100 protein-coding genes, 1 tRNA gene and 1 pseudogene are annotated in these 93,988 nt (G+C 63.3%); 51 read left to right on the forward strand and 51 right to left on the reverse strand.

Annotation, left to right across the window (positions count from 1 at the left end; all coding sequences use genetic code 11):
* Nucleotides 1-11: 11 nt before the first annotated feature.
* The 7 genes from phoB to NKJ88_RS20965 form a co-directional block, all read right to left on the reverse strand.
* Nucleotides 12-701 (reverse strand): phosphate regulon transcriptional regulator PhoB, encoded by a 690-nt coding sequence (gene phoB, locus NKJ88_RS20935; RefSeq protein WP_031193203.1) that lies wholly within the window; start codon nt 699-701, stop codon nt 12-14.
* Between the two features lie 16 nt (nt 702-717).
* Nucleotides 718-1,422, reverse strand: a complete 705-nt coding sequence (gene phoU, locus NKJ88_RS20940) for a phosphate signaling complex protein PhoU (RefSeq protein WP_023670109.1) — start codon at nt 1,420-1,422, stop codon at nt 718-720.
* 41 nt (nt 1,423-1,463) lie between these two features.
* On the reverse strand, nt 1,464-2,288 hold the full coding sequence (gene pstB / locus NKJ88_RS20945) for a phosphate ABC transporter ATP-binding protein PstB (protein WP_023670110.1): 825 nt from the start codon (nt 2,286-2,288) through the stop codon (nt 1,464-1,466).
* 17 nt (nt 2,289-2,305) lie between these two features.
* Nucleotides 2,306-3,622, reverse strand: a complete 1,317-nt coding sequence (gene pstA / locus NKJ88_RS20950) for a phosphate ABC transporter permease PstA (protein WP_023734647.1) — start codon at nt 3,620-3,622, stop codon at nt 2,306-2,308.
* Nucleotides 3,619-5,079 carry a phosphate ABC transporter permease subunit PstC gene (gene pstC / locus NKJ88_RS20955; protein WP_352445261.1) on the reverse strand — a complete coding sequence of 487 codons (1,461 nt, stop codon included), beginning with the start codon at nt 5,077-5,079 and terminating at the stop codon, nt 3,619-3,621. Before pstC ends, pstA begins: the two co-directional genes overlap by 4 nt.
* A gap of 96 nt (nt 5,080-5,175) precedes the next feature.
* Nucleotides 5,176-6,204 (reverse strand): substrate-binding domain-containing protein, encoded by a 1,029-nt coding sequence (locus NKJ88_RS20960; protein WP_352445262.1) that lies wholly within the window; start codon nt 6,202-6,204, stop codon nt 5,176-5,178.
* 497 nt (nt 6,205-6,701) lie between these two features.
* Nucleotides 6,702-11,264: a PAS domain-containing hybrid sensor histidine kinase/response regulator gene (locus NKJ88_RS20965; protein WP_502904760.1), complete on the reverse strand. Its 4,563-nt coding sequence runs from the start codon at nt 11,262-11,264 to the stop codon at nt 6,702-6,704.
* Nucleotides 11,265-11,452: 188 nt separating this feature from the next.
* Here NKJ88_RS20965 and NKJ88_RS20970 point away from each other — a divergent pair, with 188 nt between their 5' ends.
* Entirely contained in the window at nt 11,453-11,809 is a 357-nt protein-coding gene (locus tag NKJ88_RS20970; protein ID WP_023670115.1) for a hypothetical protein, read from the forward strand.
* Between the two features lie 118 nt (nt 11,810-11,927).
* Here the strand turns inward: NKJ88_RS20970 and NKJ88_RS20975 are convergent, their stop codons facing one another.
* A complete protein-coding gene (locus NKJ88_RS20975) occupies nt 11,928-12,833 on the reverse strand; it encodes a DUF2865 domain-containing protein (RefSeq protein WP_023737394.1) in 906 nt (301 codons plus the stop codon).
* A 292-nt stretch (nt 12,834-13,125) separates the two neighbouring features.
* Between NKJ88_RS20975 and NKJ88_RS20980 the strand changes: the two genes are divergently transcribed.
* Nucleotides 13,126-13,341 (forward strand): hypothetical protein, encoded by a 216-nt coding sequence (locus tag NKJ88_RS20980; RefSeq protein ID WP_023690098.1) that lies wholly within the window; start codon nt 13,126-13,128, stop codon nt 13,339-13,341.
* Nucleotides 13,342-13,476: 135 nt separating this feature from the next.
* Here NKJ88_RS20980 and tolA read toward each other — a convergent pair whose 3' ends face one another.
* From tolA to NKJ88_RS21010, 6 genes are all read right to left on the reverse strand, one after another.
* Nucleotides 13,477-13,845, reverse strand: coding sequence for a cell envelope integrity protein TolA (gene tolA, locus NKJ88_RS20985; protein WP_023690097.1), 369 nt, complete (start codon nt 13,843-13,845; stop codon nt 13,477-13,479).
* Between the two features lie 220 nt (nt 13,846-14,065).
* Nucleotides 14,066-14,947, reverse strand: a complete 882-nt coding sequence (locus NKJ88_RS20990; protein WP_352445266.1) for a glutathione S-transferase family protein — start codon at nt 14,945-14,947, stop codon at nt 14,066-14,068.
* 25 nt (nt 14,948-14,972) lie between these two features.
* Nucleotides 14,973-15,554 carry a VOC family protein gene (locus NKJ88_RS20995; protein WP_352445267.1) on the reverse strand — a complete coding sequence of 194 codons (582 nt, stop codon included), beginning with the start codon at nt 15,552-15,554 and terminating at the stop codon, nt 14,973-14,975.
* Between the two features lie 592 nt (nt 15,555-16,146).
* Nucleotides 16,147-16,221, reverse strand: a tRNA-Glu gene (locus tag NKJ88_RS21000).
* A 92-nt stretch (nt 16,222-16,313) separates the two neighbouring features.
* Nucleotides 16,314-16,721: a VOC family protein gene (locus NKJ88_RS21005; protein ID WP_352445268.1), complete on the reverse strand. Its 408-nt coding sequence runs from the start codon at nt 16,719-16,721 to the stop codon at nt 16,314-16,316.
* 13 nt (nt 16,722-16,734) lie between these two features.
* Nucleotides 16,735-17,115, reverse strand: a complete 381-nt coding sequence (locus NKJ88_RS21010) for a hypothetical protein (RefSeq protein WP_023748342.1) — start codon at nt 17,113-17,115, stop codon at nt 16,735-16,737.
* 26 nt (nt 17,116-17,141) lie between these two features.
* Here NKJ88_RS21010 and NKJ88_RS21015 point away from each other — a divergent pair, with 26 nt between their 5' ends.
* Together NKJ88_RS21015 and rpoH are read left to right on the forward strand one after the other, a co-directional pair.
* Entirely contained in the window at nt 17,142-18,200 is a 1,059-nt protein-coding gene (locus tag NKJ88_RS21015; RefSeq protein WP_023748341.1) for an RluA family pseudouridine synthase, read from the forward strand.
* A gap of 244 nt (nt 18,201-18,444) precedes the next feature.
* Entirely contained in the window at nt 18,445-19,356 is a 912-nt protein-coding gene (rpoH, locus tag NKJ88_RS21020) for an RNA polymerase sigma factor RpoH (protein ID WP_023670124.1), read from the forward strand.
* Between the two features lie 301 nt (nt 19,357-19,657).
* Here the strand turns inward: rpoH and NKJ88_RS21025 are convergent, their stop codons facing one another.
* The 4 genes from NKJ88_RS21025 to NKJ88_RS21040 all read right to left on the reverse strand — a co-directional run bounded on the left by NKJ88_RS21025 (nt 19,658) and on the right by NKJ88_RS21040 (nt 22,176).
* Nucleotides 19,658-20,530 (reverse strand): MBL fold metallo-hydrolase, encoded by an 873-nt coding sequence (locus NKJ88_RS21025; RefSeq protein ID WP_352445271.1) that lies wholly within the window; start codon nt 20,528-20,530, stop codon nt 19,658-19,660.
* Nucleotides 20,531-20,676: 146 nt separating this feature from the next.
* A complete protein-coding gene (locus NKJ88_RS21030) occupies nt 20,677-21,336 on the reverse strand; it encodes a peroxiredoxin (RefSeq protein WP_023683982.1) in 660 nt (219 codons plus the stop codon).
* Between the two features lie 189 nt (nt 21,337-21,525).
* Nucleotides 21,526-21,891, reverse strand: coding sequence for a cell division protein ZapA (locus NKJ88_RS21035; protein ID WP_023670127.1), 366 nt, complete (start codon nt 21,889-21,891; stop codon nt 21,526-21,528).
* A gap of 12 nt (nt 21,892-21,903) precedes the next feature.
* Complete coding sequence (locus NKJ88_RS21040) at nt 21,904-22,176, reverse strand: DUF4164 domain-containing protein (protein WP_023670128.1); 273 nt, start codon at nt 22,174-22,176, stop codon at nt 21,904-21,906.
* 273 nt (nt 22,177-22,449) lie between these two features.
* Here NKJ88_RS21040 and tkt point away from each other — a divergent pair, with 273 nt between their 5' ends.
* The 8 genes from tkt to NKJ88_RS21080 all read left to right on the forward strand — a co-directional run bounded on the left by tkt (nt 22,450) and on the right by NKJ88_RS21080 (nt 32,230).
* Nucleotides 22,450-24,441: a transketolase gene (gene tkt, locus NKJ88_RS21045; RefSeq protein WP_023683983.1), complete on the forward strand. Its 1,992-nt coding sequence runs from the start codon at nt 22,450-22,452 to the stop codon at nt 24,439-24,441.
* Nucleotides 24,442-24,596: 155 nt separating this feature from the next.
* Nucleotides 24,597-25,607 (forward strand): type I glyceraldehyde-3-phosphate dehydrogenase, encoded by a 1,011-nt coding sequence (gene gap / locus NKJ88_RS21050; protein ID WP_023683984.1) that lies wholly within the window; start codon nt 24,597-24,599, stop codon nt 25,605-25,607.
* Nucleotides 25,608-25,813: 206 nt separating this feature from the next.
* Nucleotides 25,814-27,700, forward strand: a complete 1,887-nt coding sequence (locus NKJ88_RS21055; RefSeq protein ID WP_023745779.1) for a potassium/proton antiporter — start codon at nt 25,814-25,816, stop codon at nt 27,698-27,700.
* Between the two features lie 145 nt (nt 27,701-27,845).
* On the forward strand, nt 27,846-29,048 hold the full coding sequence (locus tag NKJ88_RS21060) for a phosphoglycerate kinase (protein WP_352445274.1): 1,203 nt from the start codon (nt 27,846-27,848) through the stop codon (nt 29,046-29,048).
* A gap of 121 nt (nt 29,049-29,169) precedes the next feature.
* The gene (locus NKJ88_RS21065) at nt 29,170-30,195 is read left to right on the forward strand and encodes a class I fructose-bisphosphate aldolase (RefSeq protein WP_352445276.1); all 1,026 of its coding nucleotides are present in this window, start codon (nt 29,170-29,172) and stop codon (nt 30,193-30,195) included.
* 172 nt (nt 30,196-30,367) lie between these two features.
* Nucleotides 30,368-31,108, forward strand: coding sequence for a DUF899 domain-containing protein (locus NKJ88_RS21070; RefSeq protein WP_352445278.1), 741 nt, complete (start codon nt 30,368-30,370; stop codon nt 31,106-31,108).
* A gap of 62 nt (nt 31,109-31,170) precedes the next feature.
* Entirely contained in the window at nt 31,171-31,884 is a 714-nt protein-coding gene (locus NKJ88_RS21075; protein WP_023683989.1) for an SGNH/GDSL hydrolase family protein, read from the forward strand.
* A 25-nt stretch (nt 31,885-31,909) separates the two neighbouring features.
* Complete coding sequence (locus NKJ88_RS21080; protein ID WP_155924185.1) at nt 31,910-32,230, forward strand: hypothetical protein; 321 nt, start codon at nt 31,910-31,912, stop codon at nt 32,228-32,230.
* A gap of 9 nt (nt 32,231-32,239) precedes the next feature.
* Here NKJ88_RS21080 and NKJ88_RS21085 read toward each other — a convergent pair whose 3' ends face one another.
* Nucleotides 32,240-32,401: a hypothetical protein gene (locus NKJ88_RS21085; protein WP_023683991.1), complete on the reverse strand. Its 162-nt coding sequence runs from the start codon at nt 32,399-32,401 to the stop codon at nt 32,240-32,242.
* A gap of 204 nt (nt 32,402-32,605) precedes the next feature.
* Between NKJ88_RS21085 and NKJ88_RS21090 the strand changes: the two genes are divergently transcribed.
* The 3 genes from NKJ88_RS21090 to NKJ88_RS21100 all read left to right on the forward strand — a co-directional run bounded on the left by NKJ88_RS21090 (nt 32,606) and on the right by NKJ88_RS21100 (nt 34,215).
* On the forward strand, nt 32,606-32,776 hold the full coding sequence (locus NKJ88_RS21090; RefSeq protein ID WP_023670139.1) for a hypothetical protein: 171 nt from the start codon (nt 32,606-32,608) through the stop codon (nt 32,774-32,776).
* Nucleotides 32,777-32,958: 182 nt separating this feature from the next.
* Nucleotides 32,959-33,369, forward strand: a complete 411-nt coding sequence (locus NKJ88_RS21095; protein WP_031199867.1) for a hypothetical protein — start codon at nt 32,959-32,961, stop codon at nt 33,367-33,369.
* 126 nt (nt 33,370-33,495) lie between these two features.
* A complete protein-coding gene (locus NKJ88_RS21100) occupies nt 33,496-34,215 on the forward strand; it encodes a helix-turn-helix transcriptional regulator (protein ID WP_023683994.1) in 720 nt (239 codons plus the stop codon).
* Between the two features lie 63 nt (nt 34,216-34,278).
* Here the strand turns inward: NKJ88_RS21100 and NKJ88_RS21105 are convergent, their stop codons facing one another.
* The 3 genes from NKJ88_RS21105 to NKJ88_RS21115 form a co-directional block, all read right to left on the reverse strand.
* Entirely contained in the window at nt 34,279-34,971 is a 693-nt protein-coding gene (locus NKJ88_RS21105) for a DUF1013 domain-containing protein (RefSeq protein ID WP_023670142.1), read from the reverse strand.
* Between the two features lie 326 nt (nt 34,972-35,297).
* Nucleotides 35,298-35,438 (reverse strand): DUF1127 domain-containing protein, encoded by a 141-nt coding sequence (locus NKJ88_RS21110; protein WP_023670143.1) that lies wholly within the window; start codon nt 35,436-35,438, stop codon nt 35,298-35,300.
* Between the two features lie 325 nt (nt 35,439-35,763).
* Nucleotides 35,764-36,774: an NAD(P)H-quinone oxidoreductase gene (locus NKJ88_RS21115; protein WP_032893124.1), complete on the reverse strand. Its 1,011-nt coding sequence runs from the start codon at nt 36,772-36,774 to the stop codon at nt 35,764-35,766.
* A 136-nt stretch (nt 36,775-36,910) separates the two neighbouring features.
* Between NKJ88_RS21115 and NKJ88_RS21120 the strand changes: the two genes are divergently transcribed.
* From NKJ88_RS21120 to NKJ88_RS21130, 3 genes are all read left to right on the forward strand, one after another.
* Nucleotides 36,911-37,105 carry a DUF1192 domain-containing protein gene (locus tag NKJ88_RS21120; protein WP_023670145.1) on the forward strand — a complete coding sequence of 65 codons (195 nt, stop codon included), beginning with the start codon at nt 36,911-36,913 and terminating at the stop codon, nt 37,103-37,105.
* A gap of 96 nt (nt 37,106-37,201) precedes the next feature.
* Entirely contained in the window at nt 37,202-38,440 is a 1,239-nt protein-coding gene (locus NKJ88_RS21125; protein WP_023683997.1) for an MFS transporter, read from the forward strand.
* A 32-nt stretch (nt 38,441-38,472) separates the two neighbouring features.
* On the forward strand, nt 38,473-38,736 hold the full coding sequence (locus NKJ88_RS21130) for an ArsR/SmtB family transcription factor (RefSeq protein ID WP_023822283.1): 264 nt from the start codon (nt 38,473-38,475) through the stop codon (nt 38,734-38,736).
* 29 nt (nt 38,737-38,765) lie between these two features.
* Here NKJ88_RS21130 and NKJ88_RS21135 read toward each other — a convergent pair whose 3' ends face one another.
* From NKJ88_RS21135 to NKJ88_RS21155, 5 genes are all read right to left on the reverse strand, one after another.
* On the reverse strand, nt 38,766-39,230 hold the full coding sequence (locus NKJ88_RS21135) for an SRPBCC family protein (RefSeq protein ID WP_023670148.1): 465 nt from the start codon (nt 39,228-39,230) through the stop codon (nt 38,766-38,768).
* Between the two features lie 16 nt (nt 39,231-39,246).
* Nucleotides 39,247-39,621, reverse strand: coding sequence for a nuclear transport factor 2 family protein (locus tag NKJ88_RS21140; protein ID WP_032893136.1), 375 nt, complete (start codon nt 39,619-39,621; stop codon nt 39,247-39,249).
* Nucleotides 39,622-39,644: 23 nt separating this feature from the next.
* Nucleotides 39,645-39,971 carry an ArsR/SmtB family transcription factor gene (locus NKJ88_RS21145; protein ID WP_023699361.1) on the reverse strand — a complete coding sequence of 109 codons (327 nt, stop codon included), beginning with the start codon at nt 39,969-39,971 and terminating at the stop codon, nt 39,645-39,647.
* 5 nt (nt 39,972-39,976) lie between these two features.
* Entirely contained in the window at nt 39,977-40,633 is a 657-nt protein-coding gene (locus tag NKJ88_RS21150; protein ID WP_023683999.1) for a glutathione S-transferase family protein, read from the reverse strand.
* Between the two features lie 116 nt (nt 40,634-40,749).
* A complete protein-coding gene (locus NKJ88_RS21155; RefSeq protein ID WP_352445285.1) occupies nt 40,750-41,583 on the reverse strand; it encodes an alpha/beta fold hydrolase in 834 nt (277 codons plus the stop codon).
* A 115-nt stretch (nt 41,584-41,698) separates the two neighbouring features.
* Here NKJ88_RS21155 and NKJ88_RS21160 point away from each other — a divergent pair, with 115 nt between their 5' ends.
* The 3 genes from NKJ88_RS21160 (at nt 41,699) to NKJ88_RS21170 (ending at nt 43,147) form a co-directional block, all read left to right on the forward strand.
* A complete protein-coding gene (locus tag NKJ88_RS21160) occupies nt 41,699-42,226 on the forward strand; it encodes a winged helix-turn-helix transcriptional regulator (protein WP_023684001.1) in 528 nt (175 codons plus the stop codon).
* Between the two features lie 79 nt (nt 42,227-42,305).
* A complete protein-coding gene (locus NKJ88_RS21165; protein WP_023684002.1) occupies nt 42,306-42,539 on the forward strand; it encodes a hypothetical protein in 234 nt (77 codons plus the stop codon).
* A gap of 176 nt (nt 42,540-42,715) precedes the next feature.
* A complete protein-coding gene (locus NKJ88_RS21170; RefSeq protein WP_023684003.1) occupies nt 42,716-43,147 on the forward strand; it encodes a GlcG/HbpS family heme-binding protein in 432 nt (143 codons plus the stop codon).
* A gap of 245 nt (nt 43,148-43,392) precedes the next feature.
* On the opposite strand, the gene NKJ88_RS21175 is transcribed toward NKJ88_RS21170, so the two are convergent.
* The 4 genes from NKJ88_RS21175 to NKJ88_RS21190 all read right to left on the reverse strand — a co-directional run bounded on the left by NKJ88_RS21175 (nt 43,393) and on the right by NKJ88_RS21190 (nt 46,175).
* Nucleotides 43,393-43,794 (reverse strand): hypothetical protein, encoded by a 402-nt coding sequence (locus NKJ88_RS21175; protein ID WP_023670154.1) that lies wholly within the window; start codon nt 43,792-43,794, stop codon nt 43,393-43,395.
* A 193-nt stretch (nt 43,795-43,987) separates the two neighbouring features.
* Nucleotides 43,988-44,935 carry an agmatinase gene (locus NKJ88_RS21180; protein ID WP_023733045.1) on the reverse strand — a complete coding sequence of 316 codons (948 nt, stop codon included), beginning with the start codon at nt 44,933-44,935 and terminating at the stop codon, nt 43,988-43,990.
* A 196-nt stretch (nt 44,936-45,131) separates the two neighbouring features.
* Nucleotides 45,132-45,314: a 50S ribosomal protein L32 gene (gene rpmF, locus NKJ88_RS21185; protein ID WP_008834724.1), complete on the reverse strand. Its 183-nt coding sequence runs from the start codon at nt 45,312-45,314 to the stop codon at nt 45,132-45,134.
* Between the two features lie 153 nt (nt 45,315-45,467).
* A complete protein-coding gene (locus NKJ88_RS21190; protein ID WP_050587122.1) occupies nt 45,468-46,175 on the reverse strand; it encodes a biosynthetic peptidoglycan transglycosylase in 708 nt (235 codons plus the stop codon).
* Between the two features lie 132 nt (nt 46,176-46,307).
* Between NKJ88_RS21190 and NKJ88_RS21195 the strand changes: the two genes are divergently transcribed.
* The gene (locus NKJ88_RS21195; protein WP_352445288.1) at nt 46,308-47,225 is read left to right on the forward strand and encodes a polyprenyl synthetase family protein; all 918 of its coding nucleotides are present in this window, start codon (nt 46,308-46,310) and stop codon (nt 47,223-47,225) included.
* A gap of 96 nt (nt 47,226-47,321) precedes the next feature.
* Here NKJ88_RS21195 and NKJ88_RS21200 read toward each other — a convergent pair whose 3' ends face one another.
* Both NKJ88_RS21200 and NKJ88_RS21205 read right to left on the reverse strand, forming a co-directional pair.
* A complete protein-coding gene (locus tag NKJ88_RS21200; RefSeq protein ID WP_352445290.1) occupies nt 47,322-48,323 on the reverse strand; it encodes an NADP-dependent oxidoreductase in 1,002 nt (333 codons plus the stop codon).
* Nucleotides 48,324-48,391: 68 nt separating this feature from the next.
* Nucleotides 48,392-49,207 carry an oxidoreductase gene (locus NKJ88_RS21205; RefSeq protein ID WP_352445292.1) on the reverse strand — a complete coding sequence of 272 codons (816 nt, stop codon included), beginning with the start codon at nt 49,205-49,207 and terminating at the stop codon, nt 48,392-48,394.
* Between the two features lie 102 nt (nt 49,208-49,309).
* Between NKJ88_RS21205 and NKJ88_RS21210 the strand changes: the two genes are divergently transcribed.
* A complete protein-coding gene (locus NKJ88_RS21210) occupies nt 49,310-49,894 on the forward strand; it encodes a TetR/AcrR family transcriptional regulator (RefSeq protein WP_023825010.1) in 585 nt (194 codons plus the stop codon).
* A 313-nt stretch (nt 49,895-50,207) separates the two neighbouring features.
* Here NKJ88_RS21210 and NKJ88_RS21215 read toward each other — a convergent pair whose 3' ends face one another.
* Nucleotides 50,208-51,101: a LysR family transcriptional regulator gene (locus NKJ88_RS21215; protein ID WP_023825011.1), complete on the reverse strand. Its 894-nt coding sequence runs from the start codon at nt 51,099-51,101 to the stop codon at nt 50,208-50,210.
* Between the two features lie 154 nt (nt 51,102-51,255).
* Here NKJ88_RS21215 and NKJ88_RS21220 point away from each other — a divergent pair, with 154 nt between their 5' ends.
* From NKJ88_RS21220 to NKJ88_RS21235, 4 genes are all read left to right on the forward strand, one after another.
* Nucleotides 51,256-52,089: an SDR family oxidoreductase gene (locus tag NKJ88_RS21220; RefSeq protein ID WP_352445294.1), complete on the forward strand. Its 834-nt coding sequence runs from the start codon at nt 51,256-51,258 to the stop codon at nt 52,087-52,089.
* 239 nt (nt 52,090-52,328) lie between these two features.
* Nucleotides 52,329-52,820, forward strand: a complete 492-nt coding sequence (locus tag NKJ88_RS21225; protein ID WP_023730815.1) for a (2Fe-2S)-binding protein — start codon at nt 52,329-52,331, stop codon at nt 52,818-52,820.
* Entirely contained in the window at nt 52,817-53,809 is a 993-nt protein-coding gene (locus tag NKJ88_RS21230; RefSeq protein WP_023825013.1) for an FAD binding domain-containing protein, read from the forward strand. The genes NKJ88_RS21225 and NKJ88_RS21230 overlap by 4 nt, the downstream gene beginning before the upstream one ends.
* Nucleotides 53,806-56,187 carry a xanthine dehydrogenase family protein molybdopterin-binding subunit gene (locus NKJ88_RS21235; RefSeq protein ID WP_352445296.1) on the forward strand — a complete coding sequence of 794 codons (2,382 nt, stop codon included), beginning with the start codon at nt 53,806-53,808 and terminating at the stop codon, nt 56,185-56,187. Before NKJ88_RS21230 ends, NKJ88_RS21235 begins: the two co-directional genes overlap by 4 nt.
* A 164-nt stretch (nt 56,188-56,351) precedes the next feature.
* Here the strand turns inward: NKJ88_RS21235 and NKJ88_RS21240 are convergent, their stop codons facing one another.
* The 4 genes and pseudogenes from NKJ88_RS21240 to NKJ88_RS21255 form a co-directional block, all read right to left on the reverse strand.
* Nucleotides 56,352-57,452 (reverse strand): ABC transporter ATP-binding protein, encoded by a 1,101-nt coding sequence (locus NKJ88_RS21240; protein ID WP_245260133.1) that lies wholly within the window; start codon nt 57,450-57,452, stop codon nt 56,352-56,354.
* Nucleotides 57,453-57,466: 14 nt separating this feature from the next.
* Nucleotides 57,467-59,652: pseudogene (locus NKJ88_RS21245) on the reverse strand (ABC transporter permease).
* 109 nt (nt 59,653-59,761) lie between these two features.
* On the reverse strand, nt 59,762-60,787 hold the full coding sequence (locus NKJ88_RS21250) for an ABC transporter substrate-binding protein (RefSeq protein ID WP_023711637.1): 1,026 nt from the start codon (nt 60,785-60,787) through the stop codon (nt 59,762-59,764).
* Between the two features lie 61 nt (nt 60,788-60,848).
* Nucleotides 60,849-61,682 carry an inositol monophosphatase family protein gene (locus NKJ88_RS21255; protein WP_031198040.1) on the reverse strand — a complete coding sequence of 278 codons (834 nt, stop codon included), beginning with the start codon at nt 61,680-61,682 and terminating at the stop codon, nt 60,849-60,851.
* 218 nt (nt 61,683-61,900) lie between these two features.
* Here NKJ88_RS21255 and NKJ88_RS21260 point away from each other — a divergent pair, with 218 nt between their 5' ends.
* From NKJ88_RS21260 to NKJ88_RS21270, 3 genes are all read left to right on the forward strand, one after another.
* On the forward strand, nt 61,901-62,920 hold the full coding sequence (locus tag NKJ88_RS21260; RefSeq protein WP_352445299.1) for a LacI family DNA-binding transcriptional regulator: 1,020 nt from the start codon (nt 61,901-61,903) through the stop codon (nt 62,918-62,920).
* 37 nt (nt 62,921-62,957) lie between these two features.
* A complete protein-coding gene (locus NKJ88_RS21265; protein ID WP_023684018.1) occupies nt 62,958-63,143 on the forward strand; it encodes a hypothetical protein in 186 nt (61 codons plus the stop codon).
* 85 nt (nt 63,144-63,228) lie between these two features.
* The gene (locus tag NKJ88_RS21270; RefSeq protein ID WP_352445301.1) at nt 63,229-65,571 is read left to right on the forward strand and encodes a response regulator; all 2,343 of its coding nucleotides are present in this window, start codon (nt 63,229-63,231) and stop codon (nt 65,569-65,571) included.
* Here the strand turns inward: NKJ88_RS21270 and NKJ88_RS21275 are convergent, their stop codons facing one another.
* From NKJ88_RS21275 to NKJ88_RS21300, 6 genes are all read right to left on the reverse strand, one after another.
* Entirely contained in the window at nt 65,572-66,324 is a 753-nt protein-coding gene (locus tag NKJ88_RS21275) for a Stf0 family sulfotransferase (RefSeq protein ID WP_023742774.1), read from the reverse strand.
* Nucleotides 66,325-66,404: 80 nt separating this feature from the next.
* Nucleotides 66,405-67,541: a sterol desaturase family protein gene (locus NKJ88_RS21280; protein WP_352445304.1), complete on the reverse strand. Its 1,137-nt coding sequence runs from the start codon at nt 67,539-67,541 to the stop codon at nt 66,405-66,407.
* Nucleotides 67,542-67,708: 167 nt separating this feature from the next.
* Nucleotides 67,709-68,260, reverse strand: a complete 552-nt coding sequence (locus NKJ88_RS21285) for a chloramphenicol phosphotransferase CPT family protein (protein WP_352445306.1) — start codon at nt 68,258-68,260, stop codon at nt 67,709-67,711.
* A gap of 43 nt (nt 68,261-68,303) precedes the next feature.
* The gene (locus NKJ88_RS21290) at nt 68,304-69,164 is read right to left on the reverse strand and encodes a lytic transglycosylase domain-containing protein (RefSeq protein ID WP_352445308.1); all 861 of its coding nucleotides are present in this window, start codon (nt 69,162-69,164) and stop codon (nt 68,304-68,306) included.
* A gap of 3 nt (nt 69,165-69,167) precedes the next feature.
* Nucleotides 69,168-70,421: a flavodoxin-dependent (E)-4-hydroxy-3-methylbut-2-enyl-diphosphate synthase gene (gene ispG, locus NKJ88_RS21295; protein ID WP_023825021.1), complete on the reverse strand. Its 1,254-nt coding sequence runs from the start codon at nt 70,419-70,421 to the stop codon at nt 69,168-69,170.
* Nucleotides 70,422-70,707: 286 nt separating this feature from the next.
* Nucleotides 70,708-70,887, reverse strand: a complete 180-nt coding sequence (locus tag NKJ88_RS21300) for a YdcH family protein (RefSeq protein ID WP_023684024.1) — start codon at nt 70,885-70,887, stop codon at nt 70,708-70,710.
* 239 nt (nt 70,888-71,126) lie between these two features.
* Between NKJ88_RS21300 and NKJ88_RS21305 the strand changes: the two genes are divergently transcribed.
* A complete protein-coding gene (locus tag NKJ88_RS21305) occupies nt 71,127-71,330 on the forward strand; it encodes a YdcH family protein (RefSeq protein ID WP_023673103.1) in 204 nt (67 codons plus the stop codon).
* A gap of 24 nt (nt 71,331-71,354) precedes the next feature.
* Here the strand turns inward: NKJ88_RS21305 and NKJ88_RS21310 are convergent, their stop codons facing one another.
* Nucleotides 71,355-72,170, reverse strand: coding sequence for an IclR family transcriptional regulator (locus NKJ88_RS21310; protein WP_023673104.1), 816 nt, complete (start codon nt 72,168-72,170; stop codon nt 71,355-71,357).
* 156 nt (nt 72,171-72,326) lie between these two features.
* Between NKJ88_RS21310 and NKJ88_RS21315 the strand changes: the two genes are divergently transcribed.
* The 8 genes from NKJ88_RS21315 to NKJ88_RS21350 all read left to right on the forward strand — a co-directional run bounded on the left by NKJ88_RS21315 (nt 72,327) and on the right by NKJ88_RS21350 (nt 78,792).
* Nucleotides 72,327-73,157, forward strand: coding sequence for a transporter substrate-binding protein (locus tag NKJ88_RS21315; RefSeq protein ID WP_023673105.1), 831 nt, complete (start codon nt 72,327-72,329; stop codon nt 73,155-73,157).
* Between the two features lie 69 nt (nt 73,158-73,226).
* Complete coding sequence (locus NKJ88_RS21320; protein ID WP_023673106.1) at nt 73,227-73,892, forward strand: amino acid ABC transporter permease; 666 nt, start codon at nt 73,227-73,229, stop codon at nt 73,890-73,892.
* 1 nt (nt 73,893) lies between these two features.
* Nucleotides 73,894-74,544, forward strand: coding sequence for an amino acid ABC transporter permease (locus NKJ88_RS21325; protein WP_023684027.1), 651 nt, complete (start codon nt 73,894-73,896; stop codon nt 74,542-74,544).
* Between the two features lie 4 nt (nt 74,545-74,548).
* On the forward strand, nt 74,549-75,343 hold the full coding sequence (locus NKJ88_RS21330; protein ID WP_023673108.1) for an amino acid ABC transporter ATP-binding protein: 795 nt from the start codon (nt 74,549-74,551) through the stop codon (nt 75,341-75,343).
* A 116-nt stretch (nt 75,344-75,459) separates the two neighbouring features.
* On the forward strand, nt 75,460-75,921 hold the full coding sequence (locus tag NKJ88_RS21335) for a RidA family protein (RefSeq protein ID WP_023673109.1): 462 nt from the start codon (nt 75,460-75,462) through the stop codon (nt 75,919-75,921).
* 20 nt (nt 75,922-75,941) lie between these two features.
* The gene (locus NKJ88_RS21340) at nt 75,942-77,147 is read left to right on the forward strand and encodes an aminotransferase class V-fold PLP-dependent enzyme (RefSeq protein ID WP_031197096.1); all 1,206 of its coding nucleotides are present in this window, start codon (nt 75,942-75,944) and stop codon (nt 77,145-77,147) included.
* 74 nt (nt 77,148-77,221) lie between these two features.
* Complete coding sequence (purE, locus tag NKJ88_RS21345) at nt 77,222-77,719, forward strand: 5-(carboxyamino)imidazole ribonucleotide mutase (RefSeq protein ID WP_023752880.1); 498 nt, start codon at nt 77,222-77,224, stop codon at nt 77,717-77,719.
* Complete coding sequence (locus NKJ88_RS21350) at nt 77,716-78,792, forward strand: 5-(carboxyamino)imidazole ribonucleotide synthase (protein ID WP_023825023.1); 1,077 nt, start codon at nt 77,716-77,718, stop codon at nt 78,790-78,792. Before purE ends, NKJ88_RS21350 begins: the two co-directional genes overlap by 4 nt.
* Nucleotides 78,793-78,830: 38 nt before the next feature.
* On the opposite strand, the gene NKJ88_RS21355 is transcribed toward NKJ88_RS21350, so the two are convergent.
* Entirely contained in the window at nt 78,831-79,454 is a 624-nt protein-coding gene (locus tag NKJ88_RS21355; RefSeq protein WP_245260135.1) for a lysozyme inhibitor LprI family protein, read from the reverse strand.
* Nucleotides 79,455-79,501: 47 nt separating this feature from the next.
* Between NKJ88_RS21355 and ykgO the strand changes: the two genes are divergently transcribed.
* The 4 genes from ykgO to NKJ88_RS21375 all read left to right on the forward strand — a co-directional run bounded on the left by ykgO (nt 79,502) and on the right by NKJ88_RS21375 (nt 82,001).
* Nucleotides 79,502-79,627, forward strand: coding sequence for a type B 50S ribosomal protein L36 (ykgO, locus tag NKJ88_RS21360; protein WP_006327841.1), 126 nt, complete (start codon nt 79,502-79,504; stop codon nt 79,625-79,627).
* Between the two features lie 113 nt (nt 79,628-79,740).
* Nucleotides 79,741-80,322 carry a tetratricopeptide repeat protein gene (locus NKJ88_RS21365; RefSeq protein WP_023711628.1) on the forward strand — a complete coding sequence of 194 codons (582 nt, stop codon included), beginning with the start codon at nt 79,741-79,743 and terminating at the stop codon, nt 80,320-80,322.
* A 144-nt stretch (nt 80,323-80,466) separates the two neighbouring features.
* Nucleotides 80,467-81,531 (forward strand): alpha/beta fold hydrolase, encoded by a 1,065-nt coding sequence (locus tag NKJ88_RS21370; RefSeq protein WP_023825025.1) that lies wholly within the window; start codon nt 80,467-80,469, stop codon nt 81,529-81,531.
* 5 nt (nt 81,532-81,536) lie between these two features.
* A complete protein-coding gene (locus NKJ88_RS21375) occupies nt 81,537-82,001 on the forward strand; it encodes a hypothetical protein (protein WP_023684034.1) in 465 nt (154 codons plus the stop codon).
* An 8-nt stretch (nt 82,002-82,009) separates the two neighbouring features.
* On the opposite strand, the gene pyk is transcribed toward NKJ88_RS21375, so the two are convergent.
* Nucleotides 82,010-83,455, reverse strand: a complete 1,446-nt coding sequence (pyk, locus tag NKJ88_RS21380) for a pyruvate kinase (protein WP_023673117.1) — start codon at nt 83,453-83,455, stop codon at nt 82,010-82,012.
* Entirely contained in the window at nt 83,452-83,940 is a 489-nt protein-coding gene (locus tag NKJ88_RS21385) for a DUF1036 domain-containing protein (RefSeq protein ID WP_023673118.1), read from the reverse strand. Before NKJ88_RS21385 ends, pyk begins: the two co-directional genes overlap by 4 nt.
* Nucleotides 83,941-84,186: 246 nt before the next feature.
* Here NKJ88_RS21385 and NKJ88_RS21390 point away from each other — a divergent pair, with 246 nt between their 5' ends.
* The 3 genes from NKJ88_RS21390 (at nt 84,187) to NKJ88_RS21400 (ending at nt 86,636) form a co-directional block, all read left to right on the forward strand.
* A complete protein-coding gene (locus NKJ88_RS21390) occupies nt 84,187-84,984 on the forward strand; it encodes an N-formylglutamate amidohydrolase (RefSeq protein ID WP_352445314.1) in 798 nt (265 codons plus the stop codon).
* 12 nt (nt 84,985-84,996) lie between these two features.
* On the forward strand, nt 84,997-85,305 hold the full coding sequence (locus NKJ88_RS21395; protein ID WP_023673120.1) for a DUF1244 domain-containing protein: 309 nt from the start codon (nt 84,997-84,999) through the stop codon (nt 85,303-85,305).
* A gap of 155 nt (nt 85,306-85,460) precedes the next feature.
* Complete coding sequence (locus NKJ88_RS21400) at nt 85,461-86,636, forward strand: MFS transporter (protein ID WP_023825026.1); 1,176 nt, start codon at nt 85,461-85,463, stop codon at nt 86,634-86,636.
* Here NKJ88_RS21400 and NKJ88_RS21405 read toward each other — a convergent pair.
* Nucleotides 86,600-87,508, reverse strand: a complete 909-nt coding sequence (locus NKJ88_RS21405) for a LysR family transcriptional regulator (RefSeq protein WP_352445317.1) — start codon at nt 87,506-87,508, stop codon at nt 86,600-86,602. The two genes, NKJ88_RS21400 and NKJ88_RS21405, sit on opposite strands and share 37 nt — an antisense overlap.
* A 94-nt stretch (nt 87,509-87,602) precedes the next feature.
* Here NKJ88_RS21405 and NKJ88_RS21410 point away from each other — a divergent pair, with 94 nt between their 5' ends.
* The 5 genes from NKJ88_RS21410 (at nt 87,603) to NKJ88_RS21430 (ending at nt 92,610) form a co-directional block, all read left to right on the forward strand.
* Entirely contained in the window at nt 87,603-88,559 is a 957-nt protein-coding gene (locus tag NKJ88_RS21410) for an SDR family oxidoreductase (protein WP_352445319.1), read from the forward strand.
* A gap of 178 nt (nt 88,560-88,737) precedes the next feature.
* Nucleotides 88,738-89,598, forward strand: coding sequence for an FAD binding domain-containing protein (locus NKJ88_RS21415; RefSeq protein WP_023684039.1), 861 nt, complete (start codon nt 88,738-88,740; stop codon nt 89,596-89,598).
* Nucleotides 89,598-90,080, forward strand: coding sequence for a (2Fe-2S)-binding protein (locus NKJ88_RS21420; RefSeq protein WP_023684040.1), 483 nt, complete (start codon nt 89,598-89,600; stop codon nt 90,078-90,080). The genes NKJ88_RS21415 and NKJ88_RS21420 overlap by 1 nt, the downstream gene beginning before the upstream one ends.
* Entirely contained in the window at nt 90,077-92,341 is a 2,265-nt protein-coding gene (locus tag NKJ88_RS21425; protein ID WP_352445321.1) for a xanthine dehydrogenase family protein molybdopterin-binding subunit, read from the forward strand. Before NKJ88_RS21420 ends, NKJ88_RS21425 begins: the two co-directional genes overlap by 4 nt.
* A 23-nt stretch (nt 92,342-92,364) precedes the next feature.
* A complete protein-coding gene (locus NKJ88_RS21430; protein ID WP_023684042.1) occupies nt 92,365-92,610 on the forward strand; it encodes a MoaD/ThiS family protein in 246 nt (81 codons plus the stop codon).
* 275 nt (nt 92,611-92,885) lie between these two features.
* Here the strand turns inward: NKJ88_RS21430 and NKJ88_RS21435 are convergent, their stop codons facing one another.
* The gene (locus tag NKJ88_RS21435) at nt 92,886-93,728 is read right to left on the reverse strand and encodes a hypothetical protein (protein WP_352445323.1); all 843 of its coding nucleotides are present in this window, start codon (nt 93,726-93,728) and stop codon (nt 92,886-92,888) included.
* On the reverse strand, nt 93,725-93,988 hold a 264-nt coding region (locus tag NKJ88_RS21440; protein WP_352445325.1), incomplete at its 5' end, for a phage holin family protein. The genes NKJ88_RS21435 and NKJ88_RS21440, both read right to left, overlap by 4 nt.

Below are 93,988 nucleotides of genomic sequence, written 5' to 3' on the forward strand. Positions count from 1 at the left end.
CGCGCAGCATCCTAGTCTTCCCTGATCGCGTAGCCGGCGCCGCGAATGGTACGGATGACATCCGGCATGCGGCCGTTGTTGACCGCTTTGCGTAAGCGCCCGACATGGACGTCGACGGTTCGCTCGTCGATGTAGATCGTCTCGCCCCAGACATTGTCGAGCAGCTGGCTGCGCGAGAACACGCGGCCGGGATGGCGCATCATGAATTCGAGCAGCCGGAACTCGGTCGGTCCGAGCCTGATCTCGCTCTTCTTGCGGTAGACACGGTGCGACTCGCGGTCGAGCACGATGTCGCCGACCTTGAGCACGCTGGACAGCACTTCCGGCTTGGCCCGGCGCAGCAGCGCCTTCACGCGCGCCATGAACTCCGGCGTCGAGAATGGCTTGACCAGATAGTCGTCGGCACCGGTGGACAGGCCGCGCACGCGATCGCTTTCCTCACCGCGCGCGGTCAGCATGATGATCGGCAGCCGCTCGGTTTCGGGCCGCACTCTAAGCCGCCGGCAGAGCTCGATGCCGGAAACAGCGGGCACCATCCAGTCGAGCACCAGGAGATCGGGCACGTTTTCCTGCAGGCGGATCTCGGCCTCGTCGCCGCGTGTCACCACCTCGACGTGATAGCCTTCGGATTCGAGGTTGTAGCGGAGGAGCACGCCTAGCGGCTCCTCGTCCTCCACGACCATGATGCGTGGCGCGATCATAGGCAGTTCACCCTCATCAGGCCGGCGTGGCCATCGCCGTCTCGTCCTGCTTCGGACGATTGGCGGGCAATTGCTGGCCGGTCAGCACATAATACGCATTTTCGGCGATGTTGGTGACATGATCGCCGATGCGCTCAAGATTCTTGGCGCAGAACAAGAGATGCGTGCAGGCGGTGATGTTGCGAGGGTCTTCCATCATGTAGGTCAAGAGCTCACGAAACACGGACGTGTATTTGACGTCGATGCGCTCGTCGTCATTCCTGAGTTTTGCAAGAGCTGCCGCATCGGTGGCGGCATATTCCTCGACGACGCCTTGCACCTGGATCAGCACCAGCTGCGCCATGGCATCGATGGAGTGCGAGAGGTCGCGCGGCGTGACGCTCAAGCCCACGGTGCCGACGCGTTTGGCGATGTTCTTGGCGAGATCGCCGATGCGCTCGAGGTCGCCGGCCATGCGGATCGAGCCGACCACGGCGCGCAGATCGTTGGCCATCGGCTGGCGCTTGGCGATCAGCGTGATGGCGCGGTCGTCCAGTTCGCGCTGGCGCGCATCCATGATGGCGTCGTCGGAAACGACACGCTGTGCCAGCGCATTGTCCGAATTGAGCAGCGCCCTGGTCGAGCCGCTGACCATCGAGCCTGCCAGATCGCCCATGTCGCGGATCAGCTTGCTGATCTGCCCGAGCTCTTCATCGAAGGAGGCGACGGTATGTTCACCCATGATCTTGGTCCTCGTGCCTGAAAATTCACCCGCCGGACGGCTCAGCCGAAGCGGCCGGTAATGTAGTCCTGGGTGCGCTTGTCGTCGGGGTTGGTGAACATCTTGTCGGTGGCGCCCTCCTCGACGAGATAGCCGAGATGGAACATCGCCGTGCGCTGCGACACGCGCGCCGCCTGCTGCATCGAGTGGGTGACGATGACGATCGTGTAGTTCTGGCGCAGTTCGTCGATCAGCTCCTCGACACGGGCGGTGGCGATCGGATCGAGCGCCGAGCAGGGCTCGTCCATCAGGATCACCTCCGGCGACACGGCGATGGCGCGCGCGATGCACAGGCGCTGCTGCTGGCCGCCGGACAGGCCGGTGCCGGGCTCCTGCAGGCGGTCCTTGACCTCGTTCCAGATCGCCGCCTTCTTCAGGCTCTGCTCGACGATCTGGTCCATGTCGGACTTGCGCTTGGCCAGCCCATGGATGCGCGGGCCGTAGGCGACGTTCTCGTAGATCGACTTCGGGAACGGGTTGGGTTTCTGGAACACCATGCCGACGCGGGCGCGCAGTTCGACGACATCGATGTTCTTGTCGTAGATGTCGTCTTCATCGAGCGTGATCTTGCCGGTCACCCGCGCCGAATCGATGGTGTCGTTCATGCGGTTGAGGCAGCGCAGGAAGGTCGACTTGCCGCAGCCGGACGGGCCGATCAGCGCCGTCACCTGGTTCTGGCGGACGTCGAGATTGACGTCGAACAACGCCTGCTTCTCGCCATAGAACACGCCGACCTTGTCGCCGCGCATCTTGATGACTTCGTTCGACTTGGCGTTCATTTTGTCGCCCACTGCATTCTCAAGGGACTGTTCGGTCATGATGTTCATACCAAATTGCCTTTTTTCTACCAGCGCCGCTCGAACCGGCGCCGGAGCACGATCGCGGTGATGTTCATGGCCATGAGGAAGACGAGCAGGATGATGATGGCGCCGGACATGCGCTCGACAAAAGCGCGCTCAGCCTCGTTTGCCCACATATAGATCTGAACCGGCAGCGCGGTCGCCGGATCGAAAGGCGTCGTCGGATAATCGGCGACGAAAGCGACCATGCCGATCAAGAGCAGCGGTGCTGTCTCGCCGAGCGCACGCGCCAGGCCGATGATGGTGCCGGTAAGGATGCCTGGGGCGGCAAGCGGCAGGATGTGATGGAACACCATCTGCATCTTGGAGGCGCCGAGACCTAGGGCCGCCGAGCGGATCGACGGCGGCACCGCGGCAAGGGCGGCGCGCGTGGCGATGATTATGGTCGGCAATGTCATCAAGGTCAGCACCAGGCCGCCGACGAAGGAAGCCGAGCGCGGCATGCCGAGGAAGTTGATGAACACGGCAAGGCCAAGCAGACCGAAGACGATCGACGGCACCGCCGCGAGATTGTTGATGTTGACTTCGATCAGGTCCGTAAAGCGGTTCTTCTTGGCGAACTCCTCCAGATAGATGGAGGCGGCGACGCCGATCGGCAGCGCCAGCAACAGCACGATCACCATCATGTAGAACGAACCGATGATGGCCACGCCCATGCCCGACGTCTCGGGCCGGCTGGAGGCGCCATAGCTGAACAGGCCGGTGTTGAAATGCTCGGCCATCACGCCGTCGGCTTTAAGCTTGTTCATCCAGTCGATCTGCTGGTTGGACACCTTGCGGCGCGCTTCATCGACGCCGAGGTCGATCTGACCCTTGAAGGCCGAGTCGAGGTTCGCGGCAGCCAGGATGTCGACGTCACGCGTCCTGCCGATCACCGACGGATCGGCGGAGACGATGTCGCGCAGCTGGACGCGGGCGCCTTCCGACAGGAAGCCCTTGAGCTTCAGCATCATCGGCCTGTTGGCCGGATCGATGCCGAGCTTGGCCACCAGCGCGTTTTCGGCGAGCTTGGGATAGTTCGCCTTGATCAGCACGGTAGGGTCGGTGGCGCGCTTGCCGGAGGGATCGATCACCTTCTCGTCGAAGGTGACCGGCAGCGTCACCGTCGTCTGCCAGAAGGCGGTGTAGCCTTTCGAGACGATGGTGATCAGCATGATGGCCAGGAACGCCAGGCCCACCGAGATCGCAATCACGCCATAGATGCGGAACCGGCGTTCGGCGGCATAGCGCGCCTTCAGCCCGATGTCGCGGCGCGGACGCGCGACGGCACCCGCCATCGTGTCCAGGGGGATGTCGGTCATTCGTACTGCTCCCGGTACTTGCGCACGATGTAGAGGGCGACGATGTTCATCACCAGCGTCAGCGCGAACAGCGTCAGGCCTAGCGCGAAGGCGACCAGCGTCTGCGGCGAGTTGAACTCGAGATCGCCGGTCAGCTGGTTGACAATCTTGACGGTGATGGTCGTCATCGCCTCGAACGGATTGGCCGTCAGATTGGCGGCGACGCCCGCCGCCAGCACGACGATCATCGTCTCGCCGATGGCGCGCGACGCCGTCAACAGGATGGCGCCGACGATGCCGGGCAGTGCCGCCGGCAGGATCACCCGCTTGATCGTCTCGGAGCGCGTGGCACCGAGGCCGAGCGAGCCGTCACGCATTGCGCGCGGCACCGCGGTGATGATGTCGTCGGACAAAGAGGACACGACCGGGATCAGCATGACGCCCATCACCAGACCGGCGGTGAAGATACTCTGGCCCTGGATGAAGGGCGAGCCGCCGGTGAGTGCCGCCGACAGGTCGCGCAAGAACGGTCCGAGCGTGACAACGGCGAAGATGCCGTAGACGATGGTCGGAATGCCGGCCAGCAGTTCCAACGCCGGCTTGACCACCGAGCGCACACCGCGCGAGGCATATTCGGACATGTAGACCGCCGACATCAGCCCGACCGGCACTGCCACCAGAAGGGCGACGGCGGCGATGTAGAGCGTGCCGGCAAGAAGCGGGATCAGGCCGAACTGACCCTGGCTGCCGCCGGAACCGGCGGCGGCGAAACGCGGATCCCACACCGTGCCGAAGAAGAAGCTCATCGGCGACACGCTCTCGAAGAAGGTGATGGTCTGGAACAGCATCGACAGCACGATGCCGACCGTGGTCAGGATGGCGATGGTCGAGGCCGCAAGCAGCCCCCACAGCATCAGCTTCTCGACGTTGTTGCGCGCCCTGGCGCGCGGCGCGATCTGCCTCAGCGCATAGAAGGCGCCGGCGATCGACAGAGCGAAGGTCAGCACGGCGCCGAACAGGCCGAGCCGGTCCTGGACCTGGTTCGCCTCGACCGCGATCGGGATCATATAGTCCTGGGTGTCGCTGGCCAGTGCCACGCCCTTGGCGGCGAGCAGCGGCTGCAATTCGGCGAAAGTAGCGGGAAGTGCGGTATCGCCATCGAGCCGACGCAGGCCCTTGGCCAGGCTCTTCACCAGGCTGGCGTCGAGCGCTTCGCTGGCGACCTTTGTGTCGGCGGTGCGCTCGGGCAAAGCGGCATGGATATGCCGGTCGAGATAGAAGGAAGAGCCGATATCCCAGACGGCGAGCAAAAGGACGGCAGGCAGGACCGCGAGCAGAAAGGCCCACCAGCCATGATAATGCGCGCGCGAATGCGGCTTGACCTTGCCGGTATCCAGCGCCGCGGCGCGCTGGCGGCCGACCACAAAAGCGACCACGCCTATGGCAATGACTATGGCGAGTACGAGCAAGGACGACATAACCCACCCCAGGGAAAATTCAGATCGCCGCCGCCGTTGCGGCAAGCGGCGAAATCAGGGCGCGGAGTTCATCCGCGCCCCTGATCCGTCCGTTGATTACATTGTCTTTCCGGCGGCGAAGGCGTCGCGCTGGCCCTGACGTTCGGCGTCGGGAGCGGAAACCAGGCCGTACTGGGCGAGCGGGCTTTCCGGGCCGATCATCTGGTCATCAAGGAAGAACTCGACATATTCCTTGAGGCCGGGAACGACGCCCAGATGCGCCTTCTTGACGTAGAAGAACAACGGCCGCGACACGGGGTACGTGCCATCGGCGATGGTCTGCGTCGAAGGCACGATGCCTTCCACGGTAGCGACCTTCAGCTTGTCGGCATTGTTCTCGTAGAAGGCGAGGCCGAACACGCCAACGCCGCTCTTGTTGGAGTCGATGCGGGCCAGCGTCTCGGTGTAGTCGCCGTCAATGTCGACAGCCTTGCCGTCCTTGCGGATGGCGATGCAGGTCTTGCCGATTTCCTTGTCGTCGGCGATGCCGGCAGCCTTCAAAGCGGCCTTGTCGCAGCCGGCGTCGAGCAGCTTGGTCTCGAACACTTCACGGGTGCCGTGCTTCTCACCCGGGATATAGGCGGCGATATCCCAGTCGGGCAGCTTCGGATTGACCTGGTTCCACTTGGTGTTCGGGTTGTCGACCAGCTTGCCGTCGACCACCAGCTTGGCGGCGAGCGCCTTGTAAATGTCGGCGGGAACCAGCGCCCAGTCCGGACCCTTGATGTCGGTGGCAAAGACGATGCCGTCATAGCCGATGCGGACTTCCTGGACGTCCTTGACGCCGGCGTCGGCGCAGGACTTCAGCTCGTCCTTCTTGATCGGGCGCGAGGAGTTGGCGATGTCGATCGTGTCTTCGCCGACGCCCTTGCAGAACTCCTTGATGCCGGCGCCGCTGCCGCCGGACTCGACCACCGGGGTCTTGAAGTTGGTGAAGGTTTCGCCGAACTGCTCGGCGACGATCTTGGCGTAAGGCAGCACGGTCGACGAACCGGCGACCTGGATCTGGTCACGCGCAGCGGCGACACCGGACGATACGGCGAACGCTACCGCCACGGCCGATGCCGTAACGAGGAATTTCTTCATGTGGCCTGCTCCTGTTCGGAAGATGGTCTCTTGGCGCCCTCTTCAAACCGGCGCCCGCTGAGGCCAATAGCCTTCGATTATTACAGTCGCATGACAGTTTCGTGTCAGCCCGGTAACGTCGCACAGACGCCTCGTGAGCCGCAGCCTTTAAGCCGGTTTGTGGGGATGGAAGTTGCCGCTGGAATCAGACGCTTGCGCGATTCGTGCTGGCACCAAGTCCCGGCACATCGCAGGCCGCGATGCCGAGAAAGAAAAACCGGACGGGAGCGCGTTGCCCGTGGCCAGAGCGAATCTTGGCCAAGCCATCGCCAAAAACAGGTCCGTTGGGGTAGATTCGACGCTGTTTCTTGTCGGCGGTCGCTTGCTCCCGCCCGTAACTGAATGAGCGGTTTCGTCGCGACCATTGTCCTGACTGGGCGCCAGCTTTGATATGGTGCGATCGCACCATAGCCTTGGCTGTTGCGGCGCGGCCGAATCCCGGCCGGCGCCGCAGGTTGCTATCCAGCGTCTCGTTGGGCTTCGCCTGATATGCCGACCCAGCGCTCGACCTTTTCGAGCAGCGCCCTGGGGCTGATCGGCTTGGGCAGATAGTCGTCCATGCCGGCTTCCAGGCAGCGCTCGCGGTCGCCCTTCAAGGCATGCGCGGTGACGCCGACGATCGGGATATGCATACCCGTATGTTCTTCAAGCCGGCGAATTGCGGCGGTGGCCTCGAGCCCGTTCATCTCCGGCATCGAGACGTCCATCAGGATCATGCGCGGATTAAGCCGGCCGAAGGCATCAAGCGCCTTGCGGCCGTTGCCGACGATTTCGAAACTGTAGCCGGTTTCGCCGATTATCTGGGTGAACACCATCTGGTTCACTTCATTGTCCTCCGCAACGAGGATGTCGAGCCGGCGTTCATCCCCGGCGGCCCGGGCGCGGGCACGAACCGGCGGCGGTTGCAGCAGGGCGCGTTCCGAGGCAGCGAGCGGCGGCTTTGCCGGCGACGGTTCGTTCCTGCCGCCGCCGGAACCGCTGCTTGCCGCCGGCAGCACACGGGCGTCCGTGATATTGTGATGGTGCCGCTGGATGGTGGCGACCAGCGTTTCCAGAAGCACCGAGGAACGCGCCGGCTTGATCAGCTGGGCGTCGATGCCGAGATCGCGATAGCTGGTGTTGGCGAGCGACTGGTCGACCGAGGTCAGCATGATGATCGGCGTGTCGGCCAGCCCTGCGGTGTTGCGCACGACGCGCGCCATTTCGGCGCCGCTCATCCCCGGCATCTGATAATCGAGCACGACGCAGTCGACCGGCACGCCGTAGGCAGCCGCGGCGACCAGCACCTTGAGCCCTTCGGGTCCGCTTTCGGCGGCGCAGGAATCGAAGGTCCATGACGCCATCTGCTCGCTCAGGATCGATCGGTTGACGGCATTGTCGTCGACGATCAGCACCCGTGAGCCGGTCACGTCGACCGGCATGATCCGCCGTCCGGTCTGTTCCTCGGCCCTGGGCAATGTCACGGTGAACCAGAAGGTCGAGCCCTTGCCTTCGGCGCTCTCGACACCGATCTCGCCGCCCATCAACTCGACCAGCCGCGAGGTGATGGCGAGCCCGAGCCCTGTGCCTTCGTGGCGTCTGGTCGACGAGGTGTCGGCCTGACTGAATTTTTCGAAGACGAGCTTCAGTTTCTGCTGCGGAATGCCGATGCCGGTGTCGGTGACCGAAACGGTAAGCTTTGTCCCCGTCGGCCCCCTTTGTCCGGTCACGTCGACCAGCACGTGGCCTTCGTCGGTAAACTTCACCGCGTTGCCGACCAGATTGGTGACGATCTGCCTGACGCGACCGACATCGCCGACGAACAGGCTTTCCAGGCCCGGCTCGACGCGCACGATGAGCTCGAGGTCCTTCTCCTTGGCGCGGGTCGATATCAGCGTCGCCACGTCCTCGATCGCTTCGGGCAGGTTGAAGGGCGCAGGGTCGAGCACCAGCTGTCCGGCATCGATCTTGGAGAAGTCCAGTATGTCGTTGATGATGGTCAAGAGCGCGTTACCCGATTTGACGATGATGTCGGTGAACGTCTTCTGCTTGGGATCGAGGTCGGATTTGGCCAGCAACTCGGCCATGCCGAGTACGCCGTTCATCGGCGTGCGGATCTCGTGGCTCATATTGGCCAGGAATTCCGACTTGGCGCGGTCGGCCAGCACGGCGCGCTGGCGCGCCTCGCGCAGTTCGGCCTCGCGCAGCTTCAGTTCGGTGATGTCGGTGGTCGACCCAATCAGATAGAGCGAACCGTCGGACGCGATCATCGCGCCCTTGCGGGCGAACTGGTGGCGCACGCTGCCGTCGGCAAGCGTCACCGTTTCCTCGATCTCCTGTGTATCGCCTGTGCGCAGCACGGCGAGATCGCTGTTGACGAAGGCTTCGCCGTCCTCGCCGAAAATCTCGATGTCCGTTTTGCCGATCGCGTCTTCCCTGCGGAGGCCGGTGAGGTCGCACCAGCCCTTGTTGACGTAGAGCTGCCTGAGGTCGGAGCGCTTGGCGTAGATCGACACCGGCACGTTGTCGATGAGATTGCGGAACACCTCGTTCTCGCGCATGCTCTCTTCCAGCGCCTGCTCGCGCGCCTTGACGTCGGTGATGTCGGTGCTGGAGCCGACCAGGTGCACCGACCCGTCGAGCGCCACCAGCCGGCTCTTGCGCGTCATCAATTGCCGCACCGTGCCGTCGCGATGGGTAACGGGCTCCTCGATCTCGCGGCCGCGGCCGGTGACGACGACCTCGGTGTCGTCATGGGTGTAGGTTTCGGCGTCGTCGATGCCGAAAAGCTGGAGATCGGTCCGGCCGATGACCTCCTCCTTGGGGATGCCGGTCAACGCACACCAGGCCTTGTTGACGAATTCCATGCTCAGATCCTGCGCCTTGATGAAGGCGGCGACCGGCAGTTCGTCCATGACGTGGCGGAACAGGTCGATCTGGCGCATGCTTTCCTGCAGCGCCTTTTCGCGGCTCTTGATCTCCGAGATGTCGACGCGCACGCCGATGAAGGTGCCGTCCTCGGTGCGCATATCGTAGACCTGATACCAGCGGCCGTCGGGATTGCACCGTTCGTAGGAGGAGTTCGGCAGGCGGTAGCGGGCGAGAATGGCATCCAGCCAGATGTCTCGATCGCCGTCATAGAGCTTGTCGGTCTCCGGATCGCCGCTGAAGCGGAAATATCCCACGGAATGTCCGAGTTCCAGGGCCTCGCGGAAGCTGCGGCCGGGCTGCCATGCCGGTTTCAGCGCCGGCAGCGTGTCCTGCAGCTTGCGATTGGCAAAGATGAACTTGTCGTCGCGGTCATAGATGATGACGGCCGCCGGCAGCGACTCCAGCACCGTGGCGAGGTTCTTGCGGGCGTCCTCGGCCTCGGTCTCGCGGCGCTTCATGTCGGAAATGTCGAACAGGAAACCGGCGACATAGTTGCGGCCACTGGGCATGCCGACGCGGTTCTTGCGCACGATGCGCGAGCGGCTGGCGCCCTCGGCGTCGAAAGTCTCCTCGACCTCGTAGGGCGTGCCGGTCGCCAGCACGGCGCGTTCGCTGTCTTCGAATTGCGCGGCGTCCTTTTGCTTGAGGAAGTCGCCGCCGGGCCTGCCCAGCATCGCTTGCGGGCTCTGTCCGAACAGTGCCGAAAACGCCTCATTGACGAAGACGAAACGCAGATTGTCGTCCTTGACGAAGATCGGGTCCTTGACGCCGTTGATCACCGCCTCGGCCAGCCGCGATTTCTCCAGCGCTTGGGCGAGTTCAGCCTCGCGATCCTTCATGTTGGTGACGTCGACATAGGAGATCAGCCTTTTGCCGCCGGCGAGCGGCGCCAGCGAGGCAATCAGCGTACGGCCGTCATTGCGTGGCAGTTGCCTGGAGCCAACCAGGCCGGCCGAGATTTCTGCTTCGCGCTCGGCGATGTGGCCCTGCCATTCGGCATCGTCAGCACCGTAAGGGTCCATATCGCGGCTGGCCTGCATCAGTTCGCGGAAGCCGCAGCCGATGCCGGCGCGTCGGGGATCGATTTCCCAGAAATCATAGAAGGCGCGGTTGATCACCTCCGCGCGCATCTCCGCATCGAGGACGAGCACGCCGATCGGCATCTGGTCGACCATCGTGCGAAGATTGGCGAAGGTCTCCGTAATTTTGGCGTTGGCACTCTCGATCTCGGCGTCGCGACGCTTGAGCTCGGAGACGTCGTAGTAGGTCAACAGCCGCTTGCCGCCGGACAACGCCGTCACGGAGAACATCATCGTCCTGCCATTGGCATGGAGAAATTCGCGTGGCGCAACCGAGCCGGCGCTGATCTCCTCGATGCGGGTGGCTAGGTAGTGCTGCCACTGCTGTTCATCGAGATCGCCGTAGATGCCGTTGCGGCGGTTGAGTTCCATCAACAGGCTGAACGGCGCGCCGACCGTGACGGCGCCGTCGGGAATCCTGGAGAGCTCGCGATAGGCCTTGTTGACGATGAGCGTGTCGAACTTCGCGTCAAGCACCACGACGCCCATATGCATGGCATCCATTGTCCGCTCGAGATCGGCGAGGTGCTGCGTAGCCTCGCCGGCCGGCGGATCGCTCTCGTCCTGCCGCAGTTCGTCCAGCGCACCGGCCAGTGCCGTGACGTTGCGGCCGATGCCGCGATAGCCGATGAATTCGCCTTCGCCGTCGAACCGCGGGGAACCGGTGATCGAAACCCAGCGGCAGCCGGGACGGCCGCCCTTCAACTCATAAACAAAGTCGCGAAACGGCCGATGCGCCTGCAGATCCTCCAGATGCGCGGCGGCGTGTCGATTGCCGTGCACCATCTGCTTGAGGAAATCGAAGCGGAAACGGCCAAGAATGCTGGCGGGATCGATGCCGGTGGCGGCCTGGTAGTTCTCCGAAAGCCAGGAAAAGCGCAGCTCGGCGTCGGTCTCCCAGACCCAGTCGGCGCCGGCCCCGACCAGTTCGCGCAGCGCTTCGGGCGAACCCCCGACGGACGTATCCTCGCCGTTCACCACCCCTTTTCGGGAACCGCGTCCGCCGCGTGTTCCAACAGTCCCGTCAGCCATCCCGTTCCCACCCCGAAAGCCAAGGCCGAACCCCCTCAGCGGTTCGCCGGCGGAATGTGCCCGAGAAGCATTAATGATCCGCTAACCATAACCAATCCAGACTGCGGCCAGAGCCACATTGCCCTGCGGTATTCCGCCGGTTGTCGGCGGAACCCCGGCCGGGCTATAAGTCGGCGGGGGTGTTGCTGATGACCGGTTGGATCGTGCCTTGTTTCCTGTGCATGGCGCTGCTTGCGGGCAGCGGCTGCGCACGCAGCTATGACGGCACGGTGGTGATCCCGAAGCCGCTCGATATCAGGCGGGTCTGGGATCGCGATCCGTCGCAGACTGAGGCCAGCCGGATGCAGGCGGCAGCCGGTGTGTTTCCGACGCCGCCGCCGCAGGAGCCCTACCGGCCCGCGGCACGCAGGCACACGACACAAATAGCTGCGCCAAGGCGGCACGTCAGGTCCAGCCCTCCCAGCATGGCTTCCGAACCGGCCAATCCGCTCACCTGCAAGAATGTCAGCGAACCCGGCAAACGCTACAGGATGGTTTGCGAATAGCTGGTACTAGTGCAATTCCAGGAAAACTGTGAAACGGTTTTCCGTCCGGAATTGCGTAAAACAAAGACATAGAGCGGTTCGCCGTTTCGGTGAAACGGTGAAACGCTCTAGGCGCAGGTTACTCCGCCGGGAAGAAAGCCGGCCCGACCACCCTGACCGGCCGCGAGCCGGCCAATGGCTCGACCGATTGTCGCTGGGCGGCGCCCCTGGCCTCTGCAGCGTCTGCGCCAGGCTGGAGAAGTTGCGCCACGGTGCCAAGATCCGGCTTCGCTGACGGCAAAGGAATGATCGCGTTGGCCATATTGGCTGGCGTCACCGTGCGCGCTCTCAGCTCGGCAACGCGCCGGTGATAGCGCTTGAGGTCGCAGGCCCTGAAGTTCGCATCATTGCGATATTTGAAGGCCGTCGGCAGGTCCTTGTAGGATGTGCGCGTATCGAGCGCGACCATCTCTTCGGTTTCAAGGCTTGGATCACTGAGCGTGTACAGGTCGACGCCGGCATCGTCGCAGATGTAGCGGCACTGATCGACCATCTCCTTGACATCGCCGCCTTGCACGAACTGCGATTTCGGCGCCGGGAAGAAATAGCCGTCGGAGAGACGAACGCAAAACAGCATCGAATTGCTGCCGATCATGGCGCCAGCCGGACGCTGTCTTTGTTGCCCGGCGGCGGGCGTGCAGCCGAGCGCGACGAGCCTGGCCTGCAGTCCGGACGCATCCCGGCGCGAAATCGCGGCGCCGGCGATCTGGCGTTGCACCTGTGTGCGGCTTTTGGCGAGGTCGGCGCAAGCATTGAAGAAGCCCCCCACCGCACTTTGCGCCGTGCACCGGCGTTGCCTCTCCAGCCCCTGGATCGCCGCAAGCTGGCGACGCAGCTGCGCAAGCTCGGAGCTGATCCCGCCGCTGCGGCCGGACGGTGCCAGCTGGCTCCTGAGCGCGGCGCATGGATCGGCAAGGGAAGCCGAAATGCCGAGGACGCTTGCCGACACCAGTGCAAAGGTCACTACAAGCCACAAACGCATCATCGGCGACACCTGGTCCTTGTACCCCTGTGGAGCCGATCGCCGCTCCAGCCGATTGAGCCTCAATGCGTGAGGTAAGTCTAATTCAAGAGACGCCAGCAACCGCCAGGTATTTTATGCCGAGTGTATTATGCCGGTTCCTGTAAATTCGCTATTACACTTTTGTTTCAAGATTGCGACGAGGCCAGGCTCGGGCGAGCCCGGGCCGCCGCAATCATCGATCCCGCGTTATCGGGCCCTTGCGGATGAAACCTTTCTCCGGTGTCTCGCGTTGTGTCGGGCAAAGGAGACGAAGATGTCTATTCACTTCACTGTCTCTGGCCTGACCAGGAACCTGTTCCACTCGCTGGGGCTGGACCATGAGCGGGCGCCGAGAGCGCTCGATCCCGAACAGAGCCTGTTGCTGGAATGCTATCTGGCCGGACAGATTCCGGAATCCGCCTGGGCCGACTACGTCTTCGAGACGCCGGAACTGCAGCGGCATGTCGATATCAGACGCCCGCACAACTGATCAGAGCAACTTCAGGAAAAGTGTGAGTCGTTTTTCCGGGAAAAGCGCGTAGCGCTTTCCCCTGGGAATTGCGTCAAGACAACGAGAGAGGGGGTCGCCGTTTCTGTGAAAACGGTGAAACGCTCGCCCGCTCGCCTACTGCTTGGGCGAAGCGAATTGCACGGTGAAGACATTGCCCGCGACGCCTTGCGCCAGCGTCGGCGAGAAGCTCAACGGGAGGCACTTTTGCAGGGCAGTGGTTGCGGCGTCGACGAATGACTTCCTGGTATCGGCATCGCCATCGACCTTGATCGCCGTCGGCCGCGGCGGACCGATCAGCGTGCCGTCGCGCTTGAAGCTGAAGCTCAAGGTGACGCTGGCATTTCCAACACCCGCCGGCGGCGTCCAGCACGCCTGGATGGCATCGCCGACCTCCGCCATCGTGTCGAGCGGCGCGGCATTGCACGGGTAGCCTCCGACCAACACAACACCGGCAATCGCAAACACTCTCGCTACGCCCTTCATCGCAAAGCTCCTCGTGTGTCGTCCGCCGACCATGATGGTAGGGTCGAAGCAGACGATGGCAATATGCCTGATGTCGGACTTTACAGCATGAGACGTGCCTGATGGCGCATCGGCGAAAAGCAAAAGGCCGGCATTGCGCCGACCTTTCCCTTCACCCTTGCGCCAGTACATCCGTGGTCGCGCGGTGCCTTCAATAGACAGCGTTCTGGTTAATGAATCCTTAGCGTTGCGCGCTGGCCTGCGACTTCACATAGGCGATGTAGCCGCGCACGTCGCCGGCCGGCTCGGCATAGGCCTTACCGAGTTTCTTCTCCATCGCAGCGACATACTCCTTGGCCCATTTTGGCAGCGCATAGTCGATGACGGCCAGGAACTCCAGCGTCGATGCCAGGCGTATGTCGGCGATCGACGGGTGCTTGCCGCCGATGAACGGCTTGCCGTCCCTGAAGAAGGAGTGAAACACCTCCAGCGGCTCGGCAATCGCCGCCATGGCGGCCTTCTGCGCCTCGGACTTCTTCTCCGGATGAGCGTCGCTATGGCCGACCTCGCCGGCATAGTGCGGGAAACCCAGCGCCGGATAGGTGGCGCGCGCCACATACGGGTAGAGCGTGCCGATCAGGTAGAACATGGCGCTGTCGACCATCGCCCGCTTGGCCGGTGCCTTGGGATAGAATTTCTCCAGCCCGTGCTTGTTGGCGAGATACTGCATGATGGCACAGCTCTCCCACAGCACGCCGCGCGGCAGCCCCTTGTCCTCGATCATCGGCGTCAGATGCGCCGGATTGCGCGCCATATATTCGGGCGAGCGCGTGTGGCCCCAGGCGTCGGTCTCGGCGGCGTCGAACCCGGCCGCACGGGCAAACACCCGGACGGTCATGTTGTTGACGCTTGGCTTCAGCATCGAGAGCTTCAGCGCCGGTTTTTTCGCCGCCTTGGGCTTCGGCGCGGATTTCTTGGCAGCCGGCCTCGTCGCGGTTTTCGCGGCCGGCTTTGCGGCTGCCTTCGGCGCGGCCTTTACCGCCGCTTTTGCCGCCGGCTTCGCTGCCGCGTTTGCTGCTGGCTTGGCCGCTGGTTTGCCAGCGCTCTTAACTGTCTTTGCCATTATGGTCCTCCCCTTTTGCTGGCCGTCAGTATGGATTCTTCGGCGTCCGGTCGTCCGACAAGGTCTCGCGCGACCACTCGACCAGCGTCTGGATCGCGTCGGCAAGGTGCACTTCGGCGATGTTGTAGTCGCCGCGCGCAACGCGCAGCTTGTGCGCCTGCATCAGCACATCGGCGTGGGTGAAGCCGGCCGGCGGCTCAAAGCGATAGGACGCCAGCTCGATCAAGAGGCCGAGCGGATCCTCGAAATAGATCGAATCCATGAAGCCGCGATCCTTGACGCCGCTGTGCTTGATGGCGCGCTCGTCGAGCCGGGCGACCGCCTGCAGGAAGGTCACGCGCGACACCGAGAACGCAATATGATGGACGCAGCCCGGTTCGGTGGGCGTGCGCCGCTTGACCGGCGTGCGGCTCTCGTCGGTGAAGACGGTGATCAGCCTGCCGTCGCCGGGATCGAAATAAAGATGGCTTTCGCTTGGCTTGTCGAGGTTGGGCTGCTCGAAAATGAACGGCATGCCGAGCACGCCCTCCCAGAAATCGATCGAGGTCTGGCGGCCGGCGCCGACGAGGGTGATGTGATGGACGCCCTGCGACTGCAGTTTCTGCATCGGTCTCCTCCTCGCCGACCCTCGCCTATGTTCCCCGGCGTCTTGCGCGCCGCAACGCCCTTTGGCGAGGCTTCGTACATGATGCTAGTGCAATTGGCAGCGCCGCGCCAGAAGCTCGCGGAGACTGCCGGCGCTGGATGGTGAAAGAGACTTAAGGTTGCATGACCTGAGGCTACGCGACCGCTCTGAGCTCGGCTTCCGCCAGCGTGCCCAGGCCCGCGCATTCGGCGCATGCCATGGTCTGCCCGGGACAGCCGGCCCGATGCGTGCCTTGCGGGCAGCAATGCCCTTTCGACTCGCGCCATTTCAAGCAATCGAAAACCTGCCCGCTGCCGTGACAGCACGGGCATATCATTTTTGCCGAACTCATACCTGCTATGCCCAACCAAATCCGCGTTGCCGCAGATGCTATCCCCGCACCGCAAGTAACAGAGATCGCTACGCTTTCAAGCGTCGCGGTCTGACTTAAATTGGGTGTATCTGTGACGCGGATTTGCCGGGTTTTCGCTGATGCCGCCGACCCTCGCGGTCACACGCGATCCGCGCGGCTGCTGCCCGAAATTGTCGATGATGCGGAAGGAAAGCGGTTGCTTGGTACGCCCAAGGGGAATCGAACCCCTGTTCCCGCCGTGAGAGGGCGGTGTCCTGACCGCTAGACGATGGGCGCGTTCAAGAACCGGCGATATAGGCTGACGGTTTGGAAAAAGCAACTGGGCTTCGAACGGCCGGACCGCTTCTGTGCAATCTCGGTTTGCGGACTTAGCGTTTCGGCTCGATCAGGTCCCACAGATTGCCGTAGAGATCGGCGAAAACCGCCACGGTGCCGTACGGCTCATGGCGTGGCGTTTCATGGAAATCGACGCCGTTTTCCAGCATCGTCGCATGGTCCCTGGCAAAATCGTCGGTTTCGAGAAACAAAACCACGCGGCCGCCGGTCTGGTCGCCGACGCGGCTTTTCTGCACATCGTCCAACGCTTCCGCCAAAAGCAGCCGGGGGCCTTGCCCGGCCGACGGCGTCACCGTCACCCAGTGCTTGCTGTCACCGAGATCGATGTTGTCGCAGAGCGCAAAGCCAAGCTTGCCGACATACCAGGCAATCGCCTCGTCATAATCGGCGACGACGAGCGTAACGGTTGCTATGCGGCGATGGTCGGCAAACCCGGTCATTGTTTCGGCCCGCTCATTTGTTGCGGATGGCGAAGCGGCCGATGATACGGCGCTCGGCGATGTCGTAGACGAAGATGGTGCGGCTGCCGTCGCTGAGCTCGGCGTCGATTGAAATTCGATTGCCCGACAGAGCCTGGCTGATCACCTTGGCTCCGACCGGGAGCACTATGTCGGCCGCGAGCGGCTCGCCGGGCGGAATTGGAATGTCGTTGGCGAGCGGCGGGTTCGCGGGCGGCGCTTTGCGCGATTTGTAGACAATGGCCGCGATCACCACCATAAGGGCCAGCAAAAGCAGGCCGAGATTGATGGCCATGAAACGGATGAGCCTGCCGCGCACCTTTTCGATCTCGGGATCGAGCGGCTTTTCTTCTTCATCGGCAACGGGCCGGGCCATGGCAGAACTTTCCGGAACTTTTTTCGATGAGCGCTCATAGCGAAGAGACCCCTGAATTGATAGAGGCTGGACAATTCATAGAGGCGGCGCCGACCGTGCTCGAAGCCGGCGCGGAAGCGGCCGGCCAGCGCCTCGACCAGTGGCTGGCGAGCGCCCTCGGGCCTGACATGTCGCGCAGCCGGGTGCAGATGCTGATCCGGCAAGGTGCCGTTTCGATCGACGGCAAGCCGGTCGACGAGACCAAGCGCAAGATGAGTGCCGGCGAGCGCGTATCGGTCGTCATGCCCGAGCCGGAACCGGCCGAACCGCAAGGCGAGCCCATCGTGCTCGACGTGCTTTATGAGGACGACGAGCTGATCGTCATCAACAAGCCGGCCGGCCTCGTCGTCCATCCCGGCGCCGGCAACTGGACCGGCACGCTGGTCAACGCCCTGATCCACCACTGCGGCAACAGTCTTTCCGGCATTGGCGGCGTCAGGCGGCCGGGCATCGTCCATAGGCTGGACAAGGAAACGAGCGGCGTCATGGTGGTGGCCAAGACCGACCGCGCCCACAAGGCGCTGTCGGAGGCCTTTGCCGACCACGGCCGCACCGGCGACCTCGAACGTGCCTATCTGGCGCTGGTCTGGGGAATCCCGTCGCGGCCGGCCGGAACGGTCGATGCGCCGCTTGGCCGTGCCGCCGACCGCGTGCGCCGCGCCGTCGTGCCGGAAGGCCGTGACGATGCCCGCCACGCCGTGACCCATTTCACCGTCAAGGAGCGTTTCGGCGAGGGCCAGCAGGCGTTCGCCACCGCCAGCCTGGTCGAATGCCGGCTGGAAACCGGCCGCACCCACCAGATCCGCGTCCACATGGCCCATATCGGCCATCCCGTCATCGGCGACCCCGATTACGGCCAGGCCTTCCGCACCAAGGCCAACCGGCTGCCCGAGCGGCTGAAGGGTCAGGTCAAGGCATTTTCCAGGCAAGCTTTGCATGCCTGGCTCCTTGCATTTCGGCACCCGGCTACCCATTTATCGATGAGGTTCGAGGCGCCGATACCGGGGGACATGGAGGAACTCGTCGGCGGCTTTCGCAAACTCTGAACCCGAGCAATTCCAGGAAAAGTGTGAAACGGTTTTCCGTCCGGAATTGCGTCTAAACAAGCCAGCTAAAACCTGAGCGGCATTGTTCACTTCAGCGTGACACACTGTTTCGTGTTGAACAAATGCCTGTCTTTTCTGGTTTTGTTCCTATATAAATCAGCTGCCGCGGGCGAGCCTTTTGGTGCTCGCGTCACATGCCCGCCGCGTTTCGGGGGCATCACTCCAATAGAGAGGGGGCGCTATCATGGCCCAGTCACTACCCAGTATTGTTTCCGGCGAAGGCGGCCTCAGCCGCTACCTGGAAGAAATCCGCCGCTTTCCCATGCTTCAGCCGCAGGAAGAGTACATGCTCGCCAAGCGCTACGCCGAGCATGAAGACACCAGCGCTGCGCACAAGCTCGTCACCAGCCATCTTCGGCTCGTCGCTAAGATCGCCATGGGCTATCGCGGCTACGGCCTGCCGATCGGCGAAGTGATCTCGGAAGGCAATGTCGGCCTGATGCAGGCCGTCAAGAAATTCGAACCCGAGCGTGGCTTCCGCCTCGCGACCTACGCCATGTGGTGGATCAAGGCCTCGATCCAGGAGTACATCCTGCGCTCGTGGAGCCTGGTCAAGATGGGCACGACCGCCAATCAGAAGCGCCTGTTCTTCAACCTGCGCAAGGTGAAGGGCAAGATCCAGGCGCTGGACGATGGCGACCTCAAGCCCGACCAGATCACCGAGATCGCCACCAGGCTGAACGTGTCGGAAGCCGAAGTCGTGTCGATGAACCGCCGCCTGTCGGGCGACGCGTCGCTGAACGCGCCGATCCGCGCCAGCGAAGGTGAATCCGGCGAATGGCAGGACTGGCTGGTCGATGACCACGAAAGCCAGGAAGACATGCTGATCGAGCAGGACGAGCTGGAAAACCGCCGCGGCATGCTGTCGGGCGCTCTGGCCGTGCTCAACGATCGTGAGCGGCGCATCTTCGAGGCCCGCCGCCTCGCCGAGGAGCCGCTGACGCTGGAAGAGCTGTCGTCCGAGTTCGACATCAGCCGGGAGCGCGTGCGCCAGATCGAGGTGCGCGCCTTCGAGAAGGTGCAGGACGCGGTCAAGGCCGCCGCCAAGCGCCAGATGCAGGCGCTGCGCACGATCGAGGCGCAGCCGGCGGCGTAAAGCTGGGTTCGGCTAAGGAACAGAAGGCGGCGTCGGGAAACCGGCGCCGCCTTTTTTTATGTCTTACGCTTACGCTGGCGATTGGCGAAAGCATTCTTGACATCCAATCTCCCGCTTGCGGGGGGAGATGTCCGGCAGGACAGAGGGGGGTGTGAAGGATCGCCAACTTCGGTTTTGGCTACCCTATCGGAATTGACGGCACAGCTACCCGACTGACAGGTCAGCGGGACAGCACCCCCCTCTGCCCTGCCGGGCATCTCTCCCGCAAGGGGGGAGATCGGCAGCTTCGCCAACTGCCCTCTCAAAGCCCATCAAGCGGAAACTTCAGATACCGCCTCCCATTGGCCTCCGGTTCCGGCAGCCGTCCACCATTCATGTTGACCTGCAGCGCATGCAGGATCAGCCGCGGCATCGGCAGTGTCTTGTCGCGCGCTTCGCGCAAGTCGACGAACTCGGCTTCGCTGCGCGCCGCAACGAGGTGGATATTCTTCGCCCTCTGCTCGGCGACCGTGCTCTCCCAGCGCGGCTCGCGGCCGCCGGCCTGATAGTCGTGGCCGACAAACACCCGCGTTTCGTCCGGCAGCGCCAGAACGCCCTCAATCGAATGCCACAGCCGCGCGGCACTGCCGCCGGGAAAGTCCGTCCTTGCCGAGCCGCTGTCGGGCATGAACAGCGTGTCGTGGACGAAGGCTGCGTCGCCAATGACATAGGTGATCGAGGCGAGCGTGTGGCCGGGCGAGAACAGCACCTTGACCGGCAGGTTGCCGATCAGGAACGTCTCGCCTTCCCCAAACAGCCGGTCCCACTGCGAGCCGTCTGCGGGGAAATCCGGCCAGTTGTAGATCGCCTTCCACAGCGCCTGGACTTCGACGATCCTGTCGCCGATCGCCGTCGGCGCGCCGGTCCTTTCCTTGAGATAGTGCGCCGCCGAGAAATGATCGGCATGCGGATGGGTGTCCAGGATCCACTCGAGCTCCAGCCCGTTTTCGCGGATAAAATCCAGCAAGGCGTCGGCATTCTTCGTCGCCGTCGCGCCGGATTTTTCGTCGAAGTCGAGGATCGGGTCGATGACGGCGCAGCGTCTCGTCACCGGGTCGGTGACGACATACTGGATGGCGCCGGTCGGCTTGTCGTAGAAGCCGGCGACCTCAGGTTTGGCCGAAGCGATGTCCAATATCCGGCTCCCCTGCCCCTTGCCCGACAGGAACCGTTTTCTCCGTCGGGGCTGAACAAGAGCATGGTCATCTGGCAAAGCGCGCCGGTCAAGCACGCCTTGCCACAAATAGGACTGAAGCCCGAAATAGCTCCGACGGAGAAAACCTAGGCTGACGGCTGCTTGGTCTTCCTGAGATAGGGCAGGATCGTCTCGAAAGCGCCAAAACGCTTGACCGCATCTTCGTTCGAAACCGCGGCGGTGATGATCACATCCTCGCCCTGCTTCCAGTTGGCCGGCGTCGCCACCTGGTGCTTGGCGGTCAGCTGCATGGAATCGACCGCGCGCAGGATCTCGTCGAAGTTGCGGCCCGTCGTCATTGGGTAAGTCAGCACCAGCTTGATCTTCTTGTCCGGCCCGACGACATAGACCGAGCGCACCGTGGCGTTGTCGGCCGGCGTGCGGCCTTCCGACGTCTCGCCGGCGCCCGCCGGCAGCATGCCATAAAGCTTGGCCACCTTGAGGTCCTTGTCGCCGATCAGCGGGTAGTTCACCGTCTGGCCGGTCGCCGTCTTGATGTCGGCCTGCCACTTGTCGTGGCTCGCAACGGGATCGACGGAAATGCCGATGACCTTGACGTTGCGCTTCTTGAACTCGCCTTCGAGCCCCGCCATCGTGCCCAGCTCGGTGGTGCAGACCGGGGTGAAATTCTTCGGATGGCTGAACAGGATCGCCCAGCCGTCGCCGATCCAGTCATGAAACTTGATCGGCCCTTGCGTGGTCTCGGCGGTGAAGTCAGGCGCGATGTCGTTGATACGAAGGCTCATGGCATTATTCCCCAGCAACAGATTTCGTCAGGAGCGGCCGTGGACGGCGTCAACGCTCCGGCATTCCCGCATCTTAGCGCAAAAATCGCGGCTGCAGGACAATAGGAAACTATTATTGGCGACCGAACGAGCACTTTCGTTCTACGGACCGACGTTGGGCCGACAATCTTTCGTTTGTGCGGGGAAGACTCAGGCCTTGTTGACCGCCAGCGACGTGGCCAGGTCTTCCATGCGCTGGGCGAGCGCGCCGAGCGCGCTGGTCAGCACGGTGTCGTTCTTGTCGGCCTTGGTCAGCGCTTCGTCGCGCGTCTTGCGCAGTGTCTGCACTTCGGTCTCCATGCCCTTGACCCGCTTCTGCAGCTCCGAAAGCTCGTCCATCACCATGATGCCGGCCATCACCGTCAGCCGCTGGTCGCCGATCTCGCCGAACGAATCCTTCAGATGCGAGACATAACGGTCGAACCGCTCGGCGAGGTCGATCAGGTGCTCTTCCTGACCCTCGTCGCAAGCCATGCGATACTGCTTGCCGTCGATGGAAACCGTGACCTGTGCCATGGCCTGCAGCTCCTACCTGTCCAGCACCGCGCGGATGGTTTCCATGGCGGTCACCAAGCGGCGCGACACTTCCTTGTTGGCATCTTCCAGCCGTTCGGCGCGGGCTTCGGAATTGTCGAGTTCCTGCGCCAGCCGTGAACGGTCGGCGTTCATGCGCTGCACCTCAGCCTCGGCTTCGGAATAGTCGCGCTCGTGCTCGAGCTTGGCCGCGACGGCGTTTTCCAGCCCCTCGATGGCCTTGCCCAGCCTGTGGATGACTTCTTTGAGTGTGGTTTCGCCGGTCATGGCCTTTGTCCTGTGCCCTGCCCATCACCGAATCGCTTCGCGTTCAGAACGCGTTAACAAGGAAACATTAGGCACCGGGTGAAGGCAACGTCAACAAAGCTCTCGCGACTGTCCCCCGCTAACGCTAATGTAGGTCGCCCCATAAGGTCTCAAAGCCATCACAAGACCGGCAAATGTGCAGCCGATTTGTTGACTAAAAGCCCGTGGCTGCTATGTGTCGCGCACTCTTTCCTGGGCTCTGCCAAGCCCACAAATCCCCACCCCGGAGGTACCATGACGTCGCGTGAACAACATGACCGGATGGCCAATGCGATCCGTTTTCTCTCCATGGACGCCGTCGAGAAGTCCCAGTCCGGCCATCCCGGCCTGCCCATGGGCTGCGCCGACATCGCCACAGTGCTGTTCACCCGCTTTCTGAAATATGATCCGAAGAACCCCCATTGGCCGGACCGAGACCGCTTCATCCTGTCGGCCGGCCACGGTTCTATGCTGCTCTACTCGCTGCTGCATCTGACCGGTTACGAGGACATGACCCTCGACCAGATCAAGCATTTCCGCCAGCTGGGTTCCAAGACTGCCGGCCATCCCGAATACGGCCATGCCACCGGCATCGAGACGACGACCGGCCCGCTCGGCCAGGGTCTCGCCAATTCGGTCGGCTTCGCGCTCGGCGAGCGCATCATGAACGCCGCCTTCGGGAACGACCTCGTCGACCACTACACCTATGTGCTGGCCGGCGACGGCTGCCTGATGGAAGGTGTTTCCCAGGAAGCCATCGCGCTGGCCGGCCACCTCAAGCTCAACAAGCTGATCGTCTTCTGGGACAACAACAACATCTCGATCGACGGTCCGGTTTCGCTTGCAGACAACACCGACCAGGTCGCCCGCTTCCAGGCCTCGGGCTGGAATGCCAGCCACATTGACGGCACCGACCCCGAGGCGATCGCCTACGCCATCGAAGCCGCCCGCCATTCCGACAAGCCGACGATGATCGCCTGCAAGACGACCATCGGCTTCGGCGCCCCGACCAAGGCCGGCACCAACAAGGCGCACGGTTCGCCGCTCGGCGCCGACGAGATCGCAGGCGCGCGGAAATTCTTCAACTGGGACTCGCCGCCCTTCGAAATTCCGGCCGACATTCTCGACGCCTGGCGCACCGCCGGCAAGGCCGGCGTCAAGCCGCGCACCGACTGGGAAGGCCGGCTCGCCAAGGCCAAGCCCGAGCTGAAGGCCGAGTTCGAGCGCCGCCTCGCCGGCAAGCTGCCGTCGAATTTCGATGCCGTCATTGCCGACTACAGGAAGAAGCTGTCGGCCGACAAGCCGAAGGTCGCCACCCGCAAATCGTCGGAAATGGCGCTGGAAGTCATCAACGGCGCGGTGCCGGAAACCATCGGCGGCTCTGCCGACCTGACGGGCTCCAACAACACCAAGACCAGCCAGACCAAGAACATCACGCCGGACGATTACGGCCAGCGCTATGTCCACTACGGCATCCGCGAGCATGGCATGGCGGCCGCCCTCAACGGCCTGACGCTGCATGGCGGCCTCATCGCCTACGGTGGCACCTTCATGTGCTTCTCTGACTATGCCCGTCCGTCGATGCGGCTGGCGTCGCTGATGGGCATCCGCTCGATCTTCGTCATGACCCATGATTCGATCGGTTTGGGCGAAGACGGCCCGACCCACCAGCCGGTCGAGCACCTGGCGGCGCTCCGCGCCATCCCCAACCACAATGTCTTCCGTCCGGCCGACGCGGTGGAAACCGCCGAATGCTGGCAGATTGCCATTGAATCGGAAAAGACCCCGTCCACCCTGGCGCTGACCCGCCAGAACCTGCCGACGGTGCGCACCGAGCACTCGGCCAGGAACCTCTCGAGCCAGGGCGCCTATGAACTGGCCGCGGCGAGCGGCGAAGCGGCGGTGACGATCTTCGCGACCGGCTCCGAGGTCGAGATCGCGCTCGGCGCCCGTGATTTGCTTGAAAAGCATGGGCACCCGACCCGCGTCGTCTCGGTGCCTTGCTTCGAACTGTTCGACCAGCAGAGCGACGCCTATCGCAAGGAGACGATCGGCAACGCGCCGATCAAGATGGCGATCGAGGCCGGCATCCGCCAGGGCTGGGATCACCTGATCGGCTCCGACGGCATCTTCATCGGCATGACCGGCTTCGGCGCTTCCGGCACCATCGAGCAGCTCTACCCGCATTTCGGCATCACCGCCGAAGCCGCGGCCAAGGCGGCGGAAGCCCGCCTGCACGGCAAGTAAGATCAGGGTCAGTCCCGCGCACCTCCAAGGCGGATTCGCGGGGCTGGACCAACCTAATCGATTTAAATTCGGCCTTCTGCGGCTGGATTCTTGTGCCATCCGCCGCTATGAAGCTGCGGACCCATCTGCCGCCTCCAGCTCCCAGGGAGAGTAAAATGACCGTCAGAGTTGCCATCAACGGATTTGGCCGCATCGGCCGCAACATCCTGCGCGCCATCCATGAATCCGGCCGCAAGGACATCGACGTCGTCGCCGTCAACGACCTCGGCCCGGTCGAGACCAACGCGCATCTGCTGCGCTATGACAGCGTGCACGGCCGCTTCCCGCACGAAGTGTCGGTCTCGGGCGACCAGATCACCGTCGGCAAGGAGACCTTCAAGGTCACCGCGATCAAGGACCCGGCGCAGCTGCCGTGGAAGGAGCTCGGCATCGACATCGCGCTCGAATGCACCGGCATCTTCACCGCCCGCGACAAGGCTGCCGCGCATTTGACCGCCGGCGCCAAGCGCGTCGTCGTCTCCGCGCCTGCCGAAGGTGCTGACCTCACCGTCGTCTACGGCATCAACCACGACAAGCTGACCAAGGACCACATCGTCATTTCGAATGCGTCCTGCACCACCAACTGCCTGGCGCCGCTCGCCGCAGTGCTGCACGAGACCGTCGGCATCGAAAAGGGCATGATGACGACGATCCACTCCTACACCGGCGACCAGCCGACGCTGGACACCATGCACAAGGATCTCTACCGCGGCCGCGCGGCTGCCCTGTCGCAGATCCCGACCTCGACCGGTGCGGCCAAGGCGATCGGCCTGGTGCTGCCCGACCTCAAGGGCAAGCTCGACGGCATCTCGATCCGCGTGCCGACCCCCAACGTCTCGGTCGTCGACTTCAAGTTCATCGCCAAGCGCGCCACCACCGTGCAGGAGATAAACGAAGCGGTGATCGCCGCCTCCAACGGCAAGCTGAAGGGCATTCTCGGCGTCACCCATCATCCGAATGTGTCGATCGACTTCAACCACGATCCGCGCTCGTCGATCCTGGCGCTCGACCAGACCAAGGTCATGGACGGCAACTTCGTTTCGGTGCTGTCCTGGTACGACAATGAGTGGGGCTTCTCCAACCGCATGGCCGACACCTCGGTCGCCTTTGGCAAGACCATCGCCTGACCTGAAGGCATCGTCTCGCAGCTTCGAACGCCCGGCTGTGCCCGGGCGTTTTTCGTCAGCGCGCCGGGCAAGGCGCGCCGAGCCGCCAAACGCCGGAAAATCAGCGGCATAAGGCAAAAAGCCATCCTTGCGCCTTGCACCGGCCATGCCTTCGCCCCACTCTCCCGTGAATCGGTAGAAAGAGGAATTCGAGGGGCAAATCACGGATGGAGCATGCGATCTATCTCGTCACGCTGGTCGGCACAGCGCTAGTCGTCGCCGCAGCGTTCTCGAGCCTGATCGCCTTCCGCTTCGGCGCCCCTTTGCTGCTGCTCTTCCTCTGCATCGGCCTCGCCAGCGGCGTCGATGGTCTCGGCATCGAATTCGACAATGCGCGCGTGGCATATTTTGCCGGCTCGCTGGCGCTGGCGGTCATCCTGTTCGATTCCGGTTTCGGCACGCCGCTCAACGCGCTGCGCCAGGCGACCGGACCGGCGGTGTCGCTGGCGACCTTCGGCGTAATCCTGACCACTGGCCTGTTCGGCGCCGCCTCCTATTACCTGCTCGACCTCAGCTGGCTGGAATCCTTCCTGCTCGGCGCCGCGGTCGCCTCGACCGATGCGGCGGCCGTCTTCTTCCTGCTACGCGCCGGCGAGATCAATCTGCGCGAACGCGTGCGCGCGACACTGGAAGTCGAATCCGGCACCAACGACCCGATCGCCATCTTCCTGACCATCACGCTGGTCGAGATCATCGCCGCCCACGCCAATCCCGAGACCCATGTGCTGGTCACCGACCTGATCCTCGGCTTCCTGCTCAATATGGGGCTCGGCGCCGTCGTCGGCGTGCTTGGCGGGCTCGGCATCGTGCGCCTCGTCGACCGGCTCAACCTTGACCATGGCTTGCTGCCGATCTTCGTGCTGACCCTGTCGCTGATGGTGTTCGCCGCCGCCGGCGCCATTGGCGGCTCGGGCTTCCTGGCGGTCTATCTCGCCGGGCTGATTGCCGGCAACTCCGACATCCGCGCCGTCACCATCCTGAAGCGCTTCCAGGACGGCATGTCGTGGCTGGCACAGATCATCATGTTCCTGATCCTCGGCCTGTTCGCGACACCCTCGCAGTTTCCGGCGATCATGGTGCCGGCGGTGCTGCTCGGCCTGTTCCTGATGTTTGTCGCGCGCCCTGTCGCCGTCTGGCTCTGCCTGATCCCGTTCCGCCTGCCGCGTCCCGAGATCGCCTTCGTCTCCTGGGTCGGCCTGCGCGGCGCCGTGTCCATCCTGCTTGCCATCACCCCGCTGCTCGGCGGACTGGAGAACGGCCGCACCATCTTCAACGTCGCCTTCATCATCGTGCTGGTATCGCTGGTGGTGCAGGGCTGGTCGGTCGGTCCGCTGGCGCGCCGGCTCGGCCTGATCGTGCCGGCGAGGCTTGGGCCGCTCGACAAGGTCGAACTCGAACTGCCGGGCTCCGCCCACCACGAACTGCTCGCCTACCGCGTCGCGCCCGGCAGCCCGGTGGCGCGCGGCGAGCGTATCCCGCGCTGGGCACGGCCCTCGTTGGTGCTGCGCGACGGCCGCTCGATGCGTTTCCAGGACATGGGCCGGCTCGCGGCCGGCGACCAGGTTTACATCTTCGTGCCCGACCGCTATCCGCGCCTGCTTGACAAGCTGTTTGCCAGCCGCGCCGTAGTCGACCCCGAGGATGCCGACTTCTTCGGCGCCTTCGCCGTCGATCCCGCCCGCTCGGCCGCAGAGCTCGAGGCCGCATACACTCCGGGATTGAGCGAAGCCGAGCAGAAGCTCACCGTCGGCGCGCTGGTGACGGCGCGGCTCGGCGGCCATGCCGAATATGCCGACCGGGTGCTGATCGGCCCGATCGAATTGATCGTCCGCGACGTCGACGACAAGGGCAAGATCACCGGTCTCGGCCTCTCCTTCGAGCCGACCGCGCCGGTGGCGCGGGTTCCGGTGTTCCTGAGCGCCGGCGAGATCGGCGATCGTGTCTCCGCCTTCATCCGCAACTGGCGCAAGCCGACCGAGACGCAGACTGCAGAGGCGACAGCCAATGAGAAGGCCCTTGAGCCGACGGCGGAAAAGATAACGACCGAAGGCTGACAAGCGATCGGTTCACGCTGACGTCCCGCATCATCACGACAGCCTTCGCCTTGATCTCAAAATTTAGCTCGCACCCCGGCTCAAGCCTTGCATCGTCATCGATGCGAGGTATGGTCCCGGCGATTTTCCACGGAAAGGAACCCGCATGGCCGCCTTCAAGACACTCGACGATATCGGCAATATCAGCGGCAAGCGCGTGCTGGTGCGCGTCGACCTCAACGTGCCCGTCGCCGACGGCAAGGTCACCGACGCCACCCGCATCGAACGCATCGCGCCGACCATCGCCGAGCTGTCCGGCAAGGGCGCCAAGGTCATCCTGCTCGCGCATTTCGGCCGCCCGAAGAATGGTCCCTCGCCCGAATTCTCGCTGGAGCCGATCGCCAAGGCTGCCGCGGAGGTGCTTGGCCGCCCCGTCGGCTTTGCCGGCGACTGCGTCGGCGACACGGCGGGCAGTGCGGTCGCCGCCATGAACAAGGGCGATGTGCTGCTGCTGGAAAACACCCGCTTCCACAAGACCGAGGAGAAGAACGACCCGGCCTTTACAGAGCGGCTCGCCGCCAATGGCGATATCTTCGTCAACGACGCCTTTTCCGCCGCCCACCGGGCGCACTCCTCGACCGAAGGCCTGGCGCGGCTGTTGCCGTCCTATGCCGGCCGCACCATGCAGGCCGAGCTCGAGGCGCTGGAGAAGGGGCTCGGCAATCCGGTCCGCCCTGTCGTCGCCATTGTCGGCGGCGCCAAGGTGTCGACCAAGATCGACCTGTTGATGAACCTGGTGAAGAAGGTCGACGCGCTGGTGATCGGCGGCGGCATGGCCAACACTTTTCTCGCCGCGCGTGGCACCGCTGTCGGCAAGTCGCTGTGCGAGCATGACCTTGCCGCGACCGCCAAGCAGATCATGATCGAGGCCGCCGAAGCCGGCTGCGCCATCATCCTGCCTGTCGACGGTGTCGTCGCCAAGGAATTCAAGGCGGGTGCGGCCAGCGAGACCGTTGCCATTACGGATGTCCCGGCTGACGGCATGATCCTCGATGTCGGCGAAAAGACCGTGAAGACGATCGACGAATGGATCGACCGCGCCGCGACCCTGGTCTGGAACGGCCCGCTCGGCGCCTTCGAGATCGAGCCTTTCGACCACGCCACGGTGGCGGCGGCAAAGCACGCGGCGTCCCGCACCAGGGCCGGCAAGCTGGTCTCGGTCGCCGGTGGCGGGGACACGGTGGCCGCCCTCAACCATGCCGGCGTCGCCGACGATTTCACCTATGTCTCGACCGCCGGCGGCGCTTTCCTCGAATGGATGGAAGGCAAGCCGCTGCCCGGCGTCGACGTGCTGAAGAAACAAGCCTGACCGGATTGGGGGGCACAAAAACGGACGCCAGGAACTTTCAACCGATTCGAGCTTTCCGATGCCATTCCTTTGGCGGTAGAGTTCCGTTAAGCGCGGAACAACGCCGTCAAGGAGAAGCAAAATGAGCGAACGTCTCGAAGACATTGCCGCCGCGATGGTGGCCGGCGGCAAGGGCCTGCTGGCCGCCGATGAGAGCTCCGGCACCATCAAGAAGCGCTTCGACGTCATCGGCGTCGAATCGACGGCCGACAGCCGCCGCGACTACCGCGAGATGATGTTCCGCGCCACGGACGCGATGACGAAGTACATCTCCGGCGTCATTCTCTACGACGAGACCATCCGTCAGAAGGCTGCCGACGGCACGCCTCTGGTCGACATCATCAAGGCGGCGGGCGCCATCCCCGGCATCAAGGTCGATGCCGGCGCCAAGCCGCTGGCCGGCTTTCCCGGCGATACCGTTACCGAAGGCCTCGACGGCCTGCGCGAACGGCTCGCGGATTATTACAAGCTCGGCGCCCGCTTCGCCAAATGGCGCGCGGTGATCGACATCGACACCGGCAAGGGCGTGCCCTCGGTCAATTCGATTGGCTCCAATGCCCATGCGCTGGCCCGCTATGCCGCACTGTGCCAGGAGGCCGGCATCGTGCCGATCGTCGAGCCGGAAGTGCTGATGGACGGCGCGCACGACATTGACACCTGCTACGACATCTCGAAGGCAACGCTGATCAAGCTCTATGACGAGCTGCATGCGGCGCGCGTTGTGCTGGAAGGCACCATCCTGAAGCCGAACATGGTGCTGGCCGGCAGGAAGTCGGGCAAGGTGAGCAGCCCCGAAGAGGTCGCGGAAAAGACCATAAAACTGTTCCGCGAAACCGTACCGGCAGCGGTGCCGGGCATCGCCTTCCTTTCGGGCGGGCAGTCGGACGAGGAGGCTACCGCCAACCTCAACGCCATCAACGCCATCGGCCCGCATCCGTGGAAGCTGACCTTCTCCTATGGCCGCGCCTTGCAGGCCGCCCCGCAAAAGGCCTGGAGCGGCAAGACATCGAACGTCGCCGCCGGCCAGGCCGCCTTCACCCATCGTGCCCACATGAACCATCTGGCGGCGCTGGGACAATGGACGGCGAGCCTCGAACAGGCCGCCTGAGCGCAGTCCTCCCGTTGTCATACAACCCGGGCCGATGCGCCCGGGTTTGTTTATGCAAAGCCCGGCTTGGACGGAGTTCGTCCATCCTTATCTCCTTTTCGGCAAAAGCTGACGGCGATGTCGGTTTCTGCCCACCCCAAACGTCCTTGGGTGAACAGACAGGGAGAACTTCATGACTCGCAGCAAGGTGGTTTCGCGTGAAGACTGGTTTGAGGCGCACAAGGCGCATCTGGCGCGCGAGAAGGAATTGACACGGTTGCGTGAGCGCATCGCCGCCGAGCGGCGTGAACTGCCCTGGATGAAAATCCGCAAGGACTATGTCTTCGAAACCGAGCAGGGTCCGAAGAACCTGGCCGGACTGTTCGGCGCCAACAGCCAACTGATCGTCTACCACTTCATGATGACGCCAGGATCGAACCACCGCTGCGAAGGATGCTCCTTCCTTGCCGACCATATAGACGGCGCCGATCAGCATCTCAGGCACCACGACGTGTCGCTGGTGGTGGTTGCGCGCGCGCCGCTGGCGGAACTGCTGCCTTACAAGCAGCGTATGGGCTGGAAATTCGACTGGGTGTCGTCCTACGCCTCGGATTTCAACTTCGACATGCAGGTCTCCTTCACCGACAAGCAGATCGCGGCCGGCGACACCACCTACAATTTCGAGACGCGTCCGCGCACGTCAAAGGACCTTCCCGGCACCAGTGTTTTCTACAAGGACGAGAACGGCGACATCTTTCTCACCTTTATGTCGCGCGCCCGCGGCGGCGAGGCGCAGATCGGCACCTATGACTATCTCGATATGACGCCGAAGGGCCGCGGCGAAAATGGCCATTATCAAAGCCTGATGGACTGGGTGCGGCTGCATGACGAATATCAGGAAAAGCAGGCGGCTAAGGAAAACTGCTGCGACTAGAAGCGCGTTCACCTGCGCCCAAACATGCGCTAAGGCTGCCGTTAACCTCTAACGGTATTGCCATGCGCTTCCCGGCCCTTCTTACCTGGCTCGCCTACCCCGTCTATGTCTGGCAGGGCCTCGGCGTGCGCCGCCGCACCACCCGCATGCTGCCGGCACAAGGGCCGGTCATGCACGAAATATCGGGCAAGGCGCCGGCCATCTCGCTGCTGGTGCTGGGCGATTCCTCGGCCGCTTCCGTCGGCATCGGCAATTCCGAGAACGGGCTTGCCGCGCAGCTTGCCGTCATGATCGCGCAGCGAACCGGCCTTGCCGTGCGCTGGCGCGCCGCCGGCTTCAACTCGGCAACGTCGGGCCAGATCCGCGACCATGTGCTGCCCAATCTGTCGGCCGATCGGTGGACGCATATAGTGCTGGCCATCGGCACCAACGACACCAAGAATTTCCACTCGGTGCCGCGCTTCAAGAAAGAGTTCGGCGGCCTGCTTTACGCGCTGCGCGCCAAATGGCCGGAGGCCCGCGTCGTCTGGTCGCCGGTGCTGGAATTCACCCGTGCGCCGGCCATGCCGCCGCTGCTCGGCAAGATACTCGAAATCCGCGCTACCGCAATGAACCGCATGGGCGAGCGCCTCTGTTTCGAGCGCGGCGCCGTGCCGGCGCCACGGCTGCCGATCACCAACCCTGAGGCCGGCTTTGCCTCCGATGGCTTTCATGCCTCGGAAGCCGGTTACCGCGCCTGGGCCGAACATCTGGTCGGATGGGTGCTCGCCGATTGACCTGAGGGGGCACAAGCTCGGACTGGTGGGCTTCAGAGAACTGACGCGAGTATTTCCAAATACTGTTGATTGCAGCCTGCTTCCAATGGATCTGAGCCAGAATATCATCCAGCAGCAATGGACGAGCTACGGCCTGGATTCCGAAACCGGCAACGACACCTGCACGCTGACCGGCAACCGCGCCGAATCGAGCAAGCATGTCATTCCGGCCGGCCCGGCCAACGCCACGCCTTTTATTGCGGCGAACCTGCCGGAATTCATGACGACGCGCGGTGGCGATTACTTCTTCGTGCCCAGCCTCAACGCCATCCGGATGATTGCCATGGGAACGGTGGACCCGACCTGACCCTCAAGGCTATGCCCAGTGCCCCAGCGCACCCGCCAGCGCGATGGCCGCCATGGCGATCAGGGCCAGCTTCCAGAAATCGCCGCGCCGCTTCAGGCCCGGCCAGCCGAGCGGCTTGATCAGCTGAATGGCCATCATGCCGATGATGACGAGCGCGAGGAGTTTCGACATGCCCGCCTTTGAGCAGCATCGCGACAGGCTGTCAAAGCGGTTCTTGCATGGTCTCGGTCGACTTGGCCATTCCTGACAAAAGGCTCGTTTCCGAACCGACCGCCAAGCACCTCGCAGCTTTCTTCAACGAGCTGACATGCTCCTGACAGACTGCTGTCAGGAGGGGTATGCGATAGTGTCTCCATCAGAGAAGAGGAGATGGTCATGAACAGCTTTGGTATTTTGAACAGCGTACAGCACTATGTCGGCAAGATCCGCACGATGCGCAATGAAGTCCGTACCCAGCGCTTCCTGAACTCCTTGCCGGCGGACATCCGCAAGGACATTGGCTGGCCGGATATGTATGAGGGTCACAGCCGCATTCGCGAGATCTGAGGCGTTTTACATGACAATGCTTGGATGCGGACCCCGCAACGCCCGGATCATTGACATGGACCCCCGGGCGGCGACGCCTTGGGCTGGCGCAAAGACTTTTGGCGCCTGCTACGGACAATGCTGAAGGCTCCTGACAGAATGCTGTCAGGAGCACCATGCCATAAACGTGTCAGGAGACATGAATGGTGAAAAGCTGGAACGACAGGCTGAACACGCCGGGCGTCAACGGCGTGAAGCCGACGCCACGCACAATGGGCGACGTCGTCGAGGGCCAGCCGATGCTGGTGCCGACGGCCCGTCAGGTCGATGATTTCATCCGCACGATCCCCAACGGCCTCGAGATGGATGTACGCGCCTTGCGCACCGCGCTCGCCATCGAGCATGGGGCGCAAGTGACATGTCCGGTCACCATCGGCTATCATCTGCGAACCGTCGCCGAAGCCGCCAATGAGGATCTCGAACGCGGCATGACGCTGAACGATATCACGCCGTACTGGCGTGTGCTCGACGTGAACACGCCGACAACGAAGAAGTTGTCCTTCGGCGCGGAATTCGTCGCCGTGCAGCGCAAGCGCGAAGGACTTAAACCATAATGCGTGTCGCCCAAAAGTGCGCAGCGGTTTTTGGGAGAACGACAAGCATAAAACAGGACATGGATGTCACCCGGAACCGGTTTTGGCCCCATGACATTCATAGACAAGCAGCCGAGGGACCATACGATGCGACGTGCCGACAGGCTCTTTCAGATCGTGCAGCACCTGCGTGGCGGCCGGCTGGTCACCGCCCAGAAGCTCGGCACATGGCTCGAGGTTTCCGAGCGGACCATCTACCGCGATATCGCCGATTTGCAGTCGACCGGAGTGCCGATCGACGGCGAGGCCGGCGTCGGCTACATGATGAGGGAGGGTTTCGACCTTCCGCCGCTGATGTTCACGCGTGACGAAATCGTCGCGCTGGTCGCCGGCGCCCGCATGGTGCGGGCCTTTGGCGGCGCGGCCATGGCGCGTGCGGCCGACGAGGCGCTGGTCAAGATCGGCGCCGTCCTGCCCGACGCCGAGAAGGACCGCATCGCCCGCACCGAGATCCACACGCCGATGTGGGTGGTGAGCGACGCCGCGCGTGAGGCGATCGACGTGATCGAGCGCGCTGTCGAGAAGCGACAGGTGCTGACCATCGACTACCGCGACGAGGCCGGCCGCGGCACCGGGCGTGACATCCGTCCGCTCGGTCTGTGGTTCTGGGGCAAGGTATGGACGCTGGTTGCCTGGTGCGAGATGCGCGACGATTTCCGCGCCTTCCGCATCGACCGCATCGCCTCGGTGGTCATCGCCGGCCGCATCTTCAAGCCTGAGCGAGGCAAGCAGCTTGCCGACTTCTACCGCGCCGTCGAACGCTCGGAGGACTATGGCATGACGCCGGACCGGGCGGCGCGCAGCTGAGACTTCGATAATCAATGAAAAAGCCCGCTCGAAGCGGGCTTTTTTGATGAACTGTCGCAAACCTTACTCGTCGTCCGCATCTTCCTTCTTGGACTTGAGCGCCGAGAGCTTGGCGAACACGGCGTTTGCGTCGAGCTCGGCATCCTCGTCCTTCGGCTTCTCCGGCGCCGGCACCAGGCGCTCGGTCACGGCAGCCGGCAGCAGCGTGTCGCCGACAGGCTGCGCCTGCTCGCGGCCGCGCGAGGCGCGGTTGACTTCCATGTCGAGGTCGATCTGCGAAGCGAGACCCAGCGTCACCGGGTCCATCGGCTGCAGATTGGCCGAATTCCAGTGCTTGCGCTCGCGGATCTGTTCGATCGTCGACTTGGTCGTGCCGACCAGGCGCGAAATCTGCGCGTCCTTCAATTCCGGATGGTTGCGGACCAGCCACAGGATGGCGTTGGGCCGGTCCTGGCGCTTCGACAGCGGTGTGTAGCGGGGACCCTTGCGCTTGGATTCCGGCACCCGCACCTTGGGGTCGGACAGTTTCAGGCGCTGGTTCGGATCCTTCTCGGCGCGCGCGATCTCGTCGCGGGTCAGCTGTCCGGTCATGATCGGATCCATGCCCTTGATGCCCTGCGCCGATTCGCCGTCGGCGATCGCCTTGACCTCGAGCGGATGCAACCCGCAGAACTGCGCGATCTGCTCGAAGGAAAGCGCGGTGTTGTCGACCAGCCAGACGGCGGTCGCCTTGGGCATCAGCAGCGTATTGGCCATTTCAAAAATCCTTCTCGTTCGCCCGCGTTCCCGCGCGGGCGGTGGTTTAGAGCCACCAAAATGGGAAATTCGCGGCCTGTATAACCGCTCCGCTGCCGTTTCGCAATGTTTTTGGCGCAGGGCGCAGCCGTCGGACACCGGACAGCGGGGGAGGCCAGGAGGACCTCGGCTCCGGCGATCATTGATGCCGAGTTGTACAGGGGGTCCAAGACGACAAAACCCGCCGGACAGGGTCCAGCGGGCTCGGAACCGGCGACGGGATACCGTCTGCGGCGGCTCTTGCTTCTGCCGCGTGGTCAGGCCTCACTGGCCGACCATGCTTCGAATTAGATGGCCTTGCGGGCAATCCTCTCGATGTCGCCGCGGCTGATGCCGAGGTCGCTGAGCTGACGGGCGTTGAGCTTGTTCAGCTCGCGCACGGTTTCGTTGTACATACGCCAGTTACGGAAAGCGCGGATCGGGTTCATGGTTGTCCTCCAGTTGTTGGATCAAATCGTTTCGATGACGCTTAGATAGGCAGTGCTGCCCACGAATTGAACAGACGTCTTTGCATAGCCGCAATGCAAATGCTGCATTGCAGCATTAAGCTTCTGTTCATCTTGCCGACAGGCTGAGCGCGGAGCATGGGGCGAGATTCAGGCCAGGCCGAGCCGAGAATGGCGGCTCCCGAGAACCGGCCTACGCCGGCCGTAGCCTTAACTGCCGCAACCCTCATGAGGGCTTCGGCCGGCGAAGGCCGGAAGCGCAGGGAGCCGCCATTCGCAGGCCGGCCTCACCTGAATCTCGCCCCATCTAGCCGACGTCGAGAACGATCTTGCCTATATGCTCGCCCTCTTCCAGGCGCTCATGCGCCCGCCAGGCGTCGGTCAGCGGGAAGATCATGTCCATCACCGGCGCTACCTTCCGGGTGCCGAGCAGCGGCCACACCTGTGCTTCCAGTGCGGCGGCGAGCGCCGCCTTGAACTCGACCGTGCGAGGCCGCAGCGTCGAGCCGGTGTGGGTCAGCCGCTTGACCATGATTTTCGAGAAATCGGCGCTCGCCACCGCGCCGGCCTGGACGGCGATCTGGACGATCCTGCCCTCGACCGCGGCGGCCTCGTAGTTGCGCGCGATATAGTCGCCGCCGACCATGTCGAGAATGACGTCGGCCCCCTTGCCGCCGGTCGCATCCTTGACCGCCGCGACGAAATCCTCCTCGCGGTAGTTGATCGCCCGGTCGGCGCCGAGCTTCAGGCAGGCGTCGCATTTTTCCTTGCTGCCGGCGGTGGTGACGACATAGGCGCCGAAGGCCGACGCCAGCTGGATCGCCGTGGTGCCGATGCCCGATGAGCCGCCATGGACCAGCAGCGTCTCACCCTTTTTCAGGCCGCCGCGCTCGAACACATTGTGCCAGACGGTGAAATAGTTTTCCGGAACCGCGGCCGCCTCCGTGTGGGTGAAGCCGGCGGGCAGCGGCAGCACGCTGCCGGCATGAACCTTGACATATTCGGCATAACCGCCCCCCGGCGTCAGCGCGCAGACCCGGTCGCCGATGCGCCAGCGCGATATCTCGTCGCCAAGGGCGGCCACTTCGCCCGATGCCTCGAGACCGGGCAGGTCGGAAGCGCCGGGCGGCGCCGGATAGGCGCCCTTGCGCTGCTGCACGTCGGGGCGGTTGACGCCGGCCGCACGCACCCGGATCAGGATTTCGCCGGGACCAGGCACCGGCACGTCGCGCGTTTCCGGTTTCAGCACCCGCGGCCCGCCCGGTTGCGAGATTGCAATGGCCGTCATCGTGGCTGGAATTTTATGTCCGCTCGCCATGAAATTTCCCGTCTCGGTCCGCCGGCTGCCAGCTTCTTGCCGGCTGTTTGCATCTACGCCCCTGCCCTATGTATGCTGATTGCCGGATCAGGCAAATGGCCAAATCAGCCCCAATACTGAATAGGGAGGAGCGACGATGGCGATCTTCGACGACGAACCCAAGAAGAAAGCCCGCCCGCATGAGATCGGACAGGATCTGTCGCTGCTTTCGGTCGGTGACCTGACCGAACGGATCAGCATCCTGCGCGAGGAGATTGCTCGGCTCGAAGCCGAGCTCCAGACCAAGGGCAGCACCAAATCGGCGGCCGAAGCCCTGTTTCGCCGCGGCTAGTTTTCGCGTTAGTTTCGGCGTTGAGCATCCGCCGCCGAAAAGCCCGAATGCGCCTGTCTTCAGACCCCGCCACCGAATCTCCAGACGGATCAAACAATGTTTGCAAGCTACAGGCCGATCCTCTCGCTGCTTCGCGGCACCGCTTTCCTGCTCGCGGCTTCGGGATTGCACGGCCTGTTGTTGCCGTTGCGCGGCCAGCTCGAAGGGTTTTCGACCGCATCGCTCGGCCTGATGGGCACGGCCTGGGCCGGTGGCTTCGTCACCGGCTGCTTCTTCGCACCGCGCCTGGTGCGCCGCGCCGGCCACGTCCGGGCGTTCGGCGCCTTTGCCGCTTCGGGCGCCATCGTGGCGTTGCTTACCGGCCTGATCATCGACGAATATGTCTGGATCCTGCTGCGCGCCTTCACCGGCTTCACCATGGCCGGAGCCTTCATGGTCATCGAAAGCTGGCTGAACGAGAAGGCCACCAACGAGAACCGCGGCACCGTCTTCGGCCTCTACATGATGGTCACCTATGCCTCGATCATGGGCGGCCAGATGATCGTTGCCGGCGGCGACGTCAGATCGGCATCGCTGTTCATGATCACCGGCATATTGTTCTGCCTGTCGCTGATCCCGACCGCGGTGTCGTCGGCTTCGTCTCCCAAGCCTTTGCAGGACGTCAAGCTCGACGTCAAAGGTCTCTACGCCAACTCGCCGGTGTCGGCGATCGCCTGCCTGTTGGTCGGCATCGCCAATGGCGCCTGGGGCACGCTTGGCGCCGTCTACGGCGCCCGTATCGGCATCTCCACCGCCCAGATCGCACTGATGATGAGCCTTGTCGTTATTGCCGGCGCGGCCATGCAGCTTCCGGCCGGACGCCTCTCCGACAAGACCGACCGCCGTTTCGTGCTGGCGGGCGCGGCTTTCGGCGCCGCACTGTTCGCCATCCTGATCTTCCTGTTCGAACCGCGTTCCGCCGTCCTCGTCATTGTCTTCGCCGCCGCCTACGGCGCCTTTGCCTACACGCTCTATTCGATCGCCGTGGCGCATGCCAACGACCACGCCCGATCGGAGGATTTCGTCAAGGTCTCGGGCGGCCTGCTGCTTCTGTATGGCTTCGGAACCATGATCGGGCCCTTGCTGGCTGCCGCCCTGATGGGCTGGCTCCGCCCCGAAGGCCTGTTCCTGGCCACCGCGCTGGCGCATCTCAGCCTCGCCGCCTACACGCTGCTGCGCATCAGCCGCCGCGCGCCGGTGCCTATCGAAGACCGCGACGCCTTCAAGACCCAGCCGGCCGATCGCTCGGTCACCCCTGAAGCACTGCGGCTCAGAAAAGCGGAAGCCGACGGTTGAGATTTGAAAAGCTTTGCCCCACAAGTATAGGCATGATGTTTTCTGACGCCTTCATGGCGATTGCCGACCCCAACCGGCGCTATCTTCTGGAAGAGCTCCGGCGTGGCCCGAAAACCGTCAACGAACTGGCTTCGGGCCTGCCAGTCTCCCGCCCGGCCGTGTCCCAGCATTTGAAAGTGTTGCTGGACGCCGGTCTGGTTCAGGCCAAGGCCGAGGGCACGAGGCGGGTCTATACAGTCAGCAGTGGCGGCTTCCTCAAGCTCAATATTTGGCTTGATCAGTTCTGGGAAGCATAGGCCGCGATTCCAGCTCGCCTCCCTGGCTTTCAAGTGTCCGTTGCCAGCGCCTTGCCCAGCGCATCGAGCAGGAATCCGGTACCATGCTCGCGCGATGACGGTGTGTCGTGCCCATCGAGAAACGCGCCCTGCTCGGTGAGCACCAGACGCGTGCCCGTGCCTTCCGGGCGAAGCTCAATTGTCGCCAGCGAAACCGAGATTCTGACATCACCGAACAGCATGTCGTAGCTGTAGACGATGCGCTGGTTGGGCACGATGTCCTGATAGGTGGCGGTATAGGTGTGGATCGGCCCGTCCTTCGGCCCGCCGGCATTGACCTCCTGGCCGCCGACGCAAAAATCCATTTCGTGCCTGTGGGTCATCGGGTTGTCGGGGTCGGCGAACCAGCGCCGCTTGGCGGCCGGATCGCTGAGCGCGAAATAGACTTTCGCCGGCGCAACTGGATAGAGGCGCTCGAGGACGAAGGTGGAGTGGACGACGGATCGTTCGGCCATGGTCGGGTCCTCTTGGTCAGCTTGATGGTTTCTGCGCGACGAAGACGCCGTCGCGATAGGACGCGCCGAAATAGACTTCGACGGCGCGCAACCTGTCGCCATGGAACAGATGCAGTTCGGTGTTGCGGAAGGTCTTTCCGTCCGCCGTCTCGCAGCGATAGAGGACAAAGGCGGCGTCCTCGTCCTCGCATATCCGCTCGATGACGATCGAGCTGAAGGCCGGGCTGTCCGGCCAGCAGCGCTCGAAATAGGTCGCACGGTCGATGGCGTCGTCATAGGGGCTGGTGAAGGTGAAATCGTCGGCGAGCACCGCCGCGACGGCAGCCTTGTTATTCGCCTGGTAGGCGGAAAAATAGCCGCGGATCAACTCCGCTCTGCTTTTGCCGGGCATGGTCATTTCTCCTCTGCTTCAGGTCATTCGGTCCCGGCGAGAAAATCGCCGAGCCGGTCGAGCCGACGCTCCCATGTCAGCCGCCGTTCGTTGATCCAGTGTTCTGCGCTGCGCAGCGCCTGCGGCGCGATCTGGCAGGTGCGCACGCGGCCGAGCTTTTCCGAGCGCACCAGCCCGCTTGCTTCGAGCACGTTGAGATGCTGGACGACGGCCGACAGCGACATCGCCAGCGGTTCGGCCAACTGGCTGACCGAGGCCGGCCCACGCGACAGCCGTTCGACCATGCTGCGCCTGGCCGGGTCTGCGAGCGCCTGGAACATCAGGTCGAGCTGGGCGGGATCGTGCAGCATCGCGATCAGCCGTTATTGTAGGGAAAGAACTTGAAGTAGGGCTGCGCCTCCTCGACCACCCGGGCGAAGGACGGCCGCTTGAGCAGGCGGTCGTGGTAGTGTTTCACGGCCGGATAGCTGTCGCCGAACGGCTCGACCTTGTTGGCGTAGAACAGCGCCGGCGAGGCCGCGCAGTCGGCCATGGTGAAGGTGGGGCCGGCCGCCCAGATTTTCGAACGCATCTCCTCCTCGATGATCGCATAGGCGTTGCGCAGTTGCGCGCGCGCTTCCTCGACCCCGAACGGATCGGTCTTGTCCTGCGGGCGCAACCTGTCGCCGACGATCTTCTGCATCGGAGCCTGCACGTAGAAATCGTAGAAACGGTCGGCCTGGCGGACCTGGAGAGCAAGGTCGGCCTCGGCCGGGATGAGCTCGACCGGCCCGGGATAATGCGCGGCCAGATATTCGATGACGATGGTCGATTCCAGCACCGTGCGATTGCGTGCATCGTCACGCAGCGCCGGCATCTTGCCGGTCGGCGACACCTTCAGGAATGCTGCCCGCGACTGCTCGTCGCCGAGGTCGACGATAACCGGTGTGAAGGGCGTGTCGTTCTCGTAGAACGCAATCAGCGGTTTCCAGCAGAACGATGCCAGCGGATGGAAATGGAAGGTCAGGGACATTTTTTGCTCGTCTGTTTGTGGTTCGCCGATGCTGGAGCGGTGCCAGCCTGCGCCGACACTGAAGCAATTACTTAACTATTTCCGTGAGGCGAATGTGTCAAGGTTCCAGACTGCCTTCAGGGTTTGGTATGCGTGACGATGGCGGCAACGATCGTGCCCCAGTCGTCGGGATGCAGTTCGTGGCCACCGCCTTCGACGCGGACAAGCCGCCCGCCGGCAACAGCGTCGGCAAGGGCTGCGCCATGCTCGACCGGAAAGATCGGATCCGATGTCCCGTGAATGACGAGCAGCGGAACCTTGATCTCGCGCAGGCGTCCTTTCAGATCCTCGCAGCTCTTCAGCATGAAATGGTTAGTCGCGCTCAGGAAGCCGCCGGATCGGTCGTAGTCCCGTTCGACGAACGCCCGCATCGCCTTCTCGTTGAAGGGATGCGCGGTGCTGGCGATCGCACGCGCATCCTTGACGACGAAGCCGACCACCTGGTCGCGGTTCGACCAGTCGACTCTGGCGCCATCGGCCGAGTGCTCCATATAGGCTTCGGTCGTTCCCGGCAGCTGCGATGTGTCGATCCCCACCGGCGAACTGCTGATTACGGTCAGCGAGATGACACGCAAGGGATGTTTCAACACCAGTCGTTGCGCGATCATGCCGCCCATCGACATCCCGATCACATGCGCCTTGCCGATGCCGCAACTGTCGAGGACGCGCACCGCATCGTCCGCCATGTCGTCGAACGTATACGGCGGCTCGCCCGGCGTATATTTGGTCGACAGGCCGGTGTCACGATTGTCGTAGCGGATCACGAAGTGGCCTTCGCCGGCGAGCTTTTTGCAGAGCGCCTCCGGCCACCAGAGCATCGAGGCCATGGCGCCCATGATCAGCAGAATGGCTGGATCTCCGGGATCGCCAAACGTCTGGGAGACGATTTCGGGTGCTGCGGCCCTTGTCATGGGACTCTCCTCCTATCGGCCAATCAAAGGCCAATCAAACTGGTTGCATTTTGCAATCGGTTGCACGATAATAAAACTGATACGATAATGCAACCGGTTTTTTGAGGAGAGTCGGATGAAAACCGAACACCGCTCGGGATGCCCTATCAATCTGTCGCTGGAAGTGTTCGGCGATCGCTGGAGCCTGATCATCCTGCGCGACATGATTTTTGGCGGCAAACGCCACTTTCGCGAACTGCTCAACGGCTCGATCGAGGGCATCGCTTCCAATATCCTGGCCGACCGGATGAAGCGGCTGATGGAACTCGGCATGCTGACCAAGGCCGACGACCCCTCGCACAAGCAGAAGGCGATCTACAGCCTGACCGAGATGGCCATCACGCTGGTGCCGATCATGGCGCATCTCGGCGCTTGGGGCCGCGTCTGGCTGCCGGTGAGCGAGGAGCTTTCGATCCGCGCCGAGCTGCTGGAGAAAGGCGGGCCGCCAATGTGGGAGCAGTTCATGGACGAGTTGCGCCACGACCATCTGGGCACGCCTGTCGCCACACCCGCGCAGCCTTCCGTCCGCGCTACATTGCAGGCCGGATATGAGGCGGTGGTAGCCCGCAAGGCGTCGAGCGGCATCGAGGCCCCGGCCGCTTGACCAACTTATTTCCCCATTATCAGGCCGGCTCTGCTATCAAGGGGCTGAAAAACATAATTTACGGGATTGGATAACGCTCTTGGTCGAGAACTCTAAGGATACTGCCCGCGCCAGGGCAGATATGCGTTTCAAGAAGCAGGAAGAGGCAGCCACGGTGCGGCAAAAGGCGATGGCGGAGTATGTCGCCGAGGCCGACGCCCGCCAGGCCAAGACCAACAAGCTCCGGGCATTGCGCCTTGCCAAGGAAGCGGAAGACCTCGCCAACGCCCCTGCCGTTCCGGTCAAGAAAGCGCCCCGAGCCAAGAAAAAATAGCGCGGCCTTCTTCATCGACGCCCGATCTGGATGCCGGCGGATCGTATCCGCCATGTGCCACGATCCAGCAATGCCCGCCATTTCCGCTTTCCCACGCGAAGCAATTTCAACCGCAACCGGGATTTCGCATCCCGCATGTCAGGCGATGATTGACGCGTTTTGATCAGGAGACAGCCATGACCGCACTGACCCTCGAAAAAGCCAAGCACATCATCGACGCCGCCTTCGCCAAGGGCGCCGAGCTGAAGCTCAAGCCGCTCGGCGTTTCCGTGCTGGACGCCGGCGCGCATCTCGTCGCCTTCCAGCGTCAGGACGGAGCCTCGTTCCTGCGCCCGCAAATGTCGGCCGGCAAGGCCTATGGCGCGCTCGCCATCGGGATGGGCTCGCGCCGTGTCGAGGCTTTCGCCAAGGAGCGGCCGCATCTCGTCGCCGGCATTTCCGACGTCTCGGGTGGACGCGTGTTGCCAGTCGTCGGCGGCGTGCTGATCCGCGACAAGGCAGGCGCCGCCATCGGCGCCGTCGGAATTTCGGGCGATACGTCGGACAATGACGAGGCCGCCGCCATCGCTGGCATCGAAGCCGCCGGCTTCACCGCCGATCCGGGCTGAGGGGGAGCTTCGTCATCCCAGGGCGAAGCAGGAGCGAAGCTCCGTCGCGAAGACCCCGGGATCCATGCCGCGACCTTTGCCGCAAGTGTAAGCGGAGCAGAATTCTGAACCGTTGCAACGCCTTAGCTTCACGGAATGGATCCCAAGGTCTGCGCCGCGTCGCTTCGCTCCTTGCTTCGCCCCAGGAGGACCAGAAAGAGCAGCCACGCCAATCGCGAACGGATGCGACCATCCAACGAAGGCGGCTAGTTCAAATTTATGTCTCTACTCGCCGACCGCATCGACACCGAAAACCCGGCCAGCACATCGAACAGGGCGATCACCATCAGCGTGAAGAAGACGGAGTGCGCCGCGCCCTTCACCAGCAGGAACTCGACCAGGAACGCCACGAAGACCAGCGTCGACAACAGATGGTCCATGATCGAGGCGTTCGTGGTGCGCACCGACTTCACCATTTCGAGGAACAGGAAGATCAGCCCGATCACCACCATCAGGTCGCCGAGCGTCATCGAGAACACCCCGCCCGACATCATGCTGAACGAGAAGATCTCGGTCGCCCACGGATCGTCGCCGCTGCCGAATATTCCGAGGAGTCCGAGATTGTAGGCCACGAAGGGCACGATCAGCAGCGGGATGGCACCGAACATCAGGCGTCTCCTCTAGCAATTCCAGGAAAGCGGTTTCCCAAGGAATTGCCTAAACAATGGGGGCACCTTCTGTAGAATGCCCCGCAGGCACGCCGTCAAGATTTTTCGCTAGCGCCCGCAAACACGGAAAAAGACCGCGCGAAACAACCCTGTCAGCCACAGTTGCCCCGGCTGACCACCGACACGCCGGGATTCAGCGCTTGAACTGGCCTGTCCGCACGGCGGCGCCGATAGCGTTGAGGATGAAAAGGCCGGCGGTCATCGAGGTGATCTCGTTGACGTCGCGCGCCGGCGCGATCTCGACGATGTCGATGCCGACGACACGTCCCTTGGCGAACAGCCCCTTGATCAGTTCGATCGTCTGCCGGTAGCTGATGCCGCCAGGCGCCGGGCCTTCGACCGCCGGCATGACAGCGGGATCGAGACCGTCGGCATCGATGGTCAGGTAATAGCGGCCACGGTCCGGGATGCGCTTGAGCAGCGCCGCCGTACCGATATCCTGCCATTCATTGGCGGTGACGATGTTGGAGCCGTAGGCGCGGGCCGCCTCGACCTCCTCGAGCCGGGCGCTGCCCTGGCCGCGGATGCCGAGCTGGAAAATCCCGGCTATATGCGCCATCTCCGAAGCGCGGCGGATGGGGCTGGAATAGCCTTCCCTGACCCCGTTGACATTGTCGCGCCAGTCGAGATGGGCATCGATCTGAACCAGGGTGATCGGCCCTTCGCCGTCAAGCGCCCGCAGGATCGGGATCGGAATGCCGTGATCGCCGCCAATGGTGATCGGCAAGGCGCCGGCGACGCGGATCTTTCGGATCGCCGCTTCGGCCAACCTGTAGTGGCCGCCGGCGGCATCGCCGGGGACATCGCCGACATCGACCACCTTGACGTCCTGCCCGTCAAACAGGGTTCCGCCAATGTCGAAATCATAGCGGTCGAGCCCGAGGCTGATGCGCTGCGAGGCGCGCCGCACCGCCGTCGGCGCGTTGGTCTGGTCGTTGACCAACTCGTCGATCGTGTAGGGACTGCCGTAAGGCATGCCGATGATGGCGACATCCGCCTTCAGCGCATCGAGGTCCTCGACCAGCGGGAAGTTCATGAAGGTCTGGAAGATATCGCGCGGTGCTGTGGTGAGCTTGGTCATGCGGTCCCTCTGAAGCCGGCCGATCATCGCGCGGAAGCGCCGCGACAAGGCATCACTCAATACAGCACCGCCGCCGCAGCTTGTATCGCCACGGACGCCCGGTCTTTGGCATAGTTGGCGGCGCGACGCGCACCAAACGCAAAAAAACCGGCCAATGGCCGGTTCTTTTGGCATTCAAACCCTTCGAAAGCTGGTCTCAGCTTTCCTTGGGCGTCAGCACCTGGCGACCGCGATACATGCCGGTCTTCAGGTCGATATGGTGCGGGCGGCGCATTTCGCCGGAATTCTTGTCCTCGACATAGGTCGGGGCCTTGAGAGCGTCGGCCGAGCGGCGCATGCCGCGCTTGGACGGAGAGGTTTTTCGTTTCGGAACGGCCATGGATATGCTCCACTACATGGTCAAAATGCCCCGATAGCCCTCGTGAAAGGGCCGCGTCAGGGCCATAATCTGAGAAAGTCGGGTGCCTATACACGCCCTGCGCCGTTTTGGCCAGCACCGTGGCGATTTTTTTTGAACTGGCAGCGGTTCTACCTAATCAAGACAACCGACATACGCGCCCGAACGGCCGGCGCGGCGTTCGATCAGCGACGCCAGCCGCCGCAGACCCGGACCGGGCTTGGCCGGATTGCGGGCGATCGGATTGGGCAGCGAGACGGCCAGCAATGCCGCCTGCCGCCGCGACAGCTGTTTGGCCGAAACGCCGAAATGGTGCTGCGCCGCCGCCTCGATGCCGTAAATGCCCGGCCCCCATTCGGCGATGTTGAGGTAGATCTCCATGATCCGCCGTTTCGACATCACCGCGTCGAAATAGACGGCCAGCGGCAGTTCGACCACCTTGCGCACCGAGCCCAGCGGCCGCGACCACAGGAAAAGGTTCTTCACCGTCTGCATGGTGATGGTCGAGGCGCCGCGCGTCGCCTCGCCGGCCAGCGCATCGTCGACGACGCCGCGCAATTCGCCGAGATCGATGCCGCGATGGAAGCAGAATTGCCCGTCCTCCGACATGATCACCGAATTGGCCAGCACCGGGGACACATCGTCGATCGACACCCAGCGCCGGTCGTAACCGGAGAAGGTCGCGAGGTCTTTGACCATCAAGGTCGATATCGGATGCACGAAGGACGGCAGATAGAGGAAGGTCAGCACAATGGGTATCGCCGCCAGCACGACGGCGACGACCAGGCCGCGCCGTGCCAGGCGCTTCAGACCGGCGCGGTTCACGCGCCTTGGTCGCGCCATCTCAAACCCTTCGGTTTCATGATCGACGATCGGTTCCGTCAAGCCGCCCCCACCCGCGCCACTCTCCCGCCTCCGGCATAATGGCGCGAGGCTTCTTGCGCAACGTCTGAGTGTCGGCTACCGCTCCCGGCCATGACGAAAGACGAGCAATTGGCCTTTGAGGCCGCACTTCTGGGGCGGGCGGCGGCGATCGAGGCCGGGCTCAGGCTGCTGCTCGACGGCCGCACGCTTGCCGGCGAGATCGCCCGACCGGAGCGTCTGATGGCGGCCATGCGCCATGGCGTGCTGAACGGCGGCAAGCGGCTGCGCCCCTTCCTGGTCATGGAAAGTGCCGCCCTTTTTGGCGCCGATGGCGAGGCGGCGATGCGCGTGGCGGCGGCGCTCGAATGCGTGCATTGCTATTCGCTGATCCATGACGATCTGCCTGCCATGGACGACGACGATCTGCGCCGCGGCCAGCCGACCGTGCACAAGGCCTTCGATGAAGCTACCGCCATACTTGCCGGCGATGCGCTTCTGACGCTTGCCTTCGATGTCCTCGCCGATGAGGCGACGGCGCTGCCGGCGGAGCGCAGGGCGGCGCTGGTGCTGGCGCTGGCGCGCGCGGCTGGCACCGGGGGCATGGTTGGCGGGCAGACGCTCGACCTCGAAGCCGAGCGCAACAGGCCGGACGAAGCCGGCATTATCCGGCTGCAGGCGATGAAAACCGGCGCGCTGATCCGCTTCGCCTGCGAAGCCGGCGCGATCATTGCCGGCGCCGCACCGCAGAACCGCGACCGGCTGGCCGAATTCGGCTCGGCGGTCGGGCTTGCCTTCCAGCTCGCCGACGACCTGCTCGACCTGACCGCCGATGCCAGCCAGATGGGCAAGGCGACCGGCAAGGACGCAGCCGCCGGCAAGGCGACGCTGGTGGCGCTGCATGGCGCGAACTGGGCGCGCAGCCAGCTCCATGGGCTGGTCAAGCAGGCCCATGAATTGCTTGAGCCATACGGTGAACAGGCATCCTTGCTGAAGGCAGCGGCAAGCTTCGTGGCAATCCGCAACAACTGAGGTTTGGGCAATCGGATGCCGAACCGTTTTCGGAATTTGTCGGCCTTGCGCTGCCTTGCTTGGTGTCTCTCAAATGCCCCAAAGCAACTGGGCGCGCTATCTGACCTTGACGACGACCTTGCCCTTGGCGCGTCCTGTTTCGACGTAAGCCAGCGCCTCATTGGTCGCTTCAAAAGGAAAGACCCTGTCGACGACCGGGCGAATCGCCCCATCTTCGATGAGGGACGTGATTTTGCTCAGCTGCTCACCTTGCGCCGACATGAACAGGAACGAAAATCCCACGCCCCGGCGCTTGGCTTTGGTCCTGATACCACGGCTCAGCAGCCGCAGCAGCAGCCTTAGCACCACGTTCAGTCTCTGTTTCCTGGCAAATTCGGGATCCGGAGGACCGGAAATCGAGATGAGCTTCCCACCCGGTTTCAGCACAGTCAGGGATTTCTCAAGCGTCTTGGCGTCCTGGCTGTTCAGGACGACGTCGTAGCCCGACAGGATTTTCTCGAAGTCGTCCTTCCTGTAGTCGACGACGACATCGGCGCCGAGATCCCTGACCAGATCGTTGCTTGCCGCGCCCGCTGTTGTCGCAACGATCGCGCCGAGGTGCTTTGCCAACTGGATGGCGAATGTCCCCACGCCGCCGGAGCCAGCCTGGATGAAGATCTTCTGGCCTGTCTTCAGACCCGCCCTCTCGATGAGAGCCTGCCAGGCGGTCAGACCGATCAGCGGGATCGAGGCCGCCTCTTCCATGCTGAGGTTCGCCGGCTTCAGCGCCACGTCGGCTTCATCGATTGCGATGAATTCGGCGAATGTCCCGATCCGGCCGTCGCGCGGCCGCGCATAGACGGCGTCGCCGGGTTTGAATTTGCGGACTTTCGAGCCCACCCTGACAACCCTCCCGGCAACGTCGTGACCGAGGATGAAGGGCCGGCGATAGGGAAGGACGAGTTTGAATTCGCCGGTCCTGATTTTGGAATCCAGCAGGTTCACCCCGGCGGCATGGACCTCGACCAGGACGTCATTGTCCAGCAGCTCCGGCTCCGGCATCTCGGCCAGCCGCAAAATGCCTTTCTTGCTATATTTGTCGACAACGAATGCCTTCATGGCAGTGACTTTCTGAGAGTGTCTGTTGGCCTGCTGTCTGTGCGTGAAATTCTCCGTCCCACCGTTGTTCAGACCGGCAGGCGGAACTGCTTGCGCAAGGTCTTGTCGAACATCCCCGCGGGGGCGAAGCGGCGCAGCAGGCTGACCTGGCGCGCTGCCTTCCCTGCGGTATAGCGCCGTCGCGGACGGGCGTCGGTCGCTGCCTTGACGACCACATCCGCCACCACTTCCGGCCGATCGGCTTTGGGCATCACATCGGCAAGCAGCGCCTTGAGCCCGGCGCGCGCTTGATCGTACTCCTTCAACAGGGAATCCGGCTCGATGCCGTTCTGGTCGAAGACGGTGCGCACGAATGCCGGCTCGATGACCGAGACGCGAATGTTGAAGGCGCGAACCTCATGATCGAGCGATTCCGAATAGCCCTCCAGCGCGTGCTTGACCGCCGAGTAGTGCGCTGAGTATGGCGCGGGCACCAATCCCAGAATCGAGCCGATGTTGACGATGCGCCCTTGGCCGCGGCGCCGCATCGACGGCAACACCGCATTGGTCATGCGCATGACGCCGAACAGATTGACGTCGAACAGAGCCTGCACCTGTGCGACCGAAGATTCCTCGGCGCCGCCAAGCAGGCCGACACCGGCATTGTTCACTAGCAGATCGATACGACCGGTCTGGGCCAGCACGGTTGCAACGAGGGCGCTGACGGACTCCCCGTCGGTCACGTCGCAGGTCAGCATGGACACCTTAGCCGGGCCGTTGCCGGCCTTGCTGCGGCTTGTCCCGAAGACGGTATACCCCACCCGCGCCAAGGCCTCGGCACTGGCGCGGCCGATGCCCGAAGAGGCTCCGGTCACGACTGCGGTTCTTTTTGAAAGGGTACTCATTTGATACTCCACAGACATGAGGGCTAGCTTTTTGCCGTTGATTGAATTATGATCGTAATATCACATTACACCCATAATGCAATAGCAGAAAGGAAGAGCGCCATGCGCTACGAAAAGGGCCGAAAGGACGCCTCCCGCGATCGCATCGTCGAGGTCGCAGCCCAGCGTTTTCGCGGTGACGGCATCGCCGCGTCCGGACTGGCAGCCATCATGGGCGACGCCGGGCTGACGAACGGAGCCTTCTATCCGCATTTCCAATCCAAGGCGGAGCTTGTGCGTGAAAGCCTGGTAGCGGCGCTAGAGAGCCAGGTGCAGCAACTGCAAGAGGTATTGGCCGCCGGTGGTCCGGAGATGGGGATAGCGGCGTATCTGTCAGCCGGGCACCGGGACAATCCGGGAACGGGCTGCGCCAACGCCGCGCTGCTCCCGGAACTCGCGCGTCAGCCGCTCGAAACGCGCCAAGTCTACACCGAACGCTTGCTGGTTTTGGTGCGCCAGTTGTCTGCAGCGCTTCCGCAGGCCAGGGATCCGGAAGGCGTTGCCATGGGCGTCTTTGCGACCCTCATCGGCGCGCTTCAACTGGCCCGCGCGGTGGCAGGGACCGAATTGTCGGATCGCTTCCTTGCGGCAGGAGCAGATGCCGCGCGCAGGCTGATCCAGACATCTGAGGGTGAGAAGGCATCCTAATTTAGAGATAGAGCAGAAGCAGCAAAGAGCCCGACATCCTCATCATGGCGGGCCGCATTACAAGAAGGATCCGCTTTGCCTAAAAGTTGTCAGCCACTGCCAGCACGAGGCCATCTCAACCTGCATCAGGGAATGACCGCATTAGGGGCCGGAAGCGACTGGCAGCTTCAAGGCTCGGAATCGGACGGCCACCGCGACGCAGTCGTAAGGGATAAGTTGCGACGGAGGAATCGATTGGAGGCCCGAAAATTGTGCTGATGAGGGAGGGATAACTCACTTTGCCAAGTTAGAGCGGCGTGTTTTCGCCCTTCCGTCACGCCTTGAGACGGAGTGCCTCCACAAGAAGAGCGAACGCTGCAGTGTGCTGGCGTCGGCTGGGATAATAGAGGTGATAGCCCGGGAAGGGTTGGCACCAGTCTTCCAGCACCCGGATCAGGCGTCCGTCTGCGACGAACGGAGCGACCTGGCTTTCAAATGTGTATGCTAGTCCGAGCCCGTCGAGGGCCGCAGCCTCCAGCATTTCCCCGTCATTGATAATGAGTGGGCCATTCATCCTGACTTCAAGTTCCTCACCGCGTTTTTCGAACTCCCAGGCAAAGAGCCCGCCGCCGGTCTTCTGACGGTAGCTGATGCCTTTGTGTTCCCCAAGTTCGCGCGGTGTCTTTGGAACCGTTCGGGTTGCAAAATACGACGGTGATCCAACTACCGCCATACGCAGGTCCGGGCCGATCCTTACTGCCACCATGTCCTTCTGGACCTGCTCGCCGATCCGGATACCGGCGTCGAATTTGTTTGCAACGATGTCAACCAGACCTTCGTCCAGGCTCAATTCTACTTCGATATCCGGATACTTCAGAAGGAGTCTGGCGATGACGGGCCACAGTACTGATTTGGCAGCATACCGGAATGTCGTCAGGCGAATGAGGCCAGTGGGCTTGTCGCGCAGGGCGGCGACGGCGGCGATCTCGCTTTCGATGTGATCGAAGGCCGGTCGCAGGCTTCGCAGCAAGCGCTCTCCAGCTACCGTCACGGACAGGCTGCGGGTGGTGCGTGAGATCAGCCGGACTCCCATGCGCTGTTCCAGCGTTCTGACAGCGTAGCTGAGCGCCGACTGCGATAGACCAAGCTTTGCTGCGGCGCGCGTGAAGCTGCCCGCCTCTGCTACGGCGATGAAGACTGCCAACTCGCTGAAATCTCCGCGCCTCATTTATCAATCCCATTTCTAACTTCATGCAGATTATAGAGGCTAATCGTATCGAGTCCTATTCCCTATTTCACTTGGCAGACAACGAAACGCTGAGACGGACGTGCCAAGCCAACGCGGCATAAACTGAAAGATACCGACCAGGAAGGATACGACTATGAGTAGAGTATGGATGATCACCGGCGCAGGGCGAGGTATGGGCCTCGACTTTGCCAAAGCGGTCCTGGCCAACGGCGATAAGGTCGTTGCGACCGGTCGTAACCCAGATCGGGTCGCCGAGGCGATCGGCCAACGGGACAATCTTTTGGTCGCGACGTTGGACGTGACCAAGCCGGCCGACGCCGATGCTGCGGTGAAGGCAACCCTCGACCGCTTTGGTCGCCTGGACGTGCTCGTCAACAATGCCGCGGGCTTCTATGCCGGCTATTTCGAGGACCTGACTCCGGCCCATATCGAACTTCAGCTCGCGTCCACCCTGACCGGCGCCATGAATGTCACGCGCGCAGTCCTGCCGGTCATGCGCGCGCAGGGTTCTGGCAAGGTCATTGCCATCTCATCGACGGCCGGCCTGGTCGGCTTTGAGTTCTGTTCTGCATACGCCGCGGCAAAGTTCGGCGTTGATGGCTGGATCGAGTCACTGCAAGCCGAGGTGGCGCCGTTCGGCATTGAAACGATGATCGTGAACCCCGGGTTTTTCCGCACGGAGCTGCTGACGGACGAATCCACACAATATGCTCCGTCATTCGTCAGCGATTACAGCGAACGTCGCGCCCAGCAGATAACGGGTTGGAAAGCCGCGAACGGCCAGCAAGTCGGCGACCCCGCGAAACTCGCGCAGGCGTTGATCACTCTGGTCGACAAGCCGGAGTTGCCCCGTCGGTTCATCGCCGGCGCCGATGCTCTTGCAATGGTCAGGCAGAAACTCGCTCTGCTGCAGCAGCAGGTCGATGCCCATGAGGAGCTATCCGGGTCGCTGGCCTTCGACAGCTGAACGTCGCATTCAGCACTGCCGTCGTCGCAGGTCTATTTATGAGCGCCGTCGATAGACTCATGCGAATTTTGAGGGCTAATTCGGATGTCGCGTCCGTGCTCTCCTGAGGGTTGACCCTTAGGCAACCGGCCAATGACAGGCCTTTGAATAGACGTCCCTTTCCGACCGATGCCGTAGGCTTCGTCGGTCCGATCGATTTCGCGAGAAGTCCCAATCCCGCCCGCCACCGAGGAGACGACATGCCAGAGCCCCGACAGCTAGCCTTGGACATCAACAGCCGGCGCCACCAGTTTAATCTTGATGTACGCGTGACTCTGCTGGACGCACTACGCGAGCATGCCAACCTGCCCGGCACGAAAAAAGGCTGTGATCATGGGCAGTGCGGCGCCTGTACCGTCCACGTCGACGGCGAGCGGGTATTGAGCTGCCTGACGCTGGCGGCCCAGGTCGAAGGCCGTCAGGTCACGACGATCGAGGGCCTCCAGGCTGCCGACGGCGTGATGCACGCAGTCCAGACCGCGTTCATCGAGCACGATGCATTCCAGTGCGGCTATTGCACCCCCGGTCAGATCATGTCGGCCGTTGCATGCATTCGTGAGGGCCACGCCGATACGGACGAGGACATCCGCGAATACATGAGCGGCAACATCTGCCGGTGCGGCGCTTACCCCCATATCGTCGCCGCGGTGCGCGATGCCGCCAGCCGCCTGAAGAAGGAGGCAGCACTATGAGACCTTTCGAGTATCTCCGCGCCAAAGATGCCGCGAGGGCGCTTGCCGAGGCTACCAAGCCAGAGACAAGATTTCTCGCCGGTGGGACCACGCTTCTTGACCTCATGAAGCTGAATGTCGAGCGTCCTGCGCGGGTGGTCGACATCACGCGCCTTCCCGGCCTGGACACGATCGAGGTATCGGCGGATGCCATTCGCATCGGTGCGCTCGCCAAGATGAGCAAGGTCGCCGACCACGCCGATATCAAGCAGGCTGCGCCGGTGCTTTCCGAAAGCCTGTGGCGCGCTGCCTCGGCACAGCTGCGCAACATGGCGTCCATCGGTGGAAACTTGATGCAGCGAACCCGTTGCACTTACTTCCGCGACCCGGGCGCTTATTCGAACTGCAACAAGCGCAATCCAGGTTCCGGATGCGCTGCCCTTGGCGGCGTCAACCGCAACCACGCGGTGCTCGGCACGAGTGACGCGTGCATAGCAATCTACCCCGGAGATTTTGCGGTTTCCCTGGTGGCATTCGACGCCACGGTCATCATCCGGGGAGCTTCCGAACGCAAAATTCCCGCCGACGAATTCTTCCTGCTCCCTGGCGATACCGCACACCTTGAGCATAATCTGTCGCCCGGAGAGATGATCGTCGGGATCGAGATCCCGCGTTCGGCAGCCCTGGAACGCTCGCATTATCTCAAGGTCCGGGATCGCGCGTCGTACGAGTTCGCCGCGGCCAGCGCCGCTGTCGGAATCGAATTGGAAGCCGATGGCAAGACAATTCGCGAAGTACGCATTGCGGTCGGCGGCCTCGCCACCAAACCCTGGCGCCTGCGCGCCGTCGAAAATTTGCTCAAGGGAAAGACGCTCGACGAGGCGACGCTTCGAAGCGCCTCGTCAGCCGCCGGCGACGGCGCGAAGTCGAGCGGACACAACGCATTCAAGATTGAACTGGCACCGAAGGTCGTGGCCCGCGCCCTGATGACGGTAGGAGGTATCGCATGACACATGGTAACGCGTTCGAACTCAACCGCCGCACCGTCTTGAAGCTCGGCGCCGGCGTAGCCGCTGTCGCTCGCGCCGCTGTCGATCTCTCGTCAAAAGCCGTTGCGGCTGAGACCGTCCCCGCCAAGGCGCCAGCTCTCGGTGCCAGGCTTTCCCGCGCCGAAGGCCCGTTGAAAGTAGCCGGGCAGGCTCGCTATGCGATCGAGCAGAAGCTGGAGAACCTGGCCTATGGCGTTACCGTCCAATCGACGCGGCCGGCAGGGCGTATCGTCAGTATCGATACGTCGGCCGCCAAGGCTCTACCGGGTGTCCTGGATGTCTACACCGCGCAGAATTCCCTGAAGCTCAACAAGCCGACCGTCTACAGCAAGGGCGGCGGAGCGACCGAGGAATTTACCCCAATTCAAGACGATGTGGTCCGTTTCAACGGCATGCATATCGCGCTCGTGGTCGCAGAAACCTTTGAGCAGGCAACGGAAGCGGCAAGTCTTCTCAAGATCGAATATGAGGACGGCGACCCTATTCTCGACATCAACGATCCCAAGGCAAAAGTGCAGCCCATCGATGAGATGGGTGCCGCGTGGGGCGATGCGGCGACAGCGTTGGCCAATGCCGAGGTCAAGGTAGACGTAACTTACACGACGTCACGCGAATACAATGTGCCGATGGAGCCGCATGCGTGCATCGCTTCCTGGGAGAACGGGAAAATCACCGTCTGGGAGCCCAGCCAGTGGGTTGGCGGGGCACGGAGCGTCGTGTCGGAATGGCTCGGCATCGGCATCGAGAATGTGCGGGTGATCTCGCCTTATGTCGGCGGTGGGTTCGGGTCCAAGATCGGGGCACATCCGCATGTGGGGCTGGCTTGCGCGGCCTCGCGGAAACTGGGCAGGCCGATCAAGGTTTCTCTCACGCGGCCGCAGACCTTTACCGGCCTTGGCGGCCGACCGGCGACACGGCAGACACTCTCAATCGGAGCCTCGAAGGACGGAAAGATAAGCTCGATCGTCCATGAGAGCTGGAACGAGACGGCGATTGACGAAGTCCATATCGAGGCTTGCAACAATGTGACGAAGATCATGTATGCGACGCCGAACTTTTCTTCGCGTCTCAACGTCGTCCCGGTCAATACGGTCCAGCCCGGCTGGAAACGGGGCCCCGGCGAAAACCCCAGTGCCTATGCTGTGGAAAGCGCGATCGACGAGCTGGCGTACGCGCTCAGCATGGATCCGGTCACGCTGCGCCTTGCCAACTGGGCGGAGACGGATCCCAGCAATGGGATGAAGTGGAGCACTCGACAGTTAGGCGAAGCCTATGCCGTGGGCGCGGAAGCCTTCGGCTGGTGGAACCGGAACCCGGCCCCTCGCTCGATGCGCGAAGGCCGCGAGTTGATCGGTTATGGAATGGCCGCCGGGTCATACCCCATGATCCGTACCGCGAGCGAAGCCAAGATCGTACTCCATGCCAGTGGACAGATCGAAGTCCTCAGCGCGGGCACCGACATGGGAACGGGGACCTATACCATTCTCGCCCAGACAGCGGCTGACGCATTGGGCGTTCCTGTTGAGACAGTCGCGGTGCGGCTGGGCGATACCCTCCTCCCCAGATCGGCGCTCGCAGGCGGTTCCCAGCAGGCCAACAACCTGACGGGAGCGGTGGACAAGGCGGCCAGGAATGCACGGGACGCCTTGCTGGCGCTTGCCGCATCCGATCCGAAGTCGCCGCTGGCAGCCTCGAAGGCGACTGACCTCACGTTCGAAAACGGCTCGGTGCAACCGACCCGACGGCCGAACGGCGGTATCGGCATCGCGGAACTCTTGAAGGCAGTGGGCAAAGACAAACTGGAAATCGAGGGTAACACCTTTGCTCCCGGCGCCACCGAGGAGATGAAGAACGGAGCTGACCGCAGTTTTGCACAGTTGAAGGGCGCTGTGGAAGGAGGCGTCTCGGCCCATAGCTGGTGTGCGCATTTCGTGGAAGTTCGGATCGATGAGGATTTTGGCACGATCCGCGTCAAGCGCATGGTCTCGGCATTCGATAGCGGCAGGATCTTCAATCCGAAGCTTGCGGAAAGCCAGTGGATCGGCGGTATGGTCATGGGTCTCGGGCAGGCTCTCCTGGAAGAAGGTTACGTCGACCAGCGAGACGGGCGCACCATCAACGCGAATTTTGCCGACTACGCCGTCCCGGTTAACGCCGATGTGCCCGACATCCAGGTGATTTCGGTTGGAATTCCGGACATGCAGGCAACCGCTCTTGGCGGCAAAGGCGTCGGCGAGATCGGTGTCGTAGGGGTCGCACCTGCGATCGGTAATGCCGTCTTCCACGCGACCGGCAAACGCATTCGAAGCCTTCCGATCACGCTGGAAAAGCTCGTTTGAGTTCGGTCGATGCGCCCTTGGTGATCCACAGGCTCGCAACAGGCGAGCATGCAAACAGAACGATCTAAACCCAATGCAAACTGGAACGCTAATCCCTGGTCGCCGCCTGTTGTGACGCGTCACCAAGCAACGCCAGACAGTGTGCAACGGTTTTCCCGGCGCGTTCAATCGTCTTTGATCAGCACGATCTTCGCCGGATCGAAATCGATCCCGACCATCGTCCCTTCCGCCACGGCGGGTGTGACATCAGGCGATGTCGCGAACAGTTCGACCGCCGGATTGCTGATCGCGATCCGGTATTCCATGTGGTCGCCGAGATACGAGCTCTTGACCACCCGGCCCTTCATGGTGCCCGCTGGCTGGCCGGGCAAGATGCGCACGGCATTCGGGCGCACAGCGAGCATCGCCGGCCCCGGAGCGTTACCGCGACCCGGCATGTCGAGCAGCAAGGGTCCGACCTTGACCCTTGCACTGGTCGCATTGCTGGAAAGCACCTCGACGTCGAGCAGATTGGCGTCGCCCATAAAGTCGGCGATGAAACGGTTGGTCGGCTCGTTGTAGAGGTCGCGCGGCGTGCCGTCCTGGGCGACGCGAGCGGCGTTCATGACGATGATGCGGTCGGAGACGGCGAGCGCCTCTTCCTGGTCATGCGTGACATAGACCATGGTCAGCGCCAGATCTTGCTGCAGGCCGCGGATTTCGTCGCGCACCCGCCGGCGCAGCTTGGCGTCGAGATTGGACAGCGGCTCGTCGAACAGCAGCACCTTCGGCTCCAGTACGATGGCGCGCGCCACCGCGACGCGCTGCTGCTGGCCGCCGGACAATTCGCTCGGCTGGCGCTTCTCGTAGCCGGACAGGCCGACAAGCGACAGCTTTTCGGCGGCGCGCTCGGCTGCCTGCGCCTTGCCAAGCCCCATCGCCCGCAGGCCGTAGCTAACATTCTCCATCACGTTCATATGCGGAAACAGCGCATAGGACTGGAACACCATGGAGACATCGCGCTCGGCGGCGGACAGCAAGGTGACGTCCTTGTCGTCGATCAGGATGCGCCCGGTGCTGGTCTGTTCCAGCCCGGCGATCAGCCTGAGCGTCGTGGTCTTGCCGCAACCCGAGGGCCCGAGCAGCGTCACCAGGCTGGCCGGCGCGATGTCGAAGCTGACGTTGTCGACGGCGGTCACCGCGCCATATTTCTTGGTGACGCCCTCGAACCGCACCGCTGGCCTGTCCGTCGCAACCGGGGCAGCAGTCTTCGCCGTCTGATCCACGCCGCTTCTCCCCATCAGATTGCTGCCACAACGGCTTCCGGACCAGGCCGGCGCCGGCCGAGCCGGCGTTCGCCGACCAGCAGCTGGATGCCGATCAGGATGACCATCATGACGACGATCATCACCGCCGAATAGACAATCGCGATGCCGTATTCGCCGACATCTGCGCGCCCGACAATGTAGACCGTGGCAAGGTTGAACCGGCCGCTCGCCAGGAAGATGACGGCGCTGACCGCCGTCACCGCGCGCACGAAACTGTAGATCATCGCGGTCACGATCGCCGGCTTCAGGATCGGCAGGATCACCCGCCGCAAGGTAGCAAAAGACCGCGCCCCAAGCGTCAGCGATGCCTCGTCCAGGCTCTTGTCGATCTGGCCCAGATTGGCGAGCCCGGCACGGATCGCCACTGGCATGTTACGGAAGATGAAGGAGATGACGATGATCAACCCGGTACCGGTCAACTGCACCGGCGGCACGTTGAAGGCAAGGATATAGCTGACGCCGATCACCGTGCCGGGAATGGCGAAACTCATCATGGCCAGGAACTCGAACATGGTACGCCCGGCGAAACGCTGCCGGTCGAGCAGATAGGCCGTCAGGATGCCGAGCGCCGCGGTGAACGGCATCGCCACCAGCGCAAGGCCGATGGTCATCAGCAGCGACGGCCAGGCCGAGCCGCTGAAAAACCAGCCATTGACGCCTTTCTCGATCGAAAAGGCGGTGAGGAAATATTGGAGCGTCGGCGTGTTGTCGCGCCCGATCGATTGCACGAAACCGCCGCCCAGGATGATGCCGTAGACCACGATGGTCAGAACCAGCCACGGAACGACGGCGGCGTAGCAGCCGATCCGCAAGGCCTTGGGCAGCGTCGCCGGTACGCCGCCATCGCCCTTGCCTGCGACGGTGACGTAGCTGCGGCTGCCGATCCAGCGGCGCTGGATGACGAAGGCTGCCAGCGTGAACATCAACAGCACGATCGCCAGCACCGCCGCGCGGCCCTGGTCGTGCGCCGCGCCAACCACCGCGAAGAATATATCGGTCGACAGCACGTTGAAATTGCCTCCCAGCACCAGCGGATTGGCGAAATCGGCCATGCTCTCGATGAACGAGATCAGGAAGGCGCTGGCCAGGCCCGGCCGGATCAACGGCCAGGTGACGGTGCGAAACGTCCGCCAGCGGCTGGCGCGCAAGGTCTGCGACGCCTCCTCCATGCTCGGGCTGACCCCTTGCAGCACGCCGACCAAAACCAGGAAGGCGATCGGCGTGAAGGCCAGCACCTGCGCGATGGTGATGCCGGCCATGCCATAGATCCAGCGGCTGCGCGGAATGCCGAGATGCACCGACATGAGGTTGGTGACGATGCCGGCGCGGCCGAACAGCAGGATCAGCGCCAGGCCGATGACGAAGGGCGGCGTGATGATCGGCAGGATGGACAGGCCGCGCAGCAACCATTTGGCCGGCAGCTTGGTGCGTAGCGCGATCAGCGCCAGCGCTAGGCCGAGCGCCGTGCAGAAAAAGCCGACGAGGACTGCGATCGCCACCGTGTTCCACGCCACGCCGCAGGAGCCCTCGCCATAGAGGCAGCGCAGGCTCCATATGTTGGCGCTAAAGATCTTATCGAAGAACAGTCCGGCACGACATTGCCGTCATTGTCCTTGATGGCCGAGGTGAGGATCGACAGCAGCGGATAGGCGACGAACAGGATCAGCGAAGCAATCACGATTGAGAGCGAGCCGACGACGAAACGGTCGCCCTTGCACCATCCCCGCGCAGCGAGCGCCTCGGCGATGAACATCAGCATCGCCACGGCATAGAGCGCCGCGCCCCAGCCAAGCCCCGGCTGCATCGGTCCCGGCGTGCCGGCGATCCGGGTAAGCAAGCCAAATCCCCAGCCCGAATGGATGATGGAAAAGCCTTCGATGGCCAGCCACAGCAGGCCCGCCGCGCCTGCAACCGCCAGGCTCTTGGGGTTGTTGCGCGCCACCAGCCAGCTCGCCAGCAGAAGCGGCAGGATAAGCGGCAACAGCCAGGGCCGGCCACCGAGCGCCAGCATGATGGCCGGCGTCGCATCCGCCGGCTGTGCCAGCCAGTCGAACGAAAGGAAGCCGCCTTCGACCTTGTACCAAGGCAAGAGCACGAAGCTCGCCCACGCGGCCATTACCCAGGGGAGCGCGCTGCGTCCAGGAGCGGAACTGACCATGGAACCGGCCGCGGCCATTCAATGTCTTTCTGTTGCCAAAGGACGGTGCGCCAGCTGCCGCGAAGGGCAGCCGGCGATCAGATGCTAGAGTGAGCGCGAAAGAACGCGCTCAGCCGCCATTGCGGACCTCGTCGGTGAACTTCTTCAACAGCCGCTTGCGTTCGGCCGACGAGCCGTATTTGGCGAAGTCGTAGTCGATCAGCTTGATCTTCGAGAGGTCCGGCGCCTCGGGCGGCACCGGCGTGGCGGTGTTCGACGGGATCTGGAAGCTGCCGTTCGGCGCCGCGAGCTTCTGCGCGTCCGGGCTCAGCGCCCAGTCGTAGAATTTCTGCGCCTCTTCGGCATGCTTGGCGCCCGTCACGATGCTCATCGACCCGATCTCGAAGCCGGTGCCTTCGCAAGGCGACACCACCTTCACGGCAGGGTTCTGTTTCGCGGCATTGATCACGTCGTGCTGGAAGGAGATGCCGATCAGCGTCTCGCCCTTGCCGACGGCGAGCGCCGGCGCAGCCCCTGCCTTGGTGTATTCGGCGATGTTCTTGTTGAGCTGCTTGAGATAGTCGAATGCCTTGTCCTCGCCCATCAGCTGGACGATGGTGGCAAGCATGGTCCAGGCCGTGCCCGATGAATTCGGGTCGGCCATCTCGATCTCGCCCTGGAATTCCGGCTTGACCAGATCGGCCCAGCACGCCGGCGCGGTCAGCCCGCGCTGCTTCAGATCTTCCTCATTGTAGCCATAGCCGAGCGCACCGAGATAAATGCCGACCGTGCGGTTCTTCGACCTGTCGGCCTGCTTCAGCGCCCAGTCGCGCAAGTTTGCCAGTTGCGGCGACTTGTATTCCTGGGTGAGGCCCTCTTCCGCCGCCTGCAGATGCGGGTCGCCGGTGCCGCCCCACCAGATATCGGCTTGCGGATTGTCCTTCTCGGCCCGGAGGCGGGCGTAGATTTCGCCGGCGCTCATGCGGGTCATGTCGACGCTGACGCCCGTCTCCTTCTGGTAGGTGGTCGCCATCGCCCGGCACCAGGCCTCGTCGACGGCGCAATACATTGTGAGGCTGCGGTCGGCCGCCTGGGCGGCACCCGCCAATCCGAACATGGCCAGCGCCGCGCCAAGGCCAAGCCAGGCGGCGCGCAAGCCTTGCTTACTGTCAAATGTCTTCATCGATATTCCTCCCTGTCTTCTCACTGGAAACGATCTACCCGTCGTCGAGCGGCACTCCGATCACCTGGGACAATGTCGCCGCGACACCGGGTGCTGCCGCAAGCACGGGATTGCCCTTCGCCATGCCGTCGCCGTCGAGGAACCGGTTCACCCGGCCGCCGGCCTCCTCCACCAGCAGCAATCCGGCCAGGCAGTCCCACGAATTGATGTGCAGCTCGGCATAGGCATCCGAGCGGCCGTCGGCCACATAGGCCAGCCCAAGCGCTCCGGAGCCGGAGCGGCGTACATTGGCGCCGAGCGCCCACACCAGGCTCACCTTGTCGAGATACTCACGGTTCGGAATCCTCGGCGACCAGCCGAACTCCACAAAGGCACGGTCGAACGCTTGCGTCGGCGAAACATGGATCGGCGCGCCATTGCGTGTCGCGCCTTGCCCGCGACGGGCAAAATACGTTTCGCCGATGGCCGGATTGGCAATGCCGCCGATCTCGCTGCGGCCGTCCTCGACGAAAGCTATCGAAATGCAGAAATGCGGAATACCGCGCATGAAATTGGCGGTGCCGTCGATGGGGTCGACGACCCACATGCGGGCAGAGCCGATGCCACCGCCTTCCTCGCCCAAAAACCCGTCCTGCGGAAAAGCGTCTGCCAGCGTCGCGCGGATGTGCTCCTCGACCTTACCGTCGGTTTCAGTGAGAAAATCCTGCGGGCCTTTCATCGCCACCGGCTGGACGGCGCCCTGCCGGGCATAGCCTTCCATCGCCAGTTGCCCGGCCGTGACAAGCAGTTTCCGGCAGACCTCGGCACGCCTGTCCATCTCGGCCTCGGACAGCCGGTCCGCCTTCGGATGCGCCGCCGCCCTGCTCATGCAGCCGGTCCGGACAGTCGCGCCCTCAATGCCGTCTTCGGCGAAATGGACAGGGTATTCCTCCGATGCCACTCTTGAGCCGGCTTGTATTGCACGGCTGTGCAAAGCTGTTGCATTCCGCCATGCCTGTCAAGTGCGGTGGGTCGCAATGGCAGAAGAGTTGCATTACATTGCACGGGCGTGCAAAGAATCACGAAAACAGCAGCGAGAGCGTTCGCTTGACGGTTCCGAGAATCCGCACCGGTTTTTCCAGCGCCCAGCAGGTTGCCGACCTCGCCGGGGTTTCGCGCTCGGCCGTGTCACGTACCTTCACGCCCGGCGCTTCCGTTTCCGGGGAAACCCGCGAGCGGGTGATGCTGGCGGCCGAGCAACTCGGCTATCACGTCAACCATCTGGCTCGCGGCCTGATGCGGGCTTCGACCGGCATCGTCTGCCTCATCGTTGCCGACGGCGACACGCCCTATCATGCCCGCCTGCAGAAGGCGCTGACCCAACATCTGCGGGACGCCGGCAAAATGGCCATGGTGTTCAACACCTCCGGCCCCAGCCACCATGTCGACCAGGCGCTGCGCAACACGCTGAACTATCGCGCCGATGCGAGCATCGTTCTGTCCGGCTCGCCGCCGCAGTTGCTGATCCGCACCTGTCTTGAGAACGGCCAGCGGCTGGTGCTGATCAATCGCGATGACCGCTTCGACGGCCCGCACAATATCGGTGTCGACAACGCTGCAGCCGCAGAGGCAGCGCTGCATGCCTTCATCCGGGCCGGCTGTACCCGCCCCGCTTTGGTGACCTCGGCTGCCGGCACGCCCAGCCTGCGCTCCCGCGAAACCGCCTTCCTTACCGCCGCGCAGAAGGAAGGGCTGGAGGTGACCGTGTGGCGCGAGGGCCGCACCGGCTATGCCACCGGAGCCGATGGCGCCAGGCGACTCTTTTCCGGCCGGCAGCGGCCGGATGCGGCGTTCTGCGTGACCGACCTGATTGCGTGCGGCTTTCTCGATGCGGCCCGCCACGAGTTCGGCATCAACGTACCCCGCGATCTCTGCGTCATCGGCTTTGACGACATTGAACAGGCCGACTGGGCCTCTTACCGGCTGACGACGTTCTCGCCGCCGATCGAGGAGATCGCCAGGCGCGCCGTGCGGCTCGCGACCGGCGCGCGGGAGGAGGCTGGCAGCCGCCTGATCTGCCATGCGCCCATGGTCTGGCGCAGCACGGTGAGGCCGGGCCAGGGCTGATGCGAAACATGTGTCGGTCAAGACGGGAAACGTACTGATGTCCAAGAAAAAGGCCAGGAAGACCCGCCAGGCGGCAAGACCGGTGGAGATAGCTGTAGGCCCCGAAATCCGGAGCATGATGCGCAAGTTCGGCCTGACCGAGGAAGAAGCACTGCGCATGATGCGCGAATGCGATGCCACCCTCTATGGCGCCAACTCCGGGCACGTGCAGCCAGGATCTTGACGGCCCGCCAGGCGCGAACGGAATTTTAATGTAAATCAAGCGTAATCCCGACCGTTAAAATGATGCGTATGTGTTGGGGTTGCGCATGCCGGAATATTCTTTCTTCATCCGCTCGATCCGGATCCGCTACATCTCGGGATTGCTCATCTTTGCGCTGGCTTCCACCGCGGTGATGTTTGCGCTCAATCGCGTCAATTCCTTCCGCCACGACATCGACGCGCTGAGCAGCAATCTCGTCGTCTTCACCCGCGACCTGCGCAACGCCTCCAGCTTTGCCGAAACCGCCAGCACGACCTGGCACACCGAAACCCGTGACGGCCTTGCCGCCGCAGCGCGCGGCCATTCGCAACGCCTGACCAGCGAGATCGAAACACTGTCCGCGGAGTTGGCCGCGATCAAGCCGAGCCTGTCGGCCAAAACGCTGGACGAACTCTCGTCGGCCGCCGTCAACGGCGACCTGTTCTGGTCGTCGCGCGACATCGTGCGCAACTTCAACCTGATGTCGGCGGCGCAACAGACCGACGAATGGAGTTCGCGCGAAATCCTCAACCAGAACGACCTGTTCGTCCAGCCGATGCTGGTGCGTGTGCGTACCGCCATGGATGGCGAACGCCATCTGGCCGACGCCTCCAGCGACAGGCTGCTGTTGTGGGCAAGCGGCCTTCTGTTCGCGGTTCTTGCCATCGTTGCCCTCTGGATCTTCCGGCCGATGGAAAATGCGATCCGCCGCGCCTTCACCGAATCCGCCGCATCCTTGTTCAAGGCCGAAGCGGCCGACCGCGCCAAATCGGAATTCCTGGCCAATATGAGCCATGAGATCCGCACGCCGATGAATGGCGTGCTGGGCATGGCCGAACTGCTCGCCAAGACCGAGCTTAACGCGCGCCAGAAAACCTTCACCGAAGTCATCGTCAAGTCCGGCAATGCGCTGCTCACCATCATCAACGACATCCTCGATTTCTCCAAGATCAATGCCGGTCAGCTGACGCTCGATCCTGCACCCTTCCGGCTTGCCGAAGCGGTCGAGGACGTGGCCACACTGGTGTCGGCGCGCGTCGCCGAAAAGAACCTCGAGCTGATCGTGCGTGTCGACCCGCGCCTGCCTGCCCATGTCGTCGGCGATGCCGGACGGTTCCGTCAGATCGTCACCAATCTGCTCGGCAATGCGGTGAAGTTCACCGAGAAGGGCCATGTGCTGATCGATGTCGGCGGCGAGGTGGTCGACGGCATGGTCCAGCTCAAGGTCCGCGTCGAGGACACAGGCATCGGCATTCCTGCCGAGAAGCTCGAGAACGTGTTCGAGAAATTCGCGCAGGTCGACGGCTCGTCGACGCGCCGCCATGAAGGCACCGGCCTCGGCCTTGCCATCGCCGCCCGCCTCATCGACCTGATGGGCGGCAAGATCGGCGTCGAAAGCGAGATCGGCCGCGGCTCGGTGTTCTGGTTCGCCGTGCCGCTGCCGGCGCATCAGCAGGACACGCGCAACGAGGTCGTGCCGGTCGATGTCACCGGCGCCCGCGTGCTGGTCATCGACGACAACCCGGTCAACCGCGAGATCTTGCTGGAACAGCTCAGAAGCTGGAGCTTCGACTGCGCGGCCGCCGAAAGCGGCGCCGTCGGCCTCGCCTTTCTAGACCGGGCCAGCCAGCTCGGTGCTGCGGTCGACTGCATCATCCTCGACTACCAGATGCCCGGCATGAACGGCGCCGATGTCGCCAAGGCGATTTCCGCCGACAGCCGTCTCTCCGCCATCCCGGTGGTGCTGCTGACCTCCGTCGACCAGGTCGATTTCGGCAAGATGGTCATCGATTTCGGCATCGCCGCGCATCTCACCAAGCCGGCGCGCTCGGCCATCCTGCTCGGCACCGTCATCTCGGCCATCCAGAAAGCGCGGGCCCAGATCGGCAAGGCCCAGTTCGTTCGCGAGCCTGTTGTTCCGCAGGCGGCACCCGTGACGCTACCCGCCTTCACCGTCATTCGCGGCCCGGCAATTCCGGCGGCCACAGTGCCTGAATCGATCGCCACGCCAAACGGCCCGATCGATATTCTGATCGCCGAGGACAATGACGTGAACCAGCTGGTGTTCGGCCAAATCCTCAATGGGCTTGGCCTCAGCTACCGCATCGCCAGCAATGGCCGCACGGCCGTTGAGATGTACCGGGCGCTGCGGCCGAAGCTGATCCTCATGGACGTCTCCATGCCGGAGATGAACGGCTACGAGGCGACCCGCGCCATCCGGGCGGCGGAGGCAGCGAGTGGCAATCACACACCAATCATCGGCGTCACCGCTCACGCACTGAAGGGCGACCGCGACAAATGTATCGAGTCCGGAATGGACGACTATCTGCCCAAGCCGGTGTCGCCCGACCGCCTCGGCAGTAAGATCGGCACATGGCTCAGCGAAACGGTGGCGGTAAAGAGGGCTTGATCAAATCGCCGCGTCCAGACGATAGCGGTGCATCCAGTCGAGACTGGTCTCGTCGGAGAGCTTGGCGACGCCCGGCTTTACGTCGGCGGCATTCGGCGCCGGAACGCCCAGGGCCTTGCAGATGGATGACAATGCCGCTGCCGGATCGGCTGACAGGCGCTCATAGCCGATGCGCAGCGGGACGATCCCCTGCTCCGCGGACCAGACATTCCAGCCCGCGTCATAGGCTTCGAGTTCGGCAAGCTCGCGCTGGATCCGCTTGAAATCGTAGCGGGGTTCCTGCGGCGGTGCGACCCGCTCGATCTCGGTTCCGTCGGGCGCGATGTGCCAAAGCCCAGTCTGCTCGGCCTTGATCAGCGACACCGCCTGCGCCAGCTTGTTTTCGCGCGAAAGATGGATGTAGAGGATCCGGCCGAAGGCCTTTTCAAAGCGTGCTTTGTCCGATGGCAGGTCTGGGTAGATCCGGTCGAGGATGGCCGAGAGTTCACCCAGGTTTTCCCGCATCAGGCGCAAGCCGAAGACGCCTGTTCCGCCCCTTCCCGCGCTGATTGCCGCACCGAGATAGGCGACGTCGAAATCATGCGCGCTCATCGTCTCGGGATGCGGCAATTTCCACTCTTCGGCCCATTCCGCTTTGTCCTGCCGCCGGTAGAATGAGTGCGGATCGCCGGCTGTTTTCGTCGAGGCCAGAAGGCCGCACAGCAAGGTGCTTCCGGTTCTCGGCGTGCCGCAGATTATGTAGCCGTCAAGCATCTGGGACTCTGTCGCTTGTCATGGATTGGGCTAACCCCGCCAGGGCGCGGTGACACGCGCGCTTCGCGAAAGGCTCCAGTCTAGCCGCGCCGGAAGGGATAGAGGAATTGCTGCCAGTATCCGTTCGGAACGGGATGTCCGTGAATGCCGTAGCCGTTCGGCCAGCGCCCTTCGGGCATATGATGGGTGCCGAACAGCCGGTCGAGCAGCGGGAAATGGATGGCGAAATTTACGTCGATCGCTTCTTTTTCGAGGCCGTGATGCCAGTGGTGGTAACGCGGCGACACCAGCACCTTTTCGACTGGACCGAAACTGGTTCCGATGTTGGAATGGATGAACGACGAATAGACGTAGACGATCAATATATACGTCTGGATAGCCGATTCATCGAACCCCAGCACGAACATCGGGGTGGCCGTCAGGCTGCGCAGCACGATGATTTCCAGGAAATGCATGCGCGCACCGGCAATCCAGTCCATCGACTTGGCGGAATGGTGCACGGCATGGAACTTCCACAGCCAGGGAATGCGATGAAAGGCCCGATGCACCCAATATTGGGCAAGGTCGGTCAGGAACATCACCGCCAGCAGTTGCACCAGCCACGGCAAGCCGTGGACCCAGGCGCGCACCGAACCAAGGGCGCCCTGTGCATTGACGAAGTTGGACGGCGCCAAGGTCAGGTAGGTCAAAATCTGCACCAGCAGCGACGAGACCAGATAGTAGAACAGGTCCTCGCGCCATTCGTCGCGGAACACGGTCTGATCCTTGTTGCGCGCGAAAAGACGTTCGAGCGGGACGAACAGCACACCCATGAACAAGGCGTTCAGGATGAAGAAATCGAGCCCGAAGAACACCCCGTCGATGTGCAGTTGATGGCGCACCGGAAGCATGCCGACCAGCGACGCCAGCAGCACAGTGAACATCGCTGCCGCGCCGAGCGTCTTTTGCCTGCGCAGCGTCATGCTGAGGATCGCCAGGATATAGCCGGAGATGAGGACGAAATAGAGCACCGGCTTGAAGAACAGCATCTGGTGGATGGGGGCCAGATCCGGCATCGATGTAAGCGACGGGTAGCGCAGCACGATGACCATCAGCAGGGCGGTGACCCCGGCAAGCAAGCCAATCGAGCCGGACAGCCAGCCAGAACCGAACGGCCGTTTGGCGCGCGGCGTTTCAAGTTCCCTTACAACGCGTCTAAGGAAATTTGCCACCGCCATGATGCTCCCCCTTTAACGGCCCCCAAAGCTCTCGCCAGAAATTTCGCCCCCTCTTGCTACAGCAAGGCTCATTAATATTTAATCGACACGACCCCGCACATCAGGGGCAACTATCGGCTTTTCAGGCGATTGGAAAAGCTGTGATCGCAGCAAAAGAACACCAGCCACTATAATCGGAATCTTTCCTGGATGCGACGGGCGCATTCGAGCAGCGTCAGCCGGCTGGTATCGACTTCGAGGTCGTAGTCCGTGCCCTTGTGGACGCGCTCATATTGCCAGCGCGCCAGACCGGGCAGCCTGTCGGCGCGCGTGGCTTCCCGCGCTTCCAGCACCTCCAGCGGCGCCATGACGCCGACCAGATGCAGGTCAAAGCTCGACAGCAACTTGCGGTACTCCAATATCTCGTCGTTGAAGATCACGTCGTCGACGATGAGATTGTTGCCTTGCCCGGCCATGGCGGCGATGGCGTGGCGCATGCCGCGCATGGTGCGCGCGCCAACCGGCCCGCTCCTGATCACCACCGACTGCTTGCCGTCTTCCAGCACCGTCTCGAAGGAGAACCCGTCGGCATGATCCTGCAGCGCCTGCGGCAGCATCTCGAGGAAGGCATCCATCTGGACATGCAGGAAGGGTTCAGCGGTGATCGTCTGCAGCGCCCTGGCGATCGAACTCTTGCCGGCGCTGCCGACGCCATTGAGCAGGACGATTTTGGCCGTCATGTCGCAAAATCCCTTCCGAATATCCGCCGTGCGGCGATCATGCCTACCGGTTGCGCACGACGATGCAGGCGCCACCGATGCTTTGCAGTTTCTGGCAGATGGCATTGGCAGCAGTCCGGTCGTCGACGCCGATCCTGACGGCATAAATGCCGCGCCGGCCGATCGGCGTGCGCACCCGGCTGACCACGGGATCATGCCCGGACAAGAGGGCCGGAAACCGGCTCCTGACCCTGAGCCACTGATTGATCGCCGCACCCCTGCGGAAGTTGCCGGCCACCTGCACGCCCCACGGCTTCACATTGATCGAGGCCATCGCCACGGTTCTCGACATGATCACCGGCAGTTTGCGGCAGGCGACCGCGAAGCTGGTTTTCGCATCGAGCGGCTCGACCGTTCCGGCGTAGGCGCTGTCGGAGAACTTGTCGGCCGGTTCGCCCATGATGTCGAAGACGTAGCTCTCGGTTTCCATCGGCAGGAAACCGCCGGAACTCAGCCAGCGAGAAACGCGGCTCTCGCCGGCATTGTAGGCAGCGGCGGCCAGGCCGAGATTGCCGAAGCCGGTCTTCATTTCGGCGAGGTATTTTGCCGAGGCCGGGATTGCTTGCTCGATGTCGAAGGAATTGGCCAGGCCGCGCATCTTGGCCGTGCCCGGCATGAACTGGGCGATGCCTTCGGCGCCGACAGGGCTCACCGCGTTGGGGTCGAAGCGGCTTTCCTTCCAGATCAGACGGGCGAAGTAATCCTTGGGCAGGCCGTTCTGCTCGGCATGCGTTTCGATCAGGTCGCAGACGCGGCCGATCAATCGCTTCGCCGCCGAGCGCGATTGCGGCGGATCGGCCAGGGCAGCGGTCGACCATGACAGACCGCAAAGCAGGATCAGCGTCGCCCTGAGGAAACGCCGCATCATCTATTCCGCGGCGGCCTTGCCGTGCTGCCCAAACCGTTGCTCGATATAATCGGCGACCATTTTTTCGAAATCCGCTGCGATCGAGGGACCGCGCAGCGTCGCCGACTTCTTGCCGTCGACGAAGACGGGCGCGGTCGGCGTCTCGCCGGTGCCGGGCAGCGAAATACCGATATCGGCGTGCTTGGATTCGCCCGGGCCGTTGACGATGCAGCCCATCACCGCGACCTTGAGGTTCTCGACGCCGGGAAATTTCTCCCGCCAGACCGGCATGTTCTTGCGCAAATCGGCCTGGATGTTCTGGGCGAGTTCCTGGAACACGGTGGATGTCGTGCGGCCGCAGCCGGGGCAAGCGGCGACGATCGGCACGAACTGACGGAAGCCCATGGTCTGCAGCAGTTCCTGCGAGACCTGCACCTCGCGAGTGCGATCGCCATTCGGCTCCGGCGTCAGCGAGATGCGGATGGTGTCGCCAATGCCTTGCTGCAAGAGGATGCCCATGGCCGCCGACGAGGCGACGATGCCCTTGGAGCCCATGCCGGCTTCGGTGAGGCCGAGATGCAGCGCATGGTTGGAACGCGTGGCAAGCTCGGTGTAGACGGCGATCAAATCCTGCACGCCGCTGACCTTGGCCGACAGGATGATCTTTTCGCGGGCGAGGCCTATCTCTTCAGCCATTTCGGCCGACAGGATCGCCGACTGCACGATCGCCTCGCGGGTTACTTCCTGCGCCGTCAGCGGGAAGCCTTGGCGCTGGTTCTCGTCCATCAGCCGGGTGAGCAACTCCTGATCGAGCGACCCCCAATTGACGCCGATGCGCACCGGCTTGTCATGCCTGATCGCCATTTCGACGATCGCCGCGAACTGGCGGTCCCTCTTGTCCTTGAAGCCGACATTGCCGGGATTGATGCGGTATTTGGCCAGCGCCTCGGCGCAGTCCGGATGGTCGGCCAGCAGCTTGTGGCCGATATAGTGGAAGTCGCCGACCAGCGGCACATTGATGCCGAGCCGCTCGAGCCGTTCGCGGATGCGCGGCACGGCGGCGGCGCTCTCGTCACGATCGACGGTGATGCGCACGATCTCGGAGCCAGCGCGATGCAAAGCCGCAACCTGCGCGACGGTCTGGTCGATATCGGCCGTGTCGGTGTTAGTCATCGACTGCACGACGACCGGCGCGCCGCCGCCGACGACCACGCCGCCGACATCGACGCCGACCGATGTCCGGCGCCCAAAGGGGGAGGAAAAATACCCGGTCATGCCGGCAGCCTCTTGATCACCCGAGCGACACACGTCCACGTCGACGCACGCTCAATCAGCTATCAGCGCATAGCGCTGAGGTTCGGGCATGAGGTGGAGGAGCAAAGATGGCTTGTCAATGGCGACAGACAAGCAGAGCCGCCAAATCGCAGCAGCGCGGCGACCCCACAGACGGGTTTCGCCGGCAACAGTATCGGAATCAGTAGCAAACACAGGCCTCCGGCGGCATGTCGCCACCGGAGCGATAGTCACGCGCCAAGGCGGCGCGTCTAATCCTGGAAGGGCGTCAGTGTCTCGTCGGTTTCGCCTTCAGTTTTTCAATCTCGTCCTTGAGTGCCAGCTTGCGTCGCTTCAGATTCACGATTTCGAGGTCGTCGACCGATGGATGGTTCATCGCATCGTCGATCTCGCGTTCGATATCACCGTGTTTCCGCTGCAACTCATCAAGATGGGATGCAAGAGACATGATTGGTTCTCCCTTTCATGGTTTCCTCGATTGCAGCCGTCAAAGGCACGTCCACCGCAGGTCGCATCTGTGACGGCACCATGACAGTCTGCCACCATCCGGCTGCGATGTCGAATGCTGCGTGGTAGCATTCCACGACAATGTGATATGTGATATTGGCTGCGCGCCGGCGGCAATTGATGCCGCCCCCGCCCAATCATGCCCATTGCCGGGCGCCGCAGACATGCAGACGGTAGAGAATGTCCGACCAGGAAAAGGCCGATGTCCGCCTCGAATTTTCCCGCCTGAAGCAGGAGCATGCCGATTTCGACGCGGCCATCAATGCGATGATCGCCATGGGCTGCGACCCCTTGCAGATCCAGCGCATGAAGAAGAAGAAGCTTTTCCTCAAGGACCGGCTGATGGCGCTGGAAGACAAGATCATTCCGGATATCATCGCTTAGCCGACGGCCTCGGGGCCTAACTGCTCACCCCGCTATCGACAGCCGCGCCGCGCGATGGCGCAGCAACGTCAGCAATTCGTCGGTCTTCTCCGCTGAAGTGTCGATCGGCACCACCAGGCACATCGTCGCCTCGACCTTGCCGGCGGCCGCGAAGACAGGGGCGGCCAGGCATTTGGTGTAGGCGTCGACCAGCCCCGAAGTGATGCAATAGCCGGTCGTTCTGGCCGTCGCGATATCGGCAATGAAGTCGTCGAACTGCAGCCTGCGGCCGTCGGGCAGCAAAAGGTCGTCTTCCGAGACCATGTCCTGGATGGCGGCCCTTTCCAATCCGGCCAGAAGCAGCCGCCCCGATGCCGTCCATGGCAGCGGGATCTGCAAGCCAGTGGCCGAGCTGATGCGGAACGGCCTGGTGCCGGGGCTGGAATGGACGATGGTATAGCGCCCGCTTTGCAGCATGCACAATTCGGAGGTCTCGCCGGTCTCGCGCGACAGATTGTCGACCTCCTGCCGGCCCCGCCTAAGCAGGTCGTTGCCCCTGACATAGTCCATCCCATAGAGGTAGAGCTTCTTGCCGAAATAGACCCGGTTGCCGTCGCCCTCCATCTCCAGGAGACCCGCATCGACCAGCGAACGCACCAGCGTATAGGTGGTGGAGCGCGGCGCATTCACCCCCTTGGCGAGATCGCCAATGCCGATGGCGCGCTGCGTGACATGCAGGAATTCCAGGATCTCCAGCACCCGGTTGAGGCCCTTCTCGCGCGAGCCGGAGGTCTTGTCGGGCGTCGGGCTCTCGGCTGGACCAAGCTCCGCCCGATCCGTGAGTCCATTGCTGTCTTGCATAACTGATTCCTGATGTTAGTATCTGTCTTGTATAGGATACATGTGTCTATTGTAAGAGACAATTCAGGTCGGCGACACGTGTGTCTGTAAGGGGAACTCAAACAACAGGAGGTCGCAGTGAACGACGCATCCAAGCGAGATTTTCTGAAACTGGGCATGGCCGGGCTTGCAACGGCGGGCGTGATGACCGCTGTCAGCGCCGAAAAGGCGGCGGCACAAGCCGCATCCGACAGCGTTCTGCGCACCGCGCTTGACCGCGGCAAGCTGATCGTCGGCACCGGCAGCACCAACGCGCCATGGCATTTCGAAAACGATGCCGGCGAGCTGGTCGGCATGGACATCACCATGGGCCGCATCCTGGCCAAGGGTCTGTTCGACGATCCGAGCAAGGTCGAGTTCGTCATGCAAGATCCGGCGCAGCGCATCCCCAATGTCACCACCAACAAGGTCGACATTACCATCCAGTTCATGACCATGACCGCGCAGCGCTCGCAGCTAATCCACTTCTCCAGGCCATACTATGTCGAGGGCGTCGCCCTGCTGACGCTGCCGACGGCGGAAAACAAGACCTTCGACAAGCTGCTCGCCGGCGGTTCGGCGACGCGCATCTCGATCCTGCAGAATGTCGACGCCGAAAGCTCGGTCCATTACGCCCTGCCGGAGGCGCAGGTGCTGCAGATCGACACCCAGGCCAATGTGCTGCAGGCACTGGAATCGAAACGCGCCGATGCCGCCGCTGTCGATCTTTCAACCGTGCGCTGGCTGGCCTCGCGCAACCCCGACAAATATTTCGATGCCGGCAAGAGCTGGTACTCGATGCTCTACGGCGCGGCGGTCAGGCAGGGCGACCTGGACTGGCTGACCTTCGTCAACCAGACCTTCACCATCGCCATGTTCGGCCATGAGACCGCACTCTACGACGCCGCCTTCAAGGACTATTTCGGCCAAGAGCCGCCGGCCCGCCATCCGGGTTTCCCGGTTGTCTGACAAGTGCTGGCGGAAGGGTTAGCCCTTCCGCCTTCTAGTTCGCATCCCCTTGGTTATTGCGGGAGACGCATGGGCTATACGCTCAACTTCAACCTGATCTGGCGGCATTTCGACAAGCTGTGGGGCGGCCTTCTGCTCAGCCTCGAGCTTGCCGTGATTTCGATTGCCATCGGCGTCGTCATCGGCCTGATGCTGGCGGTCTGGTATGTCTCGGCCGGACGCGTGGTGCGCGCCATCATTGCGGCTTACGTCGAATTCATCCGCAACGTGCCGCTGATCCTGCTCGTCTATCTCGTCTTCTACGGCCTGCCGACGGTGATCGACGTCGCCTACGACGCGCCGACCTCGTTCGTGCTGACGCTGTCGGTCTATAGCGGCGCCTATCTGGTCGAGGTGTTCCGCTCCGGCCTGGAAGCCGTGCCGCGCGGCCAGCTCGATGCCGGCAAAGCCATCGGCCTGACGCCCTGGCAGCGGCTGGTTCATGTGCGCCTGCCGACCATGCTGCGCATCACGCTGCCGGCGCTGTCCAACACCTTCATCTCGCTGTTCAAGGACACGTCGATCGCCTCGGTGATCTCGGTGCCCGAGCTCACCTTCGGCGCCCAGTGGATCAACTTCAACACCTTCCGCATCGTCGAGGTCTATCTGGTGACGACGGCGATGTATCTGGTGACCGGTTACACCCTGCTGTTCGGACTGCGGCTGGTCGAACGCCGGTTCAGGGCTGCGCGCTGACATGCTGAGCCAGATCCTCTACGCCGTACCGTTCCTCGCCCAGGGCTTCGCCATCACTTTGTGGGTGTCGCTGCTGGTCGTGGTGCTGTCGCTGATTGCCGGCGTCGCGCTCGGCGTCGGCCTGGTCTACGGCCCGGCGCCGCTGCGCTGGGCCGTGCGCATCTTCTCCGACACCATCCGCGGCATCCCGATCCTGGTGCTGATGTTCTTCGTCTATTACGGCCTGCCGGCCATCGGCCTGCATCTGCAATCCTTCTCGGCGGCGGTGCTGGCGCTGACCTTGTTCAAGACGGCGCAGGTCATTGAGTATCTCCGGGGCGCCGTCGGCTCTATTCCCAAGGGCCAGTCAGAAGCGGCGATGGCCATTGGGCTGACTTTTCGCCAGCGGCTCACCTACGTCATCTTTCCGCAGGCCTTCCGGCGCTTCCTGCCGCCCTGGATCAACGGCGTCACCGATGCGGTCAAGGGCAGCGCCCTGGTCTCGCTGCTCGGCATCACCGACCTGATGCAGGCGATCAACCAGGTCATCGGCCGCACCTATGAGGCGATGCCGCTCTACATCCTCGGCGCCTTGATCTATTTCGCCGTCAACTATGCGCTTTCCTACGCCAGCCGGCGGCTGGAACGGCGCTTTGCCTTCATCCGGGACTAGCACGATGGCCACAAGCTCGAACGACAATGCTGCCCTTCTCGACATTGCCGGGGTCTCGAAAGCCTTTGGTTCGGTCGAGGTGCTTCGCTCGGTCAGCCTCAAGGTGGACAGGGGCGAGGTGGTCACCGTCATCGGCCCTTCCGGCAGCGGCAAGACCACCCTGCTGCGCTGCGTCAACTTTCTCGAAAGCTACGACTCAGGCTCGATCCGAATCGACGGCAAGGAGGTCGGTTTTCGTGAGGCCGGCGCGCGCCAGCGGCGCAGCGAGCGCGACCTTGCCAATATGCGCGCCGAAACCGGCATGGTGTTCCAGAGCTTCAACCTGTTTCCGCACCTCACCGCCGCCGGCAACATCATGCTCGGCCTCACCAAGGTGCGCGGCAAGAGCAAGGCCGAGGCGCGCCAGATCGCCGAGCATTGGCTGAGCCGCGTCGGCCTGGCCCACAAGGCCGACAGCCTGCCGGCGGAACTCTCCGGGGGCCAGCAGCAGCGCGTCGGCATAGCGCGGGCAGTCGCCATGGAGCCGAAGATCCTGCTGCTCGACGAGATCACCTCCGCGCTCGATCCCGAATTGGTCGGCGAGGTGCTGGCCGTTGTGCGCAGCCTGGCCGAAGACGGCATGACCATGGTGATGGTCACGCACGAGATGGCCTTCGCCCGCGACGCTTCGAGCCGCATTGTCTTCATGGCCGATGGCGGTGTCAGCGCTGTTGGCCCGCCGAAGGAGATCCTTGCCGAAGAGACCACCAATGAGCGCCTCCGCTCTTTCCTGGCGCGCTTCCGCGCCTCCCATTTCTGACATGGGCGGCCCAAAGCAATTCCAGGAGAAGTGTAAGCGGTTTTCCCGGGAAAGCGCGAAGCGCTTTCCCCTGGGAATTGCGTAAAACAACAGGCCGGCCCAAGGAGAATTCTTCCATGACGCCTTACATCCGGCTCGCCGAACTCGGCCTGACGCTGCCCGAGCCGCCGACACCGATCGCCAATTTCGTCACCCATGCGGAAAGCGGCCGGCTGATCTTTCTTTCGGGTCAAGGGCCGCTGCGCGCCGACGGCACGCTGTGCACCGGCAAGGTCGGCGAGGACGTCACCGTCGAGCAGGCCTATGAGCATGCCCGCCTCACCGGCCTCAACCTGCTCGCCGTCATGCACGCCGCCGCCGGCGATCTCGGCCGCATCGTGCGCGTCGTCAAATTGCTCGGCTTCGTCAATGCGACGCCGACCTTCAGCGACCACCCGAAAGTGGTCAATGGCTGCTCGGACCTGTTCGCCAGCGTCTTCGACAAGATCGGCGGCCATGCCCGCTCGGCGATCGGGGTCGGCTCGCTGCCTGGAAACATCACCGTCGAAATCGAAGCGGTCGTCGAGATCGCCGCCTGACCGTCAAGGGATTGCTGAACATGAAAACCTATTCCGACACCGGCTCCAACACCACGATCCGTGAACGGCTGGGACTGCGGCCGATCATCAACGTCTCCGGCACGATGACGACGCTCGGCGCCTCGATCATCGTTCCCGAGGCGATCAGCGCCATGGCCGAGATCGCCTCGCAATGGGTGGAGATGGACGATCTGCAGCGCGCCGCAAGCGTGATCACCGCCCGCCTCACCGGCGGCGAGGCCGGCTTCATCACCGCCTGCTGCGCCTCAGGCATCACAATGGCGATCGCCGGGGCGATGACCGGCACCAATTTGCTGGCGATCGAACGGCTGCCCGACGATACCGAAGGGCTGAAGTCCGAAGTCGTCATCCAGCTCGGCCATATCGTCAATTACGGCGCACCGATCGACCAGTCGATCCGCGTCGCCGGCGCCAAGGTCATTCCGGCCGGCACGGTCAGCGTCACGCAGGATTATCATGTGCGCGAGGCTATCAACGAGCGCACGGCGGCGGCGCTCTACGTCGTGGCGCACCACACCGTGCAATACGGCATGCTTTCCCTTGAGGAATTCTGCGATATCTGCCACGCCAGGGGCGTGCCGGTGATCGTCGATGCGGCTTCCGAATATGACCTGCGCAGCTTCCTGGCGCGCGGCGCCGACATCGTCGTCTATAGCGGCCACAAATTCCTTTCGGGGCCGACCAGCGGCATCGTCACCGGCCGCAAGGATCTGGTCCGCGCCGCCTATCTGCAGAACCGCGGCGTCGCCCGCGCCATGAAGGTCGGCAAGGAAAGCATCGCCGGCACCATCGCGGCGCTCGAAGCCTGGGAAAAGCGCGACCATGCCGGCATCCGCCGACGCGAGGAAGCGGCGCTCCATCTATGGAGGGATTCGCTGCAGGGAATACCCGGCATCGTCGCAAACATCATTCCCGACCCGACCGCCAATCCGCTCGACCGGCTGCAGATCTTCGTCTCCCCCGAAAGCCGCTTCAGTGCCGCCGGCCTCGCCTCGGCATTGGCGGCCGGATCGCCGCCCATCATCGTGCGCAACCACGAAGTCGAGCGTGGCCATTTCTTCCTCGACCCGTGCAACCTGCACCCAGGCGAGGCCGAGATCGTCGCCGAACGCCTCCGCGCCGTGCTCACCGCGGCCGACAGGCCGGCGGATGCGATGAGACAGCCGCGAAAGGATTCATCCGGCGCCCTGCGCTGGCCGGACTAGGCTGCGGCGGCCGCCATCCTTGCGGGCCAGCCCGAATTCCGCTAAGGCGCGCCTTTACCGCCGGGAGCATGCGCTTGACCGACCACCGCGCCGACGTCGCCATCATCATGGGCAGCCAGTCCGACTGGGCGACGATGCGCCACGCCGCCGAAACGCTGGAGGCGCTGGGCATTCCGCACAAGCGGCTGATCGTCTCCGCCCACCGCACCCCGGACCGCCTCTATGATTTCGCCAAGGGCGCCAAGGCGGCCGGCTACAAGGTGATCATCGCCGGCGCCGGCGGCGCCGCCCACCTGCCCGGCATGACGGCGGCGATGACGCCGCTGCCGGTGTTCGGCGTGCCGGTCGAATCGAAGGCGCTGTCCGGCCAGGATTCGCTGCTCTCCATCGTCCAGATGCCGGCCGGCATTCCGGTCGGCACGCTTGCCATCGGCAAGGCGGGTGCGGCCAACGCCGCCCTTCTGGCGGCCGCCGTGCTGGCGCTGAACGACGAAGAACTTGCCGCCCGCCTGGATGCCTGGCGCGCCGCCCAAACCGCCAGGGTCGCCACCGAACCGACGGACGCGCCGTGAGCCTGCCCGCGGGATCGAGCATCGGCATCATCGGCGGCGGCCAGCTCGGCCGCATGCTGGCTGTCGCCGCAGCGCGCCTCGGCTACCGCACAATTATCCTCGAACCGCAGGCCGATTGCCCGGCGGCTCAGGTCGCCAACCGCCAGATCACCGCCGCCTATGACGATGCGGACGCCCTTGCCGAACTGGCGGCAGTCAGCGCCGTCGTCACCTACGAATTCGAGAATGTGCCGGTAGCGGCTGCCGGCGCGCTCGCCGCCAAGGTCCCGGTCTATCCGCTGCCCAGGGCGTTGGAAGTCGCCCAGGACCGGGTGGCGGAGAAGCTATTCCTTAACAGCATCGGCATCAGGACAGCGGATTTCCGCTCCGTCGACAATGACGACGAGCTGACGGCGGCGCTGAGAGAGTTCGGTGGCAGCGGCATCTTGAAAACCCGCCGCATGGGCTATGACGGCAAGGGCCAGCGCGTCTTCCGCAACATGGAGACGGGCGGCTTTGCCGGCACATGCGAGACCATGGGCAATGTGCCGCTGATCCTCGAATCCTTCGTCGCTTTCGAGCGAGAAATCTCGGTCATCGCCGCGCGCGGGTTGGACGGCGCGGTCGCCGCCTACGATCCGGCTGAGAACGTCCACCGCGACGGCATCCTGCATACCTCGACCCTGCCGGCCCAGATCAGGCTGGAGACGGCGGCGACGGCACAGGGGGCGGCGGCGAAAATCCTGTCGGCCCTCGACTATGTCGGCGTCATCGGCGTCGAGTTCTTCGTTCTTGCCGATGGCACGCTGCTGGCCAACGAAATGGCGCCGCGCGTGCACAATTCCGGCCACTGGACGGAAGCCGCCTGCATCGTTTCGCAATTCGAGCAGCATATCCGGGCCATTGCCGGCCTGCCGCTGGGCAACCCTGGCCGGCATTCAAACTGCGTCATGGAAAACCTGATCGGCGACGATGTGCTGCGCGTACCCGCTTTGCTCGCCGAGCCCGATCTGATGCTGCATCTCTACGGCAAGGCGGAAGCGCGCCCAGGCCGCAAGATGGGCCATTTCACGCGCATCAGCCGCCGTAGCTAAGCCATTCCGGCACTTTGCGCGAGGGCGTGGCTCGAGCCCTATTGCAACTCGTTGTTCAGATCCCCGTCTTCGTCGGGGCTGGCGCAACTCGCATCGCCTTCCCTACAATTGGCGCCCGCGGTGAGCTGTTTGATGCGCTGGTCCGTCAGTTCGGTCAGGCATTGTGAAACCTCCATCGGATGGATGGAGCCGCCTTCGCTGTCTGTCGTCGTATAGGCGCATTCGGTGTCGCGGAAGGCGATCCAGGCGCGTTGCGCGACCTGCAGCAGCTTCCTGCCCTTGTCGTCGTTGCGACCGATGAGATCCTTGTAGGCCTGGTTGAGCTTGGCATCGGCCGCCTGATAGTCCTCGCCGGCGCAGATGTTCATCATCTGCTGGCTGTCGTCGTTGCGGTCGCATTCCTGCGCCTGCGCGGTGGATGCCGCTGCCATAACGGCAAGGCTCGCGGACACAAACAACAGGCGCATGGAGGTCTCCAAATCGGCTTGCGGGTGCCGCACCATTCCAGCCCGCCTTCGGCCGCGCAATGGCGTGGAGCCGAGATGGCGGATATTTGATTGCCAAAGCCATTCTCGGCCTCTATCCAGCACGCTTGCGGTTGACACGGGCAAGGCTCCTCGTTTATGAGCCACCGCAAGTTCAAAGGCGCGCTTTTCAGGCACGCCTTAATAATTCGGCCCGGACAGGGCCCAGACCGACGGGCAAGACCATGAAGATCAAGAATTCGCTCAAGGCGCTGAAGGCGCGTCACCGCGACAACCAGCTGGTTCGCCGCAAGGGCCGCGTCTACATCATCAACAAGACCGCTCCGCGCTACAAGGCGCGCCAGGGCTGAGCGTTCGGCCGGGGGCTCGTTGCCTCCGTCCATATGATGGTAATTCCCTGGTTTCAGGCACTTTCACGCTAATTTCAGTTTGACGATCCGCCGTCCGGGGTTAGATTCCGGTGATGCGGATTCTTTTTGCATTTTTGGCGACCCTGTTTCTTTTCGGCGTCGCTCCGGCGTCGGCGGACGATCCGCCGGCAAAGCCGCCGGTTGCCCTGACCAGGGAAGCCAGGCTCGACCAACTGTTTGCCGAGCTGAAGCGCGAGCGCAACGAAAAGGCGGCCGAGCGCATCGCCGGGCGCATCTGGGGCGAATGGTTCCAGTCCGGCAGCGCCTCGATCGACCTGATGATGCAATGGTCGCAAAAGGCGATGGACGACCAGAAGTTCGACGTCGCCCTCGACTTCCTCGACCAGGTCGTCGTCCTGCAGCCAAAATATGCCGAAGGCTGGAACCGGCGCGCCACCGTGCATTACATGATGAAGAATTTCGGGAAATCGATGTCCGACATCGACCAGACGCTGCAGCTGGAACCACGCCATTTCGGCGCGCTTTCCGGCCTGGCCCAGATCATGGCCGCCACCGGCCACAAGCAATCGGCGCTCGAAGCCTGGCAGAAGGTGCTTACCATCTATCCGATGATGCGCAGCGCCCAGGACCAGGTCGCGGCAATTTCGGAAGAGCTTGCCGGCGAAGGAATTTGATTAGGCAGTAGGAATTAGGGATTAGTGAGTAGTCAGTAGAGAAGATTGGTCGAGACGCCACCTCCCTACTCCCTACTCCCTACTCCCTACTCCCTACTCCCTACTCCCTAGAACTTATCCCCCTCCACCCCCGTATCTCCGCGCATGAACCTCATTTACGCCGCCTGTGCTTTGCTCCTCGCGCTCGTCTTTGCCTTGGCCGGTGTCACCCGCGCCGGCGCGTGGCTGATCGAGTGGCGAAACCCGCCGGCCGGCGAATTTGCCGACATCGACGGCACCCGCATCCACTATGTCCACCTGCCGGCGCCGCAAAATGCAGAGCTGCCGGCCATCGTCTTCATCCATGGCGCCAGCGCCAACCTCAGGGATCAGATGCTGCCGATCAGGCCTTTGCTCGAAGGCCGCGCCGAGATGGTCTTCCTCGACCGGCCGGGCTTCGGCTGGTCGGCGCGCGGCCCCGGCAAAGAGAGCCCGTCTGCGCAGGCCGACACCATCGCCAGACTGATGGGCCGTCTCGGCATCCACAATGCGATCATGGTCGGCCATTCCTTTGGCGGCGTGATCACCGCCGCCTTTGGCCGCGAACACCCGGAGAAGACGCTCGGGCTGGTCTTTCTGTCGCCGGTCAGCCACCCCTGGCCGGGCGGCGCGACCGCCTGGTACTACAAGCTGACCGCCACCCCCATCATCGGCTGGCTGTTCTCGGAGACATTGACCTATCCGGCAGGCACGCTGCAGATGGACAGCGCCACGGCCTGCGTGTTTTCTCCCAACAAGGTGCCGGAAGGCTATGTCGGCAATGCCTCGATTCCGCTGGTGCTGCGTCCCGGCGCTTTCCGCGCCAACGCCATCGATGTCGCCGGCCTCTACGACTATACGTTGAAGGCCGCGCCGCATTACCGCGACATCAGAGCGCCGACGATTGTCATCTCGGGCGACCGCGACAAGGTGGTCTATGCCTCGATCCATTCGGTCGGCCTGGTCAGGGACATCCCCGGCGCCGAACTGATCTGGGTCCACAATCTGGGCCACAAGCCGGATTGGATCGCCTCCGACCTCGTCGTCGGCGCGATCGAGAAAGTCGCCGGCAAGGTCGTCGACCTGCAGGCAATGGCAAAAACCGTGGAAGCACGCATCGCCGGCGATGCCTACAACGATGCACAGTGCCCCGACATTACGGTGCCCGACGCGGAACTGGCCCCGACCTGATCGCAATGTATGTCCTGAAACACGGCATCAAGAGAAACCCGGAGAAGCGATGGGCGTTGCCGGACCGCATCTTCTTCGGCTATGGCGCGTGCGCCATTCTTGCCGGCGCCTTTCTCGAGCGTCCTCCTCTGGACGGCTTTTACGGCGAACGGATCATTCCTGGCGAGGGCTTTTCCGGGAACCATATTTACGCGACGAACGGCGTGATCGCGTTCGACTACCACGGCTATTCAGCCCGCGAGCGGCTTTTGGAACACCACAAGAGGGGCTGGGCGTCGCGCAATCCCGGGTGGCACTGCACCATCGCCACGGTCGATTTCGATCTGCTCGACACAGTCGAACTCAACCGGCGAAAGATGCTGGGTCCGGACCAGTACCTGCACGACCCCGTTCCTCGCGCACACCGCTTCCTTCAGCGTATCGATCACGCCGAAGGTGCGGCAAGAGCGCTGCGAACTGTGATGAGTTGAAGCCTCTGTCAACCTATGTTGCGGGTGGCCTGCACGTCCGACCCGACATAGGCGATGCGCAGCATGTTGGTCGAACCCGGCGTCCTCAGCGGCACGCCCGCCGTGATGATGACGCGGTCGCCCGGCTGACCGAACCCCTCTTCGAAAGCGATGCGGCAGGCGCGGTCGACCATGTCGTCGAGGTCGCTGGCGTCGGGCGAGACGACGCAATGCGTGCCCCACAAGAGCGACAGCCGCCGCGCCGTGTTGAGGATCGGCGACAGCGCGATGATCGGCACTTGCGGCCGCTCGCGCGCGGCGCGCAGGCCCGTGGTGCCCGACGCCGTATAGGTGATGATCGCCGACAGTTTCAGCGTCTCCGCAATCTCGCGGGCGGCGAGCGAAATGGCGTCGGCGCCGGTTGCTTCCGGTTCCGAGCGCTGCGCGTTGATGATGCCGGCATAGGTCGGGTCGGTTTCGACCTTGGTGGCGATGCGGTTCATCATCGCCACCGCCTCGACCGGATAGGCGCCGGCAGCGGATTCGGCTGAAAGCATGATTGCGTCGGCGCCCTCGAACACGGCGATCGACACGTCGGACACCTCGGCGCGGGTCGGCACCGGCGCGGTGATCATCGATTCCAGCATCTGCGTGGCGACCACCACCGGCTTGCCGGCGCGGCGCGCGGCGCGCGTGATCTGCTTCTGGATGCCGGGCACCGCTTCCAGCGGCATTTCCACACCGAGATCGCCGCGGGCGACCATCAGCGCGTCGGAGAGTTCGATGATTTCGGCCAGCCGGGCGACGGCCTGCGGCTTTTCAATCTTGGCCATGATCAGTGCCCGGCCGCGCGCGATCTTGCGGGCTTCCGCCAAATCCTCCGGCCGCTGCACGAAGGACAGCGCCACCCAGTCGACGCTTTCCGCCAGCACCGCATCGAGGTCCTTGCGGTCCTTTTCGGTCAGCGCACCGACCGGCAGGTCGGTGTCGGGCAGGCTGACGCCCTTCTTGTCGGAAATGGTGGTGCCGGCGACGACGGTGCAGGTGATAGACTTGCCGTCGCTCTTCACCGCCCTGAGCTCCAGCTTGCCGTCATCGATCAACAGACGGTGGCCGGCCTCGACCGAGCTCAGGATTTCGGGATGCGGCAGGTAGACCCGGGTCGACGTGCCGGGCTCGGGATTGTTGTCGAGGGTGAAGGTCTGGCCCGGCGTCAGAACCTCCTTGCCGTTGGCGAACTTGCCGACGCGCAGCTTCGGTCCCTGCAAATCGGCCAGGATGCCGATCGGACGGCCAACTTTCTCCTCGACCGCGCGAATGCGGCCGACCAGCGTGCGCATCAACTCGTGATCGGTGTGGCTCATATTGATGCGGAAGACATCGGCGCCGGCTTCGAACAGCTTCTGCAGCATCTCCTCGGACGAGGAGGCAGGACCGATGGTGGCGAGGATCTTGACCTTGCGGCTACGTCTCATTGACTGTTTGTTCCCGGGGCGGCTGGAGCGCCTCCCGTTGTGGACTCATCGGTCAGCTGGACCATCCAGCTTGCCTGCTCGCCCGTGTCATATTCCTGGAATCCGGCGCGCTGGAAGCCCCGAGCGACGCAATCGGTAACGCCTGCGATCTTGAACTCTTTTTCAGCCACGCACATGTTGATCGGGCCATCCCAGCGCCCGCCGCGCTCGGCGTCTTCTGCATAAAGATAGTAAAACCTCGATGACAGCGGACCTTCGATCAGCGTCTTGCAGCTCGATCCTTCGATGTGCCACCACCCCTCGGTGATCCAGCCTGCCTTGGCGCGGTAGCCGATGCCGACGCCGACCAGGTTCTGCGTGGCGTTGCAGACGCGGAAATCGGCGCGGGCGGGCGAAGCCGCGACCAGCGCGGTGAGCCCTAGCGTCAGGGTCAGGAGCGGCACGGCAAAGGCGGTGCGCGCACGCGGCCTGCCGGCGGAACCCATCCCGAAACCCCTCAATAACGTCATCTGCATCTCTCAACGCCCCTTTTCGGAAAAGTCCGGGCGCATGTCAACGCGCCGTTCTGTCCAATTCCAATCGATTTAGAAAGGCCCCCGACACGCGATCTGCCGCGCGTCACAGGATTTTCGCAGAAACCGTGGCCAAACAACGGCATTGCGCAACAGTCCTCTTCGTGGGAATGACGATACCACCCTCCCCGGAAGCCAGCGAACAGACCTTTCCAGCCAATGACCCGATCCACAGTTTTCGCGCCTTTCGATATTGTCGAAGGCGACCGCAAGCGAGGCATCGTGCTTGTCGCCGACCATGCCCGCCGCGACCTGCCGGAGGAGTATGGCAGTCTAGGCCTGCCGGCGGCGGAACTCGATCGCCATATCGCCTACGACATCGGTGTCGAGACGGTGACGCGCGAACTTGCCGCAGCGCTCGACGTGCCGGCGGTGATCGCCAATTTTTCGCGGCTGCTGATCGATCCCAATCGCGGCGAGGACGACCCGACGCTGATCCGCCAGCTCTATGACGGCACCGTCGTGCCGGGAAACTATCCCATGGCACCGGCCGAACGCGAAAGGCGGCTCGACGGCTTCTACCGGCCTTATCAGGACGCGGTCGGCGCCATGATCGCGTCGGTGGCGCACGCCTCAGGCAAAGCGCCGTTCATCTTCTCCGTACACTCCTTCACCCCTGTCATGCAGGGCTTCATCCGCCCTTGGCATGTCGGCATATTGTGGGACCTCGACGACCGCGTGGCGCGGCCGCTGATCGACATGCTGGCGCAGGATAAAAACCTCGTTGTCGGCGACAATGAACCCTATGACGGCGCGTTGCGCGGCGACACCATGTTCAAGCACGCTATCGTCAACGGCTTTGCCCATGCGCTGATCGAGATCCGCCAGGACCTGATATCAGACCGCAAGGGGGCGCTGGCCTGGGCGGAACGGCTGGGGCCGATCGTTGACGCCATCGACCGCCGTCCCGATATACATCAGGTGAAGATGTTCGGCTCGCGCACCGGGCCGCTGTGAGGATCCAAGGCAATGACCGAACTCAGCGATGACCAGAAACGCGATTTCGAGGCCGCGGCCTTCCGCCGGCTTGTCGATCATCTGCGCGAGCGCAGCGATGTGCAAAACATCGACCTGATGAACCTCGCCGGCTTCTGCCGCAACTGCCTGTCGAACTGGTATCGCGAAGCGGCCGAGGCTGAGGGCGTCGATCTCGGCAAGGATCAGTCGCGCGAAATCGTCTACGGCATGCCCTATGCGCAATGGCAGGCGCTGAACCAGACCGAGGCTTCGGACGCCAAGAAAGCGGAGTTCGAGGCAAGACGGCCGAGGGATCACTGAAGTAGCGCGCGGTTCACAGGATTGACGTCGGCGGGACAGCGCCTAACGGTTTCCCCTTAGATGTGGCCCACAAGCTTTTCGCAGCCAAGCGCTTGACGAGAAATTGAATCGATCTAATTTGCCGCGCAAAGCCATTCCTTGACCGGATTCGGGCCATGAACGCGCAAAACACCATGCAGAGCGCCCTTCAGGGGCGATGGGCCGTAGCCGCGATCTTCCTCGCCAACGGATTCCTGACCGGCAGCTGGGCGCCGCAGATTCCGGTGTTCCTGACCCGGCTCGACATCTCGAAATTCACCCTCGGTCTGCTGATCCTTCTGTTCGGCGTCGGCGCGGTCGCGGCCATGAGCTGGTGCGGCCATCTGATCTCCAGGCATGGCTCGCGCACCGTGTTGCGCTGGTTCGGCCTGTGCGGCAGCCTCGGCCTGCTGGTCGTGGCGCTGACGCCCAACGTGCCGCTGGCGTCGATCGCCATGATCATCTTCGGCGGCTCGATCGGCGGCATGGATGTCGCCATGAACGCCAATGCGGTGGTGGTCGAGCGCCGGCTCTCCCGCGCCATCATGTCGTCGTCGCACGGCTTCTGGAGCCTCGGCGGTTTCGCCGGTGGCGGTCTGGGCGGTTACGCCATCCAGACTTACGGCCACCTCGCCCATGCGGCTGTAGTCACGATCATTGCTTTTGCCGTCATCGCCGTGGCGGTCGGCTACCTCATCGCCGAGGACAAGCCGCAGGCCGCCGAGCATCACAGATTAACGCTGCCGGCCAACCCGCTGGTCTATCTTGTCGGGCTGATGGCGCTGCTGACGATGATTTCCGAGGGCGCCGTGCTCGACTGGGCAGCGCTTTATCTCCGGCAGGAGCTCGGCGCCGACCTCGCCATCGCCGGCCTTGCCTACGCCGCCTTCTCCGGCGTCATGGCTGTCATGCGCTTTTTCGGCGACGGCGTGCGCAACCGCTTCGGCGCGGTGGCGACGCTGCGCGGCTCGGCGGTGGTCGCCGCCGCCGGCATGCTGGTCGCCGGCCTGTCGCCTTCGCCCTGGATCGCCATCGCGGCTTTTGCCCTGTGCGGCTTCGGCATCGCCAATATGGTGCCGATCATCTTCTCGGCCGGCGGCAACCAGGAAGGCATGTCGTCGGGCACCGGCATGAGCGTGGTCACCACCATGGGCTATTCCGGCATATTGGTAGCGCCGTCGGCGATCGGCTTCGTCGCCGAGCATTCCAGCTTCGGCCCGATTTTCGTCGCCATGTCGGCGCTGCTGGTCGTCGTGTTGTTGATGGCTGGGCTCGCTCACCGCGCCGAATTCGCGGTCGCCCCCGCCGAATAGCGCTTCAGCTCCTCGTAGAGGAAATCCGCGACGCGGCGGATGCGCACACTGGTGCGCACGTCGCGATGCATGGCCAGCCACACCGGCAGGCTGGGCAGTGGCAGGCCGGGCAGCAGTTTCTCCAGCGACGGGTCGCTGTCCGCCAGCGGCTCCTGGCCAAGACCGACGCCGTTTCCCGCCCGCAGCGCTTCCCACAGAACGATCTGGTTGTCGGTCCTGAAGCGGAAACTGCTTCGGGTGACGGGGATGCCGGCCTGGGTAAAGCCCCGGATCATCTCGTCGCTGCGGTCGAAGCCGATCAGCGGATGGTCGAGAAGGTCGGCGGGCTTGAGCGGGCTTCCGTGCCTGTCGAGATAGGATTTCGCCGCGCAGCAGCAGAGCTTGATATCGCAGACCTTGCGCGCCGTCAGCTCGTTCTGCGCCGGCTTGACCATGCGGATGGCGATATCGGCATCCCTTCGCAGCAGGTTCTCGACCTGGTTCGAGGCGACGATCTCGACCTCGATGCCGGGCTCCTCGATGCCGAGCCGCGCCGTCATCTTCGGCAGCACATAGGCCGCCACCACCTCGCTGGCGGCAATGCGCACCGTGCCTTCGATCGCCTCGACCGAGCCCAATGCCAATAGTGAGAACGCGCTCGCCTGCTCGCTCACCGCCTTGCCGCGTTCGAACAGCGTGGCGCCTGCTTCCGTCAGCGCATAGCCGCGCCGCCCGCGCCGGAACAAGGTGACGCCCAACGCCTGTTCGAGCTCACCGATGTGACGCCCGAGCGTCGGTTGGCTGGCCGACAGTTTGCGCGCCGCGGCCGACAGGCTGCCGGTCTCCGCCACGGTGACGAAACTCTTGATCAGGTTCCAGTCGATGTCTTCCATTCATTTGTGAATAACAAATCTGCATCCATAGTCAATTTTCATTCGCGTATGAACGCATCATATTCGCCGTGCAAACACAGACACGGAGAAGAAAATGACCAAGATCGCAATTCTAGGCGCCAATGGCCGGCTCGGCCGAGTGGTTGGCAAGGCCTTCATCGACGCCGGTTTCGATGTCCGCGCCGTCACCCGCAGCGGCAAGGTCCCAGCCGAACTCAAGGGCGCCACCGCCGTCGCCGGCGATGCGCTCGACCGCGAGGCGCTGATCCGCGCCACGCAAGGGGTCGACATCATCTTCAACGGCCTCAACCCGATCTACACCGACTGGGGCAAGTGTCTGCCGATGGCGGAGAACGTCATGGCCGCCTGCCATGCCAATGGCGCGCTGCATTTTTTCCCCGGCACTGTCTACAATTACGGCTCGCCGATGCCTGAGGTGGTCACCGAAGACACGCCATTCCGTCCGACCACCGAGAAGGGCCGCATCCGCTGCGCCATGGAAGCGCTGTTTCGCCGCGAGGCCGATGCCAGCCGCGTCCGCACCATCATCCTGCGCGCCGGCGATTTCTTCGGCGGCACCGGCAGCGGATCATGGTTCGACCTCGTCGTCGCCGCCAAGATGAGCAAGGGCGTCTACACCGCGCCTGGCCCTGCCAACCTCGTGCACGAATGGGCCTATTTGCCGGACTTCGCCATCGGCTTCGTCGGCCTGGCGCGTAATCAGGGCAAGCTCGGCTTCTTTGAGGCGCTCAACTTCCCCGGCCACGCCGTCACCGACATGGACATCAAGGCCGCGGCCGAGAAGGCGCTGGGCCGTCCGCTGAAACTGACCTTCATGCCCTGGTGGGTGCTGCGCGCCGGCAGCCCGTTCGTGGCGATGTGGCGCGAGATCGTCTCGATGTCCTATCTGCGCTTCGAACCGCACCGGCTCGTGTCCGACCGGCTGGCAAGCATCATCGGCGAAGTCCCGCACACGCCGCTGGACGAGGCCGTGGCCGAGGCATTGAAGGACATCGGCATCAGCCTCGACAATGCAAAAGACGCCGCTTAAATGCATGTCGCCCAGAAGTGTGCGCGGTTCTGGGACAACGACATGCATCAAAACAAAGACTTTAGACAAAAATCTCTCTCGCGGTGCTGGCCCAATCGCTGGAAATCAGCAACCGGATGGTCATTATGAGGAGACTGTTTATAACGGTCGGCGAGATCACCATCACCAAGGGGAGACGATGCGTTACATACGTCCGCTTTCAATCGAAGACGCCGTTGGCCTGCTGGCCGACGCTTCCGGCACATCAGCCATTCTCGCTGGAGGCAGTGACCTCCTCGTTCGGATGAAGGGCGGGTTTGTCGATCCCGACCTGATCGTCGATATCAAGGCGATCGAGGGCTTGAGCGAGATCAGGGAGACGGCCGACGGCTTCAGCATCGGCGCCACCGTCCCCTGCGCCGTCCTGGGCGAGAGCGCGGTTCTGAAGAAGGCCTGGCCCGGTGTCGTCGAAGCGTCGAAGCTGATCGGCTCTAAACAGGTCCAGGGCCGCTGCACCATCGTTGGCAATCTGTGCAACGCATCGCCGGCCGCCGACAGCGTCCCGGCCTTGGTGGCCGCCGCCGCAAAGGCCGTGGTTGCCGGTCCGTCGGGCAAGCGCACCATTCCGGTCGAGGCTGTGCCGATCGGGCCTGGCAAGACCTCGCTCACCAAGGGTGAGATCGTCGAGGCGATCCTGCTCGACAAGCGCGCGCCGCGTTCGGGCGACGCCTACCTCAGATTCATCCCGCGCACCGAGATGGACATCGCGGTGGTCAGCGCCGGCGTGAACCTGACGCTCGACGAGCATGGCGTCATAACAGCCGCCCGCGTCGCGCTGGGCGCCGCGGCCCCGACCGTGCTTCTGGTGGAAGAAGCAGCCGAGGCTCTCATCGGCAGGAAGCTGGATGAGGCGGCACTTGAGCGGCTCGCCAAGATCTGCGCTGGGGCCTGCCGCCCCATCGACGACAAGCGCGGCACCATCGAGTTCAGACGAAAAGTTGCGGGCGTGCTGGCCGGACGGGCCGCGACGACCGCCTACGCACGCGCAGGAGGCAAATGATGGCCGGTGTAGCAGTTTCAACGACAATCAACGGCGATCACGTCGAATACCTTTGCCAGCCCGACGAGACGTTGCTCGACGTCCTGCGCGATCGGCTCGGGCTGACCGGCGCCAAGGAAGGCTGCGGCACCGGCGACTGCGGCGCCTGCTCGATCATTCTCGACAATCGGCTGGTCTGCTCCTGCCTTGTGCTTGGCGCTGAAGCCGAAGGCCGGCATATCGAAACCGTCGAGGGCATGGCGCATGGCGATCAGTTGCATCCGCTGCAGCAGAAATTCCTCGAGCATGCAGCCTTGCAATGCGGCATCTGCACGCCGGGCTTCCTGATCGCGGCGAAGGACCTTTTGGCCAAGAACCCCGATCCGACCGAGGAAGAAATCCGCTTCGGCCTCGCCGGAAACCTCTGCCGCTGCACCGGCTACGACAAGATCGTGCGCGCGGTCCAGGATGCGGCCAATGTGATGAAGGGAGCGCACGCATGAACTTCGATCCACGCTTTTCGGGCCGCAAATTCTCCTCCGTCGGCACGCGGCCTATCCGTCCCGACGGCGTCGACAAGGTGACGGGCCGCGCGCGCTACGGCGCCGACTTCAACATGGCGGGACAGCTGGTCGGGCGTGTCCTGCGCAGCCCGCATGCGCATGCCAGGATCCTCAAGATCGACACTTCGAAAGCGGAAAAGCTCGCCGGCGTGAAAGCGGTGATCACCGCCGCCGACCTGCCCGATCTCACCGATGGCGATGCCGCCATGTACGACGTCCTCGACAATTGCATGGCGCGCGGCAAGGCGCTCTATGACGGCCACGCCGTGGCCGCGGTCGCCGCCGTCGATGCCCGCACGACCAGGCAGGCGCTGAAGCTCATCGAGGTCGAATACGAGCTGTTGCCGCATGTGACCGATGTCGACGAGGCGATGAAGCACACCGCGCCGTTGATCAACGACACGATCTTCACCGAGGGTCTCGAGGAAAAGCCGGCAAAGCCGTCCAACGTCACCAAGCGCAGCCAGTTTGGCCATGGCGATGTCCATCAGGGCTTTGGCCACGCCGATGTCATCGTCGAGCGCTCCTTCAAGACCGAACAGACGCATCAGGGCTATATCGAGCCGCACGCCTGCGTTGCGAGCGTCTCGTCCGACGGCACCGCCGACCTCTGGGTCTGCACGCAGGGCCATTTCGTCTACCGCCAGCATTGTGCGCAACTGCTCGGGCTGGAAGCCTCGAAGCTGCGCGTCACCTCGTCGGAAATCGGCGGCGGCTTTGGCGGCAAGACCCACGTCTGGGCCGAGCCGGTGGCACTCGCTCTGTCGCGCAAGGCAGGACGGCCGGTGAAGCTGGTGATGACCCGCGACGAGGTGTTCCGCGCCTCGGGTCCGACCAGCGCCACCTCGATCGACGTCAAGATCGGCGCCCGCAAGGACGGCACCATCACCGCCGCCGAAGCGACGCTGCGCTACACCAGCGGCCCCTATGCCGGCACATGGGCCGAGATCGGCGCCATGACGGCCTTCGCCTGCTACAAGCTCGATAACGTCAAGACGGTCGGCTTCGAAGTGCTGGTCAACCGGCCGAAGACCGCGGCCTATCGCGCACCCTCCGCACCGATGGCGGCGTTCGCGGTGGAAAGCGCTGTGGATGAGCTGGCCAAGGAACTCGGCATGGACCCGGTCGAGTTCCGCATCAAGAACGCCGCGCAGGAAGGCACCCGCTCTTCCTATGGCCCCGTCTACGGCCCGATCGGCATCGGCCCGACGCTGGAGGCGGCCAAGCACCATCCGCACATGAAGGCGCCGCTGGGCAAGAACCAGGGCCGCGGCATGGCTTGCGGCTTCTGGTTCAACTTCGGTGGCCAGACCTGCGTGGACCTGAACATCGGCATGGACGGCTCGGTGTCGCTGGCCGTCGGCACGGTGGACGTAGGCGGTTCGCGCGCGTCGCTGTCGCTGGTGGCGGCGGAGGAGCTCGGCATCGACTATGCCCAGCTCAAGGCGGTGGTCGCCGACACGTCCTCGCTCGGCTACAACGACATGACCGACGGCAGCCGCGGCACCTTCTCGTCCTCGATGGCGACCATCTCGGCTGCCCGCAACGCCATCAAGATCCTGCGTGAGCGCGCCGCCCAGACGTGGGACATCCCCGTCGACGACGTGGTCTGGGAAAACGGCCACGCCATCGCCAAGGGCGAAAAATACGGCAATCTTGCAGCCCTGTCGCTGAAGGAGATCGCCGCCGCTTCCGGCAAGACCGGCGGGCCGATCGCCGGCCACAGCGAACTCGTCGCCGACGGCGCCGGCGTCTCCTTCGCCACCCATATATGCGACATCGAGGTCGACCCCGATACCGGCTCGACCAGGGTGATCCGCTACACGGTGATCCAGGATGCCGGCAAGGCGGTGCACCCGACCTATGTCGAGGGCCAGTACCAGGGCGGTGCGGCGCAAGGCATCGGCTGGGCGCTCAACGAGGAGTATATCTACGGCAAGGACGGGCGTCTCCAGAACGCCGGCTTCCTCGACTATCGCATCCCGGTCTGCTCGGACCTGCCGATGATCGACACGCAGATCCTCGAGATACCTAATCCCAACCACCCCTATGGCGTGCGCGGCGTCGGCGAAACCTCGATCGTGCCGCCGCTGGCGGCGATCGCCAATGCCGTCTCCAACGCAGCCGGCGTGCGCATGACCCACATCCCGATGTCGCCGCCACGGGTTCTCGCCGCGATCGAGGCGGAACGGGGAGGCTAGGGCAAAATGAGGTTCTTGCCCTAATGGTCGAAGTGACGCTCTGGGGCGCGCTGGGCCAGCTCGCCGGCGGCCAGAGCAAGGTCGAGGTCGAGGCCAAGGACATCAGGGAGCTGTTCAGGAAACTGGCTGAACAGTATCCCGGCATCGAGCCCTGGATCGAGAAGGGCATCGCGGTGGCCATTGACGGGACGATTTATCGCGATACGTGGTCGAAGGAACTGCCGCCGGGGGCGGAGATTTTTCTGCTGCCGCGGCTGGCTGGGGGGTGAAGTGGGGTGTCGCCCTACGTCCCAGAGCGGACCGGCATCCTCGGTCTGCGACCTTCAAGTGCAGGTCGGTCCTCGCCTAGATACCAGTTTTGCTGACCGCGTCTTATCGGCGGCGGGTTGGCCAATAATCCAGAGAACCTGATCCGCTGGATTACTATCGGCAAGGGACATCAGTCCGCACACCGCTCTGAAGTGACTCGAGCGGGTCACCGTTTGACGGACAACACCGGCCCCTTTCTGGAGAGGCCGGCTATCGTTGATCCAGGATCATCAAGCTAGGTTTGGCGCTGAGACGTATCGGAAATACGTTCGCGCACGGCATGCTCGGTCTTGTCTGCTGTGGACTTCACGATCTCGCCGAGCTGATCGGCTATCGTGTCTGCTTCCATATCTTGCCGGCCAGCTTCCTGCTTGATGGTCTCATAGGCTTCGGCGGCGACCTGCTTGGCCTCATCGAGGCCCCTATTGAGCAAAGTTTCGGCGGAATCGCGAAGCTTGTCGCCATAGGCGCCTAGTTGCTCGTCCTCCGTTGCGGTATGGGGCAGCATTGCACCTATAGCGGCGCCGATGGCGAGACCGACGGCCGCTACGGCCAAGGGTTGGTCCTCCAACAGATCTTGCGCGGAGCGGCTGGCTTTCGCCGCCATGTCCCCAGTCGTCGAGCTTGCATTGGCAGCGCTTCCCGTCAGACCCGCCGCAGCGGCTCTTGCGGTGCTCGATATGGTGTCGCCGACGCTGGCAGCGCTCGAGGAGAGCGATTCCGCGGCGTCGGAGAGCGTGCCGCCCAAGCCGCCGCGCTCCCCTGCTACATCATGTCGTCCCGGCGCTGAAGGCAATGGATAGCCAGCCGAACGGTGGGCTGTGTTTGAGGTACCGCTGCCGAACATCAGCCAGGCCAGACCTGCGCCCACCATGGTGACCGGCAAAGGATTGTCTCGGACCTGCGTTCTGAGATTTCTGAGCATGGCCGCGCTCTCCCCTCCCGAGAACAGCCCGGTGAACTCATCCAGCAATTGTCCAGGCGTCATCTTGCCTCGAATGGATTCGGCGGTCTCCATCACCCGAGCGCGAGCAGCCTCGGCCTCGCGTTCAAGTTCGGCTGCGGATTTCTCGTTCATCTCACCTGTTCCTTAATCGCGCTCGCGTCGCGCTTGAGCTGTCCCTGGGTCCGGTCGGGGGTAAGTTCCGAAGGCGCCATGCTGGCCGTCCCGGTCCGCAGCAGGATGACGCCGAGGACCGCCACGACCACACCGACCAGCAGGGAAGACCACCCCGCGCCAAGCCCTGCCCGCGTCAGCGCGATAATGAGCGCCTGCAGCAACACCAAGAGCGCGGCGAGCAGGCAAATCGCGCCGCCCAGCACTTCCGCGGCACCTGC

Source organism: Mesorhizobium sp. M0016 (assembly GCF_040324035.1).
GTDB lineage: Bacteria > Pseudomonadota > Alphaproteobacteria > Rhizobiales > Rhizobiaceae > Mesorhizobium.

What these genes read in the sequence shown, in the direction of transcription:
- phoB (WP_031193203.1), bottom strand. Translation starts at nt 701, where the DNA reads ATGATCGCGCCACGCATCATGGTCGTGGAGGACGAGGAGCCGCTAGGC.
- phoU (WP_023670109.1), bottom strand. Translation starts at nt 1,422, where the DNA reads ATGGGTGAACATACCGTCGCCTCCTTCGATGAAGAGCTCGGGCAGATC.
- pstB (WP_023670110.1), bottom strand. Translation starts at nt 2,288, where the DNA reads ATGAACATCATGACCGAACAGTCCCTTGAGAATGCAGTGGGCGACAAA.
- pstA (WP_023734647.1), bottom strand. Translation starts at nt 3,622, where the DNA reads ATGACCGACATCCCCCTGGACACGATGGCGGGTGCCGTCGCGCGTCCG.
- pstC (WP_352445261.1), bottom strand. Translation starts at nt 5,079, where the DNA reads ATGTCGTCCTTGCTCGTACTCGCCATAGTCATTGCCATAGGCGTGGTC.
- NKJ88_RS20960 (WP_352445262.1), bottom strand. Translation starts at nt 6,204, where the DNA reads ATGAAGAAATTCCTCGTTACGGCATCGGCCGTGGCGGTAGCGTTCGCC.
- NKJ88_RS20965 (WP_502904760.1), bottom strand. Translation starts at nt 11,264, where the DNA reads ATGGCTGACGGGACTGTTGGAACACGCGGCGGACGCGGTTCCCGAAAA.
- NKJ88_RS20970 (WP_023670115.1), top strand. Translation starts at nt 11,453, where the DNA reads ATGACCGGTTGGATCGTGCCTTGTTTCCTGTGCATGGCGCTGCTTGCG.
- NKJ88_RS20975 (WP_023737394.1), bottom strand. Translation starts at nt 12,833, where the DNA reads ATGATGCGTTTGTGGCTTGTAGTGACCTTTGCACTGGTGTCGGCAAGC.
- NKJ88_RS20980 (WP_023690098.1), top strand. Translation starts at nt 13,126, where the DNA reads ATGTCTATTCACTTCACTGTCTCTGGCCTGACCAGGAACCTGTTCCAC.
- tolA (WP_023690097.1), bottom strand. Translation starts at nt 13,845, where the DNA reads ATGAAGGGCGTAGCGAGAGTGTTTGCGATTGCCGGTGTTGTGTTGGTC.
- NKJ88_RS20990 (WP_352445266.1), bottom strand. Translation starts at nt 14,947, where the DNA reads ATGGCAAAGACAGTTAAGAGCGCTGGCAAACCAGCGGCCAAGCCAGCA.
- NKJ88_RS20995 (WP_352445267.1), bottom strand. Translation starts at nt 15,554, where the DNA reads ATGCAGAAACTGCAGTCGCAGGGCGTCCATCACATCACCCTCGTCGGC.
- NKJ88_RS21005 (WP_352445268.1), bottom strand. Translation starts at nt 16,721, where the DNA reads ATGACCGGGTTTGCCGACCATCGCCGCATAGCAACCGTTACGCTCGTC.
- NKJ88_RS21010 (WP_023748342.1), bottom strand. Translation starts at nt 17,115, where the DNA reads ATGGCCCGGCCCGTTGCCGATGAAGAAGAAAAGCCGCTCGATCCCGAG.
- NKJ88_RS21015 (WP_023748341.1), top strand. Translation starts at nt 17,142, where the DNA reads ATGAGCGCTCATAGCGAAGAGACCCCTGAATTGATAGAGGCTGGACAA.
- rpoH (WP_023670124.1), top strand. Translation starts at nt 18,445, where the DNA reads ATGGCCCAGTCACTACCCAGTATTGTTTCCGGCGAAGGCGGCCTCAGC.
- NKJ88_RS21030 (WP_023683982.1), bottom strand. Translation starts at nt 21,336, where the DNA reads ATGAGCCTTCGTATCAACGACATCGCGCCTGACTTCACCGCCGAGACC.
- NKJ88_RS21035 (WP_023670127.1), bottom strand. Translation starts at nt 21,891, where the DNA reads ATGGCACAGGTCACGGTTTCCATCGACGGCAAGCAGTATCGCATGGCT.
- NKJ88_RS21040 (WP_023670128.1), bottom strand. Translation starts at nt 22,176, where the DNA reads ATGACCGGCGAAACCACACTCAAAGAAGTCATCCACAGGCTGGGCAAG.
- tkt (WP_023683983.1), top strand. Translation starts at nt 22,450, where the DNA reads ATGACGTCGCGTGAACAACATGACCGGATGGCCAATGCGATCCGTTTT.
- gap (WP_023683984.1), top strand. Translation starts at nt 24,597, where the DNA reads ATGACCGTCAGAGTTGCCATCAACGGATTTGGCCGCATCGGCCGCAAC.
- NKJ88_RS21055 (WP_023745779.1), top strand. Translation starts at nt 25,814, where the DNA reads ATGGAGCATGCGATCTATCTCGTCACGCTGGTCGGCACAGCGCTAGTC.
- NKJ88_RS21060 (WP_352445274.1), top strand. Translation starts at nt 27,846, where the DNA reads ATGGCCGCCTTCAAGACACTCGACGATATCGGCAATATCAGCGGCAAG.
- NKJ88_RS21065 (WP_352445276.1), top strand. Translation starts at nt 29,170, where the DNA reads ATGAGCGAACGTCTCGAAGACATTGCCGCCGCGATGGTGGCCGGCGGC.
- NKJ88_RS21070 (WP_352445278.1), top strand. Translation starts at nt 30,368, where the DNA reads ATGACTCGCAGCAAGGTGGTTTCGCGTGAAGACTGGTTTGAGGCGCAC.
- NKJ88_RS21075 (WP_023683989.1), top strand. Translation starts at nt 31,171, where the DNA reads ATGCGCTTCCCGGCCCTTCTTACCTGGCTCGCCTACCCCGTCTATGTC.
- NKJ88_RS21085 (WP_023683991.1), bottom strand. Translation starts at nt 32,401, where the DNA reads ATGTCGAAACTCCTCGCGCTCGTCATCATCGGCATGATGGCCATTCAG.
- NKJ88_RS21090 (WP_023670139.1), top strand. Translation starts at nt 32,606, where the DNA reads ATGAACAGCTTTGGTATTTTGAACAGCGTACAGCACTATGTCGGCAAG.
- NKJ88_RS21095 (WP_031199867.1), top strand. Translation starts at nt 32,959, where the DNA reads ATGGTGAAAAGCTGGAACGACAGGCTGAACACGCCGGGCGTCAACGGC.
- NKJ88_RS21100 (WP_023683994.1), top strand. Translation starts at nt 33,496, where the DNA reads ATGCGACGTGCCGACAGGCTCTTTCAGATCGTGCAGCACCTGCGTGGC.
- NKJ88_RS21105 (WP_023670142.1), bottom strand. Translation starts at nt 34,971, where the DNA reads ATGGCCAATACGCTGCTGATGCCCAAGGCGACCGCCGTCTGGCTGGTC.
- NKJ88_RS21110 (WP_023670143.1), bottom strand. Translation starts at nt 35,438, where the DNA reads ATGAACCCGATCCGCGCTTTCCGTAACTGGCGTATGTACAACGAAACC.
- NKJ88_RS21115 (WP_032893124.1), bottom strand. Translation starts at nt 36,774, where the DNA reads ATGGCGAGCGGACATAAAATTCCAGCCACGATGACGGCCATTGCAATC.
- NKJ88_RS21120 (WP_023670145.1), top strand. Translation starts at nt 36,911, where the DNA reads ATGGCGATCTTCGACGACGAACCCAAGAAGAAAGCCCGCCCGCATGAG.
- NKJ88_RS21125 (WP_023683997.1), top strand. Translation starts at nt 37,202, where the DNA reads ATGTTTGCAAGCTACAGGCCGATCCTCTCGCTGCTTCGCGGCACCGCT.
- NKJ88_RS21130 (WP_023822283.1), top strand. Translation starts at nt 38,473, where the DNA reads ATGATGTTTTCTGACGCCTTCATGGCGATTGCCGACCCCAACCGGCGC.
- NKJ88_RS21135 (WP_023670148.1), bottom strand. Translation starts at nt 39,230, where the DNA reads ATGGCCGAACGATCCGTCGTCCACTCCACCTTCGTCCTCGAGCGCCTC.
- NKJ88_RS21140 (WP_032893136.1), bottom strand. Translation starts at nt 39,621, where the DNA reads ATGCCCGGCAAAAGCAGAGCGGAGTTGATCCGCGGCTATTTTTCCGCC.
- NKJ88_RS21145 (WP_023699361.1), bottom strand. Translation starts at nt 39,971, where the DNA reads ATGCTGCACGATCCCGCCCAGCTCGACCTGATGTTCCAGGCGCTCGCA.
- NKJ88_RS21150 (WP_023683999.1), bottom strand. Translation starts at nt 40,633, where the DNA reads ATGTCCCTGACCTTCCATTTCCATCCGCTGGCATCGTTCTGCTGGAAA.
- NKJ88_RS21155 (WP_352445285.1), bottom strand. Translation starts at nt 41,583, where the DNA reads ATGACAAGGGCCGCAGCACCCGAAATCGTCTCCCAGACGTTTGGCGAT.
- NKJ88_RS21160 (WP_023684001.1), top strand. Translation starts at nt 41,699, where the DNA reads ATGAAAACCGAACACCGCTCGGGATGCCCTATCAATCTGTCGCTGGAA.
- NKJ88_RS21170 (WP_023684003.1), top strand. Translation starts at nt 42,716, where the DNA reads ATGACCGCACTGACCCTCGAAAAAGCCAAGCACATCATCGACGCCGCC.
- NKJ88_RS21175 (WP_023670154.1), bottom strand. Translation starts at nt 43,794, where the DNA reads ATGTTCGGTGCCATCCCGCTGCTGATCGTGCCCTTCGTGGCCTACAAT.
- NKJ88_RS21180 (WP_023733045.1), bottom strand. Translation starts at nt 44,935, where the DNA reads ATGACCAAGCTCACCACAGCACCGCGCGATATCTTCCAGACCTTCATG.
- rpmF (WP_008834724.1), bottom strand. Translation starts at nt 45,314, where the DNA reads ATGGCCGTTCCGAAACGAAAAACCTCTCCGTCCAAGCGCGGCATGCGC.
- NKJ88_RS21190 (WP_050587122.1), bottom strand. Translation starts at nt 46,175, where the DNA reads ATGGCGCGACCAAGGCGCGTGAACCGCGCCGGTCTGAAGCGCCTGGCA.
- NKJ88_RS21195 (WP_352445288.1), top strand. Translation starts at nt 46,308, where the DNA reads ATGACGAAAGACGAGCAATTGGCCTTTGAGGCCGCACTTCTGGGGCGG.
- NKJ88_RS21200 (WP_352445290.1), bottom strand. Translation starts at nt 48,323, where the DNA reads ATGAAGGCATTCGTTGTCGACAAATATAGCAAGAAAGGCATTTTGCGG.
- NKJ88_RS21205 (WP_352445292.1), bottom strand. Translation starts at nt 49,207, where the DNA reads ATGAGTACCCTTTCAAAAAGAACCGCAGTCGTGACCGGAGCCTCTTCG.
- NKJ88_RS21210 (WP_023825010.1), top strand. Translation starts at nt 49,310, where the DNA reads ATGCGCTACGAAAAGGGCCGAAAGGACGCCTCCCGCGATCGCATCGTC.
- NKJ88_RS21215 (WP_023825011.1), bottom strand. Translation starts at nt 51,101, where the DNA reads ATGAGGCGCGGAGATTTCAGCGAGTTGGCAGTCTTCATCGCCGTAGCA.
- NKJ88_RS21220 (WP_352445294.1), top strand. Translation starts at nt 51,256, where the DNA reads ATGAGTAGAGTATGGATGATCACCGGCGCAGGGCGAGGTATGGGCCTC.
- NKJ88_RS21225 (WP_023730815.1), top strand. Translation starts at nt 52,329, where the DNA reads ATGCCAGAGCCCCGACAGCTAGCCTTGGACATCAACAGCCGGCGCCAC.
- NKJ88_RS21230 (WP_023825013.1), top strand. Translation starts at nt 52,817, where the DNA reads ATGAGACCTTTCGAGTATCTCCGCGCCAAAGATGCCGCGAGGGCGCTT.
- NKJ88_RS21235 (WP_352445296.1), top strand. Translation starts at nt 53,806, where the DNA reads ATGACACATGGTAACGCGTTCGAACTCAACCGCCGCACCGTCTTGAAG.
- NKJ88_RS21255 (WP_031198040.1), bottom strand. Translation starts at nt 61,682, where the DNA reads ATGAGCAGGGCGGCGGCGCATCCGAAGGCGGACCGGCTGTCCGAGGCC.
- NKJ88_RS21265 (WP_023684018.1), top strand. Translation starts at nt 62,958, where the DNA reads ATGTCCAAGAAAAAGGCCAGGAAGACCCGCCAGGCGGCAAGACCGGTG.
- NKJ88_RS21270 (WP_352445301.1), top strand. Translation starts at nt 63,229, where the DNA reads ATGCCGGAATATTCTTTCTTCATCCGCTCGATCCGGATCCGCTACATC.
- NKJ88_RS21275 (WP_023742774.1), bottom strand. Translation starts at nt 66,324, where the DNA reads ATGCTTGACGGCTACATAATCTGCGGCACGCCGAGAACCGGAAGCACC.
- NKJ88_RS21280 (WP_352445304.1), bottom strand. Translation starts at nt 67,541, where the DNA reads ATGGCGGTGGCAAATTTCCTTAGACGCGTTGTAAGGGAACTTGAAACG.
- NKJ88_RS21285 (WP_352445306.1), bottom strand. Translation starts at nt 68,260, where the DNA reads ATGACGGCCAAAATCGTCCTGCTCAATGGCGTCGGCAGCGCCGGCAAG.
- NKJ88_RS21290 (WP_352445308.1), bottom strand. Translation starts at nt 69,164, where the DNA reads ATGCGGCGTTTCCTCAGGGCGACGCTGATCCTGCTTTGCGGTCTGTCA.
- ispG (WP_023825021.1), bottom strand. Translation starts at nt 70,421, where the DNA reads ATGACCGGGTATTTTTCCTCCCCCTTTGGGCGCCGGACATCGGTCGGC.
- NKJ88_RS21300 (WP_023684024.1), bottom strand. Translation starts at nt 70,887, where the DNA reads ATGTCTCTTGCATCCCATCTTGATGAGTTGCAGCGGAAACACGGTGAT.
- NKJ88_RS21305 (WP_023673103.1), top strand. Translation starts at nt 71,127, where the DNA reads ATGTCCGACCAGGAAAAGGCCGATGTCCGCCTCGAATTTTCCCGCCTG.
- NKJ88_RS21310 (WP_023673104.1), bottom strand. Translation starts at nt 72,170, where the DNA reads ATGCAAGACAGCAATGGACTCACGGATCGGGCGGAGCTTGGTCCAGCC.
- NKJ88_RS21315 (WP_023673105.1), top strand. Translation starts at nt 72,327, where the DNA reads ATGGCCGGGCTTGCAACGGCGGGCGTGATGACCGCTGTCAGCGCCGAA.
- NKJ88_RS21320 (WP_023673106.1), top strand. Translation starts at nt 73,227, where the DNA reads ATGGGCTATACGCTCAACTTCAACCTGATCTGGCGGCATTTCGACAAG.
- NKJ88_RS21325 (WP_023684027.1), top strand. Translation starts at nt 73,894, where the DNA reads ATGCTGAGCCAGATCCTCTACGCCGTACCGTTCCTCGCCCAGGGCTTC.
- NKJ88_RS21330 (WP_023673108.1), top strand. Translation starts at nt 74,549, where the DNA reads ATGGCCACAAGCTCGAACGACAATGCTGCCCTTCTCGACATTGCCGGG.
- NKJ88_RS21335 (WP_023673109.1), top strand. Translation starts at nt 75,460, where the DNA reads ATGACGCCTTACATCCGGCTCGCCGAACTCGGCCTGACGCTGCCCGAG.
- NKJ88_RS21340 (WP_031197096.1), top strand. Translation starts at nt 75,942, where the DNA reads ATGAAAACCTATTCCGACACCGGCTCCAACACCACGATCCGTGAACGG.
- ykgO (WP_006327841.1), top strand. Translation starts at nt 79,502, where the DNA reads ATGAAGATCAAGAATTCGCTCAAGGCGCTGAAGGCGCGTCACCGCGAC.
- NKJ88_RS21365 (WP_023711628.1), top strand. Translation starts at nt 79,741, where the DNA reads ATGCGGATTCTTTTTGCATTTTTGGCGACCCTGTTTCTTTTCGGCGTC.
- NKJ88_RS21370 (WP_023825025.1), top strand. Translation starts at nt 80,467, where the DNA reads ATGAACCTCATTTACGCCGCCTGTGCTTTGCTCCTCGCGCTCGTCTTT.
- NKJ88_RS21375 (WP_023684034.1), top strand. Translation starts at nt 81,537, where the DNA reads ATGTATGTCCTGAAACACGGCATCAAGAGAAACCCGGAGAAGCGATGG.
- pyk (WP_023673117.1), bottom strand. Translation starts at nt 83,455, where the DNA reads ATGAGACGTAGCCGCAAGGTCAAGATCCTCGCCACCATCGGTCCTGCC.
- NKJ88_RS21385 (WP_023673118.1), bottom strand. Translation starts at nt 83,940, where the DNA reads ATGGGTTCCGCCGGCAGGCCGCGTGCGCGCACCGCCTTTGCCGTGCCG.
- NKJ88_RS21390 (WP_352445314.1), top strand. Translation starts at nt 84,187, where the DNA reads ATGACCCGATCCACAGTTTTCGCGCCTTTCGATATTGTCGAAGGCGAC.
- NKJ88_RS21395 (WP_023673120.1), top strand. Translation starts at nt 84,997, where the DNA reads ATGACCGAACTCAGCGATGACCAGAAACGCGATTTCGAGGCCGCGGCC.
- NKJ88_RS21400 (WP_023825026.1), top strand. Translation starts at nt 85,461, where the DNA reads ATGAACGCGCAAAACACCATGCAGAGCGCCCTTCAGGGGCGATGGGCC.
- NKJ88_RS21405 (WP_352445317.1), bottom strand. Translation starts at nt 87,508, where the DNA reads ATGGAAGACATCGACTGGAACCTGATCAAGAGTTTCGTCACCGTGGCG.
- NKJ88_RS21410 (WP_352445319.1), top strand. Translation starts at nt 87,603, where the DNA reads ATGACCAAGATCGCAATTCTAGGCGCCAATGGCCGGCTCGGCCGAGTG.
- NKJ88_RS21415 (WP_023684039.1), top strand. Translation starts at nt 88,738, where the DNA reads ATGCGTTACATACGTCCGCTTTCAATCGAAGACGCCGTTGGCCTGCTG.
- NKJ88_RS21420 (WP_023684040.1), top strand. Translation starts at nt 89,598, where the DNA reads ATGGCCGGTGTAGCAGTTTCAACGACAATCAACGGCGATCACGTCGAA.
- NKJ88_RS21425 (WP_352445321.1), top strand. Translation starts at nt 90,077, where the DNA reads ATGAACTTCGATCCACGCTTTTCGGGCCGCAAATTCTCCTCCGTCGGC.
- NKJ88_RS21430 (WP_023684042.1), top strand. Translation starts at nt 92,365, where the DNA reads ATGGTCGAAGTGACGCTCTGGGGCGCGCTGGGCCAGCTCGCCGGCGGC.
- NKJ88_RS21435 (WP_352445323.1), bottom strand. Translation starts at nt 93,728, where the DNA reads ATGAACGAGAAATCCGCAGCCGAACTTGAACGCGAGGCCGAGGCTGCT.